A 115,343-nucleotide genomic window follows, 5' to 3' on the forward strand; every position below is an offset into this window, starting at 1 on the left:
TTCTAATCTTCGACTGAATATCCATTACCTTCATTAACCGGTAAACCTTTTTATGGTTGACCTCGAACCCTTCTTCCTTAAGGGCGGTCACCATTCTAGGGTAGCCAAACTCCTTGTGTTTGAGATGAATGGAAAGCATCTGGTCCATTAAGTCCTGATCGAGTTCCTTTTTCTTTTCGCGGACTTCAATTGTTTTAACCCATTTGTAATAGCCCGACCTCTGTACCTCAGCAATTTCAGTTAACCATTTGACGGGGTATGTCCCTTTAAGCTCATGAATAATCTCAAACCTTAGTGCTTTTTTGATTTCACCTCCCCGTGAAGATTTGGATACTGCTTTTTTAGGTAGTCAACCTGAGCCTTATAATAATCCCGTTCTTGTTCTATATTTTCGAACTTTGTTTTTGGTCGTCCTATAAGGGGATTATCAGTAGAAGAAAGTTTTCCCCTTTGATCGGTAAGCTGATTGCCTTCCTCATACTTTTTTACCCAAGTTTTTAATGGGGTTGGGCTAGGCAATCCTAACTCCTTAGAGAGAGTCAGATAGCTACCATCACCATTTATATATCTTTCAACTGCTAAACGCCTGAATTCCTCTGTATAGGATTGAAATTTTGTCCCCTTTTTAGCCATAAAAAATCCCCTCCAAGTAGTAGTGTATCATTCCCGCCAAATTAGCGGGCTTTTTTACACTGTCTACTTAAAGGGGATAATATCACCGGTCTTTTCAATAAAAAACTTTTTTTAAAGAAATGTGTTGAAGTGTTTTAGGGACTTTATTTCGTTTTTCGATAATATTTGGGTCTAATAATTCTTTTCCTTCTTTTTGCCCACAATTTAAGCATGTATGAGAATGAGCATTAACACTAAACATATTAATCCCATCTTCAAAGGTAAAGGCATTATGTTCTTGGCAATCAACTAACAGATGATAACTAATCTTCGATTCCCTCATTGCTCTCAACCCTTTCTACACCTTGTTCTTAATTCTATTATAATAGGAAATCGTTATGAATAGTTGTGTTAAAATTTAGAATTTTCTCTATTAATTGATTGGAAGAATCATGCTGACTTTAGTTCCGACGCCTTCTTTACTTTCAATCGAAATGGATCCATTGTATTTCATAATTAAACGCTTGGCAATCGATAATCCTAAACCCGTTCCTCCATTTTCTCGGCCACGTGCTTTATCTACTCGATAAAAACGATTGAATACTTCCGGAATATGTTCACTAGATATGCCAATTCCACTGTCGATAACAGATAACAATATTTCACGTCCTTTTTGATGAGCAGAAATCCAGATTGTTTTATTTTCGTGTGAATACTTGATCGAATTATCGATGAGAATAATCAGGATTTGTTCTAAATGCTGCTCAGAGATGGCAGCCTTAGAAATTGGCTGTTCTATTTCAAAATTAAACTGGTACTCTGGATGAACAATTTCAATATTTTTAATCAAGTGCTGTAATACAGCAGAGATATCCGCTTTATCCCCACTTTTTACACGTGGGTTTTCTGCACGTGTTAATAGTAGTAAATCATTTATTAGTTTTTTTAACCTAGATAGTTCTTGTAAGGAGGCATCAAGGGATTCATCAAGAATCGTTGGATCCTTTTTCCCCCAGCGATTCAATAACGACAGGTGCCCTTCAAGGATTGAAACGGGAGTCCGCAATTCATGGGAAGCGTCCTCTACAAATTGTTTTTGCTTCATGAATGACTTTTCGATTTCATCCATCATTTCATTAAAAACGTTTGTAAGGTCTGTTAATTCGTCCTTATGCACGTATAATTCCATTCTTCCTTGAAAACCATTTTCTTTTATCCGTTTCATGGCTCGTGCCAAATCCCTGACTGGTTTTAACAGCTGCCTAGAAAGAAAAAAACCGCTAATAGCACTAAAAAGTATCGCTGCTGACCCAAATATCGTCATGACCCAAAAGAGGTTACTCATCATTTTATGATAGTTATTTAATTGCCGAACAATCTCTAGGGTTCCTTTAAACTTTGGACTCAATAAGGGGTATCTCGCAACAATAGCTTCATGACCTTCGATGGACACTCGTTCAGTCGTTCTTTTATTTGCAGGAGTTGGCTCTAACACTGAAAAGTCTCCATTTTTATCAGAAACAAGCAGTTCCCCCTTTTGATTGTACACCCTGATTAACTGATCTTTATCGTTCATTTTTCTTAAAAAGACTTCACTATGTTCTATATCCTGTTGGGATAAAGGGCCTGGCTTAACTTTATAAAAGGCAGCAATATCTGTGATGGTTCTATTTATGGCAATTTCTTCTCGGTTCAGCATCCATTTTGATACGGTATGATATTCCAGAAGGCTAAACAAGAAAAAAGTTAGAAAAATGGCCGTTGAACTGCTTAAGACTAATTTAGTCTGCCAGGGAAGCCGTTTTAAAAAATAGCCTATTTTCTTTTTCATCTCATAACATATCCTGTGCCGCGCACTGTTTGAATAAAGCTTGCCTCATTTTGATCATCAATTTTATTTCTCAGATAGCGCACGTAAACATCCACAACATTTGTTTCTACCCCGGTACTATAACCCCAAACTTTATTTAATAGTACTTCTCTTGTTAGAACGATATTAATATTGCTCATGAAAATCACTAAAAGGTCATATTCGCGTTTGGTTAAACCAATCACCTTATCGCCTTTTTTAACCACACAGGATTCCAGTTCAACTACAATATCCTTAAACGTAATCGTTGTTAATTCTGTTGTTCCTAATGCCTCAACCCTTCGAAACAAGGACCTCAATCTGGCTAACAATTCCTCAATCGCAAATGGTTTAACAATGTAGTCATCTGCCCCGCTATCAAGGCCGGAGACACGGTCAAGAACACTATCCCTTGCAGTAATCATAATGATTGGCAGGGTCTTATTTGCCTGTCTGATCCTGCGACAGACCTCAAGACCATTTAATTCCGGCAGCATTAAATCAAGCAGGATGGCGTCCCAGGTTTCAGTAAGGGCCAATTGCAACCCGCTACGGCCATCTGATGCAACTTTTGTTTCATAGCCTTCATAATTCAATTCAAGCTCAATAAATCTGGCTAAGTTTTTTTCATCTTCTATGATTAATAATTTAGGCATACTTCCACGCTCACAATGTATTTTCTTTTATTTTAACTGATGTTTGTCATGAAAAAAATTAATTACTGCATGTACAATTTCTATCGACTGGTATGACATAAGAGAAAGTGCGGTTATTGAAAAGAAGCCAACAATGACAAAACGAACCCAAGGCATCTTGCATTCCTCCTTTTTCATCAATCTAAGACATAAGCTATAATTGAACCTATTATAGCGCTGAAAAAGGAAAGCAGTATGAAAAGAAAATGAGAATCTAATAAAAATATATGTTGTTTTGAGCGCAATTCAACAGCAAAATGATAAAGAAAAGCACACGCTCGAAACGTGTGCTGACGATTGGGAACCCTCATTTTGGTTATGCTTGTTCTTAGCAGCAAGAAAGAAGCAGACATAAGCAAAATGAACTTAAATAATCAAAATTATTCACAAGCCGGTTCCCAAAGATTATTCATACAAGCAAATCATACAAGAGAAATCATAAAGATAAATGAAAATATCATTAAAAATAGATTAGAATTGATTATTTAGAACAAGCTGAGGTCTTACCGATAGCTCTTTTAACTTTGTTGTAATTTTATCCGCAGCGTCAATCGGGTCTTCGGCAAAAATATCAAAAAATTCTCCTTCGTAATCCTGTCTTGCATGATCATAGCGAGGGTCATAATAGTGTTCAAGTAAAATTTGAATCATTTCAGGATAATTCTGATCCTCTAATGTTTGCATAAGTCCTTTTTTAATATCATTATCTTTTATCCTTCTTAACACCTTTTCTAAACTAACAGAAATTTTTTCCAGATACCAAGGCTGATCCTTAAATGGAAGCACATATTCGGTAACGAGCTGCCGAACTCGCTGCTCTATTGGTGAATGAAGGTAAATGTTAATACCTTTAAACTTACTGGTCATTAATTCCTCCGGCTGAACAGCTTTGCCAATTCGCTTGCTTTCTGCCTCAACTAGAAAATAGTCCGAACCATGGATTTCTTGTAAACCTTTAAAAAGAAGAGCGTCGAAGGTTTTTTGGTTATATCCATCACCAAGACCAATAGTACCAAAAATCGAACCTCTATGGCCGGCCATTTCTTCAAGATCCAAAACAGCATATCCCTTCTGTTTTAGAATTTTCAAAACCTCCGTCTTGCCGACTCCAGTCAATCCATGCAACACAATAGCTTGGCTTGGCAGCATCGTTGGCAATTTCTCAAGGATATAATTACGATAGGATTTATATCCGCCAACCAAACGCCATGAATAAAGGCCGGCGAATTCTAAAAACGTTACGACTGCCTTGCTGCGCATTCCGCCGCGCCAGCAATGGATAATCAGCTCTCCGTCCTTATTAAAGGATTTAATCGTTTGAAGTAAATAGGGTATTTTGGGAGATACAAGCTCCATCGCTCTCCATTTTGCAGCTGCCTGTCCTACTTGTTTATAAATTGTCCCTATTTCTTGGCGTTCTTCGTCAGTAAATAAAGGCACATTGATTGCTCCAGGAATAGCACCATCGTTAAACTCAATTGGCGAGCGTATATCAATGATGATCGGATTCTTCATCGTCATAAGTTCTTCAACAGTTATTTCCTTCATAGATACTACACTCCCTGTAAAATAAATATCAAAACAAACAAAAACTTCCTCAATGGGAAGTTTCGTACAAATGTTTGTTAGCAAGTAAAAAATTCTTATATAATACGAGTATAATCATATTATAAGGGAGATAATCATTGCTATCAAGATTTTCAAAATTCCTGTTAGCATTTAACACTTTTTCCTATCTAATTTTTGATCCTTGCTTAAAAACAGACATTAATTTTTCCATTTCCTCTAGATCATTTTTTTCAAACAACTCCACTATTTTACTTCCGACAATAACACCATCACAATTAGCTGTTAATTCTAATGCCTGTTGTTCATTAGAAACTCCAAATCCAGCCAAAACAGGAATCGGACTAACTTCTTTCACCTGTTTTAAAAATTGATACAGCTCATTGTCGTATTCATTTCTCGTTCCTGTAATTCCCTTTATTGTTACAGAATATAAAAATCCCCTTCCCTTACTAGCAATCGTTCTTATCCTTTCGATTGGAGTTGTAAGGGTAACAAGACGAATTAATTCCACATGTGCATCCTCAAGCTGGGGTGCAATAAGCTCCTCTTCTTCCACAGGCAGGTCCGGAATTATACATGCGTCTACGCCGGCATTACTAATATCACGGACAAATTCGCTGATTCCATAACAGTAAATGGGATTTAAGTAGGTCATAAGGATAATCGGGACCGTAACTACCTTTCTCGCTTTTTCAATTTCAGCAATAATCCCTTTTAAGGTTGTTCCTTTTTCCAGCGCTCTAATTCCTGCCTGTTGAATCGTAGGCCCATCGGCTACCGGGTCAGAAAAAGGGACTCCTACTTCTATGGCAGTTGCTCCATATTTTTCTAGTAAAACCAGACGGTCTACTAAACAGGCCAGTCCGCCGTCTCCTGCCATTAAATAAGGAACGAACGCTTTTCCTTGTTCTTTTTTTAATAATGTAAAAGTTTGTTCGATTCGATTCATGATTATTTCTCCCCCTCAAGCCTGTTTTTCACAGCATCCACATCTTTATCACCGCGTCCAGACAAGCAGATAACAATACTTTCTGTTGTATCCATTTCAGCTGCAAGTTTTATAGCAAAGGCAACCGCATGGGAACTTTCAAGCGCCGGTATGATTCCCTCCATTTTCGATAATAGTTGGAAAGCGTCAAGTGCCTCTTTATCGGTAATAGATTGATAGTTTGCTCGTCCGATATCTTTTAAATAGCTGTGTTCTGGTCCTACACCAGGATAATCAAGACCCGCTGAAATCGAATGGGCTTCTTGAATCTGACCATTCTGATCCTGCAATAAATACATTAAAGATCCATGCAATACGCCTGGTTTACCTTTTGTTAAGGAAGCAGCATGATATTCTGTATCAACACCTCTTCCTGCTGCTTCTACGCCATAAAGCTTGACTTCCTCATTCTCAATAAACGGATGGAACATGCCCATTGCATTACTCCCGCCGCCAATACAGGCAACAACTGCATCAGGAAGCTTTCCTTCGAGCTTATGAAATTGTTCTTTTGTTTCTTTGCCGATTACACTTTGAAAATCCCTAACCATCTGCGGGAATGGGTGCGGCCCCATTACAGACCCTAATAAATAGTGAGTATCATCCACATTGGCAACCCAGTACCTTAAGGCTTCGTTCACAGCATCTTTTAAGGTTGCACTGCCAGATGTAACACTTACTACCTTTGCACCCAGCAATTCCATTCGAAACACATTTAGAGCCTGCCTTTTGATATCTTCCTCCCCCATAAAGATGATGCAATCAAGATTTAATAAGGCACAAACCGTTGCCGTTGCCACACCATGCTGCCCGGCTCCCGTTTCCGCGACAATCTTTCTTTTCCCCATTCGTACAGCAAGAAGTGCCTGACCAATTGCATTGTTAATCTTATGTGCACCCGTATGATTTAAATCCTCTCGTTTTAGAAAAATCCTTGCTCCTCCAGCATACTTTGTAAGATTTTCGGCAAAGTATAATGGGGTTTCTCTTCCAACGTAATCCTTTAATAATCTTTGAATTTCAGCGTGAAAGCTAGGGTCCTTCTTTGCATCGTCATATGCCTCACCAAGCTCAATGACTGCCTTCATGAGTGTTTCTGGTACAAATCTTCCGCCGAATATGCCAAAATGGCCTTTTTCATTTGGTAATGTATATGTGTTCATTTTGTATTCCCTCCAATTAAGCTTCCTTTTACCTTTTCAATAAATGTTTTTATCTTCTGGATATCTTTTTTTCCATCCGTTTCGACTCCAGAGCTCACATCAACCATAAAGGGTTGAATAATATGGATGGCCTCTTCTACATTGCCTGCATGCAACCCCCCGGCGAGAATAACCGGTTTACGATTTAGTAGACTTAAATTTACTTCGTTCCAATTAAAAGCAGTGCCATTTCCACCTCGATATTTTCCTTTTGGACTGTCTAGTAACAAATAGTCACTCGGAAAATTCTTATAGGTTTCTAAGTTCTCATTTCCCTGAAAGCTAATGGCTTTGATTACTGGTAATGATAGTGATTCGCTAAAAGAAGCTGTTTCATCACCGTGTAATTGGATATGTGTAAGGCCAACAATAGACGCAATTCTTTCTATTTCTTCCTTCGATTCATTAACAAATACCCCAACCTTAAACACTTCTTTAGGTAAGAAGGAAGCTATTTCCTTTGCCTTATCAATCGAAACCTTCCTTTTACTTTCTGCAAATACAAACCCAATGGCATCTGCACCAAATTGGGAGGCCGCAATCCCTGTTTCCACATCGGATATCCCGCAAATTTTTACTTTCATCTCCGTGCACCTTCTTTCAGAGGTAAGCGAAAATTCAAAAAGGATTGTTTTACATCTGCACTTTTCATGAAAGCCTCCCCGACTAAGACCCCATTTGCACCTGCATTTCTTACCCGTTCCACATCTTCTTGATAGTGGATTCCACTTTCACTTATAAGATAGGCACCCGCATCTCTTACAACTTTTGCTAATTTCTCTGTAACTTCAAGCGAGACATGAAAGGTTTTTAAGTCGCGATTATTTACGCCAATAAGCCTGGCACCAGTTTTCAGGGCCGTTTCCAGTTCCTCGAGATTATGAACCTCCACCAATACTTCCAGCCCTATGCCCTTTGCGTATTGAAAAAGTTCAATCAATTTAAATTCGTCTAATGCTGCAACAATCAGCAAAACAATGTCTGCGCCGTGAGCTGCAGCAAAATCAATTTGAATTTGATCAATAATAAAGTCTTTACATAGAATTGGCAGGTTCACAGTGTTTCGAACCGCCAGCAAATCAGAAAATGAACCTTTAAAAAAGGTTTGATCTGTCAGGACAGAAATCGCGGAAGCGCCATATTCTTCATATAGACCAGCCTGAATAGCTGGTGGAATAGTATCGTTAATAATTCCTTTAGAAGGTGAGGCCCGCTTAAATTCAGATATAATGGATATTTCTTCAGCTGTTTGCAGCTTTTGAATAAACGACCTTTTCTGGCGGACAACGGGATGCAATGTCTGTTTCCCTTCAAGGAGTTTGGGAATATCCTTTTTCTTTTGAGCAATAATTTTATCTAAAATTGTTTCCACTTAAATCGCCTCTTTCTTACCGGATGCTTGGGATTTTTCAATTAAGCTAGTTAATTTTTCATAAGCTGCACCGGTATCAATGATTTCCCTGGCTGTTTGAATTCCGTCCTTAATGGAATTTGCTTTGCCCGCTGTAAAAATCCCCATTCCTGCATTAAGCAATACCGTATCACGATAAGCACCTTTTTCACCTTTTAACACTTTGATTAAAATTTCGGCATTATCTTTTGAATCTCCACCTTTAATACAGCTATTATCATATTGCGGGAGATTTACCTCTTCAGGATGGAAAGATTGGTAGGTTATGATTCCATCCTCTAAAAGAGTGAGATGGTTTTCTCCTTGCAGGGAAGCTTCGTCCATAAATCCTGCCCCATTAATGACAATGGCTCGCTTACGGCCTAACTTCTTTAGGACATCGGCAAACACATTTAATAAGTCTCTTCGATACACACCGAGCAATTGATAGTCTAAATCAATCGGATTTGTCAGCGGCCCGATAAAATTAAACACTGTTGGTATTTTCAATTGTTTTCGAACGGTCATTACTTTTTTCAATTTTGGATGGACGTTCGGCGCAAATAAAAAGGATAATCCGATTTCTTGAAGAATTTCCTCTGTTCTTTCTGCTGGCAGATTTAAATTCACCCCTAAGTACTCTAAAACATCGGCACTTCCAGTCTTGCTCGAAACACTTCTATTTCCATGTTTGGCAACAGGGATTCCGGCACCAGCAATTACAAAAGCAGAGGTTGTGCTGACATTAAAACTTGAGGAACCATCCCCCCCTGTTCCGCAATTATCAATAACACCCGGCAATCTCTTTTTAAAGGTAAGGGTATTGGCCTTCATGGCTTTAACAATACCCGTAATTTCCTCAACTGTTTCTCCCTTGGATTTCAACCCCATTAGAAAGGCAGCGATTTCTGATTCTGAAACTTCTTCACCCAAGATGAAATCGACTGCTTCTTTCATCTGGCTTTCAGAAAATGATTCACGCTCAGCTAACTGGAGTAAATAATTCTTCATTTGTCCTCATCCTTTCGATCTCAAGTAAAAAGTTTTTCAATATTTGTTTTCCAGCCGGCGTTCCAATTGACTCGGGATGGAACTGCAGACCATATACTGGATAATTTCGATGCTTTATCGCCATAATTTCTTGGTCTTCACTTGACTCTGCAACACTTTCGAGGACTTCAGGCATACTGCTTTTCTCAATAATCAAGGAGTGATAGCGCATGACTTCCAATATGTCAGGAAGATCTTTAAAAACCCCTTCACCATTGTGCGAAATGATGGATGTTTTACCATGTTTGATTAATTCTGCCCTTTGAATTTTCCCTCCAAAAGCCGCTCCAATCGCCTGATGGCCAAGGCAGATTCCTAAGATTGGGAACTGATTATAATAGGTTTTAATCACTTCAATACAAATTCCGGCATCCTCAGGTTTACCTGGTCCAGGTGAGAGGATTATTGCTTTAGGTTTTAATTCTTTAATTTTGTCAACGGTTAGCTGGTTGTTTCTAACTACCTCAACCTCTTCCCCGATTTCACCTAAATACTGATAAAGGTTGTATGTGAAGGAGTCAAAGTTATCAATCAGTAAAATCATTTCTCACCCTCCAAAAAGGAATTTAATTTATTTAACGTTTCTTGGTATTCTGATTCCGGGTTAGAGTCGTACACAATCCCTGCACCAGCTTGAATATAGGCATTGCCCTCCTTTAAAACCATCGTTCTGATGGCCAAGGCAAAATCCATATCCCCGTTAGCTGATACATAACCAATCGCACCTGAATATAGGCCTCTTTTTGACTTTTCCAAGGAGTTAATGATCTCCATTGCCCTAACCTTAGGAGCACCTGAAACAGTCCCCGCCGGTAAGCACGCTGCCAAGGCATCTATTGCAGTTTTATTCGAATTTAGAACCCCGCTCACTTCTGAGACCAAGTGCATTACATGACGGTATTTTTCAACTGCCATATACTTATCAACTTGAACGGTACCAAAATCGCAAATTTTTCCAAGATCATTTCGGCCAAGATCGACCAGCATCTTATGTTCAGCTAATTCTTTTTCATCACTTTTTAACTCTTCTTCAATTAATAAATCCTCATCATTGTTTCTGCCTCGTCTTTTTGTACCTGCAATAGGATTGGAAATGACCTTATTCCCCCTTGTTTTTATCAAGCTCTCCGGTGATGATCCAATTACGGTATAGGCCGCAAAATCGATGTAGAACATATACGGAGTTGGATTATGTGCTCGATGCTTCCGGTAAAGGGATAAAGGGTCTCCGGCAAAGGCTGACTTCATTCTTCTCGAAAGGACCACTTGAAAGATATCACCTGCTAAAATATGCTCTTTTGCTATTTCAACATTTTTGAGAAAGACCTCTCGACTTGTTTCAGAATCAAATCCAGAAAATTGAAAGGGCTCCTCATTTTGATAGAAGGTAGGTTTTTTTAGTTCCTCAATCCTCTGATTTATCCGTATTTCTATTTCTGTTATCTGATTTTCTTCAGAAAGCTGGCATCCGCAAATCATTACCTTTTCTTCAAGATGGTCAAAAACGATAACTTCTTCATAAAACATTAAGTGGACATCCGGCATTTCCATTCCATTTGGGAATTCATCTCCAATAACTTCATACTGTCGGATTATGTCGTATCCTACATATCCAACTGCTCCTCCAATAAACGGAAATGGCAGCTCTTCCAGGCTTTTATTCGGTAATAACTCTTTTAAAACCTCAATTGGATTTCCCTGCACTACTTTTTTTTCACCAACCCGATTGAAAATTTCATTAGAATCCCCTTTAGAAATAAGCTCAAAGGCTGGATCTGCACCAATAAAGGAATATCGGCCAGAGTCATTGTATTTATGAGAACTTTCCAACAAGAATTTTTTGTTACCGCTAATTTTTTGTAAAATCGATATCGGTGTAAGAGTATCTCCTTTTATTTCTTGTACGATATATTTGGATTTTGTTGTCATATTATAGCTCCCTTCTGAATAAAAAAAATCGCCCTCTATATGCGCAGGGAAAAATTGCGCATATAGAGGACGATTCTCGGACCGTGGTGCCACCTCCATTTGAAGCAGAACCAACCTGCTTCCTCTTTCGGATACAGAATAATTTCATTCGATATCCTATCCTTTTAACGGTGGAATTCCGTGCATCCCTACTTTTGGTTCAAGATGCCTCTCACAAGTCCATTCCACAAATCCTTTCTTATCGGGCTCTCACCATCCCCGACTCTCTGGAAAGAAACAAAAATGTGTACTCCTCTTGCTCATCGATATTTCTATATTGATTTGTAAATACAAAAAGGCCTTCCATCCAAAAAAGGACGGAAGACCCGTGGTGCCACCTTCATTAGCTAAAAATTAGCTCTCTTTACCGATATCGAAGCAAAAAGCTTTAATATCTGTCTCTTGTAACGATGAGATCTTCGCCAAAGCCTACTGACCAATCAAGGAGGTTCGGTTTGGAGGCTCGGAAGTCCATTCCCTTAAACGTCAACACTGATTTACACCAACCATCAGCTCTCTTTAAGAATCCGTTAAAGGTACTATTCTTCGTCAATGCCTTACGTTCATATTATTGTTTATTATATTATTACAGTTAATCCATCATTGTCAAGGATAAATTTTTTTAATCTTCGAAATCATCTTTAAAATATTTAAATCAACTTCCATTTAAAGGATTAGTTTTTTAAAACCGATTAAGTGAATATTAACAGTAGAAAATAATTTAAGGCGGGATCGAAGATTAATGGAACATATTGAACAGTTAGGCCAAAATCCGCGAGCTGAAAAAAAGAAACAGTCTCGGGCAGGGCAAAAGAGGTCCAATGAGGTTTCAAGCCAAAAGTGGGCCATTGTCTCGCTATCTTCCATTCCTTTAGTGATGACCTTGGGAAATTCGATGCTAATTCCAGTTTTGCCAACTATGGAAAAAAAATTATCGATTTCTTCTTTTCAAACCAGTATGATCATTACGGTATATTCTATTGTTGCTATTTTTTTAATCCCAGTTGCCGGATATTTGTCTGATCATATTGGCAGAAAAAAGGTCATTATTCCAAGTCTTATCATCGCCGGGATTGGCGGACTGCTATCAGGCTGGGCCGCTTGGAAATTAGATAATCCATATTGGCTGATTTTAATTGGGCGTGCACTTCAGGGTGTGGGTGCCGCCGGAGCAGCTCCAATTGTCATGCCGCTCGTCGGCGATATGTTTAAGAATGATGACGATGTCAGCTGTACACTTGGTTTAATTGAAACCTCCAACACCTTTGGAAAAGTTTTAAGTCCGATTCTGGGGGCATTTTTAGCTGGATTTATTTGGTTTTTACCTTTCTTCTCTTTTCCAGTTTTTTGTGGTATTTCTGTGTTAATGATGATTTTTCTTGTTAAATGTCCCAAAAAATCTGATAAACCAGTCCCATTTAAGGATTTTTTTATTAATGTCAAGAAAACTTTTACGGAAAAAGGTCGTTGGCTTTATGCCATCTTTTTTATTGGCGGCATTCTCATGCTCGTTCTATTTGGGATACTTTTCTACCTTTCTGAAATATTCGAAACGAAATATGGAATAAAGGATATCAAAAAAGGCTTCTTTTTAGCATTACCACTTGGGGCACTTTGTTTATCATCCTTTATAAGCGGCAAGGTAATAAAAAAAAATAAAGTATTAATGAAATGGTTAACCTTTGGTGGAATGGTTGCTGCGGCATTCTCCATCGCTGCCCTCTGGTTTTCGATTAAGCTTTGGTACATGCTTACGATGTTCTTGATTAGCGGGGTAGGAATCGGGATTGGACTCCCCTGTCTTGATGCTTTAATAACCGAGGGTGTTGAGAAGGAAGAGCGCGGAACTATTACTTCCATTTACAGTTCAATGAGGTTTATCGGAGTAGCGGCTGGACCTCCGATTATTGCTTTGTTTATGAAGCATTCAAACCACTGGATTTTTATCCTTCTTAGCAGTTTAAGTATTTTGGCTGCCTTGGTCGCTTTGAAAGCCATTAAACCGAAAGAGAGCTGAGGAATATGTCCTCAGCTCTTCTTTATAATTCATAATTCATTGGCTCTTTTATACTAGTTGTTGATTTGCGCTCCTAGCGCGAGCGGTTCGCGGGCGTGCCGGGGAGCCTCCTCGGCGCTTTGGCGCCTGGGGGTCTCCCCTGCCCCGTACTCCCGCGAGTCTTCGCACCTCCCTCTCCAATCAACAGCGTTAAAATAAACAATTGCCTAACAGCGCCTATTCTTTTAGTCTTGGTTTAGCTGGATCACAGTTTGGCATTTCTGTGTTGGTTGATTCTGCTAATTTCATGAGGTAATAACACTCTTCTCGTGACATATGGTCTGCCATTAGTGGTGAGAACGTACCAAGAGCTTGAGCACTTAGTTCTAATTCTTCAATTTCATGGAGGAAATTTCGAAATAATTTAATTTCTAAGACAGCATCTGAATTCATTTTATCCAAGGCTGGAAATGAGGTGATGTTCGTCCTTAAATAGCCAGCCAATTCAACTGCTTTTAAATAAAAATCTTCAAAATGCTTAGTATACAAATCACTTTTTTCTTTCAGCCTTTTTTCCACTCCGTCTAAATTGGAAGAAATCGCGCCTGCATGCCCGGCAGCATCCAATAACCAAACAAGATGATGATGAAGTTCATGATAAACTGGCGGAAGCTTGCCTGTTTTTAAGTGTGTTATGATCCGTAAATATTCTTCTAATTCATTGACCATATGATTAAGAAAAGTTGGAGAAAGATGGATTTTTATCCTACTAATTAAATGCCTTTTAAGTAAACTTAATTTAAATTCCCGGAGTTTTAGGACTTCTGTTTCAGCATTAGCCGTTAATTGTACTACATCTGCTGTTTTTACCTGCCCAAGAAGCGTATCAAAAGTTTGAATAAAGGCTGCCGCTTTTTCGATTTCCTCTTTTTCTACGGGTGCTAAAGCCTCTAGAATAAACCGGGAATGATCCCCTAATATTTGGAGCCAGAATCGATGCTCAAATCGTGCTGTTTTCTCAAAATCATCATTCATGATAATGCCCCCTCAGGTCAAAATACACATACCAATCTGATGTTATTCTGGCTGGTTACAATTTATGATAAAAAAATATGCCGGCAAACAAGGTTTACCGGCTTTTTTCAAAAATTATTTCACTGGTTTCTTAAGGAAACCGATTAAAAGCGCTGATACGACCGAGCCAATTAGAATGGCCATGGCATATAGTAATGCACCATTTTCTACTAATGGGACAACGAATATCCCGCCATGCGGAGCACGTAGTCCGATTCCAAATGCCATTGATAACGCTCCAGCAATGGCCGAACCTGCCATAACGGAAGGAATAACGCGTAGCGGATCTGCTGCAGCAAATGGAATTGCTCCCTCTGTAATAAAGGATAAGCCCATAACATAACAAGCCTTACCTGCATCTCTATCTTGGTCGTTAAATTTATTTTTAAAAATAGTTGTTGCGATAGCGATTGCGAGCGGCGGCACCATTCCTGCTGCCATAATTGCCGCCATTGGCTCATATACCCCACTTGCCAATAAACCTGTTCCAAAAACATACGCTGCTTTATTTACCGGACCACCCATGTCAAAAGACATCATCAAACCAAGAACAATACCTAACAACACAGCATTACCTGTTCCAAGACCTGTTAACCAAGCGGCAATTTCCTTGTTAATCCAAGCCACAGGATTATTAACGACATAGTGCATCAAAAACCCAGTAATCGCAATGCCTAACAAAGGATAAATCAAAATACTTTTAATTCCCTCAAGCGAACGTGGAAGGCCTGCAAATACTCTCTTTAAAAGAAGTACAATATATCCTGCAAGAAAACCGGCAATCAAACCACCAAGGAAGCCTGCTCCGCCATGAGCTGCCATCATACCGCCTACCATACCTGGAGCGAAACCTGGTCGATCGGCAATGCTTAGGGCGATAAAACCGGCAAGAACAGGGACGATAAGTGCAAATGCATTATCACCGCCAATTGCCTTGATTACTGCCGCAATTGGATTGTAGGATGGGTCATCCGGGTTAGCGGAATTATAACCAAACATAAAGCTGATGGCAATTAGAATACCACCGCCGACAACAAACGGAAGCATGTTGGAGACACCGTTCATTAAATGCTTGTAAAAGCCTGATCGTGGAGCTTTTTGTTCAGATGATTTTTCACTTTGGCCGCCATTTCCATTATAAATGGGAGCATCCTGTTTTACTGCACGGTTAATTAATTGTTCCGGACGGCGAATTCCATCAGCAACTGCAGCTTGAATCACATGTTTGCCTTTGAATCTTTCCATTTCCACATTGATATCAGCAGCAATAATGACCGCTGCAGCATTTTCAATTTCATCCTTCGTTAGAACATTCTTTGCGCCGCCTGAACCATTTGTTTCAACCTTAATGTCTACTCCCAATTCCGCAGCCTTTGCTTTTAAGGAATCTGCTGCCATATAGGTGTGCGCAATACCAGTTGGACAGCCTGTAACAGCAACGATAAGATCCTTCTTATTGGAAATAACCGTTTCCTGTTTATCTTCTTTATCAAATCGGTTAATCGTATCGATAACTTCCTCCGCTGAGGTTGCTTTTAAAAGCTCGTACCGTACTTCAGCTTTCATTAACATACCAGAAAGACGGGCCAATGCTTCCAAGTGTGTATTATTCGCACCTTCAGGGGCGGCAATCATGAAAAAAAGATGTGCTGGTTTCCCATCTAAGGATTCATAATTTACACCAGAAGCAGATTTACCAAATACAATAGCAGCTTCATTAACCGCTTTTGTTTTCGCATGAGGAATGGCAATGCCATCACCAACTCCTGTAGTACTTTGGCCCTCACGCTTTAAAATTGCTGCTTTAAATTCTGCTTGATCGTTGATTTTTCCAGCATTAAATAAGACCGAAACTAGTTGATCAATTGTCTTTTCTTTTTGATTGCCTTCGATATTTAATAGAATGGTATTCCGGGATAACAATTCAGTAATTTTCATTGCTTTTCTCTCCCTTAGAGAATTTCTTTTATTTGCACCTGCGAGAGGAGCTCTTCTACTTTTTCTTTAGTACATAATCCGAGTGAAAATGCCGTTGCACTTCCTGAGGCTACACTGTATCGAAATGCTTCTTTGAGGTCAGCTGTTCTCTCGTATGCTGCCAGGAATCCTGCCACCATCGAGTCACCTGCTCCAACTGAATTTTTAACCTCTCCTTTTGGCACTTCAGCCAAATAGGCAATGTTCTCACTTATCAATACAGCACCCTTTTCTGCAAGTGATACAATTACATTTTGGGCACCCATTTCAGCAAGTTTTTTTCCATATGGGATAACTTCCTCCGCTGAATCAAAAGCAGTGTCAAAAAGTTCGCCAAGTTCGTGATGATTAGGTTTGATTAAAAATGGTTTATAAGGAAGAACTTTTTTAAGCAGGTCTCCTTCAGCATCGACAACAAATTGTGCTCCTGTTTCCCCACAAATCTTCACTAGCTCTTCATATGTGGTTTCAGGTAAAGAGGAAGGAATACTTCCTGCCAAAACTAATAAGTCCGATGAGCCTAACTGGCGAATTTTATCCTTAAGCTGGTGAAAATCTAATTCTGTTATGTTAGGCCCCTTGGCATTAATTTCAGATTCTTGGCCTGTTTTCAGCTTGATATTGATCCGGGAATCTTCGGCCACCTTCACAAAGTCTGTTTCAATGTTTTCTTTATTTAGGTATTGCTCGATATATGCTCCAGTAAAACCGCCTATAAAGCCAAACGCTTTACTTTTCGCTCCATATTGTTTTAAAACCCTAGAAACATTAATCCCTTTACCGCCTGGAAACTTTGCTTCACTTACCGTTCGATTTAATTCCCCTAGACTAAAGCTTTCCAATTGAACAATATAGTCCACCGATGGGTTTAACGTTAATGTGTAAATCATGCAGTCACTACCTTTATGGATGTCTTATTTACATACTGATTTTGTGTTTCTTCCTCTAATTCATTAGTGATAATGGATGCTTCATGGATGTCAGCAATTTTCGCGAAAGATATTTCAGCAAACTTTGTATTGTCGGCTAAAACATATGCTTCTCTAGAAAGAGAAATCGCCTTCTGCTTAACCATTGCTTCCTCCTGATCGGGAGTTGTAAAGCCGAACTGCGGGTGAATGCCATTCACTCCCATAAAGCATTTGTCAAAACGATACAGGTCGAGACTGGCTAACGCTCCTCTTCCAATAAAAGCATTTGTATTCGGTTTTATTAGTCCACCGATTAGAAATGTGGAAATACCTTTATTTAATAACGGTTTTAAATGCATTAAACCATTGGTCACTACCACAATATTTTTAAGCGGTAAGAATTCAATCATTTCAATCACCGTTGAACCTGCATCAAGGTAAATCGAATCTCCCTCCTCCACCAAACTTGCCGCATACTTGGCAATTGATCGTTTTTCGTGAAGGTTTTTGGAGGATTTCTCACTCATGCTTGGTTCTTGGAGTTTGCCCTGTAATCTTGAAGCCCCTCCATGAATTCTCTTTAAAAATTTTTGTTCTTCCAATTGTGATAAATCCCTGCGGATTGTTGATTCTGATGTATTAGTTATGTCCATAATTTCCTGGATTTTCACGACACTTTTCTCCTTTAATAATTGGAGAATTATGCGATGTCTTTCTGGTGTTAACACATTATCACCACCTGAAATTTCTTTTCCTGCTTTAATATTACTGAAACCGATTGCAAAAATCAATCATTTTCTTTCAAAAACAATCAACTTATGATTGTTTTTGAAAGTTTTTGACATTTTATCATAATGACCAACAAAAAAAGCACCAGTCCTGTGGTGCTACTAAATATTATTTCACCAAAATAAGATTTAACTAGGATAACTTTTCGGCTTTTCAATAAAAATGTGTATAATAAAAAGGACTAATAAAAAACAAAGGATGATACCCTTGAACATTACTGGCCATACAGTAGAAAAACTAGAAGATCCATTCGGCTTATTATCTGGGGATCGCTACGAATTTTTCCTAGATTTAGATATTGATGAAGAGGATGAACTCTTTTCGGATAAAGGTGTAGGTTTAAAAGTCATTTTCGTCGTGGATCAAAATGAGGCAAAGCTTTCTACCTATCATTTTTACGAAAAAGGAAGCGAAAAGGTGCTGGACTTTGCCCTTGAGGAAGATGAGGAAGAGTTGGTTCTTACATATTGTAAAGAAAACGCTATAGAATAATAAAAAGCAGGGTATCATTTTACCCTGCTTTAAATCTGTTTACATAAAATTTTTACTATGATTATGAATGACCTGAAGCTCTTTTGTCGTTTGCCTCATTTCACTTTTGCATATTGGACAACGGGGCTCTTCACTGCTTTTAAAATTGTCGCGAATCCAGCATTTACAATCCTCTGAACTACAAACCCAAATTTTTGTTTCCTCTAATTTGATTTCTTCGTCATTTCTTCTACCAAATGCCACAACTTTCACCCCTTGTTTTTAGTACATAGAAAAATGAATATAGATAAAAAGGTGATGCCCTTACAGTGCATCACCCTTTTAATTAACAAAATTAAGCTTTTTGAACGTTAGCAGCTTGTGGTCCACGAGCGCCTTCAACGATTTCGAAAGAAACTGCTTGGCCTTCTTCTAATGTTTTGAAGCCTTCTGTTTGAATAGCTGAGAAGTGAACGAATACGTCTTGACCGCCTTCAGCTTCAATGAAACCGAAACCTTTTTCTGCATTAAACCATTTTACTTTACCGTTTTTCATGGATATTTACCCCCAACAATTTGTTCACTTTAAGTTAATTTTACATTTAAATAAAAAAGCCGCACTTGCACTTTTGGGGCAATAGACATCACCCACATCATTCGTGCAGTTACGACTACTTAATCCAATAAATATTTAACGAACATTAAAGCGTAATTTAATATTATACCCAATCCTGTCTTTTGTCAATCAAAATTACCTTTTATTAAAATCACCTTTTAAAAAAATCTCCATAAAGTTGACTGTGAATTTTTGAAAATCAGCATCCATTCCAATGTTATCTAAGGATTCTGGCGGTTCTTTTTCCGGTCGCGGACGAAAATCTGCGATACTTTTACCCTTTGCCGTTCCGAACTCCTCCACTCTTACTCTTCTGGGAATATATTTGACCAGATCGGGCTCCGTTAAAGCCATTAAGGGGACAACATCATGAAGGGGAGCCCCTTTAATACCAGGGATATTTTTTTGATAGGCTTTATAATAATAATCAAATGCTGGAACTATTAACGGTCTAAATGTGGTGGGGCTATTTTCACCTATAAACTGAATAACTTCGGGAGTTAAAAGGGCTTTATTGGTAATATTTAATGGATGTAAGTATATATTATGTGCTTTTTCCATGACGGTATTAGCAGCAATGGGATCGACAAAAAAATTGGCTTCCGCCTCAGCTGAAATATTTCCAGGGACTAAAAAAGCTCCTCCCATAATATAAAAGGCTGACACATCCTTTAATGCCTGGTTCCCATATAAAATAAACATTAATGCCAATTCTGTTAATCTTCCAACTGATACAATAATAATATTGTTTTTATATTGAGCGACAATTTCAAGGATTTTATTAATATCATATACCTTAACATTTTGGATAGTATCAGGAGGTTTAATAGGGCCCAATCCTTCCTGTCCATGAATCTCTGGATAATATCGCACTAATTCTCCGGATAATGGACCAGCAGTACCTGCAATAATAGGAATGTCCTCTCTGCCGCCAAGATTTAATAAATAAGCTGTATTTTTTATCGATTGCTCTTTTGGTGTATTTCCATAACCACTTACAATTCCTACTAGGTTTATTTTTGGATTTAGTAAGGCGTACATTATCGCAAAGGAATCATCGATTCCTGGATCGGCAATCATGAGTACATTATAGGCCATTACCACTCCCCCGTTTTCAATGATATACGAATACTATTAAAAAAGTATGCTGTCTATTTGTGTGCAAGAACGGAATGAAAAAAGCCGATTCGAAAAATTCGAATCGGTCACACATAATTCTATGCTTGTTTCTTTATTTTTACTGTCGTTTTCTTCTTTGGGGCAGAAGTTTTATTTGGCTTCGTTCGATCAATAGATGCCTGCAATGCTGCCATTAAGTCCGTTACATTGGAAGGAGCTTCCTTTGCTGCAGCTGTTACGGTCTCTTTTCCGTTCCGTTTTGATTCAATTAATTCCAACAATGCTGTTCGGTATTCATCGGTGTATTTTTCCGGTTCAAATTTGGAGGTCAATTGATCAATTAATAATATCGCCGTATCCAGTTCTTTTTTTGTTACCTTATCCTCTGAAGGTACATTTGGTACATCCCCTGCTTTACGAACTTCATCTGGATAATGGATGGTTTCCATCACTAATGTGTTTTCATATACACGAATCACGGCCATCTGTTCTTTTGAACGAATAATGATTTTGGCAAGACCCACTTTCTGTGATTCCTGAAGTGCTTTTCGCAGTAAAGAATAGGCTTTACCTCCCCCTTCATTTGGGGACATATAATAGCTTCTGTCAAAATAAATCGGGTCAATCTCTTCCATATTGACAAAATCAATTATTTCTACTGCTTTATCTTCGTTTTCCTTTCGCAGCTTCTCGAGGTCATCATGGTCGAGTACGACAAACTTTCCTTTTGTGTATTCATATGCCTTCACAATATCCTCTGGTTTTACTTCCTCCTCACACACTGAACAAATCTTTTCATACTTAATCGGGGCATGACATTTATTATGAAGGGTCCGAAGCTTAATATCTTTATCCTCTGTAGCCGTATGAAGCTTGATGGGAATATTGACAAGCCCAAAGCTGATACTTCCCTTCCACATCGTATGCATAACTTATTCTCCATTCTTTTTATTTTTATTGTTCGTTTCCACAGGCTAAACATTCCTTAAAACAATTGGAAATGGATGAAGTCAAAAAGATATAGCAAACTAAAAAGAAAACGAAGGGAAACGTTCAGATGAAACCTATGCTGCCAAGTTTGACCTTTGAGCTCCCGAATCAATCAGATTGGCTTTATGAGGTTAAATATGATGGGTTCCGTGCTATTTTGGATTGGACCTCAAGCGGGATTCAATTAACAAGCCGAAACGGAAAAACTTTATTGCCCCAATTCCCAGAAATCCGGGATTTTTTACTTCAGTATGAAAAACAATTCCAGCCATTTTTACCGCTTCAGATTGACGGTGAGCTGGTTTGGCTTGAAAATCCCTACAAAGCAAATTTTGCCGCAATTCAAGTTCGCGGCCGTTTAAAATCATCCAAAAAAATTACGGAACAGGCAAAATCCTCTCCTTGCCGCCTAATGGTCTTTGATTTGCTTTCCTTAAAAGGCAAATCTCTTTATACAACTGCCTTTCATAAACGAAAAGAGGAGCTTATGAAATTATTTCAAACAACGGGTCTGGCCCATGATCCCGGCCTGCGAAATGACTCGCTTCTTCAGCCCGTAATTGCTCATCAGAATTTTGATGAATTATGGGAAAAAGTTATTTTATATGATGGGGAAGGTATTGTTGCCAAACAAAAAAACAGCCTTTGGGAGGAAGGAAAACGTTCCTTACAATGGTTAAAATTTAAGAATTGGAAATATGTTACCTGTTTTGTCACCTCTTATGAGAAAACAAATGGGTACTTTTATGTTGGCGTTTATAAGGATAAAAAAATTGTAGGAATCGGCCAGGTACTGTTTGGGTTTAAACCGGAAGAGAAGCAGGCACTTCAGCAGACAATGAGACAAAATATGATTCGGGAGGATGGGCAATTTATCTATGTAGAACCTGCCATTTGTCTCGAGGTGAAATACTTAGAGTTATATGAAAACCAATTGCGTGAGCCTCATTTTGACCGTTTTCGCTTTGATGTCGAACCAGAGCAGTGTTCCTACGAAAAGTTCATGTTTGGCCAAAAAAATCTGCCAAATAACCTGGAAATTACACATCCTGATAAGCCCTTATGGGATAAACTCGAAATTCGGAAAGCAGATTATATTCTTTATTTACGTGAGGTTTCACCTTATATGCTCCCATTTTTACATAACCGTTTGTTAACGGTAATCCGTTATCCACATGGCATGTTCGGCGAAGCCTTTTATCAAAAAAACTGCCCTGAGTACGCTCCTGAGTTTGTTCAAACCCATTTAACAGATGGAATCGACTATATTCTTTGCAATAATCTTAAAACCTTGATATGGCTTGGAAATCAAATAGCGATCGAATTTCATGTTCCCTTTCAAACGATAAACAGCAAGGGCCCAAGTGAAATTGTTTTCGATTTGGATCCTCCTTCTCAAGATGAGTTTCATTTGGCAATTAGAGCAGCTTTATTTATCAAAGAAGTACTTGATCAGTTAAATTTGATTGGTTTTATCAAAACGTCTGGCAACAAAGGGCTGCAAATTTACCTGCCATTGCCTGAAGGGGAATTTACTTATGAGGATACAAGACTGTTTACCAGCTTTATTGCTGAATATTTAATCTCAAAGGATCCAGATTCGTTTACGATTGAAAGAATGAAAAAAAATCGAGGAAATCGGTTATACGTGGATTATGTGCAGCATGGGGAGGGTAAAACCATTGTCGCACCTTATTCAATGCGGGGAAATCAACACGCTGGGGTGGCAACACCGCTCTATTGGGAAGAAGTAGATGAAAAACTCGATCCAAAAATCTTTACTATGCAAAATGCCTTTGCTCGAATTCGCAAACAAATCGACCCCTTTAAGAATTATCAGCAAACGAAGGCTATTCAGCCCTTTGCACCAGTGCTGGAAGTTTTAAAAAAAGGAACTGCAAAAAAAGGATAAGGAGATTCCCTTATCCTTTCAATGTTTCGTGTATAAATTGCTGGGCATCAGTTTGAAGCAATTCGTATGCATTTTGCTCCGTTAAGACGTTTCTTTCGGTCACTGAAAATGACTCTTTATCCAGATCAATCTTGACTGTCCCTGTAAAAAGGTATGTCGCATTTCCAATCAAGTCAATGTAATAGGTTCCGTTGTCATTATGGACAATACATTGAACTCGTCCGCCATTATTATAGACCTTTATCGTCTGTTCGAATTCATTTATCCCTTGTAAGCAAGTGACTAAAGTGGAAGCAGACATCGCGGTACCGCAGGCATTTGTAAAACCAACGCCCCGTTCAAAGGTTCTGACATAAATGGAACCTGTCTCGAGTGGTTTAACAAAACTAACATTGACTCCGTCAGGAAACAATTCATTGGGACCATTTACTTTTTCACTTAGCTCTTTTTGAATATCAAGCTGCAGCTGGTCTTTATCAACGATCGTAATTAAATGTGGATTCGGTACTGCAAGAGCCGTAAACTTTAATTCATTTGAAAGTTCCTCAATTTTTTCGTTCCGTAATGTAGCTTGATTTAAATTCAACGGCAGTGCAGACAAATCGAACAGGACTGGAGAAATTTCCACTTGATAGGTATGAACCTCCGGAACCAGCTCCTTTTGTTTACTTACCTTCAAATCTGCTTTCATTGTTTCAACGACTGCTTCATTTAGCCCCTTTAGTTCACAAATATATCGGGCAACAAGACGAAGACCATTTCCACACATGGAGGCTTCAGACCCATCCGCGTTGAAGACCCGCATTCTCCCATCAGCATGGCCACTTTTCATCACAAAAAGGATCCCATCCGCCCCTAATGCTGATTCCCGATTACATAATAAACGTGCAAGATTTGCTCTCTCATCTTCCGAAAAACTATAATTATTGGTTATTTCATCGATAATGAGAAAATCATTCCCAGAACCATGACCTTTGATAAAATTAATGTCCAAATTCATTACCCCCACAATAGCATTATATTTTATCATATCATCTTTCGACAAAGAATTCATGAATTAAAAATGCCATCCCCAGAAGCTTGTCCCTTTCGGAATTAAGCTCTCTTAAGGTAAGCACAGGGGTATTAGGATTTGGAAACAATGGACTCCATTCAAACGGCATCCAGCCTCTTCTAAGGCGCCCTAATTGTTTATTATTTTTATTAATAACTTCCTCATCCATAAAAACAGAAGAGCCTTTCACAGCGCCAATCATTCTGCCCGATTTGTCGAGCAATACTTTCTTTACTTTCTTCCATGGATGTTTCTTAATTTCGAGACAGCCTAGGTGGTTTTGGTTTTGATCATATACATTTATCGTAATCATCATTCTTCTTTTAACCTGATAAAAACCAATTACTTCCTCCTTTGCATTATAGAGAGCATAAGTTTTCCGCTTGTATTTTTTAATACTGCCCGCTAAATAACCATTAGGAAAATAGAGCTGTAATTCTGGTGATTGCGTATTCATAAAAAGCACCAATAATTCACTCGCATCAAATAAAGAATAGGCAGTGCTTTTAGAGTGAGACATGTTCCGAGCAATAGCAATCGACTGATGAATTTTAAAAAGATAGAATTGAAAACTAAAAAAACTATAAATAATAAATGGAAGGGTTAATAGCATCATCTGCTGATTTTTAACAAAAGAAATATTTCCGAAAACAATTAAGCAGGCGGGTAACAGAGCTGCAATACTACCATTTAAGTGGATTTTGGCGGCATCACGGTAATATTCGTATATTTTCATTTTGAAAACCCCTTATCGATTCCTAGTTCTAGTTTATTTATCAACTATTAAAAAAATGATAGGAGATTTCAATTTTAATAGATAAAAAAGAAGAGTCCGATAAAGACCCTTCTTATTGGTGAATATATTTTAAGATAGACTCTATTGAGTTTTTGGCATCGTGGTAGCCCTGATTATAGAGCTCCTCCAGTTTACTTGGATTTCTTTCCATTCGGCCAACCTTAAGCGGCTGGGTAGGACGAATAATCAGCACCCTGCCTTTTTTCTCTTCTTCCTCGAGATAGGCAACCGTTTCATTATAAACCTGATATCGTTCCCTAAGCGATTGTTGCAATCCTTTATACTCAGGATACTTCCGATCAACAACAAAGTGAAATTTCGAAGGCTTTTTCAAATAGCCTGAATTTCGAGTTAATACAACCACATTTTTCAAAAAACCATCCTGCTGGGCTTTTTTTATGGGAATGGGGTCGGTAATCCCGCCATCCAGCAGAATTTTATCCTTAAATTTTACTTCCGGTGCAATAAACGGCAGAGAACTTGAGGCACGTAATACCTTTAAAAAGTCCTTCCCGTACTCTTGTTTGTTAAAATAGACAGGCTGACCAGTCATACAATCTGTTGTTCCGACGACAAATTCGCTTGAACCGTTATAGAAGGTTTCATAATCGTATGGGACATGCTGGTTAGGAATCTCATCGAAAATAAAATCCATCCCAAAAAATTGACGATTCTTAAAATAATTTTTCCATGAAATATATCTGGGATCAGAAGCATATTCAATTGTTACAGTCTTATTTCTTCCTTTTTGCTTCGACAAATAGGAAGCTGCATTACATGCACCAGCAGAAACGCCGATAACATAAGGAAAAAACAGTTCCTGCTCTAAAAAGTATTCAAGGACCCCAGCAGTATAAACTCCACGCATCCCGCCGCCCTCTAAAACCAAACCGACTTGATTTATCAAACTGCTTCTTCCTTTCATCCATAGCTGTTACAATAATAGACATTATAAGATATCTGCACCTATTCTCAAAACGAAATGACTCTGCTACGCAGCAAGCTCTTTTTTCCGAAAAATCATAACACTTAATGCCAACAGAATGATGATACAGACTCCGGCCAACAATCCTGCTGGGAAAAGATACTCCGAAACTCCTTTATCTAATAAAATTTCATTAGCATAAGACGTTAATTGAGCCGGGCTCCATTGAAGCCAGCGAGATAAAGTGCTTGACACTATACTCACAATAATAACAACAGCTAATGAGATAAAACCAGCCGTTCCCGACGTTCTAAGCATAGAACTAAAAAATACAGTTACAGTTAATATAAACGTAAACCACAAGGCATAAAAGAAATAGGCCTGCAAAAATTCACCAAACGGAACCCAATCAAATAATAAACCTGTATAATACCATGTTGTTAGACAGCCGATAAAAAAAGATAGCCACATTAACAATACTCCCCCAGCCCATTTTGATGTGACAAAGGAAGTAAATGAAACCGGCTTTACCAAAATCATCGCAGCAACACCGCTTTTTCTTTCAGCAGCTATAATCCCCATGGTTGAAAGAACAATTATTAAAACACCGAGACTGGTGTATTCCCCCAATCCTTGCATAATTACCTCACGGGCCGTCGGCGTTGGAATTTTAATGACAGCACCTTCAGGCAAGCCCCCAAGCGAATCAATGATTTGCGGCATGTAATATGAGATTATTGGCTTCTGAACACCAATTAAGACAAAAGTAATTGGCATCCAAATCCATTTAAAGTTTCTCCACATTTCTAACAGCTCTTTTTGCAAAAGCGTCATCCACTGGCTCATTTCCTCACCACTTTCATAAAAACATCTTCTAGTGTCATGCTGCTAAGTTCAAATTTTTCAAGCGGCCAGTTTTTCTCTAAAATTTCCTGCAAAAAGATTTGTCTTGCACGCTCCATATCCTTAACGAATACACTGTTCCGTTTGCCATCAATTTTCACTGATTGAGTTAATTCATGATTGGCAAAATAATTTTCAATTACCTTCGATTTGGATTTAAAAATAAAGTCAATTTTTGCTTGCTGGTGGCGGTCACGAAGTTCATTCATTGTCCCGGACTCCACGATTTCTCCATTATGTAAGAACAATATCTCGTCACAAACCTCTTCGGCATCATTTAAAATATGGGTGGAGAATAGAATGGTTGTCTCTTTCTTTAACCCTTCTAACAGATCCAATACTTCCCTTCTGCCTAATGGGTCAAGAGCAGATACAGGTTCATCAAGCATAATCAACTCTGGACTGTGAATAAGTGCTTGGGCAATACCTAATCGTTGTTTCATCCCCCCGGAGTATTTTCCAACTCTGCGATTTTTAGCATCTATAATTCCAACAAGCTGCAATAGTTCTATGGCTCGTTCTTTCGCCTGTTTATGCTTTAATCCTGCAAGCTTGCCAGCATAGATTAGGAATTCAAGCCCTGACATCCATTCATAAAAAACGGGAAATTGCGGAAGATAACCAATGAAATGGCGAATGTCCTCACCTTTTTTGGCATCGGTAAAAGTAATCGTGCCGGAAGTGGGTGCCATTAAGCCGGAAAGCATTCTTAGTGTTGTTGTTTTTCCAGATCCATTCGGTCCCAAAAGAGCAATGCATCTTCCTTTTTCTAAGGAAAAATCAAGTCCCTTAATCACTTCCGTGCCTTGAAAACTCTTTTTTAATCCGGATATTTGAATAAGGGACATTAGTTATTTCTCCTTCCAATCACAAAATAAAGGATTGGACCAATAATATTTACAAATAAAATAATGATGGCCCATAGCCATTTTGGACCATTGGTTTTTTCAATCCTTACTAAATCAATAATAGAAACAATTAATAAAATAAGCTGAATAATGACGATTGGCAATAAAATCGGTGCATATTGGGCTATAGCATCCATGTTATTTCCCCCTTTGCTTTCTATAAATACATTTATATGACGTTTGAACTATAAAAACGTTCAAAAAACCCGGCAAATTTTTTTGCCGGGTTCACCATAAAAAATTATTTAAGCACTCGGAAAATAAGCGGAAATTGATATTGATTACCCTCGTATGCTTTCACGGCTGCAATAATCGTGAAAATAAAAGCCGCAATGCCCACTGCCCATAATAAGAAAACGCCAATTAACACTAATACTAAAATTCCGGATATGACAGAGTATACAAAATAAGAAATAGCAAAGTTAAAATATTCTTTTCCATGATAATCGATGAATGATGATTCATCTTTCTTAATTAACCAAATAATTAAGGGCCCTAATATCGGAAAAAATAAACTTAACACATATAGCCCTGCAGCCATTAACCTTTCTTCACTCTTTACCACTTTTATTTCCCCCATTGAAAAGTTTTTTTCTCTCTACCTTACTATTTACGCAGTACATTTTTAAAGGTTTCATTAACCACAACAATTTCCGCTCTTTTTTAGAAAAAGCCGAAAATTCCCTACTTTTCCTTAGGCACACTAGTTGGTAAAATAGATAAAATAATATTATTCAGTTACAGAAAGGTTAAATTATGACTAACATACTTTTAAAAAATGCAACAATTTACCCGATAACATCTAAACCGATCAAATACGGTGATGTTCTAATAGAGGAAGGGAAAATTAAAAAAGTTGGAAAAAATATCGTTACCAATTCAAACGTTAAAATCATGGACTGTAGTGAATTATTTCTTTTTCCTGGCTTTATAGATGTTCATACTCATTTAGGACTTTATGATGAGGGTACGGGTTGGGCAGGTAATGATGCTAACGAAACGGCTGAAGCGCTAACTCCCCATATTCGTGCAATGGACGGCGTTTATCCATTAGATCCCGCTTTTTCAGATGCGATTAAAAACGGCATCACCACGGTCCACATTATGCCAGGAAGTGCGAATGTAATCGGTGGAACTACTTCCGTCATTAAAACATCTGGAAAAAATATCAAAAAAATGATTGTCCAAGATATAGCCGGATTAAAAATTGCTTTAGGTGAAAATCCGAAAAGGATACACAGCCACGGCAATAGTGACTCCATTACTCGAATGGGGATCATGGGGATGCTTAGGGAGGCCTTTTACCAAGCGATTCATGCTGATAACCCTGATGACCTAAGAATTAGTCCATTAGTTATGGCATTAAAAAGAGAGATTCCTGTTCGAATACATGCTCACCGTGCTGACGATATCATCACAGCTTTACGATTTGCAGAAGAATTTAATTTGGACTTACGAATTGAGCATTGTACCGAAGGACATTTAATAGCGGAAGAACTTGCTGGAATTGGTTTAAAAGTGTCAGTCGGTCCGACCCTGACAAGAAGGTCAAAGGTGGAATTAAAGAACAAAACCTGGAAAACTTATCAAGAATTGACTAATCATGGTGTTGAAGTATCGATAACGACCGATCATCCCTATACCCCAATCCAATACTTAAATATATGTGCTGGCATCGCCAATCGCGAAGGGTTACCCGAGCAAAAGGCACTTGAGGGTATTACGATTAATCCGGCAAGAAATTTAAAAATAGATCAGCATGTTGGCAGTATCGAAGAGGGGAAAGATGCTGATTTGGTGTTATGGAGCCATCATCCTTTCCATTACTTAGCAAAGCCAAAATGGACGATGATTGCTGGTGAAATGATTTATTCAGACCTGTAGAAGATTGTTGAAAATTGGAATAAAATCTTGTTGAAAATGTGTTAAAAACCTATTTCTTTTTTTGATTATTTTTAGTATCATACATTAAGTAAGTCTGTTTAAGACCTGAAAAATTTGGGGGTTTTTTGGACATTTCGGTTTAACAAAAAAAATGATATAGGGAAGGCAAATGGTGCGCCACCAGTTTTTCTGGTTCTAGTGGGTTCGATTCCCACCCCGAAATTTTTTACGCAACTTTATAAAAAATTTCGAGGGTGGGCCGCTTCTTTTGACATGGGATCGGTATGCCCTAATGGAGGGATAATCATGCTAAAGAAACGTGATCTACATGACAGCCATACATTATATGAACTAATGACGCATCCAGATGTCTTCCCTTTCGTTCGCCAAAAAGCGGCTTCCTATGATGAATTTTTATTTATCACGAAACAAACTATTGAAGCAGAAGAGCGTGGGGAATTAATTTCCCGGACTATTCTTGATGAGTGGGGCACTCCAATTGGAACCATCAATTTGTTCGACATTGAAGGGAATGCCGGTTTTTTAGGCACATGGCTTGGGAAGCATTATCATGGGCAAGGCTATAATAGCCCAGCAAAAGAGGCCTTTTTTCAAGAACTCTTTTATGAGTTAGGGATTGAAACTGTTTTTATGCGGATTCGAAAAGTTAATATTAGGTCTATTAAGGCTGCAGAAAAACTTCCTTATGTTATAAAAGCGAATGAATCAAGAAAATCACTTTATGATCAATTGAATGCAAATGAAGAAGTATATGATATATATGAAATTCCAAAAGACTTGTATACGCTGCATTTTCTCAGAAATGGATCTTCTCAAGACGATTCTTCACATTTATTGGAAGCATAAAAGCAATCGGTTAAAAACTGATTGCTTTTTTATTTATATTAAACTAAATTGTTGATTTCCGCTCCAATCAACTTAGTTTTAATTAAAAAGACCAGAGCGAAAATTACGCCCTAGTCATTCATTTTAAAATAAAGTAATATTATTAATCCGTTACATTTTGTTCCAGCGATTCATTTACATCGCTAATTCCCATTTGGAGCAAAAATTCTTCTAATTCCTCATTGGTTAATGTTTCAAAACGGCCATCATGAAAAAATATTTGAGTTTGATTAGGATTAATTCTATTGATATTAAAACTCATTTTCTTTGCTCCTTTCAACGATGATTATTTCCTATTATCCACAAAATAACCGCGTTTAATTCCTGAAGATAACATGTTTTAACAATAAAAAAAGACCTGAATTTTATAACAGGTCTTAGATCTTATGTATTTTGCCAAGGACGTCTGTCCCGCCGGTGACTGGTATGATACTTCCTGTTATAAAATCAGACTTTTCATCTGCGAGAAAGGCAATGACTCTTGCTATATCTTCACCTGTCCCCTGCCTTCTATTGACAGTATTTAGAGTGGCTGACAACGCTGCTTCTGCTATTTTCTTTTCCTTCCATTCGTTAATGATATCTCCTGGACTAACCATATTGGCAGTTATTCCGTTCTCTGCTTCTTCAATTGCGATCGTTCTCGTAAGTGAGGCTAATCCTGCCTTGGCAGCCGCAAACGCGGAACGATACACCCAGCCAGGTGCGGTTTCGACACGGTCAAACCCAAGTGTAATAATCCTTCCCCATTTTTGTTGTCTCATTCCAGGAATCAACAGCTTTGACAAGTAAAAAACAGCACTCAAATTTCCTTGCAGCAGGTAGTTCCATTCCTCGAAGGCATATTCAGTCATTTTCTTTCTCTCATGTATATACGGTCCGGCATTATGTACAAGCACATCTACAGTTTCATATTCAGAAAGAATTTGATCAACCATTCGGATACAATCTTCTTTATTTGCAACATCCCCTTGTACAGCGGTGTTTTTTGTCCCAAACGTTTCAGATAAACTTTGTGTCAACAAAACAGCTTCTGATTCACTTGTACGATAATTAATTACAACCTGATATCCTTTTTCTGCAAGCAGATAGGCAGTCATTTTTCCGATGCCTGAGGCTCCGCCTGTAATTAAAGCCGTTTTTATTTTCACGACCATTACCTCACTATTTATAAAATTTCTCTCTTTACTATATGTTAAAAAGATTCATTTATATATGCAAATTTTAAACAAATGTGCCCTTAAACGATAGCACAAGTTTTAATAACGGATGGGCGAGTGTTTGCATAGTATGAGTGTGAGATATCAATAAAAAGGATGTGACAGGATGCAGACTGTAATCAACATTTTCAGCTTGAAAATTAACAGTGTCTCTAACAATGGGTCTGTCAACATCGGTGAAGCCCTTCATAATGCACATACCGCCAATACAAAATCCCAGGGTCAAAATACTGCTTATGGTGATTTTGCACCGCCTAACGCCGCAATGGAAAACGTCTTTATAGATCCTGATGTCAATGATATGGGAGATATCGCAAATCCGTCGAACGTCTTTAGTAATCCGAGTTAAAGGACTGAAAACAATGCCTTTTCAGATAAATGTTTTTAACATTAAAACCAATTCAATTGCTAATAATGCCAATATATCTTTAGGACCTTCTGTCCAAAACAGCCATACAGCGAACCAAAAATGGATCGGTGCGAATTTGGCACTAGGAGATTTATCTCCTTCAAGCTCTGCTTCCTTTAATGGATTCGTTGATCCTGACGTTAGTGATCAGGACCAAATCGCTAACCCATCATTCCCGATTACGAACCAATTTTAATTATAGAGAGGTTGAAACAACATGTTTCCTTGGAATATATTCCCTTTTAATAAAGACATGAAAGATTCAATGAAAAATATGAAGCCTGAAGAGATTGAAAATTTTGTCCAGGATCTAATGCGAAAAATTATGCCCCAAAACATGATGGGAATGATGAATCCCCAGGATCTAATGAACGGCTTTCAATCTTCCGTTACCCAGCAACCTCAAATGACAGGAGTGTTAAATTCAGCTGCCTTTGAAACACATGATTTTGTTTTTGTGAGGATTCCGATTAAAAGTGAAGAATGGCTTAAACAACTCCGCATTTATCACACGTCGAACAAATTGATTGTTGAACATATTCCTGAGCAGGAAGATAAACATACCATTACCTTGCCGGCAATTGTCCGCAAGAAAGGGGCAGCAGCCAATTATAAGGATGGAGTCCTAGAAATTAAAATTCCTAAAAATATTGATATGCAATATTCCCAAATCGACGTGACAGAAATCTTATAGGCGTCGATTTTTTTTGCATGTTTTTGACAAGGAAAAATAAGATGAGAATAGGGATGATTAAAATGGGGTGGTATGATGGAAGTCGATAAATTAAAAAAATGGCTGGATGTGGCCCAGCAATTTCAATCTGAGAAATTTTGGAATCAAATTTTTAATGAAACTAATAGACCATCTTCAAACAACAATCAATCCTTAAATCCCCTATCGGCCGTAAATGAATTTTCCCCTAAATGTGATTTATACGAAATGGAAAATGAACTTATTGTTGAAGCCGAAATACCAGGCTTAGACAGGGATTCTCTCCAAATCTCCGTGCAGCAGCAGGTCTTGACAATAAAGGGAGAATTTAAAGTCTTACAGCAAAATCGAAAATATTATCTGAAGGAACGAGCAAGCCGTTCATTCAAAAAGGAATTAATATTACCTTATCCGATATTCGTTCATAAAATAAAGTCTGAACTTCGCAATGGTGTGTTAACCTTGTCCATGCCGATGAACCGTGAGGAAGTCGAGGATATCCCTATCACCTTCGATCAATCCAATCCTGAATAGAGGGCTTTTATGCGATTTCTATTTCGCTTTTTTATCTCCAAAAAAGCTTTTTCACAAAAAATCACGGAATTAGAAAAAAAGATATCCATGCTGGAAGCCAATTTACACGAATCCAAATCTTCCCCTGATGAAACCATCCAAAAAGAAAACCAGCCTACCATTAAAATTGAACACCTTCAGGTTGATAAAATCATTATTGAACATTTAGATTATGCCAATAACTTTGGTCAATTGGGAATTAAGGATTTATCAGGTAAATTAAATATTGGCACAAGCTATGAAGGTGATCTTACTAAATTAGTCGATGAAAAAATTGCAGAAAAGCTTTCAAAACAGGCTAAGGTAAACCTAAAAGCTAAAAAAGAAGATTAAAGACAGCCATCGCGGCTGTCTTTTAATGTCCCTCCATGTTCATACCTTCCATGGAATCTTCCGCGTTTGGATCCTCTTTTTCACTAGGAGTTCCGACAACAAATTCTTTTTTTGGCATATTGTGCATATCTCTTGCGGTAACATGTGAAACGATATAATATGTACCTTCTTGATCAAACGATTTCTCCAGACGGTAAATTCCGTTCTTCGGGTTTTTAATCGCGATTTTTTGGTGCTTTTCATCTTTCGAACGCCAAATCTCGAATATCACTTCATCAGCATCATTAACCGCTTCCTTTCCTTGAGTAACTTTAGCTTCAAAAGTGACAGGCTGATTTAATTTTGCCTGTTCTGGATTGATTGTTAAATTGACTTCCACCATTTCTGGCAGATCAGATGATTGCTCCTGTTCTTTACTGCAGGACACAGCAACAATCAGGAAAAGAATAGAAATAATACCGATTACAAGCTTTTTCATTATAGGTCACTCCTAATTTAATTCTTCCATCATTTCAATATGAAGCGCGATTAACTGTATTTTAACTTCCTCCGCAATATTAGAATCGGCAACTCTCTTAGTGGCGGAGTAATATTTTTCATACTTGCCTTTCCTTATTCTAGGATGGGAGTTCTCGTCTAATAGCTCCCTTTTAATGGACTCACGTATAATTTCTTCACTGTTTTTTTCGCCTGTTGCTAATATCCGGTTGTTCCAAAGCGAGCGATATTGTTCTAATAAAGCATCAAAATTTATAGGCAAAGATTTCCCTCCTCTTTCCTGCCATTGCCATTGTTACATATTTACTATCATTATTGCAAAAAATAAATTTTAACAATATGTAGAAAGGAGAAAACTATGTCTACGCCTTATAAATGCCCAAATTGCAAAACAAATCGAAGCCGCTTTAATATTATTCAACAAGTCTCTCATTCCGTAAAGCTTGACCCTCATTCAGGTGCGGTTGTCCGTGAATATGGTGAAAATGAATTAGAGCCGTTTCACATCCCATATAATGGACCTGAATATCGGATTCAATGCGGTGCATGCGGCTTGATTGAGGAAGAACGTACCTTTATAAAATTTGGTGAGCAGCCAATATAAGCGAAAAACACCTTATATTTTAAGGTGTTTTTCGCTTATTTAAGGCTGTTTTCTTTTAAAAAATCCTCAGAATCCACTTTCCAAGCTTCTGCGGGGGAATAGCGAATTAAGTGAATGTTTCCATTAAATGATTGACTTCCCCTATTCTTAATAAACCAATCCACTACAACTGGTACATCTAAACTAATTTCCTCCGTTAAATCCTCTGGGGGCAGCTCCTCCATTCTGGAAATTCTAACATTTTCGACTTTGTCTAAAATAGGCTTCCACTTAATTTTTTGCAGGGAGGCCTCAGCAGTTATCTGTCTATCTTGCTGTTTAAAGCCAGCTATGTAGGCATTTATTACATCATATGGATTTGCTTTTCCTAAATAATCATCTAGTTTCCCAGAGGCCTTTAACACCATGAGCATATGCGATAAGTCCATTGAGTTGGTCCGATGGGTTGTACTGCCAAAAAAATGAATACAAAAATGTCCTGGAAAATTATTCTTAAGTGCTCCTGCTCCATGAGGCATTCCGTGCATAGAAGCCCCGATCCATTGGTCTTTATGCATTACGATAATCGCACGACGTTTCCAGCTCCATTTTCCCCCATAGATTTTTTTCATGATTTTTGTATCTTTGGCGGTTAAGGGCTGTACATCTGCATGATGACTGCCTGCCCGGCGTTGTACTTTAAATTGTTTCCCCGTTTCAATGTCCATGACAGTAAATTTGGTGTATTTAGGCAAAATGTGATTGACTTCTTTCCAATTTAACATTTCTATTTTATAGCTAATATCTGTGGCAGCTTGAACACCTTGTCCATGCAGGAGGATGACAATTAATACGAAAAATATCGATACTCTCTTCATGAAATCCCCCCTTAATGTGAATTTTTCTACATTAAAAGAGTTACCTGAAGAAGAAATTATCATTCATGGATTTAACGATTTTTCTTTTCATTTTCAAGGATAAAAAGCTGTGTTTGAATTTGCGGCCAATCGATATTCTCCCCAATGAATACAAGATTTAACGGTAAATTCATATATTCCTTGATATACAAGGGCATGCCATAGGAAAATTGAAAAAGAAATGGATGGTCTGAATAATCAAACTTGATATATCCTTTAATTCGATAAACCGTATCAGGCAAACCTCGCAAAAACTTTTCAAATTCAGTTTGGCTTATTGATGTAGTAAATTGGTAAACAAACGTGGTTAGATGTAAAGGAATCTTCAGCGACTCTTTATTGAACGAAACTGAAAGATTTCTAAGTTGTGCGATGGAAACCTGTGAGTAATTCGTCAGGAGGCATCTTGCCATTGAATTAACAGCTTGCATTTCAAAAGTAATATTCGCCTGCTGGCCCTCTGTTAGTTCATTCATTTTATTAATGAGAATGAAATCTGCATGCCTTACTTGTTCAAGGATAAGCTGCTGCAGCTGCGGACTTAGTGACTTTCGGTTGAGCCATCTTGTACCGTCTACAGTAGTAATGATCCCTTTTATGTTAAGTTTATCAGCAAACAATGGAGAAAGAATTGCGTCTAAAACCTCTACAGGATGAGCAGCCCCGGTTGTTTCAATATAGATAACCTCTGGTTTCTCATCTAATAACAATCCTTGCAGCTGTGCCTCAAGCTTGTCCTGAATCGAGCAGCAAATGCAGCCGCCTAACAATTCCTTCAATGACACATCATTTTCATCAATGGCATCCGAATCAATCGAGACCTTTCCAAGCTCATTCATCATCACTGCTACTTTTCTTCCAGATTTCTGTTCATCTTCAAGCAAGCGTTTTAACAAGGTTGTTTTGCCGCTTCCTAAAAATCCAGATAATATATAAACCTCAGCTTTTTTCATCAAAATTTCCCTTCTTACCTTTTAAGATTCTTATATTATTATAACTGAAAAAGCGGATGAAAAAATCATCCGCTTTTAAAAAGGTTCAATGCTTCTTTGATAAGAACCGGTGCTAATGCAGCTAGTTCTTCAACTGATTTGTCAGCATTAACTAAAAAATTCTCGACCTTTTTATTCGTTTCCTCAGATAATCCAGCCGAATCTTTTATTTTTTGAAAAACGGAATCCACTTCAGACTTAAATCCGATATGTAAAAACGAATTTAGAGGACCGTAGCCCAAAATGGAAAATAAAATTACAGCTATGCATAGCTTTCTCATGGATCTAATACTTCCTTCCATTCATTTACTTTCCATTTTAGGATAGAACCTTAAGAGATATACAGGCCCAAATAAAAAAACCGACTCCTTATGGAATCGGGCATTGTCAGCTATTTCATTCTGCCTTTTAATACTTCAACTGCCTTTTGCAATTGAGTATCACTCGTTTTAATTTTTTCTCTTAACAGGTCCATTAGCTTCAAGGTAGCATCACCTTTTAGCACCCCATTTTCTGGGAGTTTCTGTGCTTTTTGGAATGCGATAACAGCAGCTTTCGTTTTTTCGTCATAAAAGCCATCCTCGCGCCCTGGATCGTACCCAATCGCTTTAAGCATTTTTTGCGCTGTTTGAACCTCAGTTGAAGAAGTAGAAAGCGCTAGTTCTTTATCAGGATTAATAATTGGCAATGTTGCATATTCAGGTAAGGCTACTTCGTAATCTGGTTTAATTCCTTTTTTATGAATCCAATTACCGTTTGGTGTCAGCCATTTTGCGATGGTGAATTTTAAGTTGGAACCATCCGCAAAATCTGAAGCAGTTTGAACTGTTCCTTTACCAAATGACTTTTCTCCAACTAACGGAACACCAGCAGATTCTTTAACGGCTGCGGAAAGAATTTCAGAAGCACTTGCGCTTCCCTTGTCAATCAAGACAACTAACGGAAGGGTAGGATTACCCTTATTTTCAGAAGGAATTTCGGTAATTTTACCGTTACGGTCTTCTTCTTTAACGATAACTTTTCCTTTTGGGACGAACATACTGGAGATTGTTACAGCTTGATCTAATAATCCTCCAGGATTTTGCCTTAGGTCTAGTACAAGCCCCTTCATACCCTTCTTTTGTAAGTCATTCAGCGTCTTAACAAGCTCGTTTGATGTATTACTGGAGAAACTGGTAATTTGGACTTTGGCAATTTGGTCATCCACCATTTCGCCATAAACGGTTTCAATCGGTATCTCATCTCGAACAATTGGTACGCTCATTGGAGCAGTGGTGCCAGGTCTTTGAATAGACAATTCAACCTTCGTACCCTTTTTACCGCGAATCATTGTCACCGCTTGGGTTGAATTCATACCCTGAAGGCTCTTTCCATCCACAGATAGAATGATGTCATTTGGTTTTAAGCCCGCTTTTTCAGCAGGTGATCCTTTGATCGGTGAAACGATTGTAATATGGCCATCTTTTTCTTGAATTTCTGCACCAATACCTTCGAATGACGAGGAAATGCTGCTATGAAAGCTCTTCGCTTCATCTTTACTCATATAATCTGAGTAAGGGTCATCAAGAGCTTCAACCATACCGTTGATGGCCCCATTGATCAGCTTATTTTGACTTGTTCCTTTGTAGTACTTATTTTTCAATGTATCATAAGCTTCATATAGCTTATTAAATTCCTGCCTATCATTGGCAGCCGGCACAACCTTTTCTTTGCCAAACGAGAAGGCAACAGTTGTAATTCCAGCAGATAGAAAAACGATAAAAAACAAAAGCATAATAAAATGGAATTTCTTGAATCGGATATAGCTTGACCTATTATCCGTCATTTGCTCCTGTTCAACCTTTTCCAGGTCTTTTTTCTCTTCCTCCAAAGCCTTCACCACTTTCATTAACCATAAAAAATAAGAAATGTCCAAGTTAAAGCATTTTTAATTTTAACCCTTAGTGTTTAGAATAACATCTTTTTAATAAAATTAACAAAGAAAATGTAAAGAAAATAGAGCAAATGCTTAAAAGCTTTAAAAAAGCACCTGCCAAAAGGAAGGTGCCGTTGACATATTTATTATCATTAAATCTTGACTCTTTTTAAACGAAGTGAATTCGTTACTACGGAGACTGAACTAAACGCCATCGCAGCACCTGCAACCCATGGCGCCAACATTCCCATTGCCGCGATAGGAATGCCCCCGGTGTTATATATTAAAGCCCAGAAGAGATTTTGGCGGATATTTTTAATTGTCTTTTGGCTTAAAGAAATCGCTTTTGGAATCAAGGTTAATTCTCCGCCTAATATGGTGATATCGGCCGCTTCAATGGCCACATCGGTCCCGGTTCCAATTGCGATTCCAATATCGGCAACGGCAAGGGCAGGCGCGTCATTTATTCCATCACCAACCATCGCAACCTTTCTTCCTTTTTGCTGGAGTATTTTCACGTGATTAGCTTTTTCCTCAGGTAAGACTTCCGCGATTACTTTTTGAATTCCTACCTGAGCTGCAATCGCTTTTGCTGTCCGTTCATTATCACCTGTCAGCATAAAGACCTCAATCCCAAGCTGATGTAACTGCTCGACTGCCGTTTTTGCTGTCTCTTTGACTGTATCTGCAACAGCTATGACCCCCATAATGGAGGAATTGATGGCAATAAACATTGCTGTTTTTCCTTCGTTCTCAAACCGGTGCAGGTCATGTTCCACCTCTAAATAGGGGATTCTTTTTAGATTCATAAGCTTGCGGGTGCCGATATATATATCCTCATAGCCTATTTTTGCTTCAATCCCATAACCAGGAATGGCCGCAAATTTTTTTACAGGAAGAGTACTTGTCCTATTCTCCATTCCAAACTTAACAATCGCTTCTGCAAGCGGATGCTCAGAAGACTTCTCAGCAGAGACAAGATATTGGAGGACTTTTTTTTCATCTCGGTAGGCGATAAAATCTGTAACGATTGGTTGTCCCTTTGTAATCGTTCCAGTTTTGTCCAGAACAATTGTGTCAATTTTATGGGCTGCTTCTAAATGTTCTCCGCCTTTGAAGAGAATACCCATTTCCGCTCCTTTACCAGTGCCAACCATGATGGAAGTCGGAGTTGCTAATCCAAGCGCACATGGACAGGCAATGACGAGGACAGCAATGGATGTTTCTAATGCGGTTGGAATATTCCCGGGATTAATAAACAGATACCAAATAAAAAATGTAAGGAATGATATGGTAACCACAACAGGGACAAAGTACCCAGATATAATATCAGCAATCCGTTGTATTGGAGCCTTATTTCCTTGAGCCTCCTCAACGATTTTGATAATTCCTGCGAGCGCTGTATCCTTTCCCACCTTTACAGCGGCCACTGTAATTGTTCCATTTTTATTTATGGTCGAACCGATCACCGTATCACCCGGGGATTTTTCCACAGGGATAGATTCACCTGTGATCATTGACTCATCAACTGACGTTTTTCCTTGGATTACTTCTCCGTCAACCGGGATTTTTTCTCCAGGTTTCACTAATAAAAGATCTGACACCTTAACTTCATTTATCGGAATTTTAAACTCTTTCCCTTCACGAATAACGATGGCTTCCTTTGCCTGCAAGCTTAGCAGTTTGGAGATTGCAATCGTTGTTCTTCCCTTTGCAATGGCTTCAAATAATTTGCCAAGCAGGATTAAGGTGATAAGCACGGCACTAGTTTCAAAATAAAGATGAGGGGAGTATTGTTGATTTTCAAGCGTCTTTAAACCTTCAAAAAGACTATAAAAATAAGCAGCAGAGGTTCCCAGTGCCACTAAAACATCCATATTCGCGCCCTTATTTTTCAATGCTTTAAAAGCGGCAATATAAAATGGTCCTCCTATATAAAATTGGACTGGTGTTGCCAAGATTAATTGAAACCATGGATTCATCAAGAGGTGTGGCATGGGCAGGTTGAGTTCCACCGGTACATGATCAAGCATGGTATAGAGTAGTGGAAAAGAAAGAATAATAGAAAGAATTAATAATTGTTTCTTATGTTTTATTTCTTCTTCTTTTAGCTGTCTTTTTTCCTCTCTTTGCATTTTTTTCTTGGCACCATAGCCAATTTTTTCAATTCTTGCGATAATGTCATCACTGGAAACCAGCTCAGTCTCATAAGAAATAGCGGCACTCTCCATGGCTAAATTAACATTTGCCTCGACACCGTCCATTTTATTCAAAACCTTTTCAATTCTCGTTGAACATGCCGCGCAGGTCATCCCTGATATATCTAACTTTAGCTGCTCTTTCACTTTGTTCACCTCAATTAATACAGTACCCTGGCATCCTATGTTTTTCGATGATATTTGTCACTATCACTAGTTTTTTGCTTTATAATAAATTCTCCATAAAAACAAAAACCTCCTCCTTTTACGGAAGAGGCGTATGAATATTATTCTTTAATGGCTGCTTCTAAAGCCACTTCAATCATATCGTTAAAGGTTAATTGTCTTTCTTCAGCAGTTGTTTCTTCACCTGTCAAAATATGGTCACTTACTGTCAAAACAGAAAGCGCTTTACGTCCAAATTTAGCTGCTAATGTATATAGTGCGGTTGTCTCCATTTCAATCGCTAAAATCTGATATTTCGCCCATTTTTCCAGTTCAGCATTATCGTTGTAGAAGGAGTCAGCGGTAAAAATATTCCCCACTTTTAAATTTAGCCCTTTCTCTAAACCAGTATCATAGGCCTTCTTCAATAAATCAAAACTTGCACACGGTGCGAAATCAACATGGCCAAAGGTTAGACGGTTCATATTGGAATCCGTTGAACTTGTCATAGCAAGAATGACATCGCGGACCTTAACATCCTTTTGAATCGCTCCACAGGTTCCAACTCGTATTAAATTTTGAACATTATAGCTTTGCATCAATTCATTTACATAAATAGATATGGAAGGAACTCCCATTCCAGTTCCTTGGACAGAAATTCTCTTTCCTTTATATGTACCAGTATAGCCAAACATATTTCGAACTTCGTTATAGCATTTTGCATCCTCTAAAAAAGTTTCTGCAATATATTTTGCACGAAGCGGATCTCCAGGAAGCAATACCGTCTCCGCAATTTCGTTTTCTTTCGCACCAATATGTACGCTCATTTCAAAATCCTCCTAACAAAAAATAGTACAGTTATTATTCTGCACCATAGACACTATAACATAAACAATTTTCACTAGAAAAGGTAAATCAGAAACGGACATGAAATTTTAATTTTGTGGGATGCTATTTCTAGAATTAAAAGGAGGTTGAGTTTTTTGGGAAAGAAACATCGAAGCCGCGTAAATGGACAAAAGAAAAATAATCATATCCCTGCAGAAGCAATCGTAGCTGAACACGAGGCACATGCGAAGGAACATAATGCTTCTGGCGGCCGCAAAAGCTAAGAAAAAACCTAAGGATGTTTTCCTTAGGTTTTGTCATTATTTAGAGCAGCATAATTCGATTAATCGGAAACCAGCCGCCAGGCTTTAATTGATAGTAGTGCTGGCCGCCGCGGCCTTCATCAATTAAAACGATATCCCCAGTAGTTAGAAATCTCCCACTATAATCAGCAGGGATTCTGTCCGTCACATTAAAGCAGCTGAAGGTCTCCTGCAGACAATGATCTCTGCTATTCGCTATAATCGTCGTTCGATATACCTCTTTATGCCCTTTATTTTCCCTGTACTTTGGAGTTTGAAAGATCGTCACATCATATTGAATACTTGCTCTTCTAGTTAATACTTTGATCATCATTTACCTCCAATTATTAGAATTAATTTTATATTCTAATAATTAGCGATGACCCATGTCGAATCCTTCTGAGAAATTCCGCTTTTTTTGTCGAAAATGACTTTTTTTACTTATTTGCCGCTGATTCATGTGAAATAATAGCGAAAGGACAAAGAATGCTTAGGAATAACGGCTGATAACCGTTTGAATTTTTTGTGTTAAATAAGGAATATCTGCATTTGTAACAGTTAAACGCACATTTGTTTCATCTGTTCCCATTGCTTCAGAGAATAAACCTGATAAACCTCTAGCACGGCGATCGACTTGGAGCATTATATCCAGTTCCCCGTTACCTGCTGGAAAGAAAACGACTTCAAGTTCATCTAAACGGCCGCGGAATGGTCCAGAAGCAGGAACGAATTCAAATTCTTGAACAAAAGGAAGGCGTCCCCGCAATCTTCTAGGTGCCTCTTCACAATCTGCTTCCCTAATTCTAAAGCCCAGATTATCAACGGAATTAAATACAGCAGACATCAACGGATTAGGGACCACCTTTAAATGATCCTGATCACTTGGATCGACACCACCTTTAATATCAAGGCCAGTCGATACCCAAACCTTGGATCTACCGATAGTTAATGGAGTATCATAGGGCAATTGGAAAGTAAACGGAATTTCTTTTCGTTCATTTGACCTAATGGTAAAGGGTGTCGTTAAGCGGAAACGGTCGATCGTTGCTGTGACTGTATACTTCCGGTCATCAGATTCTCTTAAATAGGTTGTGTTTAATGCTAAATAAATTTCATCAACCTGCTGTTCCACTTTGCCGCCTCTAATTTCTACAACTCCCTTAACGGTCTCTCCCGGCATATACGTATCCTTTTCTAACTTTGTGTCTACTGCTGCTGATCCAATCCCTACACTGGCAAATACTTTGTTAAAGAACGACATTTTTTTCTCTCCCTTGATTAAGTATAAATTGTTGAATATCAGCTTTTATTTGAGCGCAATTGTCATAAGCAATATCGATTTGCAGAAGCCTGCGAATGATGCGTTTTGCTTGATCAGATATATCCAATTCCACTTCCCAGCTTTTTTCTGCTGTATTTTCTTGAACGGTAAAATTGGAATACAGCAAAAATAAAAGAAAATGGCCCAATCCATAGAAATCCGCCTGTTGGTTTACTTCTTTACGTAAATCCAGTTTGCGTCGTTTCTCTTTGTATTTAAAATTCAAAGGTCTAGCAAGTCCTAAATCAATCAGCCTAATCTTTGATCCGGCTTGGATGACATTAGGAATACGGATATCACGATGGATAAGATTACGACTATGAAGATATTCAATATGTTCTAATAATTCGAAAGCAATCCTAAACGCTTCTCTTTCAGGAATGACCATATTTTCAGCAAAAATTAATTGTTCAAAATTCTTGCCGTCAATAAATTCCATCGTATAATAGGGGATTTTCTTAAATGTCCCGTCCTCAAAATACATTGGAAATCCTGGATTATCCATCGAATTTAATAATACTTTTTCTAACTCAAAGCCTTGTCTTCCAGCCTTGGTTATTCTTTTGTGAAGGCGAAGTGCTTTTAGAACCTTTTTCGTTTGAGTAACTAAATCTACTACTAGATAGCTGTGCCCATAGCTGCCCATACCGAGATGGCTGATCACCTGATAGCGGCCAGCCAGAATTTTTTCTTTAGAGAACGGCCTTTCGAAAAGATTGGAAAATAATAAAATGATTTTTTTTACCATTTATTTAACTACTAAAGAAACTAGACATAAAACTGCCGCTTTTATGCTTCTTTTTATAATGATGGTGCCCTAGATGGTTGTGATTATAATGGTTCATCTTCTTCCAGGCATCGCTTGATGAGCTGTATTTATGATGCCCATTGCTCAGTTTGCTTTTAATAATTGATTTAAGGATTTTTTTGAACATCCTAATCCCTCCTCATCTTCGTACCAATATATACGAATAAGAAAAATAATGGTTTCGCTATTTTAAAAAAAATAATTCATTTCATCGAATCAAACAAAAAGCGAGCACAGAATGCTCGTCTTTCGTCTCCATCTATTTTAAGAAGAGGCTTTTCCCTTCTTTCATTCAATGTTTATTATTCATCTTGCACTTCTTCATCGATGATACTTTTCTCAATTAAATATTCAAAGGTAATGTCAGCGAGTTCTTCCAATTCTTCTTCGCTAGGAACGTATCCCCTTTTTACAAGCTCATGAAAGAAAAATTCGGCAATTTCTTCTGTATCAATAAATACTTCAATTTCTCTCATAGCATCGCCCCCTTTTTACAGAATGTATGATGTACATGGCCTTTTCATGCTATTTCAATTTATTAAAAAAAGAAACATGTCTTTTTTTAATCGGACAAGCATATGTTTGAAGTAAATAATCCTACTTGAGGTGATATCATGTTAAATTTACAAACAAAGTTTGAGGCATTAATGGAAGATGTTAACAAAGAAGATGGGCAAACTGTACAAATGATGGAAAACTTCCTCAGTGCGATGTTTTTTCTAATTAAATGGGCCGGAATTCCTTTTGTTTTGTATTTATTGTTTGCGGTAACACGGTTATAGGCTACACATGGCTTTTGCCATCGTTGCTTACAAGGCTCTCTAATTTTCTGAGAATAACTCGCATGACTTGATAGTATTCTTGATCATGAAATAATTCATATAGTATTCGATAATCGTTGAATATATCTAACAAATTATCAATTAGTTCCTTCTTTTCCTTTTTACGCTCGATTTCTTCAAATTCCGCTTTCCTTACCATGTTTTGCAAATTAGGATTTTTTGTTGTTTTTTCTTGCTTATTCACTAAGTATAAGAGGCCTAGTTTTTGAATAAATGTGTCTGCACTCTCCGCATCCGCCACAAGCGTCAGTTCCTCTTCTCCTGCTTCAAGCCACTCCCCATCACTTACTCTGGATAGTTCATAGATAACATCTTCCCATGCATCATCCTTATAGCGCCATATTTCGGTACGGAAGCCAACCACTTTAAATAAATCTGCACCATAACCGGCTACTTGAACTAAATCACCGATAAAAAATTTATATTCTATATCAATTTGCTCCTGTTCCATTATCGTGCCGTCATATTCGGAGAGTAATTGCAAGGCTTCCTCAATGAACAGCCCATCACTCTTATTCACTTCATACACATACTTTCCGTCGAGCCATTTTACATCTGTAACTCTGCCAACAGTACCATATATTGTAATCACGACCGTATCACCGATCTTGTACTTCGGTTTTTTTCGTTTTGCCATGTCCTCCCATCCTCTCAAATGATTAGTCGTGAATTTTGATTACAATAGTATATGCGCAGCTATTTATAAAAGCGCATGACAATTATAAAATGAAAAAATCGCCTCCAACGAGGAGACGATTTCTTTTTATGCTTTATTTTCAGATATGATATACAACTGCCAGGCTTCATCAAATATAGACATCGATTCCAAATAGTGACCATTCAATTCCAGATACGAGCTTAATTCGTGGTAATCAGATGAATTTTTTGGAAAACTATGATCTAAATAAGCATGATTCGCAAATAGGCTCATTGCGTCCTTAGGGGAAGGATGCCGATATTTCATTAAGAAATGATAAAATGATTTGCTCATGATAACGCCTTTCTAATCCGTTTTATTTATATTCCATACTATAACGGATATAGTTGGCAGCGTAAAGTTTCACATAGCAAAAGCAGCCTGATATTTAGGCTGCTTACTTTTAGGAAGAGAAATCAAAGTAATTTTTCTTTAATAGCCTCGGGATTGCCATTAATTCTTCAAAGGTAATCACTTTTCCAACCTTACGGCAATCAATTAAATATAATTGGTTCTCAATTTCTTTTACTATCGGCTCACTCTGATAGACCATCGAACAATCCGGACAAGAGAGAGTCGGCGTCTCAGATATTTCAATTGCCCGTGTTCCATCAGGGATTTCCCAATAAACCGAACCTGTCAATCTTTTAACATTTGGGCTGCTGCACCACTCACACACCATTTGCCCTAAACCCCCTCTGTCGTACTGCTGGAATTAGGTGTTTCATGACTTTCCTTTTCTTTTTGGGTTTGTGCCTTATATTTCTTATCCTTCAATTCATCCCGTTTGCTTCGTTTATCTTTAAGCGATGTATGAGCAGGGTCTTGATTGTAATCCTTACGGCGGTTCAGTCTTGATAATCCTTCCGGAACGAGATTAAAGTGCTGGTCATTCATAATCCCCGCTATCCCGGCAAGGGAGCGTTTTTCTTCCATGTCTGGATAGACCTCTTTAAAGTAGTTCTCCGCCCTTCCAGGGACATAGTTTTCTGGTTCAGGATACGAAGTAATAACACCCTCAAAGTTCCGTAGGACAACCTTTTCCGCACTTTGCGAAATTAAATAATTAGGCTGAAGGGCAATTTTTCCGCCTCCTCCCGGTGCATCAACGACAAAAGTAGGCACTGCATAGCCGCTTGTATGTCCTCTTAATCCCTCAATGATTTCAAGGCCTTTTGAAACAGGTGCACGGAAATGGCCGATGCCTTCTGAAAGATCACATTGATAGATATAGTATGGCCGTACACGAATTTTCACAAGGTCATGCATCAGCCTTTTCATAATTGGAACGCTGTCATTAATACCTGCTAGAATAACAGACTGATTGCCAACTGGAACGCCGCAATTGGCGAGCATTTCACAGGCACGTTTCGATTCCTCCGTGATTTCGATCGACGTATTAAAATGGGTATTCAGCCAAACCGGATGATATTTTTTTAAAATATTACAGAGATTTTCCGTAATCCTCTGCGGGAATACAACCGGGGCCCTCGTCCCTATCCGAATAATTTCTACATGATCAATTTCCCTTAGGTTCTTAAGAATATATTCCAAAATATTATCATTAATAAGGAGGCCATCCCCTCCGGAAATCAATACATCCCTTACCTGCGGGGTTTGCCGGATATATCCAATCGCTGCATCCAGCTGCTTCTTTGGAACACCCATGCCAATTTGCCCCGAGAAGCGCCGTCTTGTACAATAGCGGCAATACATGGAACATTGATTGGTTACTAGAAAGAGCACCCGGTCTGGATAACGATGGGTTAACCCAGGAACGGGTGAATCTTCATCTTCGTATAATGGATCTTCGAGGTCATACTTGGTTTTATAAATTTCTTTTGAAATGGGTACAGACTGCATTCTAATCGGACAGCGTGGGTCATCTGGATTCATCAAGGAAGCATAATAGGGTGTAATATTTAAGGGGATTGTTTTCGTCGAAATTCTTACTCCCTCTTCTTCATCCGGCGTCAAATTGATAACTTTTTTCAAGTCATCTAACGTTCGAATCGTATTTGTCAGCTGCCACAGCCAATCGTTCCACTGTTCTTCGGTAACATCCTTCCAAAGCTCAATATCCTTCCAATGCCTTTTTGGCTTATATAAAAATTGTTTCATCACAATTCCTCCATTCGTGACCTTTACTTATTAATATGCAAGAAACGTGCCAATGCTTAAGAGCTGGAGCGCCCGTTTGGAGGAACAAAAAGGCGCCGAAAATTCGGCGCCTCAGTCTAGTATTTTTTTAATTTTATATTGTAACGTTTGTCTTGGGATCTCTAATAGTTTGGAGGCTTGATTGATATTTCCAGCACTTAACTCTAATGCATTTTTAATTAATCGTTTCTCTAACTTTTCAATATTTTTCCTTAGTGAAAGCTCTACAGTTGAATCCATACTACTTTGCGGCGATGCTGAAAGATGCTTCAACATTATCGGCAAATCCTCGACCCTTAGGTATTCCGCTTCAGAGATATTCATCATGTATTCAATCGTATGCTTTAACTCGCGTACATTCCCTGGCCATTGATACTCGAGAAATAAGGATTTACACGAATTTTTAATGCCCTTTATGTTTTTTGTCAATTTAACGTTGAATTCCTTAATAAAGTGTTCTGTTAAAAACAAAATATCTTCTTTTCGATCCCTTAACGGCAGCAGGGAAAAGGTGAACACATTTAATCGGTAATAGAGGTCAGACCTAAGCTTCTGGTCTTGAAGTGCTTCATTTGGATGTACATTCATCGCGGCGATGACGCGAACATCCACAAGTATGTTTTCCGAGCTCCCGACCCTTCTAACCATTCCATCCTCTAACACTCTAAGCAGCTTCGCCTGCAGTTCAATCGGCATAGTATGTAACTCGTCTAGAAAAAGAGTGCCCCCATCTGCCAGCTCAAATAAGCCTTTTCGGTCAACTGCCCCAGTATAGCTTCCTTTAGCTGTACCAAAAAGAATGCTTTCAAGCAGGGTTTCGGGAATTGCTGCACAATTTTGCGCTATAAATGGACCTTCAGAGCGCAGTGACTCACAGTGGAGGCCCTGAACAAACAGTTCTTTTCCAGTGCCGCTTTCCCCATAAACAAGAATGGGAGAATCCGATTTTGCTAATTTTTTCGCTTCCTCCTTTAAGCTGTTGAAGCTGGAATTTACCGTCATTAAATCCCTAAGGGTATACCTGACCTGCCTGCCAGACTTTTTCCTGTTGCTTCTATTTAACCCTTTTTGCAGGTCTAGTAATCTTTCTGCAAACAGCTTCATTCGCGAATAATCTTTAGCGATTTCAACGGCACCGATGATTTCTTCGCCTAAAAAGATAGGCAGTGTCGTATTCATGGTATCAATTCTAGTGCCATGCAAATTCATATAAACCTGGGTTTGATTGTAAATTGGCTTTCCTGTTTTTATGACCTTTAACAAGGTACTGGATTCTTCTGAAAGGGAAGGAAAGGAATCAAATAAATGCTTCCCCAATACTTCCTTTACTGTCATCCCATCATGTCTTGCTGCCACTTCGTTATAATAAATCGTTTTTCCTTCTGTATTGACCACATGGATTCCTTCATCAATACTTTTTAATATGGCGCTTAGAACTTCTTGCGTTAAAGCGGTTAATTGGGCCATTTATTTCACCTGCCTTTCTGGTAGGATAAGGTGCCGAAAAATGGTCATACTTGAGCCGAAAATTTAGCAGTTTGCCAGATTCTTTACCCACATATTCATATTTTCTAATTTGTCATAGATATAGCAATTATTCATTAACCTTCCCCTATAGGAATACCCAAGCTGGTATAAAACAGCATTCATGCCAAAGGATAAAGATCTTGCTATCGAGTAGGCACAAAAGATTCCTTTTCTTTTCAATTCAGCCTCAAGCTCTTTAAGAATTAGCTTCATTAATCCATACTTCCGATGTTCTGTCAGGGTCGCACAATCTGTTAATTCCGCATTTTTATAAAACCCATTGATTTCAGCAGAGGCAGCACTGACTATTTTACTCTGGTAAAAAAATGCATAATAAATCGTTCCATCCTTCATGGTCTTTTTAATATATTCCGGATCATTCATCGGAGTGGGATAGATTTGAAACACTTGGCCATACAGGGCGGCTAGCTCTACTGCATATCTTTCGTCTGTCTTTTTCAGTTCATATTCTTTGGGAGGAAACGCTTTTTCGACCGATGTATCTAATTGATAAATACTGTGGACCATCCCGTCTTCTGTAATCCAATGGTCGTTTTTCTTTCTTTCTTGTGTATAAAACTTTGAAAAAAAATGAGCATCGGAACCAAGAAAATAACGATCAACGACAGCTTCAGGCTGGAGTGCATGTTCGAGTAATTTCAGTGAATCTTCTGTACGAGCCTTAAATATTAGCTTTTCTGCTTGGTGCTTTTTAACAAGCTCCTCTGTTTTTTCTAATAACAGGTTCAAATTCCCCCGATAATCATCCACACGAATTCGTTTATTAAAGGGGTCCAAATAGACCTCCAGGAAAAAGCGACTGTCCTCCACATAAATCGTTTCTGATGTTTGATTCATTCGATCCCCTCCTTAAACACCATGAAGCTATTTGAAAAAAAGTCTGGCCTAGAATTAAGCCAGACATCGTGATGTTATTCCATCTTAAAGCTAATTAATTTTAATTCGGTCATTTCCTCGACGGCGTATTTGATTCCTTCTCGTCCCATGCCGCTTAACTTCACCCCGCCGTAGGGCATTTGATCAACGCGGAACGTAGGAATATCATTAATCATTACGCCGCCAACTTCTAATCTTTTCGCCGCCTGAAGTCCATAATGGATGTCATTCGTAAAAATCCCTGCCTGCAGGCCATATTTTGAGTCATTGACCATCTCAATGGCCTCATCCATTGTTTTAAACCGATTAATATGGACGACCGGAGCAAAAATTTCTTCACAAGAAACCTTTTCGCTGGTGTCTACATCGACCAAAACGGTTGGCTGATAAATTCCATCCGTAATGCTGCCGCCAATTTTTATCCCTGCACCGCTTGCAACTGCTTCTTCTACCCACTCTTTCGTACGCTGAACATCTCCCCTTGAAATCAATGCAGAGATATCTGTTTCTTCATCCAAGGGATTCCCGATTTTTAGTTTTTTCACTTCTTCTACGAACTGCTCCGTAAATGGTTCCAATAGATTTTCATGAACAAAAATCCGCTGAATGCTAATACATACCTGCCCCTGGTAGGAAAACGCACCTGTGATAATCCTAGGGATAATCTTTTCAAGGTTGACCCCTTCGTCGACAATTACGGCAGAGTTTGAACCTAATTCCAGGGTTACTCGCTTTAAGCCGGAGTTTTCCCGGATATATCTGCCAACCTCAGGGCTTCCCGTAAAGGTGATCATCTTAATTCTGTCGTCTTTCATTAATATATCGCCGACACTGCGTCCGCTTCCGGTTACCACGTTTAAGGCACCCTTCGGCAAACCTGCCCGGTGAAAAAATTCAGCAATCTTATAAGCCGATAACGGGGTTTGGCTCGCCGGCTTTAACACCACAGGATTTCCTGCGGCAATCGCTGGTCCTACTTTATGAGCAACGAGATTCATAGGGAAATTGAATGGCGTAATCGCTGCGATGACACCAATAGGCTCTCTAACCGTAAAAGCAAGCCTTCCTTCCCCGCCTGGAGCTGCATCCATCGGAACTGTTTCTCCATGGATTCTTCTTGCTTCATGGGAAGCGAAGGTATAGGTCATGATTGTCCGGTCTACCTCGGCCCGGGCAACTTTAAGCGGTTTTGCTGCTTCTTGAGAAATGATCTTCGCACATTCTTCTCTTTCTTCCTTTAGAAAACCTGCTACTTTTTCTAAAATTTCCGCCCTGACATATGCCGGCAGCACTGCTAATTTTGCTGAAGCCTGATCTGCCGACGCGATTGCATCCAGAACATCGTCCTTTCCGGCAACTGCGATATCCGCAATATGCTCAAGATTATAAGGGTTGTTTAATCCCGTATAGGCTGCTGCAGGACGGTATTCTCCGCCAATCCATAGTGATTGTTTCAAAATATTATCCTCCATTCCCTTGCTTTACCACTAATATAGCAATCTATTTGAAAGAAAGTAGATTAAATTAACTTACCTTTTTGACAACAAAGATGAATGGCTTTCTCTAACACTTCCATTCCCTCATCCAGCTGTTCATCTGTTATCACAAGTGGAGTTAATAAGCGAATGACATTGCCATATAGTCCCGCTGTCATGATAATAAGTCCATTTTGATGGGCGGTTTTAATGATTTCCTGAACAAGGTCTTTATTAGGTGATTTGGATTCGGAATCCGTTACAAATTCGATGGCACACATTGCGCCGAGATGACGAACTTCACCAATTTGCGAATATTGGGTTTTGATTTTTTCAAAGCGGTTTTGGAAAGCTTTGCCGATGTTTTCGGCCCGGCTTAACAAGCCTCCTTCCTCGATGGTTTTCACCACTTCAAGTCCGGCAACGCAGCCAAGAGGGCTGCCGCCATATGTTCCGCCAATTTCTCCTGTGTTAGGAGAATCCATAATTTCAGCGCGGCCTGTCACAGCACTAATCGGCAATCCTGCCGCGATTGATTTAGACATCGTTAAAAGATCTGGAACAACATCAAAATGCTCGATGGCAAACATTTTTCCAGTACGGCCAAATCCAGTTTGAATCTCATCGGCAATAAACAAAATCCCATGCTTTTCACATAGAGCTTTGACACCTTTCACAAAGCCTTTCGAAGGAAAGACAAATCCCCCTTCACCTTGTACCGGTTCCATAATCACCGCAGCTACTTCTTCTGGAGGAACTTCACTTTGGAAAAAGGTTTCAAATCGCTGGAGAAGTGCAGCATCTAACTGTTCCGGGGAGTCAAATTCTGAGCGATAATAATAAGGGTATGGCCACTTATAGGTCTCAGGCGCAAAAGGACCAAACTCATATTTATATGGCTTGACCTTGCTTGTTAAGGACATCGCCATATAGGTTCGTCCGTGAAAGCCTCTTTCAAATGAGATTATCGCTTTCCTTCCGGTATATTTTCGAGCTATTTTTACGGCATTTTCAACAGCCTCTGCCCCGCTGTTTAAAAAGAAGGTTTTCTTTTTATGATTCCCGGGAGTAATTCGGTTTAAGGTTTCAGCGAGCTCAATATAGGGTTCATACATCATAACGTGAAAGCACGGGTGAAGATAGGCATCAATCTGGCGGTGCAGTGCCTCAACGATCATTGGCGGACAATGACCGACATTTAACGAGCCAATTGCACCGGCAAAATCAATAAAGGTGTTGCCATCAACATCCGTAATTAACGCTCCTTCCCCTTTTACTGCAAAGGTTGGGATTGTATTAAAGGGTCCTTTTGGGACATTGTGTTCTTTCCTTGCTAACAGTTCAATTGCTTTAGGACCTGGAATTCTTGTTTTCAATTGAATGGAACTTTTTTTTGTTTCCTTATTGTTACTCATCCACTTCACACCATTCCAATAAAGTAAAGGCAATAATCTCACTAGCAGCAAACAGATCCTCTAAATTAATATGTTCGTTGGCATCATGTGCTGTCTCCGTAATTCCCGGCCCGAAGACAACTACTGGAGTATTCCCTACATTAGAAAGGATTCCTCCATCCGTTCCCCATGGACTTGCCTCTACGGCTGGCTGATTTCCTTTTACTTCTATGAAACTCTTTGTAAGCTCTTTTATCAAAGGATGCTCACTCTCAAGGCTTCCTGGCAGCCATCTGCCGCCAAACCACTCAATTTGCAATGGATTCTGGCTGAACCATTCATCCTTCTCGTTTAATTGTTGCAAACAAGTTTCCATTTCTAATTGGGCAGTTTGAATCGTTTCTTCGGGAGACACTCCCATTCTTCCTTCGATGATTGCGGTGTCAGGGACGGAAGAGGGCCACTCACCACTTTTGATTTTTCCAATATTAATCGGAATCGGAATCGGAATTTTTTCGAATAGGGGATCGGATATCCTGGCATTTCTATCTTTCTCTAATTGTTGTAATCTTTGAATAACGATGAGGGATTTTTCGATGGCGCTGACACCTTCATATCTGGTCCCCCCATGTGCAGCCCTTCCCTTAACGGTAATTCTGAACCACATCGACCCTTGTTGTTTTGGGAAGATTTTCATATTTGTCGGTTCCGGAATGATTGCCCCGTCTGCCTGATATCCGCGGAGTACGGCAGCAAGTGTACCGGCCCCGCCGCTTTCCTCCTCAATGACACTTTGAAAAATAACATCACCCTTTAACTTTATTTCATTTGCAATTAACGATTCTATTGCCATAATAAGAGCAACATTCCCGCCTTTCATATCGGTTGCTCCTCTTCCATAAAGCTTGCCGCACTCTATCGTTCCGCTAAAAGGATCCTGCTTCCAGTTGTTTACATCTCCTACCGGCACTACATCAATATGCCCATTCAGAATGATAGATTTGCCTCCACCGGAACCTTTTAGAACGGCAACTAAATTAGGATTTCCTTCGAAACTTTCCCGGTCACAACAATAGGCAGGATGTTTCTTCAACTCGTCGCCGCCAATCTCCCAAATATCTAGTGTTAAACCAAGTTGACGGCATTTTTCGATTACTATTGCCTGGGTCCCGCTTTCATTTCCTCTTGTACTATCCTCTTGAACAAGGATTTGTAACAATCGTGCTCCCCTGGCGCGATTTTCCTTAAGCCACTGCTTAATACGGACTTTATTTTTTTCCATGTGATTCACTCCTTTTGCCCAAATTTTGCTAGTATGGTATTCTACGTATATTTTCACTTATGTTAAATTCACAACCGGTCTTCGTGACGACATTTTCTATACTATATGGCGCAAATAATTCGGTCAGAAGCAGCCCTTCTTCCGTTACTTTGAAAACGGCCATTTCCGTAATAATCAGATCAACACACTTGGATGAGGTCAAAGGCAGAGTACAGATTGGAACAATTTTAGGACTGCCATTTTTATCACTATGATTCATGACCACAATGACTTTTTTGGCTTTTTGAGCGAGTTCCATCGCCCCTCCCATTCCTGGAACCTTTTTTCCCGGTACAATCCAATTCGCTAAGTCGCCATTTTGGCTGACTTGTAGGGAACCTAAAATGGTAATATCAACTTTGCCTCTGCGGATCATCCCAAAAGCAATGGCACTATCTGTGTAGGAACCTCCGCAAGTGAGGGTGACAGGAAATCCTCCAGCATTGCATAAATTTTCATCCTCTTCACCCTTATTCGGACTTGGTCCCATGCCAGTTATCCCGTTTTCAGCATGAAACATCACCTTTGTTTCTTCAGATAGATGGTTGGGGACAAGAGAGGGGATGCCGATTCCAAGATTCACGACCATTCCATTTTGAATTTCCTCAGATGCCCTTCTCGCCATTTGATTTCGAATATCTACTCCCATGCCCATTTCCAATTCACTCCCTTCGACGGAATGACATAATTGACGAACACTCCCGGGGTAATAATTTCATCCGGGGCCAGGCTGCCCAACGGAACAATTTCTTCGACTTCCGCAATCGTAATGTCCCCTGCCATTGCGACAAGTGGATTAGTGTTACGGGCACTTTTGTCATAAATCAAATTCCCGTACTCATCTGCTTTTTTCGCAAACACGATTGAAACCTCTGCAGTTAAGGCTGTTTCAACAAGATAGTTTTTTCCATTTAGTGAGAAAAGAGGTTTATTCTTTGCCACAATCTCATTATCCATGCCAATATCGGAAAGGATTGCCGGCAGACCTACGCCCCCGGCACGGATTCTCTCGGCTAAGATTCCTTGTGGTGAAAACTCAACCACAAGCTTTCCCTCGTGCATTTGCTGGCCAGCAAATGGGTTTGAACCGATATGAGAGGCTATTACTTTTTTGGCTCTCTCCGCTTTGACCAACTTGCCGATTCCTATAGTCGGGAATCCTGTATCGTTCCCAATTAAGGTAAGGTTAGTAACTCCTTTTTCCAGTATTCCATCTATTAAGGTCGGCGGCGATCCCACCCCGCCAAAACCTCCAAACATCAACGTCATGCCGTCATGGAATAATTCCATAACATTCTCAAGCGCCGTAATTTTACCGAATGGATTATCCATTTACGCTTCACCAGCCATTCCTAGATTCAATTGCTTTGAAAATGCTTCAAATGTTTCTTTTAATAGTGCAGCAAGTTCCTCGATTTCCCTTTTTGAGATTGTTAATGGCGGGGACACGATGATGGCATCACCGTTTACACCGTCGATTCCCGCTCCTGCAGGATAGATGAGCAGCCCTTTTTCTTTGGCAAGGGCTACAATTTTTTGTGTGACTTGTGCACTTCTTGGAAAAGGAGTTTTCGCGCTTTCTTCTTCAACAAATTCTATTCCCATCAGCAATCCTTTACCTCGAATGTCTCCAATAAATGAAAATTGGCCTTTTAATTTTTCGAGCTGATTTTTTAAATAAGTACTCTTACAATCTACCTCTTTTAAAATCTCGTTTTTTTCCAAATATTCCAGAACAGCAAAGGAAACGGCGCATGTTTGCGGGTTAGCGCTTAAGGTATGACCGCTCATCACGGATTTGGACCCTGCTAAAATCGGCTCCATTACCTTTTCACTGGCAACGGCTGCTGCTATTGGTGCGTAGCCCGCCCCCATTCCTTTCCCTAAAGCAACAATATCCGGCGTAACTCCCCATTGCTCACAGGCGAGCATCGTCCCGGTACGTCCAAACCCTGTCATCACCTCATCAGCGATAAAGAGAATATCATGGGCTTCACATATTTCTTTTATCTGTTTGAAATAATCCTTTGGCGGCGCGATGGCTCCGCCTGCTGCACCAATCACAGGTTCAGCAATGAAAGCAGCAATTTTGTCTGCTCCTATTCGTGAAATGGCAGTATCTAGTTCGCGGGCACATAAATAATTACAGGAAGGTGCCTCTAGGTTGTAAGGGCAGCGGTAACAGTAGGGAGGGTGGATGACGGGAAATTCTTCTAAGAGGGGAACAAATCTTGCTCTTCTTCCTGTATGCCCCGACATCGAAAGGGCTCCAAGTGTGATTCCATGGTAACTGACCCAGCGGGATAATATTTTTGTTTTGGTTTGAATTCCTTTTTCCTGCCAATATTGGATGGCCATTTTCATAGCTGTCTCGGTCGCTTCGGAGCCGCTGTTGACAAAAAAGCTCCAATTAAGCCCTTCTGGAGTTAGTTCAGCAATTTTTTCAGCCAGCTTTTCGGCCGCTTCACTGGTAAATTGCGAACGATAGACAAAGGAAACTTTATTGGCCTGCTCATTCATCGCGTCAATAATTTCTCTTACTCCGTGGCCAATATTAGCTGTGACAGCACCAGACGAAGCATCCAAATATTTTTTCCCTTCTTTATCAAATAAATAGACCCCTTTGCCATAATCAATCACTGGGTATGTTTCATCAAGCATTGGTTTAATTAAAAAAGAACGCACCATGGGGCGGACACCACTTTCTTCTTAAAATAAGTCAGGCCTCATAGAAATTGTATGAAACATCTATTTGTTTCTTTCATCTTATTTAGAAATCGTTATTGGGAATAAAAAAAACAGACACTCCTTGGTGTCTGCTTCATCCTATTTTTAACTTAACTAAATCTTCATCCTGTTCCGCTAACTGGCGGAAATAGTCTGTCTCTTCATTTTCGAATACAAAATCAAGCACTTGCTGTGCTTCAAAGGTACGGTTGAGTAACGCTAAATAACAAGCCTTATTGTAATGAGCAAGTAAGTTTTCATCTTCTACTTCTATAACCCGATTAATCATGTCTAATGCTACTTCATTTTCATTTAAATAACTCAACGTAATACTTAGCTGCAATTTAATGGAGGAGTCGAAGGGATGAATTTCCATTCCTTTTTCAAGCAGTTCTTTAGCCTCAGCATATTTGCCTTGTTTATTTAACCATCGGCCTAAATGGGAATGGGCATGATTTTCAAATGGATTATCAGCAATTACCTGTTTCATTCTTTTTTCAGCCTCTGCTATGTCTCCTTGTTCACCAATAATATAGGCAGAAACTGCTTGAACGTGGGAATTTTCAGGATCCTGCTGCAAACATTTTTCAAACAATGGCAATGCCGCTTGATAGTCCTTGGAATCCAAATAAATCATGCCTAATTGATAGGCAATCTTATCATCCCATGCAGCGGTTAAAGCTTTCTGCAATACCTTAATAGAGTCATCCATTAAATCAAAATCCTCATAAAACTTAGCAAATCGGCTTACTAGATTCAGATTGTCAGGAGCCAATTTAATAGCCGTTTCGTACAACTCGATTGCTGTACCAAAAATTCTCATTTGTTTAAATCGATTTTTCAGCTTTCGGACAAACCGAGTAAATACATTCCCTTCATCCTCGTCCAACCAGTCAGCTTCCCTGAAATGCTCCTCAACAGCTTCACCAGCTAACAGGAACATAGAAGCCTTTTCTTCGCTCGTTCCTTTGAATTGATGAAGGAAATCCTCAAGGGCCGCCCAACGATTAGAAGCAGCGGTAAATTGGATAAGCGTTTTAAATAAATCTTCATCTTCGTTATACTTATTTAAAAGATGTTTAAGTCGTAAAGAACCCTTTTCCCACTTTTTCTGTTTAATTAACAGTTTGGCTTGGTGGTGAAGTAGTTCTGGTTGTTCAGGTTCAATTTCCAATGCTTCCTTTAATGTACTCTCTTCTGCTTTTATATTTCCAAGCGCTCCGTGTGTGTAGGCAAGCATGTCGAGTCTCCAAACCTCCGGGAACGAGCCTTGCAAATTTTCAAGCTTGTTTAATAAATTATGCAATCCTTCCTCATCCATAATCGAGGTCAAGTATTCCACATTTACATTGATCGGGGCAATTTCCAAAAGACGAAGTAAAAAGTCTGCCTCTTCTTCCCGCTTATCCTGGTATAATGCTATTTCCGCAAGCTTCAGATAGGCATGGTCGACTTTTGCATCCAGCTCTAAACACTTTTTAAAGGCATCCTTTGCAAAATCAAGCTGATTCAGGTTAAAGTAAACCGCACCCATACGGTAATAAGGAAAGGAATCTGCTCTAACTTTTAAAGCGGATTTGTACGCATCAATAGCTTGAGCATATTGTTGCTTTTCTTCATATAAAGTCCCTTGAAAACATTTAAATTCAATACTATTAGGATGTTGGGCTGATTTTTCAGAGAGGAATTCTATCGCCCGGTCGACGAAGGGTGTTTCTTCCACCAATCCCACATAGAGTTCTAATGCATCATACAGATTGGAGTGAATAAAATCCATTCCGTCTTCAAAAAGCTTTAACCCATCCTCTAATAACGGAAGATCCTCCTCCTCTTTTGCCCAGTCAGCAAATATCCTGCCACAGTTAATTAAAAATTCACTATCTTTTTCAAAACGTGCTGCATGCTTTTTTAAATATTGAACAGCTTCTTCTTTATGGTCATCACTTGCCATCGATTCTGCCATTCCTAAATAAGCAAATCGCTCATCAGGAAATAAACTTATACAAGTTTGATAAATATTGATTGCTTTTGACCATTCTTTTTGGTCCTTATATAATTCCCCCAGCCGGACATATACTTGAGAGGATTTTGCCGATTGTATTCCAGATAATAGTATTTCCTCCGCCTTTTCCAACTGATCAAATTCCAGCTCAAACAAGTCGGCGGCAGCAAGATGGGCATAAGGGGCTTCATTGTCTAATTTCATAGACATTAGGTACCCTCTTAAGGCTTTCCGGTGTTTTCCTAATTTTTGATCTAGACGTGCTCTCTCGTACCAGGCATGGGCATCCTTTGGTTCGTCTTTGATGAGCGCATTATATAGCATCCGGGCATTTTCATTCTCGTTCTTTTCCATTAAGACTGCTGCATGGTTCAATCGGATAAAGCGGTCGTCTGGAGCAAGCATCATACTAATCTTTGAAAATAACTCGGCTTGAACAATATCCTTTTGATATAGATAGGAAAGTGCTAGATAGCTCCAAGTATAATATTGATCAGGGTCAAGTTGCAGCGAGTTCCTGAAGTAACGGGAGGCTTCTTCGTGTTGGTCAAAATAGAGTGAAATTCTGCCCTTTAAAAAATGATATAAGGTACTAAATGTTTTCCGGGTCGTTTTGGTAAGCTGACGCTCGGAAAGTTCCATTTTTGACAATCTTAAATAGGCCTGTGAAACATGGAGATTAAAGAAATCACTCTCCGGATATTCAAGTAAAATCCTTTCTGCACATGCAATGATAAAATCTCCATATTCATCAAAGGAAAAATGCTTTACGACATATATAGGCGTGTACGGAATTTCAATATTTTCTTGCAAAAATTGAAAAAATAAGCCTTTGTATCTATTTTCATCCTCCTCCATTTTTTCACCGAAATCATGAAGTGTCCGGAAATAGGAGTCCTCTTCAAGGGAAAGAAAGGCTATCTCCTCAGCTCTTTCATTAGGCACCGCAACAATTGACATATAACTGGTTGCGCGATTGGCTTTTTGAAGCTCTTCGCTCGAAACATACAGCCCTTCCAGCATGTTTGGGTCCTGTATATGATAAAAGTCAAAGCGGCTGTCATAGCCCGTCATTACTTGTACATGGGATGAATGTTCAAAATCAACACTCAAAAGGATAGGAATGCCCTTCTTTAATAACTGTACATACCGCTCTTTATTTCCAACAAAATATCGGCAGGAAAAGCCAAGCTCTTCAAGATAGGCAACTGTGGTCGACAATCTGGAGCCTGTAAAATCAAAAATATGGGTGGCAATTTCATCCTGCGTGATTTTCATCCCGTAAGAATTCAGGATCATTTCTAAACTGGCCGGGACGCAATAATTGCTCTTTTGAACGATGGGCCTTATCTTTAACTTGATTAACTCTCCAGCTTCTTTTTTTCGTTCAAATAGGGAAGATTTTAAGCGTTCCTCTTGTACGAAGGCTTCCAGGCGTGTAAAATCCTCTAGTTGATAGTAAGCATTTCCAGTCAAATGACGGAAATACTTTTGATAGACATTTAGTGGGATGCAATCGTTCAATTGCTTTATTACTTCCAGCATTTCCCTTGGCTTTCCAAGATCTCGATAGCGTTTTACTTTTTCCAGCAAGAAGGCAGGCGTTTCTGGGTACTGCTTTTCCCCTTCCTCTATCAGTTTTAATGCTTCCATGGGGTGGCCATTGGCAGCATATAAATCGGATAAAAGTAAGTAACAGTAACGGCCGCGCTCTGGATCCTTTAAGCCCATTTGCAGATATTTCTCTGCCTTGTCTCGATTCCCCATTTGCAAATGAATATACCCAAGCTTATCCTCAATAGGCCTCGATGATTCTTTGAGCTTTTCAAGTAACGGCTCGATCTCCTTGAAGCGTTTCATTTCTAGTAAACAACGAATCTTGGAAAAATACGCTCTTTCCAGGCTTTCACTTTCGTGAATATCTTCCTTACTTTCAGTTATGACGTGTGTAATGATTTCTTCTGCCTCCAAGGGTCTCCCGCCATCTAATAATTCTTCACAATACCAAGAGGCCGTTAACAGATTCTGAAAGCGCCGGTAAGCATACCGGATGATAAAGGCACTGTAGTCGTACATTAAAAAATGGTCAGTAGTCTTAAGAATTATATTAAAATCCTCTGCAGACTCTATTTTTTCAAGTTCTTTTTTCAAATCAGTGTATCGGAAAGATTTCAAACGAGAAATTTCGCCATTCAATACCTCAAGGGCCTGATAAAATTGTTTTTGTTCATAAAGGGCTTTAAGTTGAGTAATAATCGTCATTTTACACCTCTGCATTCGAAACCATTTCTTTTAGTCTAGCATATTAAAAAATGCTCGACATTCCTAGAGAATTCCAGAAAAAAATAAAAACCCGCTACAAAGCGGGTCTTAAGCCATTACTGTTTCTTTCTTTGGTTCTGTTGCAGTTTTTTCGATTATGTCTCTTGCAATCCAGACGCCGCAGGCGCTTGCCTGGGCAAGCCCCCTTGTTATACCGGCACCATCGCCGCCAACATACAGGCCGCTGATTTCTGTTTCAAATCGATCATTTAATTTTGGTCTGGCGGAATAGAATTTCGCTTCCACACCATAGAACAAGGTATGTTCGGATGCAAGACCAGGTGTTACTTGGTTCAATGCCTCTGTCATTTCAATTAAGCTCTTTAATGTGTTATACGGAAGGACTAATCCAAGGTCTCCAGGAACCGCTTCTTTTAATGTTGGTTCTAGGAATCCCTCTTTAATCCGTTTTTCCGTTGATCTTCTGCCCTTTAAGATGTCGCCATATTTTTGGACGATTAATCCGCCATTCGATAGGCTGTTTGCCAAGCGGGAAATTTCATGCGCATATTCATTCGGCTTATCAAACGGATCGGAAAATGTGTGCGAGACTAGCAGGGCAAAGTTCGTATTCGGACTGCCTAGCTTAGGATCCTTGTAGGCATGGCCATTTGCCAGCATGATACCGGAGTGGTTTTCAACCACGACATGGCCTGATGGATTGCTGCAGAACGTACGCACTCTGGTTCCAACAGATGTATTAAAAACAAATTTTCCTTCATATAAATGCTCATTGATTTCCTGCATAACAATATTGGAAGTTTCCACACGGACACCAATATCTACTTGGTTGCTAATCATTTTTAATCTGCGAGTTTTCAAAATATCGGAAAGCCATTTAGAACCGTCTCTACCTGGAGTGATGATTACTTTATCAGCGTAAATATTTTGCTCGCCTTTTAGTTTAATTCCCTTAACCACATGACCGTCCGGTTTTTTTTCTGTAAGTAGATCTTCAACCTCTGTTTTAAATTTCATCTCAATCTTATCTTTTAAATATTCAAAAATACTTTTCAAGATTTCAAGGTTCTGTTCCGTACCCAAATGGCGAACCTGGGCACGCAGCAGCTTAAGTCCTGCAGCAAAGCCGCGGCGTTCGATATCCTTTACTTCCTCGGTTAACGGGTCAGTAATACTTTTGGTAGCCCCGTGCTGTAAATTAATCTCGTCTACATAGCGAATTAAATCTACTACTTGAGAGTCTGGCAAATAATCCGTCATCCAGCCGCCAAATTCACTTGTGATATTAAACTTCCCGTCCGAATAAGCACCAGCACCACCGAACCCATTTGTAATCGAACAGGCAGGCAAGCATCCGGCAAAATCCTTTTTCCCTGCAGCCGGCGGACACTTTTCAATTTTCTTTTGTAAAATTGGGCAATTACGTCGATAAATATCATGTCCTTTATCAACTAATAAAACCTTTGCGTTCGGCATTTTTAGTGTAAGTTCATAGCAGGCGAAGATCCCTGCAGGGCCAGCCCCCACTACAATCACATCATATCTCGTATTCATTGTCCAATTACCTCCAAAGTCGTTTTACTCAACATTGGTAAATATAGCATGCATTTTCCCATTCGTCAACAACAAATACGAACTATTACTTATAATATGTATATAACGTTCGTGTTTTGGTCATTAGTCTGAATGTTATAACAAAAACTAAGGCTGACTCCTCAGGTCAGCCTTGTTACATTTTAATAAGCCCAGCTTGCGCCAATGATGATTAACAAGATAAATAGAACAACGATTAAGGCAAAGCCTCCAAACCCGCATCCTACTCCTCCATAACCTACTCCGGGATAACCGCAGCAGCCATCATAACCGAATCCATGACCATAATACATATAAGTATCACTCCTTGAGAAATTGTTCTAAATGTTCTTTCCTCTGTTACTTTATGAACTAGGTACTTGACCTGTATGTGCATTCGCCTATATTATGAAAGACAATGAAAATAAAGCAGGTGAATTAATGAAATCGATATTGAAAAATTTTATTAATGGCATTTTAACGATTGTGCCGATCATTCTAGTGATCTATGTGATTTATAAAACCTTTATGTTTTTAGATAGTCTGCTCGGAAATACGCTTAAGCCTTTTTTTAAAGATGATTACATACCTGGAATCGGCTTACTGACTACTATCGTATTAATAACTCTTTTAGGCTGGATGTCTACGAAATATATTACTGGGAAAATTATTAAACTAATTGATAAGCTTCTCGAAAAAATCCCCGTCGTCAAAACAATTTATTCCGTGATTAAAGACACCGTCCAATCGTTTCTAGGTGATAAGAAATCTTTTTCAAAGGTAGCCCTAGTCACTCTTCCTGGAACGGAAGTGAAAAGCATTGGTTTTATTACATCTGATCAATTGGAAACCTTTCATGACCCGCTTAAAGACTATGTAGCGGTTTATATTCCGCAAACCTTTCAAGTTGCCGGGTTTACCTTTTTAATTCCAAAGGAACAGGTTGAAGTAATTGATGTGAAGGCGGAGGATGCGATGAAATTTGTCCTATCCGGAGGGATGACCACATCAAGTAAGACAAAGGGAAAAAATGCATAAAAAAAACCGCATTGGCGGCTTTTTATTTTGCTTCAAATAGTTTTGAATATTCCCCGTAGCCTTCTTCTGCTAAACTTTCTTTCGGAATAAATTTAAGGGCTGCGGAGTTAATACAGTACCGTAATCCTGTTGGATTTGGACCATCATTAAACACATGGCCTAAATGGGAATCTGCCGATTTGCTCCTCACCTCGGTGCGAATCATAAAATGGCTGAAATCCTGCTTCTCGGACACTTCATCCTCATGCATCGGCTTGGTAAAGCTTGGCCAGCCGCAGCCGGCATCGAACTTATCGAGGGAACTGAACAGCGGCTTCCCAGAAACAATATCGACATAAATGCCTTCCCGTGTTTCATTCCAATATTCATTGCGGAAGGGAGGCTCGGTCCCATTATTTTGTGTCACCTCAAACTGCATCGGTGTTAAATCTTTTTTTAACTGATTCAAATCTTTATTTTTCATTTGTGTTTCCCTCCCCAGTGACTTTGAATATATCCGGCTCGTCCTGAGCCAAAATGATATCGTTCGTAATGGGCTGGATTTTTCTTATAATAATGCTGGTGGTACTCTTCAGCCGGATAAAAGGTTTGTGCCGGTAAAATTGGTGTCACAATCGGTTTGTTGAAGCGGCCGCTTGCCTGCAATTGTTGTTTGGATTCTTCCGCCAGACTCTTTTGCTGCTCATCATGGTAGAAAATCGCTGTCTGATACGATTGACCGCGATCGTAGAATTGACCTCCAGGATCGGTTGGATCAATTTGCTGCCAAAATAGCTCAAGCAATTTTTCGTATGGAAAAACCTCAGGATCATAGGTTATTTGAACCGCTTCATAATGCCCGGTTGTGTCACTGCACACCTGCTGGTACGTCGGATTTGCCACAGTTCCCCCTGTATACCCGGAAATCACACTTTTAATGCCCGGCTGTTCATCAAACGGTTTCACCATACACCAAAAACAGCCGCCAGCAAATGTAGCTACTTGGTTGGTCTTTTCCATGTGCCCACCCCTTTGTTTACTTTGATTAAAAGTATACAAAATCTAAATCCAAAAATAAAATTCCCTGACTGAGATATAAAAAAGACCGGATCAGTCATATTGCTGGTCCGGCTTAAAATCGCTTAATATTTACTTCGCTGCTTGATTTGCTTATTAATATTCTTCCATTGCTTTCTGACTTCCGCTTGTGCCCGCTTATCTGATTTTCGTTCAATAAACGCAAGCTCTTTTTGCAACTTGTTGTAGCTCGACAGGCGTTCGGAAGAAAGTGTTCCTTCATGTATGGCTTGCACAACAGCACAGCCAGGTTCATCCTTATGCTGGCAATCACGAAATTTACATAAACCTGCTAATTCTTCAATATCTGAAAAGGTTTCTGAGAGGCCATCTGCACTCTCCCAAAGCTGCAGCTCTCTCATTCCCGGAGTATCAATTAATACACTGCCATTTGGCAATAACACAAGCTCTCGGTGTGTCGTCGTATGGCGCCCTTTATCATCGCCCGTTCGTATCTCTTGGACCTGTTGCTTTTCTTCACCCAGCAATCGATTCGTTAAAGTCGATTTTCCGACCCCTGAGGAGCCGAGCAAGGCAATCGTTTTTCTTGGCTGCAAAAAAGGTTCAAGCTTTTCTAAACCTTCAATCGCTTCAGCACTTATGGGAATCACCGGAACCCCGCCGAAGGCAATCGCTTCAACCTCAGCCGCTTTCTCAATTACATTGGAGCAAAGGTCGGCTTTACTTAATACGATAACCGGGTTTGCCCCGCTTTCCCATGTTAATAAGAGATAACGTTCTATTCTACGTAAATTTAAATCCTCGTTTAAAGAATTGACAAGAAAAACAGTATCCACATTGGCGGCCACTATTTGTTCCTCCGCCGTATCTCCGGCCGATTTTCGTGAAAATTTACTATTTCGCGGCATGATTGCCAGGATCGTTCCTTTACCTTCCGCAAATCTTGGCTTCAAGCTGACCCAATCGCCAACAGCAGGATAGTCCTCTCTCAACTGAGCATTAAAACTGAACTTTCCGGATACCTCACATAATAATTCTCCCTGCTCAGTCCATACTCTGTACATTCGTTTATGTTCCAGTGCAACCCGCCCCAGAAGACATTCGTCACTAGCTTTTAATTGTTCAAAATGATTTTTAATCGTTTCTGTTAAACCAATCGTTTCTAAATTCATCTTTATTCCTCCAGCGAATATTTTTCCAAAACAAAAAACCATAGGCACACACAGCCCATGGCTTTATTCGCATACGAAAATAAAGACATAAATACCTAAACGGATTGGTTTTGGGCTGTGCAAACAATATTCAAATCACGGATTACATTCTTCACTTCAATTAACATTGCACATCACCCACTTTCAGCATATTTGATACTAGTATATGTTTAAATTATCCATTTGTCTATAAAAAATGCAAAAAATCCATTTTGCGGAATATGATGATAGGCACCTGACTAGTAAAGCATGAATAAATTAGGATGTAATTAACTAGCTGGGAGCTGAATCGTATGTCTGAAGAACGAACACATTCAGATTATCTTCAAAAGGCCGCGATGTATGATATGCTGGCGCAGTTTTATAAATACAATGACCCAAACCTTCATATTCATTCCTATTTAAAACATGTGAAATACATGAACAAAGCCTTGTACATGATGAGGAATCATTCTAAGGAAGAAGCTATGGTCCGTTTCGTCCACACCTCCTATGATTCCCCTGAGGTTGATATTTATATTAATGGGCACCGGGTCGTCCGAGAACTTGGATTTAAAAGGGCAAGTAACGCGCAGTCCTTAAAAGCCGGGAAATACCATATTGATATTTATCCCGCCGGAAATTTAGTGGACAGCATCCTAAACAAAACAATTGCGGTAGAGCCAGGTAAATCCTATACCCTTGCTGCCATTGACTCTGTTAAGAAAATGCGTCTCCTATTGTTTGAAAATCACCCTGAAGTACCAACAAATGAAACGAAAGTCCGCTTTATCCACTTATCACAAAATACCAAGGGACTTGATATCGCTGTTAAGGATCGGGATGTGATTTTCCCGAATGTATCTTATAAGCAGGCAACGGAGTATTTAGGGCTAACACCGATGACGGTAGATCTGGAGGTGAGAGAAGCAGGCAGCAGGATGGTGCTTTTACCAATGCCTAAAGTCCAGTTTAAAGTAAATGAAAGCTACACGATTGTTTTTGTTGGCAGCTTAAAGGAAGATCCCGAACTACAATATATTACTTTAAAAGATGAATGAACAAAAAATAAGGTGCCCTCACAAGGCACCTATTTCACGGGAACTAATATCGTAAAGGCGATATCATCCTTTTTTAAATTAAATTTTTTCACTTTAATTTTGAGATCACTCTTAAGCTTCAAATTTTGCATGTTCACATACACTATTTTTTCATTCGGGCGAATGTCTACTCCCATAGGAAGCTTATAGTTTTCACGAATAAAGTTCAGCACATAGGAAATAGGGAGATTTAATCGTCCGATGGACATCGTCTTTTGTTTTAAGACTAAATCCCCATTTTTAAGGGCCTTCGGTTCAAAAGTTAATTTCAAATTAATTTCTTCACTAAAAAATGGAAAAATTCCGTATAACTCCACTTCATCACCCAACACAACCCGATAATCAATCTTCGAATCGGCAGCTTCCTCCTGCAAATAATGATTGATCAACCGATTTAAATCGTTTTTGTTTGAATTGACCTCGAAGGAGACATAATCTTCACTTGGGCCTTTTAATTTTCCGTTTTCTTTTTCATCTGGCGGAATCATTATCAGTGACAGCACGATAATGGCGCACAGAAGGTTAATTCCTAACAAGAGGAGAAAACCTATTTTCCATTTATTTTTCATAAAATCTAATTCTCCTCTGTACTAACCATATAAGGCTTCTTTTCAAGATCTGGGATTACCTGTTCACCAAAGGTATCGTTTAACCTTTCGGCAATCAATTCATAGCCTTTATCATTGGGATGAAAATTATCAGTATACAGTAAATTTTCATTCGCATTTAAAAATACATCTTCAATAGGGACAAAATAGGCATTGGGGTAATTGGATATCACGGTTCTTCCAGCATTATTCCAATCAGATACAATAGTATCCATTTCTTCAATATCAGGAAACCATTTTGTGAAAGGATTATATAATCCGACTAACACAATTGAGGCATTTGGATTTTCATGGACAATGGTTTCGAAAATTTGGGTTAAATGCTTCCTATAAGTCTCTTTTTCCTTATCAAAAACAGAAAGCTGCAGGTTGGAAAGATTGTCCCTAACCACTTTCATAACATCGTTTCCGCCAATCGTAATGACCACCACATCTGCTTTTTGCAGAACAGACTTCATCTCTGGTGATTGAAGCCTTTTTAACAATTGGGTAGTACGATTGCCTTTGACACCATAATTATAGAAATCCACTTCTTGTATTCCTTTTTCTTTTTCCAGCAACGTGTCTAAATAGGGCAGGTAACCACCTTGCTTTGTACTATCCCCGACACCTTGCGTTAGTGAATCACCAGCTGACAGTACCATTAATTTCCGTGGTAAAAAATCAGCGGGAACCGGCTCAAAGACTTCCGCCGCGGTTTGCTTAGCCGGATGAAGCGTCAAATGATTAGACCCAGAACAGGAAGATAAAAACAAGGCCGAGAGAATTAGAGGGGTGAAAAACTTTTTCATCTTTATTCACCTTCCTTCTAAATTATTGTTATTATAACACGATGAGAAAAATTCAAAACAAATATGCCTAAATTCCTTTTAAGGCAAAAAAATAGACCTCCTTAGAGATCTATTGCAAAGTTTTGATATTATCGATAATTTCATCATATGGAACATCCTTAAAACCAGAATACGATTTTTTGATTTTTCCATCCGGGCCTACTAAGTAAAAATACGTTTGATGGATAACTTGGTCCCCCTCAACTGGTTTTTTTACCAATGTCTTAAAGGTATTCATGGCATATTTTTCAATATACTCTTGAGAATAACCCGTTAAGAGTGTCCAGTTATGAAGGTCCGCTCCATATTGTTTAGCATAATTTCCAAGCTTTTCAGGTGTATCTACCGTTGGGTCTACACTAAAAGAAACAAACTCGACATTTTTTAAGCCTTCGTCCTTAACCATTTTTTGGAGCTTGGTCATATTTGCGGTCATTGGCGGGCAAACATCTGCACAATTTGTAAACACAAAATCCGCAACCCAGATTTTCCCTTTTAAATCTTTCAAAGCAAATGACTTATTGTCATTGCTGGTAGCAGAAAAATCTTTTACTGGCCAATTAACAGCACCCTCTATTTCTTTTTTTCCACATGCTGATAGTAAAAACATAAAAACAATTAGAATGATAACCGATAACCTGAGCTTCATTATTTCACCTACAACCTTTTCTTTTCCATTACGTGAATAGTTTAACAAAGAATAAAAAAAGAAGAAAGGAAAAGGCGCTTTAATCGATGACACCTGTTTTAACAATCCTATTTTTTACATGCACCTCAAAGCTTGCTCGCTTATATAGTTCTCTCCATTCCTTTTTGCTCAGATTTTTCCCGCGTAAATGGGCTTTATATTCATTTCCGATTCCAACCGGATCCACGCCTAGTTTTTGAAAATACTTAATTAATCCTTTTATATCCTTTTTCATAACCTGATTTAGTTTCTTCTCAATAAACTTAACAGAGGATGGATTGGAAAAATCTAATGGTTCAGTCGATTCCAGCAAGCGTGAATCAAGTTTTACCTCTACCCTAAATTTTAAAGTTTTTTTGTCTATCAACTTGAGCTTAGCTTGACTGTTGATATTATCAATGTCTATAAACACTTTGCTGTAAACATCCCGAATCGAGTGCTCTCCTTTTTTCAATCGAATCTTTTCAAATTCAGAACGTTTAAAACCAAGTTCATGGGTTCCGGCCTTATACTTATCGGATAAAATTTTTAAATAAAAGTGTCTTTTCGGGCCAAGCTCGGCAATATATCGGTCATCCTTAAAAAGGGCTAAAGCTTTAATGATTACATCTTTATTTTTCACCATTAAAACAGGCAGCACCGGATCTTTTCCGATATCATAATAATTATGATTGAATTCCTGTAAAGTGGGAGAAAGTATTTGTTCACTTTCGACATTTTGTTTGATTAAATTGTATAGGTAGGTTCCAAGGCTGATTTTAGTGTTTTTATTGTCCACTTCCATAATCTCAAGAGCGGAGCCATCAGCAACTGTTAAATATACCATATTTCCCACCGCAGAATCACGATTGAGGGCATCAACCAGCTGGATGACTCCTTTCTCTGCCAATTCCTTGCTATAAATAACACAGCGCATCTGCCCAGTAACGAGCTTTTGATTGGATTGCAGATTCTGTCCTTGTCTTAACCCTTTACTCGTATTCGCCGTCGTGGTAATCATTTTTGTAATGTTTTGTGCCATTGGATCAAACTGATGAACGACCACAGTACCTCTAATCACATTTTTCTTTTCCAAATCATAACCTACGGCTGTTACGAGACCCAATTTTTCAAGCTGTTTTTGCTCAACACAGCCGGAAACAATAACTACACATAAAATCAAGACTGTGAAGAAAATTTGTTTACGAACCCTGAGCATTGGCTGCCTTCCTCCTCATAAACCTTTTCTTCATCAATACCAAGGCAGTCAGCATCAGAGGATAACAAAATGCCAGGACAAATCCCATTTTTGCGACATAATCTGTCACTGTATTCATTTGAATTCGAGTATGTATGAAAAAAGCCAGAGCCCAACCAAGAATTCCAATGATCCATATACCATGTTTCTGCTTCATGTTGATGACCCTGCTAAATCCTTTTGATGCCGCCCAAAGATACGCACTCATATTGGGTAAAATAATTAACATCCAAAAGGAAACGGCAATAAATTCAAATCTCTCTAAGTTAGGTAAGCGAACAATTTTAAACATCGATAAAACGGGCCAAATAGTACGTGCCAAACTATCTTCAGCAAAAAACATAATTGAAACAAGAGTAACAACGGTAAAAAGGATAGTTGTATATAAATTTCCTATTTGAGCATACAGCAGAGTATTTTTTTTATCCTTGATAAAAGGATAGAAAAACATTAATAATTCAAATCCCATCATTGATAGGGAGGAACCGTAAATGCCTTTTACCAGATGTTTAATATCAACGTTTAAAATTGGAAATAAGTGGGTCGTATCTGCATATGTCATCGGAACAATGAGAATGGTGCCAAGCCACAATGTACCCAAAACACCTAGAAAAGCAAATCCGATCATGATTCTAACTCCCCCTTGAACGGCATAAATAGACAAAGCAATCAGGACAAGTGAGAGCTGCCACGTCGGTAAGTTAGGAAAGATCCAGACCTGGACAATCTCGATATAATTCATAAAAATAGTGAAAAAACAGGCTGATAAGTAGATCATATAAACGATATTCAAAAAATTGCCGATCCATCTTCCATATATGTCAACTTGAATTCCATACAAATCCGCACTGTCATATTGTTTTAGCATTATAAACATGACCCAAATGAGAATGCCCGTAATCACCCCCGCGAGAAAGACGGAGATCCAGGCATCATGTTTTGAGTCTAAATAAACAATTCGTGGAAGTCCGACAATTCCTACCCCTGTTTGCACTTTATGAATAAAAAACATTAGGAGATAGGCATTAAATAACAGTCCTACTCTTGGATGTAAATCTACCTTCATTTTGTACCGCTCCTATTCATCTACATCCTTTTTTTCTTTTGCCTTTTTGAAAGGAAAACGATCATTATCAATGGGCTGATTTGTTACTGGCCTTTTGGAAAGATACTTCAGTGGATATCTGAACATACTGTAACCCAAATCCGAAATTCTTAATGGATAGGCTGGAGATAAATAGGGCCGGCCGAGCGAGTCTAGTTTTAATAGGTGAATCATGAAAAAACAAAAGGCAACCATTATGCCTATCCCACCCCAAAATCCCGCCGCAATAATAATCGGAAAACGGATGATTCGAATGGCCGTACCCATTAAATAACTAGGTGTTGTAAACGACCCTAGGGCACTTAGGGCGATAATAATAATTAGAATATTACTCGTAAATCCAGCATCCACTGCCGCCTGCCCGATAACGATACCACCAACGATACCCATCGTCTGACCCACTTTAGTAGGCAGCCTTGCTCCCGCTTCTCTTAACATCTCAATAATAAATTCCAGCAGCAATGCCTCAAATACAGGCGGGAAAGGCACATTTGCTCTTGATTGCCCTAAAGATACAAGCAATGGAGAAGGAATGACTTCATAATGGTACGTTAATACGGATACATATGCCGGGGTCAAAAGCACGGATAAAAAAATAGCTGATAGACGGAGCATCCTTAAGAAAAAAGCCATATTCCAGCGCATATAAATATCTTCGGTTGATTCAAAAAAGGTGAAAAATGGCGTAGGTCCATAAAGGGCTGCAGGACTGCGATCCATTAGAACCGCTACTTTTCCACTTAATAAACCAATCGAAATTCGATCGGGCAATTCCGTTGTCATTAACTGGGGAAAGACCGACCAGCTATTGTTTTCAATCAATTGGCCAAGAACTGTGGTATCCGGTAAATAGTCAACCTTTAAATTTGAAATTCTCTGCCTAAAGGTCTCTACATTGCTTGGATCAGCGATATCTTTAATATAGACAATTTTAATTCTTGCTTTTACTCTTGTACTAACTTCAATATCCTCAAAGCATAAATTCGCATCCTTTACATTACTCCGCAAAATATTCACATTAATCGGAAGGGACTCTGTAAACGATATTTTGGGACCGTAAACCAGTGCTTCTGTTTCGGCCTTTTCCAGGGACCTTTCAGCTGTCTTGCTTACATTTGCCAGCAGTCCGCATGGTTCACCCTCAACATAGATGTAGACACTTCCTTCGATAATTGACTCGACAATTTCTTTTAGTTGATTGGAAGCAGATAATTGAGCAATCGGAAGAATTTGGGCAACCTCTTCAACTGTCATACTCTTTGAAAAGTTTGTTTGCAACGATTGAAGGATAAATTCATCAAGGCTGGATTTATCAATTAAACTACTTAAAAAACTTGTTAAGATCTTTTTCCCATCTTTTTTTATGGTTCGAAAACTGATATCAGAACAAGAGGCAAGTTCCTCTTCTAATTGTTTTTTTAGTTCATCGACATTTAAACTATGCGATTTATGTTCCTCAGCCTGCTTTCTATCTGATCTCCATTTGAACATAGTCAACACCTTTAATCCGTCTGTTTTTTTTATTTTTACCAAAAAACCAAATTATACCCAAAAGAAAACCGATGATACATTTCATGAGTTAGAAAGGTTTCATTCAGAAAATGGATATGGTATTATGAATGAGTATTCATTCATGTTTTTGGAAAATTGGAACCTTTTCACTAATGGAGGTGTTAATCATGAAGCGTTTTGGACCAATCATGGTTTTAGAAGGCCCAAATACCAGCAAGGTCCCTTATTCCCGAAGCTTATTCATCAATGATTCCGAAAAGCTTTTGATCGATACCGGAGCAGACCCGAACCTTTTAAAAGAGATTTATGAGGATTACGGACTGGACTTAATTATCAATACGCATTACCATCCCGATCACACTCGCTTTAACCACGTTTTTACGGACATCACAAAATGGATTAATCCCATCGAATATGAAACGTCACGTTCTATTGATGGAGTGGCGAAGGCAAATGGCGTTTATCAAGAATGGGGCCCAATAGGTGTGGAGAAATGGAAAAAGAATCTCCCGCAGGAATGGGTGAAAAACCTCGGAGGAATATCGGGGACCTATGATTATGAAGTAGAATATCGCTTCGGAAAAGTAAAGATACATTTTCTTCATACACCTGGTCATACAAGCGGGCTGTCATGCCCTTACTTCCCGGAGCAAGGCGTTGTATTTACGAGTGACTATGATATGACCTCATTTGGTCCTTGGTATAACGGTACAGATGGGGATATTGAAGATTTCATCGCATCCGGTAAACGATTGCTGTCCCTTGATGCTGACACCTATATTACCGGCCATCAAAAAGGGATTTTTTCTAAGCAGGATTTTCAAGTGGCGATGGATAAATTCCTTGCAATTATTGACCGGCGCGATCAAACCATTGAGAGATACGTACGGGAAGGACTTTCGTTTGAGGAACTTACAAGCATCGGAATTTTCTACCCGAAAAAAACATTGGAAAATACCATTCTTAAAACATGGGAACGAAGCGGCATTCGAAAGCATCTTCATAGATTGGGGTTGACGGTGCCTGAAGGTTCTGAGAAAGTGTTAAATGGTTGAATTATTCTTTAAATGTGGTGCTGGGATGGGATGGTATGGGTAACATTAAGATTCGATTCGCAAATGAAATTCGAGTTATCGCAAATAAAACTGTGAAATTCGCAAATAAAAAACTCTTTTTCCAAATATTACTAGATTATTCGCAAATAAAGAGTTTAATGGGTCAGATTTTAATGGTTTTTATATGCAAATTTCATACTTTTTAGCTAGTGAAAAGAGATATCGGCGAATTTTTAGTATTTATCAGCGATTCTGACCGCTTTATCAGCGAATTTTCAAATTTATCGGCGAATCTAGCCAGTTTATCAGCGAATTAAAAAATCTAGCCTCTAGTAGAAATAAAGAGGATGTCAAAAAAGCTAAGCTTTTTTGACATCCTCCTTTTTTATTCATAATAATACATTAACGCAAGAGCACCAGGTCCGGTATGGGTACTAACAATTGGGCCGGTATAATCTATTTCTATATCCTGATAACCCGTTAATTCAATTATGCTATTTTTTATTTTTATAGACAGTTCATGTGCTTCGGCATGAGCAATCCCAACTCCGCGAATCGTCTTCCCCTTAATATCCTCGGCAAACTGCTTGACCATAAATTTGACGACCTGGGAATGACTGCGCACCTTTGTAACAGGTGTATATTCTGCACCCTCTAGAGAAGCAATCGGTTTGATGTTTAATAAGGATCCGATGAAGGCCTTACCTTTACCAATCCGGCCGCCTTTCACCAAATTCTCTAACGTATCTACCATTAAATATAACTTCGTATGCTCGCGAACCGATTGTAAACGTTCAAGGATTTCCTCCATACTTTTCCCTTGCTTGGCCATTTCGGCAGCTTCTTTTACTTGAAAGGATAAGGCCTTGGAAATAAATTGCGAATCGACTACCGTCACTTTTGTCTCTGACATTTGAGCCGCACTTTCTGCTGAGCGAACCGTACCGCTCATTTTTCCGGTCATGTGGATGGATAAGACTTCATAGCCCTCTTTCCCCAGCCGGTCGTATACCTCTAAAAAGGCACCTGCTGGAGGCTGCGAACTTTTCGGCAATTCATTTGCAGCGCTCATATTTTCAATAAATTCAACCGGATCTATCTCCACCCGATCTAAATAGGTTTCTCCATTTATTGTAATCGATAAAGGCACAATGACAATTCCTAACTGTTCGGCCGTATCATTGGAAATATCTAACGTTGAATCGGTTACAATTTTAATCTTGCTCATTTGTTCACTTCCCTAATGTTACTGCTTTGTATTATACAGGTTTCGGGGATTGATTGGAACAAACAAAATCACGGTTTTTGTATTGTTTATTTTGTTAAAAAACGGGGGCTATTGGAGGCGGAGTAGGAATTGATATCTGCTCTTAATTACTGTCTCTTCATTTTTTCAGGCTTTCGGGGATTAGGAACGTCTCTTAATTACCGTCTCTTCATTTTTTAGAAGCTTTCGGGCATTAGGAAGATCTCTTAATTACCGTCTCTTCATTTTTTAGAAGCTTTCGGGCATTAGGAAGATCTCTTAATTACCGTCTCTTCATTTTTTGCAGGCCATTGGGCATTTGGAACGTCTCTTAATTACCGTCTTTTCATTTTTACAGGCCTTCGGGCATTTGGAACGTCTCTTAATTACCGTCTCTTCATTTTTAACAGGCAAGCGGGCATTTGGAACGTCTATTAATTACCGTCTTTTCATTTTTTATGAACTCTAGTGCATTAGGACCTGTTCTTAATTACCATCTTATAATTTTTGGAGGCTAACAGGCATTATGCGATGCCCATATTTCGCTTTTTAAAAGCTCGTGGGCAAATGGAACTCATGGACATTTTTCATTAGTATATCCAATAACAAAAAGAACACCGGTTACCCGGTGCTCCCCTTACATTATGCATTATTCTTTAATTCTGTCACATTAAATAATTGTTCATAATCAGGCCATTTCATGACCTTCTTCAAGTAGTCTTTAAAGGAGTAGCATTTGATCGGGCTTGGCTCCTTGTAGACTGACGTAATATACGTCTGTAAACGGACTTGGATCATAAATTTATAAGTACTATCTTCCCCCAATACAGGAATTTCGACTACTTTAACCTTCTGTCCAATATCATTTTTGAACTCTAGGCTTTTGAATAACAAAATATCAATCCTCTTTTTCACCCGTTTGACTATATTATACATCTTTTATGTCTCGAAATGTGTCTAAATATGCTTGGGTGGAAAAATAATTTGTGAATTTTCAATGGTGATTTGTTTTGATTAGGAATAATGGAGGGGTTTTACGGTGACGTTCAGCATCTATGAGCTTGGCTTTGGTTAGGCCGTAATTGCAGAAGGGGCATAGCCATGTACCCGATTCACTGCTGCTGAAGGATGGTTTGCGGCATTTCTGACAATTTTTTTATACAATTTGCAGCTCCTTATCAATTACTAGATAGTAAACTTATATAATTTCTATTGTCACTGTATTTCATTGTCGGAATCAATTAAATATTGTACTCATCGATAGTTCAGAAGTATAAAAGAAAATGGTATCACTATATAAATTTGGTTAGATAAAATAGTTTATCTTTTGAAAAATATAAAAAATAGACCTTGATTTTCAAACCACATAAATCAAGGCCCCTTTAAACCGGTTTTTCAATCCTTTTTCGCCGTTTTATAATAAATTGTATGAACGAACCAGTTATCACTAGAACTGCTCCAGCTACAAAATATTAAACGTATTTGTTCCAGTTACAGGAAGTTTAGGTCCGTCTGCTGGAAGGACACCACCTATGGTTCCTTCTACATAAAATTTGAATTGTACTTTTGAATATGTTTGCTTAAAACATAATATTTCTTAATCGCCTCCGTTCTTCTTAAAGAACACACCTATAAAATATTATCTCTTAAGATAAAAACATTTGTAAAATGTCAAATTCGTTTATTTTTAAGGGTATTTCACTATTTTTCTCTTGTTTTCTCTTTTTTTCTAATCACAATTATATTTTATAAAGAATCAAATGTTCTTTATAATGTACTTACATCAAGATTAAAATTGGATTTAAAATCAAAGGGGAATAAAAAATGATCGGGATTAAGATTAAGGAGATGAGGCAGGAAAAGGGTTATTCTATTAGTGAACTGGCGAATTTAGCAGATGTATCAAAATCGTATTTAAGTCATATCGAACGAGGTTTGCAGTCTAATCCTTCTCTCCAATTCTTATACAAGGTCGCAAAAGCATTGGGTACAGATCTTGAATATTTGTTGGAGAAGGGACAAACAGAACATGATGCCCCCATTGAATTAGACGATGAATGGGTCGTGCTAATAAGAAGTGCTGTTGAGGATGGATTAAAGAAAGAGGATTTCCGGGAATATTTAAATTATATTAAATTTCAATCCTGGATGAAGGAACAATTGAACAAGTAATAAGACGTAAAAAAGACCTTAAGAGAGGAAATCCACTCCCTTAAGGTCTTTTTATTTATGCTTCCACTAATTCTTCTTCCTGCAGCTTTTTTAACCTTTTACGGTAAACAAATTTTGATAAATTGATACTGACTTCGTAAAGCAATAAAAGTGGCAGTGTTACCACAAAGTCAGACATAAAGTCAGGCGGTGTGATGACAACCGCAATAATAATTAAAACGAAATACGCATACTTTCTGATTTTTGCTAACACAAACGGATTGATGATTCCTAATGAAGTTAAGAACATAACCACAACTGGGAGCTCAAACAATACTCCAAAAGGAAGAGTCATATTCATAATAAAACTAAAATACCGTTCTGCAGTAAAATTCGTGACAAACATGCCCTGTCCCATATTCACGAGAAATTCTAAAACCATCGGGTAGATGACAAAATAGCCAAATGCTAGGCCGCTAATAAATAAGAAAAATAATGCCGGCACATAGGATAATGTAATTCTTTGTTCATTCGGTCTTAGCGCAGGCTTTACAAATAACCATATTTGTAATGCTAAAACAGGAATAGTTGCAGCTACGGCCACAACTGTTGCGAGCATAAAATAAATCCACATGATGTCACTTGGTCCAAGAACCTGGAGTTTTTGATCCCCGACAAACCATTTATAAATATCATCAACGTAAATAAAGGCACCGATAAAAAAAACGGCAAAGGCTACTACCGTTATGATAATCCTTTTGCGCAATTCCTCTAAATGGTCTACTAAGTGTAATTCTTTATCTTCCATGTACTTCCCCTGCCAATTTCAATGGTAAATATGATTGAGGTTTATTACGGTTTCACTCATTCATATAGTTATAAATATCGAGAAGAAAAAGGTGCAAGACACATATCTTACACCTTATTTAGACAACTTTTCTTTTTCGTCCTTAATATCTTCCATTACATCTTCTGTTAATTCACGTGTTGATTTTTTAAATTCTTTCAGTGTTTGTCCAAAAGCACGCCCAATCTCTGGAAGTTTCTTTGGTCCGAAAATAATCAGTGCTAACACCAAAATTAAAATTAGTCCTGGAACGCCGATATTCGAAAACATGGAATTACATCCCCTTTAACTTTTGTAATTACTACTACGATTATAGTATTGAAAAATTGATTTGGGTAAATTTTATGCAATATTTCATATTAAATTCACATTATCAAAAAAAATAATGTACTTGTGATAATTACCATTTGCTAAGCTTAAAAAAGCTCTCCTTAGACAATTTAACAATAACCACTTTTATAGTCAATGGCAATTAATTTAATAGAATTTTTTAAATATTTTGTCAACTATCTTTATTTTGCATATAATTTAAGCAGTAGGAACATATACTAATGGAAATTTGTAAGGGAATGGATGTGAGTTGGATGGAATTTTTACTTTGTAGCTTTGACGGAGCCCTGCCAGTGGAAGTAACCATTGACGATGACAATGGTAGATACACCATTCGTAAAAGCGATCGGAGTGGTGAATATTTTAATAGCTCAAAAGAATTAATCGCCTGGGTCAAAGCACATTTCCGTGAAGAAGAATTTTGCCATCCACATGAATTTAGGGGTATGCTTGCAAAAATGACAGAGTATGAAGTAAATGGATCCTATTTTTAAAATAATAGTCAGAAGAAAAGCACCAGCGATGAGCTGATGCTTATTTTTATACTATTCTTTTTTGTCATAAATCCGAAATTCATAATTGTAAGGATTTTTTTCATCCTTAATCCCTTTTTCACAAGAAGTAAGTTCCCACTGTTCAAGATCAAATTCAGGGAAAAAGGTATCCCCGGCAAAATTTTCGTAAATATGGGTGATGTATAGACGGTCTGCATATGGGAAGGTTTCTTTAAATATTTCCGCCCCGCCAATAACAAAAATTTCATCGCTTTGTTCGCGGCAATTTTTAACAAACTCCTCTACTGAGGTAAAAACGGTACACCCTTCGGATTCATATTCTTTTTGACGTGTTATGATGATATTCTCCCGGCCGGGAAGTACCCTGCCAATGGATTCGTGCGTTTTCCTGCCCATGGCAATCGGATGCCCCATCGTAACCCGCTTAAAAAACTTTAAATCCTCTGGCAGGTGCCAAGGCAATTGATTGTCTTTGCCGATTACTCTATTTTCGTCCATGGCGACAATAAATGAAATCAAGAGATGTCCCCCCCTTTATTATTGATAATCACGTTAAACAGCTACCTCTGCTTTAATATGTGGATGCGGGTTATAACCAGTGATTTCAAAATCTTCAAGCTTATAATCAAAAATCGATGAAGGTCTAGTCAGTATCTTTAATTGTGGCAAGGATCGTACTTCACGAGATAATTGTAATTTCGCTTGATCAATGTGATTAAGATACAAATGAACATCTCCGCCTGTAAAAATCAACTCCCCTACTTCAAGGTCACATTGCTGGGCTACCATATGTGTTAACAGGGCGTAACTTGCAATGTTGAAAGGAAGACCTAAGAAGGTATCGACTGATCTTTGCTGCCACATACACGATAGCTTGCCTTCTGCTACATAAAATTGAAAGGCATAATGACAAGGGGGCAGTTTCATATCATCCACTTCACTAACATTCCAGGCATTGACTAGCAGCCGTCTAGAATTTGGGTTCTGTTTAATCTCGTTCACGACCTGTTCAATTTGATCGACAAACTCTCCGTTCTTCTTTTCCCATTTTCGCCATTGGGATCCGTATACTGGGCCAAGCTCTCCATATTTTTCGGAAAACTGCTCATCCTCTATGATTCGTTTCTTGAAATTTTCCATCTCTTGTTCATATACTTTTTTAAATTCCTCATCATTTTGACTTCTTATTCCAAAGTCAGTCATATCAGGTCCTTGGTATTCATCGCTTTCAACCCATTTCTTAAACGGCCATTCATTCCAAATATTATTATTGTGTTCCAGTAAATAACGGATATTGGTGTCCCCTTTTAAAAACCACAATAATTCACTTGCTACCAAACGAAAGGGCACACGTTTCGTTGTTAAGAGCGGGAATCCTTTGCTTAAATCAAATCGGATTTGCCGGCCAAATACTGACAAAGTTCCAGTTCCTGTACGATCCTCTTTTTGCACACCATTTTCTAGTAAATCTTCGAGTAACTCTAAATAATCTCTCATTTAAATATTCCCCTCTGTATGTAATCTTTATTTCATAGATGAGCTCATTTATCATACAAGTATAACACGTTAAAATATGCGCGGAAACTTATAAAAAAATCCTAACATCACAAGATGTTAGGATTTTTAATGAAGGATATAAACCATTACCTATACCGCTTCAACAATGATTGATACGCCCTGCCCACCGCCAACACATAAGGATGCTAATCCAATTTGCTTCTTTTGACGTCTTAATTCATGTAGTAACGTAACCACGATACGAGCACCGGAGCATCCAATTGGGTGGCCTAATGCAATAGCCCCCCCATTAACATTGATAATCTCATCTGGAAGACATAGTTCTTTATTTACGGCGAGTACTTGGGCTGCAAATGCTTCATTTAACTCCGCTAGTTCGATATCCTTAATTGTCAGACCGGCTCTCTCCAGTGCTTTTTGTGTCGCCGGAACGGGTCCTATTCCCATAATAGAAGGAGGAACAGCAGCACTTGCAACAGACCGAATTTTGGCAAGTGGTTTTAAGCCGTATTCCTTAACTGCTTGTTCAGAAGCAACAATGACGGCCGCGGCCCCATCATTTAAACCAGAAGCATTTCCAGCAGTCACTGTTCCATTTTGTTTAAACGCTGGTTTCAAGTTTTGTAATTTTTCTAGATTGGTATTTTTTATATATTCATCTTCTGAAAATAAACTGGTTCCTTGCTTGCTTTTTATCGAAATAGGAATAATTTCATCTTGGAATCTTCCTAGTTCTTGTGCTTGAAGGGCTTTTTTCTGGCTTTCCAAGGCAAAAACATCTTGTTCTTCTCGTGAAATATGATAACGTTCTGCCAAGTTCTCAGCAGTAATCCCCATATGGTATCCTTCTATGGCACAATGAAGTCCATCATGAAAAAGTGCATCGACGGTCTGTAAATCTCCCATTTTCTGTCCCCATCTGGCATTCAGCACCAAATGCGGGACATTGCTCATACTTTCTGTTCCCCCTGCCAACACTACATTTGAATCACCTGCTAAAATTTGATGATAAGCTAATGTAATCGCACGCAATCCAGATGCACATTGTTTATCAATGGTGATTGCAGGTACAGATTCTGGTATGCCAGAATGAATGGCAGCTTGTCTAGCGGGGTTCCCTTTTAATCCTGATTTTAGTACATTACCTAATACTACCTCATCAATACAATCAGGCGTAAGGCCGGAACGCTGCCAAACCTCCTTCACAACAGCTGTTGCCAATTGCACGCCGCTTATATCTTTCAGTGAACCGCCAAAACCACCTATAGGTGTTCTAAGAGCCTCTACTAAGTAAACATTTTGCATTTTCGATCCCCTCATTCAATTGTTTTTTAGAAAAATGGCAGGTTTGGTGAGTATAATAAACTTTAGCCACAGCAAGATTTTCACAAAGAGAACACCTAATTTGATATACAGCTTTGCTCACATGAGGAGTTTCTAACAATGGCAATGCTTCTTTCACGTGTGTTTTACATACCCACATAATCTCACCTCATCATTATATATTTATAGAAATCGATGGTAACGTAATCTCTATCAAGGTTCCTACGTTTACTTTACTTTGATAGGTAATGCTGCCATTGTGTTGTTTTATAATCTTATGACAGATCATTAATCCTAGTCCGGTGCCCTTTTCTTTTAATGTGTAAAATGGCTCACCTAAACGTGGAAGCAGTTCTTCAGGTATCCCGCATCCCTGATCTTGAAAGGAGATCATGCACGTTCCATCCTTGCCTTTTCTTAAATGGATGAGAATTTCTCCCCCTCCACCCATTGCCTCTATGGCGTTCTTTATTACATTTATAAATACCTGTTTTAATTGGTTTTTTTCACAAGTTATAAATATAGGAGATTCTTCCACAACCAGTTTATATTGAATATTATTCATTAAAAACTGAGGTTCTAGAATATCTAGCGTATTCTCAATGATATCTCTAGCATCCATTCGGATTAGCTGGACAGCTTGAGGTTTTCCCAAAGAAAGAAGCTCACTTGTAATCGTTTCAATTCTTTCCAGTTCGCTTAAGAGCAATTCACTGTACTCTGTCGAATTATTTTCATTCTTATTTAGTTGAACAAACCCTTTTATGGTTGTCAGAGGATTTCGAATTTCATGCGCGATCCCGGCGGCTAATTCACCAACGACTGATAATTTTTCAGTCCGCAAAATGATTTCTTCAGATTTTTTACGTTCAGATATATCCCGGCTGATCATGACGAAATGTTTAATGGAATCCTTTTCGCCCTTTACAGGCATACAACGGGTTTCTACTTCGATCCAATCCCCATTTTTATGTTGGAAACGGAATTCAATCAATTGAGATTCTTTATTTTCCAACATCCCATCCCATATATTTCTTAACCTGCCAACATCATCATGATGGATAAAAGCAGATAATTCTCTTCCTTCCAGCTCTGATTCTTGGTAACCTAAAACATACTCATGAGAAGGGGAAAAGTAACGAATAACATATTCTTTATCCATTATTGATATAAGGTCTAAAGTATTTTCAGCGATTAATCGATAGTTTGATTCACTTTCCTCTACTTTCTTATACATATATGATAACTGGTAATTTAAACGATGCAGCTTGACATACGACTCAATTAGTAAGGCACCAATGACTACACCGACCACCATAAATAGCAAATACTCAAAATGAAAGAGGAGATTATCATTAAATAGGTGAAAATAGGTTACATAAAGAACATACATGCACACAAAAGCACCAAATAAATAGGAAACTCGTTTTATTGGTGTAAAACGAGAAATAAAAATATGAAGGATAGAAAAGCCCGCCATGACGATTGAAAAACCAATAATGGCTTGGTACCACTGACCACCCACAAAAAGTCGTGCAAGCAAAACAATTCCACCAGTAATTATTCCAGCCAATGGACCAAGGTAGGCAAAAACAAGTGTGACAGTGGCATATCGCAGATCATAAGCATATCCTTGATGCTTTATTGATAGCAAAACTAGGATAATTGTAAAAATTCCAGCATAAAATCCGACCCAGAGTCGAACTTGGTTAAGTGGCTTATGATTGGTGTATGATCTAACAACAAGAGGCATTATTACAAATAGGCAAAAAATTGAGAGATTCACAATGTAGTTAAAAAAAATCAAGCTTATTCCCACCTATCCAGCAGTATTGAAAACACTTACAGACCGCTTGTTATGTTTGGATTCGCTTACATAAATGCCAAGAATCTGTGAGTGTTTTCAATATATTAAACACTATTAGTTCGATCTTTCTTCTAACCAATCACCAATTTTTGGATAAGTAATTTTTGAAGCTTTACTACCAAAAGCAATGGACGTATGCCCTACTGGTAAATTAATATATTGTTTGTCTTTGCTGGAAATACGGTCCATTAATGCTTTTACTTGATGCGGCTGGGCAATATTATCGATTTCGCCTGATAAATTGAGCACATTAGCAGTGATTGTTTCAAGTTTAACCTGTCGGCCACGGATCACGAGTTCCCCTTTAATCAGCTTATTTTTTTGATAGAAGTCCCTAATCCACTGGCGATAAGCTTCCCCAGGGAAAGGGATCCCGTCGTTTAGCCATTTTTGCAAAAGTTTAAAGTTTCTTACAAAGCCTTCATCTTCAGCTCTATCGAAAAGGCTGACATATGGTCCGTAAATGTTGGCCATTGGTTTGAGCATCTTGTTTCCAAAGTCAATCATTTCAGGAGGGATATTTCCAAGAGTTTGGACCACCTTATCGATATCAAAATATTGCTCATCAAGCATCGCACCGAATAGGCCTGTCTCTTCAAAATCGAATGGAGTGGTCATAAAAACAAGGTTTCGAATGGGCAATTCAGGGTGGAGTGCTGCAAATATGGATGTAATCGTTCCTCCCATACAATACCCGAGTATGGACAATTCCTTCGCCTTTGATTTTCGTAAAACTTTACGAACGGCACGTGGGATGTGGTCCATAATATAATCATCTAATTTCATATTTCGATCTTCATAACCTGGTGTTCCCCATTCAAGAAGATAGACATCAAAACCACGATTAACCAAATACTCTACTAAACTGTTTCCTTTTGTTAAATCCATAAGATAGGGTTTATTTATCAATGCATAAATTAATAGAATTGGAACTTGATGTTTTTTAGGATGTTCAGATACATATCGGTAAAGCTTTGTTTTATTCCTTGTCCAAATCAATTCCTTTGGGGATAGGCCTACTTCGGGTTCAGCATCCGATGTTAAAACTTGATTGAACTTTTTTACACGCTTATACATCTGTTGAAACTCCTCAGGTATCGTTTGTAAAATCATTTCATATTCTTTAGACAATAGATCATTCATGACTCCACCCCCTTAAAGGTTTCCTTTTGTATTCGTTTCTTTTAATGGATTTAAAATAGTTATGATCTGATTCAATTTGGTATCAAGATTCTTCATATCCTTTTTTAAATGCGCCAATTCACGTTGCAGTTCCACTGTTTCTCTTTGATTATCATTGGACTCTTGGATAAACTCTTCTAAATCATCCACTTTAGCATCGATATTGACAATTTGTGAGGAAATATGAGTAAGGTCATTTCTAGATGGCAGATTGAGAAATTCATAATATTGTTTTGTGGTTTCATTCAACATTTTTTTGAATTGAAGATTCATCTCAATCATTTGTCCCATTCCTTGTGCGGGAAATTCCTTTGTTATTTGGTCATCCACCAGATTGCTAAACTGTGAATAATACTCTTTCCAAATTTCATAAAAATTTAAGGGTTGAATCATTGTTACTCCTCCTATTGACTAAATATTTTTTTATTGAAAAGGATTTTACAGTGGAATATTTCCGTGCTTTTTTTTCGGTCTAGACTCTTTTTTTGTTTCGAGCATTTCTAAAGATTGTTTCAGAACTTTCCTTGTATCTCTAGGATCAATCACATCATCAACCATTCCATGTGCGGCTGCCACAAAAGGATTGGCAAACTTATGGCGGTATTCTTCAATTTTTTCCGAACGAGTAGCTGCTGGATTACTGCTCTCGTTTATCTCTTTTGCAAAAATAATACTCGCTGCTCCTTCGGGACCCATTACGGCTACTTCCGCATTCGGCCAAGCGTAGACAATGTCCGCGCCAATCGCTTTTGAATTCATTGCCACATAGGCTCCGCCAAATGCTTTTCTCAATATGACCGTTATTTTTGGCACGGTTGCTTCCGAATAAGCGTAGAGAATTTTTGCCCCATGTCGAATGATTCCGCCGTGCTCCTGAGTAACCCCTGGGAAAAAACCCGTTACATCTTCAAAAGTAATAATTGGTATATTAAAAGAATCACAGAATCTAATGAATCTAGAGGTTTTATCAGAAGAGTTAATATCCAGCCCTCCAGCCATAACTTTAGGCTGATTGGCCACAATACCAACGCTTTTTCCATCTATACGCCCAAAACCAACAACAATATTTTTGGCGTAATCTTTTTGAATTTCCATGAAATCACCGTGATCAAGAACTTGCTCTATCACCTTACGAATGTCATATACTTTTGTCCCATTGAGTGGAACCAAATCAAGCAAATCATCTCTCCAGTCACTCTCTTCGCAATATGTCATTGACTTCGGCTGTTCCGTATTATTTTGAGGTAAAAAGGAAATCAATCGTCTTACTTCTTCCAATATCTCGGGTTCAGATTGGCTGGTAAAGTGTGCACAACCACTAATGGACGAATGAACCTTTGCCCCCCCAAGATCCTCTGCGGAAATTTTCTCGCCGGTAACCGTTTCTATGACCTTCGGACCTGTAATAAACATCTGGCTGGTTTCTTCCACCATAAACACAAAATCCGTGATGGCAGGTGAATAGACTGCCCCTCCTGCACAAGGTCCCATAATCACAGATATTTGCGGTATTACCCCTGAATAAATGGAATTTCGATAAAATATCTGGCCGTATCCGTCCAAAGATACGACACCTTCTTGAATTCTAGCCCCGCCTGAATCATTTAAGCCAATAACCGGCGCCCCATTTTTGGCTGCTAAATCCATAATTTTGCAAATTTTTGTTGCATGCATCTCTCCTAATGCACCACCAAAAACGGTGAAGTCTTGAGCAAAAACATAGACAAGACGGCCATGAATTTTCCCATACCCCGTGACGACACCTTCGCCAGGGCTTTCTAGTTTATCCATTCCGAAGTTGGTTGCACGGTGCTGAATGAAAGGATTTAATTCAACAAAAGAATCCTCGTCCAGCAATAAATCAATTCGTTCCCGGGCAGTTAGTTTCCCGCGATTATGCTGCGTATCGATTCGCTCGTCACCGCCGCCAAGCTCGATCTTACTTTTTCGATCCCAAAGATCATAAATCTTTTCATAAACTGTACTCATGGGTTTCTTTACTTCCTCTCTACTCGAACATGTTAGGATGTCCTTTTAACTAAGAAAAGCGGCTGTCCATATTCGACAAGTTGACCATTTTCGACAAGTACCTCAACGATCTCTCCGTCCATTTCTGCTTCAATTTCATTAAACAATTTCATGGCTTCTAAAATACAGACAACAGTTGATTTCTCAACTTTTTCACCTACTTTCACAAATGGAGGGGCATCCTCACCTGGTGCTATGTAAAAAGTGCCGACCATTGGAGAGACAATTTTTGAAACCTTTTTGTTATCTTCCTTTTTCTCAGAACTATGAACCTTTTCTAGAGTATCTGTTGTAGCTGCTACTTGAACTTGTGCCTTTGATATCTCAGCAATCACGTGATTAGACTGCTTCCTGGCAGGGGGGATTTCCTGAGAAACCACAGAATTTGCCCCCACACTTCTACAGAGCATAATTTTTGAATTACCTTCTTCGATTTCGAGAACTTCTATTGTCGAATTATCGACTAGTTTAATCATTTCTCTGATTTCCTGAATTTTAAACATTTTTCTCTCTCCTAAATAATAGTTTTCTAGAGGAATCAAACCTCTATTTTCAACGGATTGGTCTCAAGAAATTTTGTATTAAATTGTCCCTTTATAAAGGATTCATTTTCTAGTAATTTCTGATGGAAGGGAATGGTTGTTTTAATTCCTTCTATGACAAATTCATCTAGCGCCCTTTTCATCCGCCCGATGGCTTCTTCCCGATTTTTCCCCCAGACAATCACTTTTGCAGCCATCGAATCATAGAAAGGGGAAATTTCACAACCTGGATAGACAGCACTATCTACACGTACTCCATATCCCCCTGGAGGTAGATACATTTCGACTTTTCCTGGTGAAGGCATAAAATTCTTTGCCGGATTTTCAGCATTGATCCGGCATTCAATGGCCCAGCCATTGATTTTGATATCCTCCTGTCCAAAAGACAAAGGATACCCCGCTGCTACTAGAATCTGTTCCTTTATTAAATCAATGCCTGTAATCATTTCAGTCACTGGATGTTCTACTTGGATCCGTGTATTCATTTCCATGAAATAGAACTGGCTGTTTTTATCTAAAAGGAATTCAACCGTACCTGCCCCGTGGTAATTGACAGCTTTGGCGGCAGCGATTGCGGCAGAACCCATTTGTTCACGAACCTCCTGCAAAAGGGCTGGTGACGGGGCTTCCTCAACAAGTTTTTGATGGCGTCTTTGAATAGAACAGTCTCTCTCCCCTAAATAAACGACATTCCCAAGCTTGTCACCAATAATTTGAATCTCAACATGACGTGGTTCCTCAATGTATTTCTCAAGATAAACCCCCGCGTTTCCAAATGCCGTTTCGGCCTCTTTCTGTGCTTGACGAACAGCCTTTCTTAATTCCGCTTCATCCTCAGCAACTCTCATTCCTTTGCCGCCGCCGCCAGCAGTGGCTTTAACAATGACAGGGAAGCCTATATCCTTTGATATCGTTACTGCTTCTTCGAGATCTTCAATTAGTCCGTCTGTTCCTGGAACGGTTAGTACACCCACACTTTTCATCGTCTCTCTTGCAACCGCTTTATCCCCCATCTTTCTAATTGCTTCCGCTTCGGGACCAATAAATGAAATATTATTATCCAAGCAAATTTCAGCAAAACTAGCATTTTCCGCTAAAAAACCATACCCGGGGTGGATTGCATCGACATTCTTCGATAAAGCTACGCTGATTATATTCCCAATATTCAAATAACTCTTTGCAGATGAAGTGGGACCAATACAATAGGCTTCATCCGCCATTTTCACATGAAGGGCTTCACGATCACTTTCAGAATAAACTGCAACCGTTGATATCCCTATTTCCTTGCACGCCCTAATGACACGTACAGCGATTTCTCCCCGATTAGCAATAAGAACCTTTTTAAACATGTACAAGTTCCTTTCAATAGTAATTATAAGAGAGGTCTTTTCAATCCATCTCATCTAAATGCTAGATATTTTAATTGATAGTTTCATTATTTAGATTATCTTCGCTTCTCTGCAAAGAAGCTCTGCCAGCTCAGAAACTTGTGCTTTGATATTCCCATTCAGGATTCGGCCTGGGCCTTTCTCCGGGGGGAAAAATGTCTCAGTAGAAATCGTCTTTACCTCTAAAACGTCATAAATATTTAAATCATCAATCTCTATCAACTCAATGGGTTTTGATTTCATCGTTTCCTGTATTGTTGGATAACGTGGTTCCTTTAAAATTTGCTGGGATGTAACCAATACCGGAAGGGAAACCTGGACAATCTCTTTATCACCTTCAGCGTCACGCTCAATTATCGCTGTATTTCCATCAATCTTCAGATTTGTAATTGCCGTCACTTGTGGGATATTTAGTTCTTCTGCAAGGCGTGGTCCAATTTGCCCGCTGCCATAATCAAGCCCCACGTTCCCCACAAAAATGATGTCATATTCCCGATTTTTTATAATAGTAGAAAGAATTTTGGCTGTGCAATATTCATCAATATTCAAATCCTCACTATTAACCAAAACCGCGTTATTTACACCGCGTGCAAGCGCTGAGTGCAATGCATCCTTTGCCCGCTCTGAGCCTACTGTGATAACCGTTACTTCACCACCATGTGCTTCCCGTAATTGAATCGCCTTTTCAATTAAATATTCATCATATGGATTTGTAATAAATGTTACCCCTTCTTCCTTAACCATTCCGAATTGGAGCACAATATTCTCATCTATATCAAATGTTTGTTTTATCAAAACTAAAATTTTCATTATTTTGTATTCCCTTCAAAGAAAACTGCCTTGATGGCAGGATTGCTTCAAACGTCCCAGAAACTTTTACTTCGCCAAGACTGTTTACCGCCTGTACTTCTCCCACTACTATGTTATCAGCCTTTTTTTCTATCACTCTGCCAACAATTTCGATAGTTTCTCCAGGATACGTCATTTTACTAAAACGTACTTGTATTCTCTTAATATTTTTTCGTGATAACCATGTTGTAACCCCTTGGGATGCCATTCCCATGATTAACATTCCGTGAGCAATAATGCCTGTGCCAGCTTGTTTCCCGGCCTCTTCTACCGTATGGAGTGGATTAAAATCCCCGGATGCTCCTGCAAATTTCACGAGCTGCACCCGTGAAATCGGATCTTTTTTCATGACTGGGAATGAGTCTCCTACTTGCAAATCTTCATAATACATGATTGGTTCCGCTCCTCTCATCAGATACAATTTAATGACGATGAATTAAAGTAATTTTAGCAATGGCCACTAATTCGCCATTTTGATTCGTATATCGAGTTTCTTCCGTAATAAAATCCATTCCGCCAGAAGAACCGATTTTTGTATCTGCTCGAATAATTTTACTCGTTACTTGAAGCTCATCTCCTGCATAAATATCGCCAAGATATTCATACTCTTGTTCACCATGCAATATTTTTTCTGGATTTAATTTTAATTCCGCCATTTTTTCTTGAAAGCCATAGCCTCCATGGTAATCAATGACTTGCAAAAACGTTAACGGAACGGGAATACCTTCATAGCCTGCTGCTTTTGCTGCCTCCATACTGAAAAAAATGGGATTATCATCACCGATCGCTTTCGCTAATTCTTTTATTTTTCCTTTTTCCACTGACATGCTATATGGCTCTAGTTCAATACCTAGTAAATCATTCACATTTGACAAGTCCATTCACCTCTTTATTAAAAAATTTGACTTTCACTATGATTTAAGGAGATTGCCAGCAATAACAAGTCTCTGAATCTCTTGTGTACCTTCATAGATTTGGGTGATTTTAGCATCTCTCATATAGCGTTCAACCGGATACTCTCTTGTGTAGCCATAACCGCCTAATACTTGGACAGCCTCGACTGCTACTTCCATGGCAGTATCTCCTGCAAACAGTTTGGACATCGCAGAATGAAGTCCGTATGGAATGCCTTGATCCTCACGCCACGCAGCTTGATAAGTCAATAGACGGGCAGCTTCTATTTTTGTGGACATATCGGCTAATTTGAATTGAATTGCTTGAAGAGAGCTAATCGATTTGCCAAATTGGACGCGATCCTTCGCATATGCCAACGCATTATCAAACGCGCCTTGAGCAATTCCCACCGCTTGAGCAGCAACTCCGTTACGGCCGCCGTCGAGGGTCATCATGGCAATCTTGAACCCTTCACCCACTTGCCCTAAAAGATTTTCCATTGGAACACGGCAGTCCTCAAAAATGACTTCCGTAGTTGCTGAAGAGCGAATGCCCATCTTCTTCTCTTTTTTTCCAACGGAGAAACCTGGAAAGCCCTTTTCCACAATAAATGCAGCAATACCTTTATGCTTTAGTTCTGGGTTAGTCTGGGCGAAGACGATATAAACGTCCGCATAGCCTCCATTTGTAATAAATATCTTCGAACCGTTAAGGATCCACTCATCCCCTTTAAATACAGCCGTTGTTCTCATCCCGCTGGAATCTGAACCGGATCCAGGCTCCGTCAAACAATAGGCCCCCATACTTCTTCCTTCCGCCATAGCCCGTAAATATTTTTGCTTTTGCTCCTCGGTTCCGAACTTGTAAACTGGCCATCCTGCTAACGATGTATGGGCAGCGAGTGTAGTTCCGATAGACGCATCCACCCGAGAAAGCTCCTCCAAAGCGATCACATAACTCAAATAATCCGCACCAGCACCACCATATTGCTCTGGCCAAGGAATTCCGCATAAGCCAAGTTCGGACATTTTGTGCCAAATCTTAATGTCAAAATATTCTTCTTCATCTCGCTCTGCAGCAGTAGGTTCAACTTCATTAATAGCAAATTCTCGCACCATTTTTTGCATCATTTGATGTTCATCAGATAATAGAAAGTTCATAATTAGTCCCCTTATTATTTTGTATTTTTAACAACACCCATCCTTTTATTTAAGGAATGATGATGTTGATTTACACTTTTTGCTCGATAAGCTTTCGGGTATAGATGGTTACCCATTTCCTTGGCAGCAGTCCAACAGATTTAGCCATTAGTTTATTTTTAAAGCCTGGAATGATCACAGTTTTATTCTTCATTAACCCTTCAAAGCCGCACCTGGCAACTATTTTCGGATCCATCAAGTTTTTAATGAAGATTTTTGTCCCTGTATCAGCTAATCCTTCTGTGAGCGGAGTTTTGGTGGAAGGGGGGCATAATGCACAAACTTGAACCCCGGTTCCTTTCAATTCTTCCGCAATGGCTTCCGTAAAGAATAGGACATATGACTTGCTGGCCCCATACATCGACATCCGTGGAGTTGGCTGAAAAGCCGCTGTTGACGCCACGTTTAAAATTTTCCCATGTTTGCGTTTCACCATGTTATCCGCGATTAGCCGGGTTAAATACGTGAGCGAAATCATATTTAGCTGCAAGTATTCCATTTCTTTTTTTATATCCAATTCCGTCATTAACCCTAAACCGCCAGACCCGGCATTATTAATCAAAATATCAATGTCGATTCCTTCTTTTTTTATGTATTGATATAATCTTTCTACCGTGGTTTGGCTGCTTAAATCTCCGGCAAATGTATTCACTTCAATCCCATATTTGGTAATTAAAAGCTCAGCTTGCTGTTCCAACAAATTTGCATCTCTGGCAACCAATACTAAGTTATATCGGTGTTCTGCAAATATATTTGCAAATTCCAACCCGATCCCTTTTGAAGCTCCTGTTATTAAAACCGTTTCAGTTGTCATTTATTGTTACTTCCTCCTAATCTTTTAGATAAGAATATTTTAAATTTTTAAAATCTTATTATGATTATACTTATAAGTTTTAATGAAATAAAATTAAAGTTTTTAATTTACAAATCATTATTACTAATAAATCAACAGGAACTGACCAAAAAAAAGAGAAGCCTCCTCATCAAATGATGACGCCGGACTTCTCTTTTTTTCTAAATCTATCTATTAAAATTTAGTCACATCAACAGGTTCAATTCCTTCAGCCGCGCAATGGTCATAATATCTTTTCAGGAATGATTCCCAATTGTCTCTAGCCAGAATTTCTCCATTCTCGCCAATATAGTCTAAAGTTCCTTCCACAATATTGAAGGTAATAACATCCTCATCCCCTACAGCCGTAGGTGTATGCTTAGAGCCAGCTGGTTCATAAACCATGTCACCAGGTTTAGAGATCCATGACTCCTCGAGATATCTCCAAGTCCCTTGAACTGTATAAACAATAACTGTTCCAGGATGGAAATGGGCTGGGAGCTGCATTTTCGCTGGAACATATAATAACGTAATCGTCTGTCCAGTCACAGGGTTTGCTTTAAGTAATTTAAATTTCGCATCTCCAAAATAAGGAATCCAAGGCAATTCATCCACACTAACATTACCTGCATGATAGGCTGCTACTTCTTTCACATCTTTTACATTACTCATTATATTACCCTCTTCCATTATTTTTTAAATTCGCACGATGTTAACGCTTTCACTAGAAAGCTAATTTACTAGTTCGAATTTATTAATTTCAGTATATTTGTAATTATCAGTTAAGTAAAATTGATATTTTTAATTTTCAAATAAGTTTAATTAATTTACAGAATCAAGATATCTGAATGAAAGTTACTTAGCTCCAAGTCCACCATCAATACCCAATATATTTCCATTACAATAATCAGAAGATGTAGAAGCAAAGTAAATAACAGCTCCAGCTAAATCATTATCTCCGCCCAATCTCCTTGAAGGAGTCTTTGTTCCTTCCCCGCCCAATTTATTTGCAAGTGTGCCTTCTATTTGCGGATCATTCATTCCAGTAGTCATTATTCCAGGTGCAATAGCATTCACAGTTAGTCCATGGCGAGCCCACTTGACAGCAAGATCCTTTGTTAAAGTGTTAACGGCACCTTTACTTGCTGCGTATCCTACGGAGTCTACTACTTCTGGGTCCGTACCCCTGGTTGCGACTGTTGAGGAAATGTTAATGATTTTTCCGTATTTGTTGTCAATCATATGCCTTCCAACAGCCTGACACATTAAGAATGTTCCTGTTACATTTGTATCGATCATTGCTTGCCATTCTTTTAAAGGCATCTCCGTCGAAGGGATTTCATAAGCTACTCCACTTGCGTTGACTAAAATGTCAATCTTTCCATAATGAGAAATAACTTTCTCCACCGCTTGTGCAACAGAGTCTGGATTTGTTACATCTAATGCCAGGGCAAAAGCTTGTCCTCCTAATGTTTCGATTTCTGTCACGACATTCTCGCAAACCTCTAAACGACGTGAACCAACTGCAACATTTGCTCCAGCATCTGCAAGTGCCAAGGCCATTTGACGCCCTAATCCGCTGCCTCCTCCAGTAACGATTGCTGTCTTTCCTGTTAAATCAAATAATTTGTTCAATGACATTTTAGATTTCCTCCCGAAGTTAGAATATTCAAAGATTTTTAAATCTTATTGATATTGATTATACTAATAAATTATAATTAAATAAAATTAAAGATTTTAATTTGTATGTAAGTATTACTAATATTCAAAAAGGGGAACATTCATGAACATTGAACAATTACTCTATATCGTTGAAGTAGCAAAATACAGTTCTCTGTCTATTGCTGCACAGAATCTACACGTGACTCAATCCACGATCAGTCAGTCGATAACCAACTTAGAAAAAGAGCTGGGGATTAAAGTTCTTAAACGGTCACGGGGACATGGTGCGGTCCCAACCGATGATGGTAGAATCATCCTAAAACTTGCCTATGAAGTACAAAAAAAACTTGAGGAAATTAAAGAAACAGCTAACATATTAAACTCCACAGAAGAGGGGGACCTTAAAATATCATCATTACCCGGATTGATGTCTTTCCTGGTAAAAGCAATTGCAGCCTTTAGACATGATTATCCACACGTGAATTTAGAAGTAGCAGATAAAAGTGGCTCAGCTGTCATTGAAGATGTCAGGCAGCATAAGACCGACATCGGACTGATTACTTATTCAAATGATTTGAATATTAACATGGAAGGAATTGCTTTCGAAGCGCTCATTGAAGGGAAGCAGAAAGTATATGTATCTAAGCACTCTCCTTTAGCTTTTCTTGGTACCGTAGCACCAAATGATATACTTGATCAAACTCTCGTTACATATAAAGGTGAATTAATGCAGTATTTTGTTCAAGATTTCTTTAACAAATATAAGCCTATGAAAATCCTATTTACATCAAATAATATGGATGGAGTTCTTCAAGCTATCAATGAAAATTTGGCCATTACCTTTGCTCCTGATTTCGTAATGAAAAACTATCCGCCTGTCATCAATGGTGATATCATTCCAATCGATTTGATAAATCATCAGACTGTAAATATTTCGTTAGGGTTAGTTCGAGCAGAGAATAAACATTTGTCTTCTTATGCCAACAAATATATTCAGTATTTAAAATCAGAAATTATTAAGAACTAAATAAAAAAGGAGAGGCTTTGTCGTCTAAGTTAGACGAAGAAGCTTCTCTTTTTTTTAATCTTATACTTGTTCTCGTATCCTATTTAACGATTACCCTGAGTACAAGTCAAATTGGAACTGACCGTAAAGGAAGCCTCTGTCTTCTCTTTTACTTCGTCAAGAGTCACACCTTCTTGAGTTTCCACAAGAACCATTCCCTCCGGAGCAAAATCGAATACAGCTAAATCCGTTATCAGACGATGCACAACCTTTTGTCCAGTCAATGGAAGGGTACAGTTTTTTTTGATTTTGGATTCATTATACTTATTGGTGTGTTCCATAATGACTACAATTCTTTTGGCACCATGGACAAGATCCATCGCTCCACCCATTCCTTTGACCATTTTTCCAGGAATCATCCAATTTGCAAGGTCACCTTGTTCGGAAACCTCCATACCGCCAAGGATTGCTAGGTCAATATGTCCTCCACGAATCATGGCAAATGATTCAGCACTATCAAAGAAAGATCCACCGTTTACCGCGGTAACCGTTTCTTTCCCTGCATTTATAAGATCAGGATCTTCCAATCCTTCGACTGGATAAGGTCCGATACCAAGCAACCCATTTTCAGATTGCAACAATACATGAACATCTTTCGGGATTTCGTTTGCTAGTAAAGTAGGCATTCCAATTCCTAGATTCACGTTCATCCCATTTTGTATCTCTTGAACGGCACGCTTAATGATTTTTGTCCTACTATCCATCTTATTTATCCTCCTGAAAAATTGGTTTTTCATTTTTGCCGTAAAGTTACCCAATATAAGTCCGTTAAGTAGTTATGACTGTTCGGCGTTCAATTCTTTTTACATAATTTTTTCCTTCCAATATCCGTTGAACATAAATACCAGGAGTATGAATCAGATCCGGTTCAAGCTTACCCACCTCAACCATTTCCTCCACTTCGGCAATCGTAGTCCTGCCTGCCATTGCTGCAAGTGGATTAAAATTTCTCGCCGTCTTTCGGTAAACAAGATTTCCTAACTGGTCGCCTTTCCAAGCCTTAACGAAGGCAAAATCTCCAACAATTCCTTCCTCAAGAAGATGCGGTCTGCCATTAAATAATCGTTGTTCTTTGCCCTCTGCGATTGTTGTACCAACGCCGGTCGGAGTATAGAATCCAGGGATGCCAGCACCTCCGGCCCGAATTCTTTCCGCGAGTGTCCCTTGGGGTACCAGCTCTACTTCCAATTCTCCACTTAAAAATTGCTTTTCAAAGATCTTGTTCTCACCTACATAGCTCGCCACCATTTTCTTAATCTGCTTATTGGCAAGCAGAAGTCCCAGGCCCCAATCATCAACCCCGCAATTGTTACTGACAATTGTTAAGTCCTTTGTTCCTTTTTCCCTTAATGCCAAAATCAGATTTTCAGGAATGCCCGATAATCCAAACCCACCGACAATGATGGTTGCACCATCTTGAATATCTTGAATCGCTTCATTAAAATCTGTGATTACTTTTCCTTGCCCAGCCATTTTGTTCACTCCCTACAATATTTACTAAATTATTTGAATTTTTATTTTATGATTCCGATTATACTCATAAGTAATAATTAAATAAAATTAAAATTTTTAATCTGCAAGTTACTCACACTTATATAAAGAATAATTGAAAAATAATTAAGGACCTCCTGAATGAGGAGGCCCTCTTACCTATCTATTCAAAAACTTACTCAATCTTCCACTTCAGTATGATCATCACCGTAAGTCTCGGTCATCTTATCCTGACAACTCCAGCACTTACTCCGGTTTCGCTCCATAATGGCTAACTCTTCATGACAATATACACAACGATCAATTTCACAAACTGAGGTTTTATCTTTACACATACTTCTTACCCTCCTTGATTTATCTATTCATCCTACATAATCGCTTGTTCCTCAGGTTTAACTGTTGTTTGGCTTTGTTTTGCGGGACGCACAATCGTCCAAAACAATAATCCGGTTACGAACATAATCAAAGAAGTAACCTGAAATCCATAGCCATATCCAATTGCCTCGGTTCCGGCATACTGGATTAGATACCCAAATACTAATGGAGCAATTATACTGGTCGAACTAGAAAGAGCCACGTAGGTTCCTTGTGCTTTTCCAATATTTTTGGGAGAAAAGAAATCCATCAACATTGCGGGTGCGAGTGTAAGGATAACAATACCAAAACCTGGCGCAAGGATGAAGAACAGGATAGAGATAGAACTTGAACTCAATGCATTGGCAAGATATAAACAAATAGCGGATAGCACCATCGTTATACCTGCCACATTTATTCTTGCTTTACGAATATCTCCAGATTTACGATAAAGTCGGTCTGATAATAAGGCGAATCCAATTTGGCAAAGAGCAGCGAAAAGAAAAGGTAGAGATACGGCTAATTTTAATGTTTTTCCATCAAAATGTTGAACTTTAGTGAAGTAAGCAGGAAACCAAACCGCTTGAACGGACAATAACCAATAGGCACAACCGGCACACAAAACGGTAAAAATAAAATTTTTAGAAAAAAGATACGGAAGAAACTGACGCCAAGAAACTTTCGAATGAATTAATGAGTGCTTTTCCTCTTGCTCAAATGCAGGCAACCCTATTTCTTTAGGACTTTCTTTTCCGAAAATCAACCATAAAATCGCTACAATCAGTCCAACTAACCCCATTGCTATAAAAGCCGATCTCCATCCATATCCGTTAATCAAAGAGATCAATAATGGAGAAGCAATAGCAGGCCCGATTGTCGCTCCAAAGAGAACAGCGCCAAACCCTATTCCATGTCTGTGATTAGGGAACCATTTTCCTATTATAGAGGTTGAAATAGCAACGGCTGGACCTTCACCTGCACCCAAGACCATTCTTGTCATCACGAGCAGAGACAGACTGGAAACAAAAGGTGTGGCAAATTGAACAAGCAACCATACAAACGAGATCCATGTAAACATTTTTTTCGTATTTTTGGTATCGGCCATGCCTCCAAGAATAAAAGAAGCAAATGTAAAGAACCAAAAGAAAGAACTTCCAACAATACCCCATTGTGAAGGACTTAAATGCAACTCTTTCATTAACGGAACCGAAACCAAACCAATGATAATTTTATCAACTTGGTTGATCATACCAGAAGCTACTAGAATTAATAATATAATCCATGAATATTTTGGTGTCTTCAAATAAAATCTCCCCTTCTTTGCTACCTCATTTTCTATGCAATTCCACCAGCCGTTTTATCACGTACGGGAATGCCACCGCGTCCCGCTTTACCTGTTTTCTCATCAATAAACATTGCGAAATCGGGTGCAATTTCCCTCCCATTTGGCATTGTGAGCCACAATCTTAATAAATGACGTTTGCGCTCGGGTTCTTCATGGTCTTCGTATACAGTACGTGAATGAAGTACCGTATAATTATTAACAAATTGCATATCACCTGGTTCCATCATCATATCGATATGCATGTTTTTATCATGAAGGAGGGAATCCACTAAGTCATAGGCTTCCAATTCAACTTTTGACAAATAGCGGCCAGTTTTCGCTTGTGCCGATTCAACATATCCCCTGTTATATCTGCAGCTTAATTTACCTTTGTAATAACTAAAGACCGGTGATGAATATACAGGAGATTCTCCCGGTGCTTCCTCACCACGGCGATCCAAGAAGTATGGACAATAGAGAATTCCAAGAAACTCTGGGTATTTTTCAAGTATTTCATTATAAACGGCCATCGAACTTACGATACTACTGAAACCTCCGGATTTAGCTTTTCGAAGACTTAATAATCCTACAACATCAGATCCATCTGGGTGAAATGGAAGATGTGCATTGGTTTGGTAACCGCGTACATTTGAATTATTTATATCAAGACCTTGGTCAATGACATGCCCTAAAAGATCCCCTTTTGCGTTTTGCGTTACTGGAATACCCAAGTGAACTCCTAGACCCCAATAAATGATGCTTGCTTCTTCGTCTGTATACCTTTCCATTGGTAATCCTCGAATTAATAGGAAACCTCTCCCATTTTCCAGCTCATCAATAAAGTAAGCGATTTCATTTAAAAGTTCAGGAATAGGGAAGTCCTCTTTTTTAAAATCAGGAGCTTTTAAACCTTGTTGTTTTACATGATATAATGCGTTCTCGAGAGCTGCAATCGTTCTTTCTGACAAATAGTAAATCCATGAATCATCTTTTGTCAGATCAATACCTTTCCACGCTACTGGTCCTTGAATTTTTTCCCTTAAAATGGACGGCACAGATACTCCCCCTTCGTTTTCTACTAAAAGTGACTCGTTCTCTCTTAAAAAAGCATTTTCATAAAATTATTACTTATTTATTGAATTTCCCCCCTTCATTTCCATGGAAGCGCTTTAAATAACTTTCTGACTGTATTAATTGTTATTATGTTAATTATATTCATAATTTTCAGTTAAAAAAAATTAAACATTTTAATTTACAAGTAAGTATTACTAATATACAAAAAAACAGTTCATGCATGTAGATTGGAAAATGACAACATAAAATCATATTAAAATAATTTAATTACAAATTAAAAACTTTAATTTTATATAAATCTTATTTATAGGTAGAATCAAAAATAGAAATGAGTAAATATTCAAAAAAATAATTTTTCTAGTAGTGAAATAGAAACAGGAGGATGAATATGGACTTAAAGTTAACAGGGAAAAAAGCACTTATTGTTGGAGGAAGCCGAGGGATTGGTAAAGCGGTTGCCCGCCAGTTGGCACTGGAAGGTGTAGATTGTACAATTTGTTCAAGAAACGAATCCTCTTTAAAGATAACAGCAGAGGAATTGGCAGAAGAAACAAACAGAAATATCTATCCGATCGTGGCAGATACCACGGATCCGGACTCTATCCTAAATTTAGTTGAAAAGTCAGCAGCAGCGATGGGAAGCATTGATATTTTAATCAACAGCGGCGCCCGTGTTGGCGGCCACGAACCAGAGGATTTTAACAGTATTAAAGATGAACTTATTTTGAAAGATTTTGAAGAAAAGTATATGGGCTATTTTCGTTCTATCCGGGCTGTCGCTCCTTATATGATTAAAAATAATTGGGGACGAATAATTAATATTAGTGGTTTAGCTGCGAGAATTGGTGGTAATTATTTTAGTTCCGGACCGCGTAATGCATCTGTTGTCCATATGACAAAATCCGCCTCATTGGAATTAGGAAAGCATGGGATCAACGTTAATGCAGTGTACCCAGGAATTGTAGATACGGAAACGTTTAGAGGCCGGGTCACAAATGAGGAAGCTATACGTCAGGTAGAATCATTAAATTCCCTCGGCCGTTTGATTACTTCAGAGGAAATTGCTTATGTGGTTACCTTCCTAGCATCACCTTTGGCGGCATCCATTACCGGCGATGTCATTTCCGTAACTGGCGGAATTGGAAATACCGTTTATTATTAAATAAGCAGGATTACTATAGTTATCTATTTTGGTAGATTTAAAAAACGAGCCTCACAAGATCTGAGGCTCGTTTAAATTTGAACTTTTCTATTTCAATCTATCTCTACTTTATTTTTTAGGAAACTCAAGAACTTGTCGATTTTAGAAACAGAAGATTCAATGTTCTTGGAGAAAATAGCCATGTGTCCAAAATAGCCGTGGACCATTCCAGGTTCACATTCATATTCAACATGAACGCCAAATTTTCTCAGACGTTTAGCATAGGCCATCCCTTCATCGCGAAGCACATCATTTTCCGCTGTGATCACCAATGCAGTCGGTAGGCCCCCTAAATCTTCAGCGACCAATGGGGATGCATATTCATTATGTCTGTCTACTTCGTTTCTTAAATAATGATCGCGAAACCAAACCAACTGTTCACGATCCAGACCGTATCCTTTTGCAAAGATTTGATGGGATTCCGTATTGAACTCAAGGTTTGTCGGAGGATAGATTAAGATCTGTGCAGAAATGTTAGGCCCTTTTCTGTCTCTCGACATCATCGAAACTACTGTTGCTAGATTTCCTCCAACGCTATCCCCTCCGACTATCAATCGAGAAACATCTCCGTTAAAGGAGGCCGCTTTTTTATAGACCCATTCCAATGCCGCATATGCGTCTTCGACGGGAGTAGGGAACTTATACTCTGGAGCAAGACGATAGTTTACGGATACAACAATACTTTCAGTTCGATTAGCTATCATTCGGCAGCTTGCATCCGTTGATTCAATGTCTCCCAGTACCCATCCTCCACCATGGTAATAAATAAATAGAGGAAAAGGACCTTGCCCCTGCGGTATATATACCCTGCATTTGATTGTTTCATCTTGGCTTACCGGAATCTTAAAATCCTCTACCTTTGAAAGCAGTTCTAATTTCACTGCAGGACGCGGGGCTTTCGAAAGCACCTCTCTTACTGTCCTAGGCTCCATTTTATGAATAGGCGGCATCTGATTAAATGCTAGTAAATATTTTTCTGCTTGCGGATCTAAATTTGCCAAGAAACATCATCCTCACTTCATATTTTTTTAATTAACTAGTCTTTACCTGATAAAAAACATAAATGGTGATTTTATTCACCATTTATCTTGAATAAAATCACCATTATCACCCGCTTTTTATCTAACTACAGGTGCTCCTCCGATATAAAACTCAAAATCTGGGGCAATTTTTCGTCCATTTGGCATCATTAACCATAATCTTAATAAATGACGTTTGCGGTCATCTTCTTCATAATCTTCAAATAGAGTACGTGAATGAAAAACGGTATAATTATTAACAAATTGCATATCACCTGGTTCCATCATCATATCAATATGGAAGTTTTCATCATGCGTAAGGGAATCTATAAAATCAAAAGCTTTGATCTCCTCTTCCGACAAAGAGATACCTGTTTTCGTTTGTGCTGATACGACATATTGTCGGATATATCTGCAGCTCAATTTATTATCGAAATAACTAAAGATTGGTGATTGAACGACCGGAGATTGACCTTCTGCTTCCTCCCCACGAAGATCATGTGCAAATGGACGATAAAGAATGTCAAGGTACTCTGGGTGCTTTTCCAGAATTTCATTATAGATAGACATCGCACTAGCGATACTGCTTAACCCGCCAGATTTCGCCTTGCGAAGACATAGTAAACCGACAACATCAGCAAGATCTGTGTGATAGTCAAGATGTACATTGGTTTGGTAACCTCTCACTTTTGAATTATCATTAAAGTCTTTACCAACGTTTTTGATATGCCCTAACAGGTCCCCGGTTTTGCTTTGGATGATCGGCAGTCCCAATTGAAGTCCGATACCCCAATAAATGATGCTCGCTTCCTCGTCAGTATACCGTTCCATTGGCAATCCACGAATCAATAGAAACCCTCTTCCGTTTTCTAGTTCGTCAACAAAATATGTGATTTCTTCAGCGAGATCAGGAATCGGGAAATCCTCTTTTGTAAATTCAGGTGCTTTTAATCCTTTTTGCTGGACATGTAATAAAGCCTTCTCGAGAGCAGTAATCGTTTCTTCGGTCAAATAATAAATCCATGAATCATCTTTAGCTAGTTCGATCCCTTTCCACGCTGAACGTCCTTGGATTTTTTCCTTTAAAATGATCGACATAAATATTCCTCCTTTGATAAATTGATTGTTTCACTATCATGTGATTAACAAATGCTAATTTATAATTTTGATATACTAATAATTTTTATTTAAGTAAAATGATGATTTACAACTTATTAATAAGTTATATTAATATAAAACTTAAAAGGAATTAACAAACTTCCTGTAGAATCTTTTACATACTCACTTGTTCCTCTGCTTCAATCATTGTGTCGCTTTTCTTTGAGGGACGTACACCAATCCAAAACGATAATCCGATAATGAGCATCACCAAAGAAGAGGCTTGAAATGCAAATCCATATCCAATTGCTTCAGTCGCTGCACGTTGAATAAGATTTCCAAATACAAGTGGAGCAATAATACTTGCTGTACTTGCAAGAGCAATGAACGTCCCTTGTGCCTTTCCAATATTTTGTGGAGAAAAAAACTCCATCAATATTGCCGGTGCAAGTGAAAGAATCACATACGCAAAACCCGGTGCAAGGGTAAAGAACAGTATGGACATAGCTGTGGAATTCGCAGCATTTGCTAGATATATGCAAAAAGCGGATAACATCATCATCAATCCGGCAAGATTTATTCGAGCTTTGCGAATATCTCTTGTTTTACGATAAAGACGATCTGAGACAAGCGCAAATCCTACCTGACAAAGTGCTGCAAAAAGAAACGGCAAAGACACGGCTAGTTTTAAGGCTTGGCCATTAAACTGTTGAATTTTTGTAAAATAGGCTGGAAACCATACAGCTTGAACGGACAATAACCAATAAGCACAGCCCCCGCATAAAACAGTCAGAATAAAATTTTTAGATAAAAGATGCGGCAGAAACTGACGCCATGATACTTTAGGGAGATTAGATGAATGCTGCTCCTTTTGCTGAATGGATGGCAAACCGATTTCTTGAGGACTTTCTTTACCGAAAATCAGCCATAACACCAGGACGATCAGTCCTAGAATACCCATCGCAATAAATGCAGATTCCCATCCATACTTATCAATCATTGAGATTAAAAGTGGCGAAGCGATCGCCGATCCCCCTGTCGTTCCTAACAAAACAGCACCAAACCCGATGCCGTGTCTATGTTTCGGGAACCACTTCCCCATGATTGCCGTTGATAGTGCAGGAGCTGGGCCTTCGCCTGCTCCCAAAATCATTCTCGATAACATAAGCATAGACAAACTGCTTACGAATGGGGTGGCAAATTGAACTGTCAACCAAATCAACGACATCCACGTTAACATTTTTTTCGTGTTTTTGGAGTCGGCCATACCTCCAAGAATGATAGATGAGAAGGTAAAGAACCAAAAGAAAGAACTTCCTACAACTCCCCATTGCGAAGGACTTAAATGTAACTCTTTCATTAATGGAATTGAAACCAAACCAATGATAATTTTATCCACCTGGTTGATCATTCCAGAAAGAACTAGAAATAATAAAATGATCCATGAATATTTTGGAGTGCTTGACATATAAATCTCCCCGCTTTTTCCTATATAAGGAACACCTTTTCCAGAACTCTGAAAAGGTGTCCCCACACGTTCTTGCGAAACGTTTTTAAAGCTTTACTTCAAGGTTTCCACTATTCCGCCAGATGTTTGTTTACGTACCGGCACACCGCCGCGACCCGGCTTACCGGTATTCTCATCAATAAACATAGCGAACTCCTCGGAAATTTCCCGGCCATTTGGCATCGTGAGCCACAATCTTAATAGATGACGTTTGCGTTCCGTTTCTTCATAGTCTTCGTATTGAGTACGTGAGTGAAGAATCGTATAATTATTGACGAATTGCATATCGCCTCGCTCCAACATCATGTTATAATGCAAATTCTCATCATGTAGGAGGGAATCTAGTAAGTCTAACGCCTCAATTTCCACTTTTGACAATTGGATGCCTGTTTTCACTTGTGCTGATTCGATAAATAAACGGACATATCGGCAGCTCAATTTACCATCATAATAATTAAAAATTGGTGATGAAAATACTGGAGATTCTCCTGGTGCTTCCTCTCCACGACGATCAAAGTAAAATGGACGGCAGAGAATTCCTAGATATTCCGGATTCTTTTCCAAAATTTCATTATAAACAGTCATCGAACTGATGATACTGCTGTAGCCTCCAGATTTGCCTTTTCGCAGACTTAGTAATCCAACAACATCCGATCCATCAGCATGGAAAGGAAGATGCAGTTTCGTTTGGTAACCGCGTACATTTGAATTTTCTAAACTAAGCCCTTGATCTTTAACATGCCCTAAGAGGTCACCATTTGCATTTTGCGATACCGGGATGCCCATGTGAAGTCCAAGCCCCCAGTAAATGATGCTTGCTTCCTCATCTGTATATCTTTCAATTGGTAATCCACGAATTAATAGGAATCCTCTCCCATTCTCCAACTCTTCAACAAAATAATCGATTTCGTCCACAAGATCAGCAATCGGAAAATCCTCTTTGTTAAAATCAGGTGCTTTTAAACCCTTTTGTTTAACATGAACTAAAGCGTTTTCAAGTGAAGCAATCGTTTTTTCAGACAAATAATAAACCCATGAATCATCTTTAGCCAGGTCAGTGCCTTTCCAAGCTACTGGCCCTTTAACTTTTTCCTTTAAAATGGTTGACATAAGTAATCCCCCTTTAATAATTTGGTTGGTTATTTTCTTACTTTATTTCGGTCAATTCTCTTAATTCTCTGCGCAAAATCTTGCCGGTGGAGTTCTTAGGGAGCTCATTAAAAAATTCTACTTGTTTAGGAAGCTTGTATTTCACCAGCTTATCTCGACAGAATTGGATAATGTCATTCATGGTGATTTGCTCATCCTTAACTACGACATAAGCTTTTACGCTCTCTCCGTATTCTCCATCAGGCACACCAATGACGGCAGCCTCTACCACGGAGGGATGTTGATACAAGACTTCTTCGACTTCACGAGGATATACATTGTAACCGCCGACTATAATCATGTCCTTCTTGCGATCAACAATGTAGATGTATCCATCTTCGTCCATTGTCGCGAGATCACCCGTGTAAAACCACCCTTCTTTAAAAGCAGCTAATGTAGCTTCTGGCATCCCCAAATATCCCTTCATTACATTCGGCCCTTGAACAACTAACTCGCCGACTTCCCCTATCGGCAATTCTTTTCCGAACTCATCTACAACCTTACTTTGGACAGCTGGAATATTCAGGCCGATAGAACCTGGTTTGCGGGTTCCTTTTAATGGATTAATTGCAACGAGAGGAGCCGTTTCCGAAAGCCCATATCCTTCCAAGATAGATACATTAAACTTGCTTTCAAATTTATGCAGCAGCTCGACCGGGATCGAGGCACCTCCAGAGATACATATACGAATAGATTGGAAATCCTCTGCAGTTGCTTCAGGTAATTGATTGATAAAACTGTACATAGTAGGGACTCCAGCAAACACGGTTGCCTTTCTTTCTCGAATGGTGCTTACCACGTCAAGAGGACTGAATTTAGGTTGGATTAGAACTGTTGCCCCGCAAGCAATTGGTGCGTTCAGACAAACTGTCATACAAAAAACATGGAACATTGGTAGAACGGCTACGACTCGATCATTTTCAACGAGTTCTAGTAATGTCGAAATGGAGTCAGCATTCGAAGCTAGGTTTCGATGTGTTAACATTGCACCCTTTGGTTTCCCGGTTGTTCCTGAAGTGTAGAGAATGACGGCAAGATCTTCCTCATCAATGTAAGGGCTTCCACAAATATTTAAGCTTGATTCCATGAGATTCTCCCATGTCCATTCCTGATCATTGGTTTCGGTATAAACCACCAGCTTCAGATTTTCTAATTGTTTCTTTACTTCTGATAACTTTGTTTGAACAGATACATGTGCAATAACGGCTTTAGCTTGACTATTGTCTAATATGTAGTTGATTTCCCCTTGGGTAAACAAAGGATTGATTGGCACAACAAAGGCACCCAGCCGTAATACACCGTAGTAGGCTATGAGAAATTCAGGGCTATTCCCTAATATAAGAGCTACTCCATCTCCCTTCCCGATTCCTTGGGCAGCCAAACCTGCAGCCAATTGGTCTACCTGCTGATTTAATTCCCTGTAGGTAACACTTATATCCCCATAGATATAAGCCATACTTTCAGGAACATTGCATGCACTTTTTCTTAGATTTTCGTCTAAATGATAAGTCATTAAATGATTTACCCTCCTTTTAATCACATGGAAGCTTTTGCACACTCACTATTGTGAATATTTAAAATATTGTTACACTAAGTATACTTATAAATTTCAATTAAATAAAATTAAACATTTTAATTTATATATGAATTAAACTAATATACAAAGGTAGGTCTGTAGAGCGGGAGGCTTACCAATCTCTGTATCCACTTCAAAAAAAACAAAGCCCCAGCATTCAGGCTTTGTCTTAGTAAAATTTATAATATTAATCGATTCTTGCGATAATTTTCTATTAACTTAATAAATAAGTTCATAGATTTTGTTTGGAATTCGGCCGATTCCGTTATAATGGAAAAATTCCTTTTTATCGGCGTCCCTTTTACATTTAAAACCTGAATGGTCCCAAGAATTCTTTCTTTTTTAACAGTAAGTTCTGATAAGTAACTAATACCAAGTCCCGCTTCAACGGCTTCTTTAATTAGTTGTGTGCTGCCGAACTCCATTAATTTGGATGGGCGTATTTGTAACGTTTGAAATAATTTATCTGTTGCATCTCTTGTTCCGGAACCCTCTTCACGGACAATCCAATTCTCTTGTTCTAACTGACCTCGTGTCACTTCCTCTTCTGAGAAAATTGGATGATTCCCCCCTGCGACGATATACATCAGGTCTTTTGAAAAGGTTTTAACATTTAAATTTCGATTTGATATTTCACCCTCTACAATCCCTACATCGATTTCATGACTTATGATTGCTTGGGCTATATCCCTTGTATTGCCGATTTGAACGGAAGGAATGATATTCGGATATAGGTTTTTCATTTTAGCAAGGATATGTGGTAATACGTATTCTCCAAAAGTATAGCTTGCACCAATTTTTAATAGTCCTGTTGGCTCGTTATTTAATTCATTCACTAACATAGACATTCTTTTATACAAACCGGTTATTTCTTTAGCATGTAAATAAACAATCTCACCTGCTTTAGTCAGCTGCACACTTTTGTTTGTCCGCAGAAGCAGTGTTGCACCTATATATTTTTCTAATTGTTGAATTTGCTGGCTAACGGCAGGCTGAGTCATATGAAGCTCTTCCGCAGCCCTGGAAAAGTTCCTTTTATCCGCTACTGAAATAAACACAGTCAATAGTTGATCCATATGTCCACCTCCTTAGTATCGATTTTACTTATTATAACTATAATAATCATTTATTTTCCTTATTGTAAATCATTCGTTACGATTAATTTAAATAATGCAAATGAGGGGATGAAAGACATTGGAACAAAAAGCTTTAATAATTTCCAGTCCAAATAAGCAAAAAAAAGCTGCGAAAAAACTAAATGTTTCTTTGATAACTGGAATTGGTTTTACTTTGATTATAGCCGTGATAGGTTTTACCGTGGCACAGCTGCCAGGTCTAAATCGGTTAGGACCACTTGCGTGTGCCATTTTAATTGCCGTGGTCTATAGACAGGTTTTTGGATATCCAGAAAAATTACGTACTGGTATTCAATTTACTTCAAAAAAGCTTTTAAGATTTGCCATAATCCTTTATGGATTAAAGCTTAATATGATCGTGATCTTTCATGAAGGTTTACCGCTTTTGCTAAGAGGAGCCGTAACCATCATTTTTTCAATTGCAGTTCTTATGATTCTTGCAAAATGGCTCAAAGCAGATCTTAATCTTTCTTTATTATTAAGTGTTGGAACAGGTATATGTGGTGCCGCAGCCATCGCGGCCGTATCACCCATTATAAAAGCAAAAGATGAAGATACGGCAATGGGAGTAGGAATCATCGCATTAGTAGGCACTTTTTTTTCTATTATCTATACGTTAGTATATCCAATATTACCCATTAGTCTTATAGACTACGGAAATTGGGTTGGAATCAGCCTTCATGAGATCGGGCATGTTGCTTTAGCAGCTGCTCCTGCTGGCCAGGATGCACTTGCTCACGCATTACTCGCCAAACTTGCACGTGTATTCCTATTAATTCCGGTTTGCTTTATCCTTATGTTTTGGATGAAAAAAAGAGGAAAAATAGACCGAGAGGCAAAATTCGAGTTTCCTTGGTTTTTAATTGGTTTTATCATTATGAGTTTTGTAGGAAGTTATATTATCGGAAATGAGTTTGTAGTATCAAAAAAACATATGTCCGACATTTCAGCTTTCACATCGTTTATTTTAACGATGTCTATGACCGGCTTAGGATTAAATATTAGCTTAAAAGAATTACGTACGAAAGCTATTCGTCCACTTTTAGCCATTATCATTACATCCTTACTTTTATCTTTGCTAACTTATTTTAGTTTTTAACGGCGGGAATCAAAACCCTGCCTTTTTTGTCGTTTTTTTTTAATATGGGAAAAGATAAAATGAAACGGGTTTTTGAAAGGAGCCCTTCCAATGGAAAATGATCTTACCTTTAAACAAGTAGTAAAGCAAAAAAAAGCAGATAACGTTGAAAGTGGGGGGCATTCTAAACTAGCCTGGTGGCAGCTTTCACTGATTGGGATGGGTGCTGTTATCGGAGCTGGCTTCTTTCTTGGGACCGGATTATCGATTAAGGTTGCGGGCCCAGCGATTCTAATTAATTATGCCATTGCCGGATTAACTACATATTTTGTATTCAGTGCTATCGCCGAAATGACCGTTGCCGATCCGCAGCCAGGTTCTTTTCGAACCTATGCTAGAAAAGCATTCGGAAATTCAATGGGATTTGTATCCGGGTGGGTTTATTGGTTAGCAGGCGTTTTTATTATGTCAAGTGAGTCAGTAGCACTGGCCACATTTACCGGGTTCTGGTTCCCCGATGTTCCAATATGGATCTTTACAGTATGTTATGTGGCCCTCGCATTTGGGATTATTCTATTAGGGGTTAACAACTTCGGGAAAATTGAATCCTTATTTGGAATCATAAAATTGTCCACGCTTATCATCTTTATCTTTTTTGGCTTATTAATTTTGTTCCATATGATTGGACCACAGCCACATCGTTTAGATGTAAGAAATGTTTGGAACCCGCTAGTTCCTAATGGAGCAGCAGGCATGTGGGAAGCCCTTATCTTTACCTTTTTTTCGTTTGGGGGTATTGAGGTATTAGGGATTGCATCCACTGAATTAAAAAATAAAAATGAAGTTCAAAAAGCAGGTTCTACTATGCTTATGGCTTTAGTCGCTGTTTATATACTGTCGATTTTCTTTGTTTTATATTTTGTTTCATGGACAAAGATTGACGAATCAGAAAGCCCATTTATTACGGCTCTGTCTATTTTTAATATTCCCTTTATTGGTTCCATATTTAATCTAATTATTATAAGTGCTGCTTTTTCGACCATGGTAGCGGCACTATTTTCCGTGACAAATATCTTGGTATCTTTGGCAGAAGACCGGGATGCCCCAAATACACTGGCAGGGAGGAATAGAGAAGGCCTTCCACTAAAGTCCTTAATGGTAACAGGATTAGCTTTGGGAGCATCACTAGTTCTTTCCTTTATTATGCCGGGAAAATTGTATGAGTATATTACGACAGCTGCCGGTGTTCTGCTGATATTGAATTGGGTTATTATTCTTTCTACCCAAATAAAATTACGAAAACGAGAAGAGCGGATTCGTACCTTTAAAATGCCCGGGTATCCATATTCCTCTTATTTTGGAATCGCCATTATTCTGTTGGCGGTTTCCGGGGGAATGATTGGCGAAACACAAAGAAGAGGTGTTCTGATAAGTGTTGGGTTAATTCTTGTTATTTTTTTAGTCAGTATTGGCAAGAAAAAACGGGTTTTCAGCAGAGATAAAGTAAATAATTCCTAATGAAGCTCGACAAAAAATATGCAGCCCGAGCTCTTTCTTGACAAAGTCTCGGGCTGCTTTTTTCTGAAAGCAGATCAATTTTTAAAAATATTGAAAAACTCATCAATAAATTGCTTAGCTATCTTTGTTAACCCTTTCGTTTCTAAATAAATAAGCCAGAAATCAATTGGAAAATAATCTTCTTCCTTTAAGGGGATTATTTTTATCTCTCCATTTATAACCATTGGACTTTTCTTAATAGAAAAGTCATGCAAAAATAAAACGGCCTGGCTTTCTTTTATCACTTCAAAAAGAAGACTGCTGCTATTCGATTTGATTAAAACTTGATTTGCACTCAGTTTGATTAATTTCAATACCTTTTTATAATCGGAGGAATTATACATCACAAATTTTGAATCTCCGAGATCACTTAGAGATACAGTATCCATAGAATAAAAAGGTGAATTTTTACCCACTGCAATACATATATGGCCCTCATGAATATGTTCAAACCGAATATTTTTTTCCTTTTTTAACTCATCTCTCGAGGCATGTATTAAAGCAAAATCATAATTTTGCGTGTTAAAATTTTGAATGATATAAGTAGGGTTTTGCTCAAGTACTTCGAATGTAATATCACTTTTGTTCGAATTAAAGTTGACTAACGCTTCTTCTAGTAGAAAAGAAAAAGTAGGAGCAGTAAGGATTTTTAAATGAGTTTGATTGCTATTTTTATACTCATAAATTTCTTTATTCATTTGTTTAATGGTATTTAGTAACGTTATTGCTTTTGAAATTACTATTTTACCTTCAAAAGTGGGAGTAACTCCTTGTTTCGATCGGTTAAAGATTTTTATCCCAAGTTCATTTTCTAATTGTGTTATAGATTGACTCATACCTGAAGGAGAAATAAATAATTTTTCAGCTGCTTTTGAAATGGACATCTCGTTCGCAACATTTACAATATATGCCATTTGCTCAAAATTCATAATTTCACCTCAACCTCCATGGTTAACGCAATAAATTAACTACATTGTACACTTGCTATTTTTTAAATATTATAAAGTTTATTTTCGTCCTAATAAAGAAATAAGTCAAAATAATCGCAAACATACAATGGCGCGTCCCCCTATTGGAGTTCGCGCCCTAAAAGTTATTCGGCTTCCGAGTTAACGATCTGCACGTTGAATTTCGGTTTAATCGACAAACGCGGATAGTCTTTGCGCCAATTTAAATACTTCCAAACGTTAGGATGGAATGCCTTAATTTGCATGCCAATGCCGAGAACGTCACAATTCGCTTTTTGCAATTTCTCAATCGTTTCCGCCGCATTTTCTTCCAGATGTTTGCTTAGTTCTTTCTCCATTCGATTAACGTAATCAGGCTTTAGTGTTTTAACTGTTTCGCCAATTTCGAACGCATTAATACGCAGTTTGACTTTGATTTTGATTTCCGGCAATCCTCTCGATGGACGGCCGACGCTGATCTTTGAATCTCCCTTTTTGAGGGAAAACCCATAATTGATGTCTTGTCCCTCACCGTTTCCTGGCAAATGTCCGGTAAACCTTTGCCTTCCTGGCTCCCTCCCTGACATCAACAACAACATTCGGACTTGTTCTTTGCCGAGTTTTACCCCTGTATTCGTACCTTGCCGGAATAAAAGGGCGCCTCCTAATTCCATTCTCGAATCTAATGGTTTCAACAGGGGCAACGCGATATCTTTCAATGGATCTTCTTTGGAAAGAATAAATTGCATCATAGAAACGTTGGACACTACACCGTTTTTTTCCAAAGACAAAATAAACTCGTTCAAATTTTTCGTAAAGTCTTTTTTCCTGCCCGATTTAGTTTTCAAAAGCTCAGACATGCTCCCTTCGTAAACGACAACGGGAGTGTTAATCGACGAATAGGGGGCATCAAGTAAAAAAGCAATCTTTGGAATAGGATCATGTGAAGCAAACCTCTTGCTAAGGAAATAGACTCTCGTGTTGACCGGTAAGAAAGGAGCTTGATCGATGTAATCTCCTTGGCCGACCGCTTCGACTAAACTATGTGCTTTGAGCTCCGTCAACTCTGAATTCGGGGTCCCTTCTCCTTGGCCGGCACTTTTGAGTTTTGTGACAACAAAATCGAGCACTACGTCCCCGCTCTTCTCGTCCAGGTCCAAACCGGCGATGTCCACTAATCTAAGATTGCGCAGGGGCAAGCGATCCCAACAACCGGTCAAGAACAATAACATCAAAATTCCGATTGCCGCTTTTTTCATCCTCCCGCCGCCTTTCCCCTTGCCAAAGAAGTAAGAAGAAGAATGCTCGGCACAATGGCAATGATAATCGCAGTAGCCATATTATGATAGCTTGAAAATCGGAACAGCCATTGCCGGTCGGAACCCCATAAACCGAGTGCGAAGCAAACGATTGCCAAAATCCATACCAAAAGAGAATGGCTGCGGATTTCTTTGCGGCCGACGAACGCCAGATATCGTGCGGACAAAAACAAATAAACATAAACCGTTACTGTAGTCACGGACATCCATATTGTCATAAAAAATATATCCAGGCTTTGAACAACTGGCCATCTGAATTTACGGAGAATAAACACCATCGGCTCCGGAATGGAATTCAATTGACTTTCGCTGAAGTTGTACGTCACAATGACTGCTATCAACACGTAAAAAAAGGTCGTAAATCCATTGGCGATCGACATGGCAATGACGATTTCCTTCTTCTTACGGCAACTTATGTATGGAAAAACGTATAGGAGAAGCTCATACCCAGCGTACAACCAAAACGCAGGGAGTGCCCCCTTTAGAAGGGGTACGATCCCATGAGTGCCGACCGGAAAAAAATTGCGCCAGTCCCCTTTTCCCATTCCACTAATAATTAGGATCACCATACAAGTCAGAAACAGGAGCATAATCATCTGCGTGATGGTCGCCATTGACCGGAGTGTCGATGATGCAACATAAGCCGCGATCGCGGCCGATACTCCGACTAACACGAACCAGGGGGTTTCAAATAACACCCAGCGGTTGATAACATCGGAATAGGAGACTATGACCAGAAGACTAGATTCCGCGCAGTATATTGCATAGATGAAGTTCACGACCGAACCTAACGGTTTTCCAACTATCGCGGATATATACTGGGACAAAGGCCGATCATCATATCTTTTTCCCAGCTGATAGATTATAAGGATGACGGCTTGAGCGAACACTCCCCCCATTAAGACGGACATCTACGAGTCGTAGCCCGAGTAGCGGGATTGTGCGTAAGGGATCGATAAAACGCTAACACCGACTTGGGTCAGAATAACGAGGCAAATAAGCTGATTGATGGAAATTTTATTCAAGTGGATCATTCTATCACCCCTTTGGATCTCCTATTCTCGTCTCGTCTTCCGACAAGCTTTCTATCGGGCGTTTTTTCAAGCTCCTGATTGGCCCTCTAAATAGCGAATCCTTGATGGTATCGCCGCTAAGTCCCGAGTAAAAGTACGGAATACCCATCGTGTTGATACGGGCCAAATGCGTCAGCACCAAAAGGAATGCAAGCATCAAGCCGATCAGCCCGAAAATCGATGCCATGAAGATAAACGGGTAATATAATAATCGGGCTGCTAATCTCATTTCGTAGGAAGGAATAATATAAGATGCAATACCCGTTAGCGCTGTTACAATCACCATCATATTGGAGATTAAATTGGACTCAACAACGACGGTACCGATGACGATACCGCCGACGACTCCGATCGTATTAGCGATCGAGCTTGAGAGTCGTACAGTAGCTTCCCGCA

General features: G+C 38.8%; 123 protein-coding genes and 2 other annotated features (1 of these 125 running past the window's edge). Of the genes, 22 read left to right on the plus strand and 101 right to left on the minus strand.

What is annotated here, in order from left to right:
• The 14 genes from LC455_RS31935 to trpE all read right to left on the minus strand — a co-directional run.
• Nucleotides 1-307: IS3 family transposase (locus LC455_RS31935; protein WP_369075762.1), on the minus strand; the 307-nt coding region annotated here is incomplete at its 3' end.
• Complete coding sequence (locus LC455_RS19235; protein ID WP_223593156.1) at nucleotides 292-633, minus strand: transposase; 342 nt, start codon at nucleotides 631-633, stop codon at nucleotides 292-294. The genes LC455_RS19235 and LC455_RS31935, both read right to left, overlap by 16 nt.
• 94 nt (nucleotides 634-727) lie before the next feature.
• A complete protein-coding gene (locus LC455_RS19240) occupies nucleotides 728-955 on the minus strand; it encodes a hypothetical protein (protein WP_223593157.1) in 228 nt (75 codons plus the stop codon).
• Nucleotides 956-1,045: 90 nt separating this feature from the next.
• The gene (locus tag LC455_RS19245) at nucleotides 1,046-2,443 is read right to left on the minus strand and encodes a HAMP domain-containing sensor histidine kinase (protein WP_223593158.1); all 1,398 of its coding nucleotides are present in this window, start codon (nucleotides 2,441-2,443) and stop codon (nucleotides 1,046-1,048) included.
• Nucleotides 2,440-3,117: a response regulator transcription factor gene (locus LC455_RS19250; RefSeq protein WP_223593159.1), complete on the minus strand. Its 678-nt coding sequence runs from the start codon at nucleotides 3,115-3,117 to the stop codon at nucleotides 2,440-2,442. The genes LC455_RS19245 and LC455_RS19250 overlap by 4 nt, the downstream gene beginning before the upstream one ends.
• A 27-nt stretch (nucleotides 3,118-3,144) precedes the next feature.
• Entirely contained in the window at nucleotides 3,145-3,273 is a 129-nt protein-coding gene (locus tag LC455_RS31485) for a hypothetical protein (protein ID WP_263297843.1), read from the minus strand.
• Between the two features lie 354 nt (nucleotides 3,274-3,627).
• The gene (gene mnmH, locus LC455_RS19255; RefSeq protein ID WP_223593160.1) at nucleotides 3,628-4,704 is read right to left on the minus strand and encodes a tRNA 2-selenouridine(34) synthase MnmH; all 1,077 of its coding nucleotides are present in this window, start codon (nucleotides 4,702-4,704) and stop codon (nucleotides 3,628-3,630) included.
• Nucleotides 4,705-4,888: 184 nt separating this feature from the next.
• Nucleotides 4,889-5,674 (minus strand): tryptophan synthase subunit alpha, encoded by a 786-nt coding sequence (gene trpA, locus LC455_RS19260; protein WP_223593161.1) that lies wholly within the window; start codon nucleotides 5,672-5,674, stop codon nucleotides 4,889-4,891.
• Nucleotides 5,675-5,676: 2 nt separating this feature from the next.
• Nucleotides 5,677-6,876, minus strand: coding sequence for a tryptophan synthase subunit beta (trpB, locus tag LC455_RS19265; RefSeq protein ID WP_223593162.1), 1,200 nt, complete (start codon nucleotides 6,874-6,876; stop codon nucleotides 5,677-5,679).
• Nucleotides 6,873-7,499, minus strand: coding sequence for a phosphoribosylanthranilate isomerase (locus LC455_RS19270; RefSeq protein ID WP_223593163.1), 627 nt, complete (start codon nucleotides 7,497-7,499; stop codon nucleotides 6,873-6,875). Before LC455_RS19270 ends, trpB begins: the two co-directional genes overlap by 4 nt.
• Nucleotides 7,496-8,287 carry an indole-3-glycerol phosphate synthase TrpC gene (gene trpC / locus LC455_RS19275; RefSeq protein ID WP_223593165.1) on the minus strand — a complete coding sequence of 264 codons (792 nt, stop codon included), beginning with the start codon at nucleotides 8,285-8,287 and terminating at the stop codon, nucleotides 7,496-7,498. The genes LC455_RS19270 and trpC overlap by 4 nt, the downstream gene beginning before the upstream one ends.
• The gene (trpD, locus tag LC455_RS19280) at nucleotides 8,288-9,316 is read right to left on the minus strand and encodes an anthranilate phosphoribosyltransferase (RefSeq protein ID WP_223593166.1); all 1,029 of its coding nucleotides are present in this window, start codon (nucleotides 9,314-9,316) and stop codon (nucleotides 8,288-8,290) included.
• On the minus strand, nucleotides 9,288-9,899 hold the full coding sequence (locus tag LC455_RS19285; protein ID WP_223593168.1) for an anthranilate synthase component II: 612 nt from the start codon (nucleotides 9,897-9,899) through the stop codon (nucleotides 9,288-9,290). The genes trpD and LC455_RS19285 overlap by 29 nt, the downstream gene beginning before the upstream one ends.
• On the minus strand, nucleotides 9,896-11,284 hold the full coding sequence (gene trpE, locus LC455_RS19290; RefSeq protein ID WP_223593170.1) for an anthranilate synthase component I: 1,389 nt from the start codon (nucleotides 11,282-11,284) through the stop codon (nucleotides 9,896-9,898). The genes LC455_RS19285 and trpE overlap by 4 nt, the downstream gene beginning before the upstream one ends.
• A gap of 62 nt (nucleotides 11,285-11,346) precedes the next feature.
• Nucleotides 11,347-11,596 (minus strand) — a binding site (T-box leader).
• A gap of 37 nt (nucleotides 11,597-11,633) precedes the next feature.
• Nucleotides 11,634-11,885, minus strand: a binding site (T-box leader).
• A 180-nt stretch (nucleotides 11,886-12,065) separates the two neighbouring features.
• Between trpE and LC455_RS19295 the strand changes: the two genes are divergently transcribed.
• Nucleotides 12,066-13,340, plus strand: coding sequence for an MFS transporter (locus tag LC455_RS19295; protein WP_223593171.1), 1,275 nt, complete (start codon nucleotides 12,066-12,068; stop codon nucleotides 13,338-13,340).
• A gap of 216 nt (nucleotides 13,341-13,556) precedes the next feature.
• On the opposite strand, the gene LC455_RS19300 is transcribed toward LC455_RS19295, so the two are convergent.
• The 4 genes from LC455_RS19300 to LC455_RS19315 all read right to left on the minus strand — a co-directional run bounded on the left by LC455_RS19300 (nucleotide 13,557) and on the right by LC455_RS19315 (nucleotide 18,009).
• A complete protein-coding gene (locus tag LC455_RS19300; RefSeq protein WP_223593172.1) occupies nucleotides 13,557-14,354 on the minus strand; it encodes a DUF2935 domain-containing protein in 798 nt (265 codons plus the stop codon).
• Between the two features lie 114 nt (nucleotides 14,355-14,468).
• The gene (locus LC455_RS19305; protein ID WP_223593173.1) at nucleotides 14,469-16,331 is read right to left on the minus strand and encodes a PTS fructose transporter subunit IIABC; all 1,863 of its coding nucleotides are present in this window, start codon (nucleotides 16,329-16,331) and stop codon (nucleotides 14,469-14,471) included.
• 14 nt (nucleotides 16,332-16,345) lie between these two features.
• Nucleotides 16,346-17,260: a 1-phosphofructokinase gene (pfkB, locus tag LC455_RS19310; protein WP_223593174.1), complete on the minus strand. Its 915-nt coding sequence runs from the start codon at nucleotides 17,258-17,260 to the stop codon at nucleotides 16,346-16,348.
• A complete protein-coding gene (locus tag LC455_RS19315; protein ID WP_223593175.1) occupies nucleotides 17,257-18,009 on the minus strand; it encodes a DeoR/GlpR family DNA-binding transcription regulator in 753 nt (250 codons plus the stop codon). Before LC455_RS19315 ends, pfkB begins: the two co-directional genes overlap by 4 nt.
• A gap of 259 nt (nucleotides 18,010-18,268) precedes the next feature.
• Between LC455_RS19315 and LC455_RS19320 the strand changes: the two genes are divergently transcribed.
• On the plus strand, nucleotides 18,269-18,562 hold the full coding sequence (locus tag LC455_RS19320; protein WP_223593176.1) for a DUF6509 family protein: 294 nt from the start codon (nucleotides 18,269-18,271) through the stop codon (nucleotides 18,560-18,562).
• Between the two features lie 39 nt (nucleotides 18,563-18,601).
• Here LC455_RS19320 and LC455_RS19325 read toward each other — a convergent pair whose 3' ends face one another.
• The 4 genes from LC455_RS19325 to ku form a co-directional block, all read right to left on the minus strand.
• Nucleotides 18,602-18,805: a cold-shock protein gene (locus LC455_RS19325; protein WP_223593177.1), complete on the minus strand. Its 204-nt coding sequence runs from the start codon at nucleotides 18,803-18,805 to the stop codon at nucleotides 18,602-18,604.
• Between the two features lie 91 nt (nucleotides 18,806-18,896).
• The gene (locus LC455_RS19330; protein ID WP_223593178.1) at nucleotides 18,897-19,097 is read right to left on the minus strand and encodes a cold-shock protein; all 201 of its coding nucleotides are present in this window, start codon (nucleotides 19,095-19,097) and stop codon (nucleotides 18,897-18,899) included.
• A 195-nt stretch (nucleotides 19,098-19,292) separates the two neighbouring features.
• Nucleotides 19,293-20,255 (minus strand): nucleoside hydrolase, encoded by a 963-nt coding sequence (locus LC455_RS19335; RefSeq protein ID WP_223593180.1) that lies wholly within the window; start codon nucleotides 20,253-20,255, stop codon nucleotides 19,293-19,295.
• Nucleotides 20,256-20,374: 119 nt separating this feature from the next.
• Complete coding sequence (ku, locus tag LC455_RS19340) at nucleotides 20,375-21,205, minus strand: non-homologous end joining protein Ku (protein WP_223593181.1); 831 nt, start codon at nucleotides 21,203-21,205, stop codon at nucleotides 20,375-20,377.
• A gap of 128 nt (nucleotides 21,206-21,333) precedes the next feature.
• Between ku and LC455_RS19345 the strand changes: the two genes are divergently transcribed.
• Complete coding sequence (locus LC455_RS19345; RefSeq protein WP_223593182.1) at nucleotides 21,334-23,178, plus strand: DNA ligase D; 1,845 nt, start codon at nucleotides 21,334-21,336, stop codon at nucleotides 23,176-23,178.
• Between the two features lie 10 nt (nucleotides 23,179-23,188).
• On the opposite strand, the gene dapF is transcribed toward LC455_RS19345, so the two are convergent.
• The 7 genes from dapF to LC455_RS19380 all read right to left on the minus strand — a co-directional run bounded on the left by dapF (nucleotide 23,189) and on the right by LC455_RS19380 (nucleotide 28,329).
• A complete protein-coding gene (dapF, locus tag LC455_RS19350; RefSeq protein ID WP_223593184.1) occupies nucleotides 23,189-24,172 on the minus strand; it encodes a diaminopimelate epimerase in 984 nt (327 codons plus the stop codon).
• Nucleotides 24,173-24,209: 37 nt separating this feature from the next.
• The gene (locus LC455_RS19355) at nucleotides 24,210-24,968 is read right to left on the minus strand and encodes a hypothetical protein (protein WP_223593186.1); all 759 of its coding nucleotides are present in this window, start codon (nucleotides 24,966-24,968) and stop codon (nucleotides 24,210-24,212) included.
• 112 nt (nucleotides 24,969-25,080) lie between these two features.
• Nucleotides 25,081-25,935, minus strand: a complete 855-nt coding sequence (locus tag LC455_RS19360; protein ID WP_223593188.1) for a patatin-like phospholipase family protein — start codon at nucleotides 25,933-25,935, stop codon at nucleotides 25,081-25,083.
• A gap of 84 nt (nucleotides 25,936-26,019) precedes the next feature.
• Complete coding sequence (locus LC455_RS19365; RefSeq protein WP_223593189.1) at nucleotides 26,020-26,799, minus strand: ABC transporter permease; 780 nt, start codon at nucleotides 26,797-26,799, stop codon at nucleotides 26,020-26,022.
• Nucleotides 26,796-27,704 (minus strand): ABC transporter ATP-binding protein, encoded by a 909-nt coding sequence (locus tag LC455_RS19370; protein ID WP_223593190.1) that lies wholly within the window; start codon nucleotides 27,702-27,704, stop codon nucleotides 26,796-26,798. Before LC455_RS19370 ends, LC455_RS19365 begins: the two co-directional genes overlap by 4 nt.
• Complete coding sequence (locus LC455_RS19375) at nucleotides 27,704-27,901, minus strand: PLD nuclease N-terminal domain-containing protein (RefSeq protein ID WP_223593191.1); 198 nt, start codon at nucleotides 27,899-27,901, stop codon at nucleotides 27,704-27,706. Before LC455_RS19375 ends, LC455_RS19370 begins: the two co-directional genes overlap by 1 nt.
• Before the next feature lie 104 nt (nucleotides 27,902-28,005).
• Nucleotides 28,006-28,329: a DUF4870 domain-containing protein gene (locus LC455_RS19380; protein ID WP_223593192.1), complete on the minus strand. Its 324-nt coding sequence runs from the start codon at nucleotides 28,327-28,329 to the stop codon at nucleotides 28,006-28,008.
• A gap of 191 nt (nucleotides 28,330-28,520) precedes the next feature.
• Between LC455_RS19380 and LC455_RS19385 the strand changes: the two genes are divergently transcribed.
• Nucleotides 28,521-29,648 (plus strand): amidohydrolase, encoded by a 1,128-nt coding sequence (locus LC455_RS19385; protein WP_223593193.1) that lies wholly within the window; start codon nucleotides 28,521-28,523, stop codon nucleotides 29,646-29,648.
• 306 nt (nucleotides 29,649-29,954) lie between these two features.
• Nucleotides 29,955-30,515: a GNAT family N-acetyltransferase gene (locus tag LC455_RS19390; protein ID WP_223593194.1), complete on the plus strand. Its 561-nt coding sequence runs from the start codon at nucleotides 29,955-29,957 to the stop codon at nucleotides 30,513-30,515.
• A gap of 142 nt (nucleotides 30,516-30,657) precedes the next feature.
• Here the strand turns inward: LC455_RS19390 and LC455_RS19395 are convergent, their stop codons facing one another.
• Together LC455_RS19395 and LC455_RS19400 are read right to left on the minus strand one after the other, a co-directional pair.
• Nucleotides 30,658-30,816: a hypothetical protein gene (locus LC455_RS19395; protein WP_223593195.1), complete on the minus strand. Its 159-nt coding sequence runs from the start codon at nucleotides 30,814-30,816 to the stop codon at nucleotides 30,658-30,660.
• Between the two features lie 115 nt (nucleotides 30,817-30,931).
• Nucleotides 30,932-31,705: an SDR family oxidoreductase gene (locus LC455_RS19400; protein ID WP_223593196.1), complete on the minus strand. Its 774-nt coding sequence runs from the start codon at nucleotides 31,703-31,705 to the stop codon at nucleotides 30,932-30,934.
• Nucleotides 31,706-31,880: 175 nt separating this feature from the next.
• Between LC455_RS19400 and LC455_RS19405 the strand changes: the two genes are divergently transcribed.
• The 5 genes from LC455_RS19405 to LC455_RS19425 all read left to right on the plus strand — a co-directional run bounded on the left by LC455_RS19405 (nucleotide 31,881) and on the right by LC455_RS19425 (nucleotide 33,801).
• The gene (locus tag LC455_RS19405; RefSeq protein WP_223593198.1) at nucleotides 31,881-32,123 is read left to right on the plus strand and encodes a spore germination protein; all 243 of its coding nucleotides are present in this window, start codon (nucleotides 31,881-31,883) and stop codon (nucleotides 32,121-32,123) included.
• A gap of 13 nt (nucleotides 32,124-32,136) precedes the next feature.
• Nucleotides 32,137-32,379, plus strand: a complete 243-nt coding sequence (locus LC455_RS19410; protein WP_223593199.1) for a spore germination protein — start codon at nucleotides 32,137-32,139, stop codon at nucleotides 32,377-32,379.
• Between the two features lie 21 nt (nucleotides 32,380-32,400).
• Complete coding sequence (locus LC455_RS19415; protein WP_223593200.1) at nucleotides 32,401-32,877, plus strand: Hsp20/alpha crystallin family protein; 477 nt, start codon at nucleotides 32,401-32,403, stop codon at nucleotides 32,875-32,877.
• A gap of 72 nt (nucleotides 32,878-32,949) precedes the next feature.
• A complete protein-coding gene (locus LC455_RS19420; RefSeq protein WP_223593201.1) occupies nucleotides 32,950-33,429 on the plus strand; it encodes an Hsp20/alpha crystallin family protein in 480 nt (159 codons plus the stop codon).
• Nucleotides 33,430-33,438: 9 nt separating this feature from the next.
• Entirely contained in the window at nucleotides 33,439-33,801 is a 363-nt protein-coding gene (locus tag LC455_RS19425; protein ID WP_223593202.1) for a hypothetical protein, read from the plus strand.
• A gap of 22 nt (nucleotides 33,802-33,823) precedes the next feature.
• Here the strand turns inward: LC455_RS19425 and LC455_RS19430 are convergent, their stop codons facing one another.
• Together LC455_RS19430 and LC455_RS19435 are read right to left on the minus strand one after the other, a co-directional pair.
• Nucleotides 33,824-34,279 carry a FixH family protein gene (locus LC455_RS19430; RefSeq protein WP_223593203.1) on the minus strand — a complete coding sequence of 152 codons (456 nt, stop codon included), beginning with the start codon at nucleotides 34,277-34,279 and terminating at the stop codon, nucleotides 33,824-33,826.
• Nucleotides 34,280-34,291: 12 nt separating this feature from the next.
• A complete protein-coding gene (locus LC455_RS19435; protein ID WP_223593204.1) occupies nucleotides 34,292-34,561 on the minus strand; it encodes a hypothetical protein in 270 nt (89 codons plus the stop codon).
• A 96-nt stretch (nucleotides 34,562-34,657) separates the two neighbouring features.
• On the opposite strand from LC455_RS19435, the gene LC455_RS19440 reads away from it, so the two are divergent.
• Complete coding sequence (locus LC455_RS19440; protein ID WP_223593205.1) at nucleotides 34,658-34,903, plus strand: DNA alkylation repair protein; 246 nt, start codon at nucleotides 34,658-34,660, stop codon at nucleotides 34,901-34,903.
• 35 nt (nucleotides 34,904-34,938) lie between these two features.
• Here LC455_RS19440 and LC455_RS19445 read toward each other — a convergent pair whose 3' ends face one another.
• The 6 genes from LC455_RS19445 to deoD form a co-directional block, all read right to left on the minus strand.
• Nucleotides 34,939-35,760 carry a hypothetical protein gene (locus LC455_RS19445; protein ID WP_223593206.1) on the minus strand — a complete coding sequence of 274 codons (822 nt, stop codon included), beginning with the start codon at nucleotides 35,758-35,760 and terminating at the stop codon, nucleotides 34,939-34,941.
• Nucleotides 35,761-35,831: 71 nt separating this feature from the next.
• A complete protein-coding gene (locus tag LC455_RS19450; RefSeq protein WP_223593208.1) occupies nucleotides 35,832-36,752 on the minus strand; it encodes a CobW family GTP-binding protein in 921 nt (306 codons plus the stop codon).
• Nucleotides 36,753-36,817: 65 nt separating this feature from the next.
• Nucleotides 36,818-37,072, minus strand: a complete 255-nt coding sequence (locus LC455_RS19455) for a hypothetical protein (protein ID WP_223593210.1) — start codon at nucleotides 37,070-37,072, stop codon at nucleotides 36,818-36,820.
• Nucleotides 37,073-37,182: 110 nt separating this feature from the next.
• Nucleotides 37,183-38,679, minus strand: coding sequence for a S41 family peptidase (locus LC455_RS19460; RefSeq protein WP_440446414.1), 1,497 nt, complete (start codon nucleotides 38,677-38,679; stop codon nucleotides 37,183-37,185).
• Nucleotides 38,680-38,858: 179 nt separating this feature from the next.
• Entirely contained in the window at nucleotides 38,859-41,051 is a 2,193-nt protein-coding gene (locus LC455_RS19465; protein WP_317851455.1) for a heavy metal translocating P-type ATPase, read from the minus strand.
• Between the two features lie 140 nt (nucleotides 41,052-41,191).
• On the minus strand, nucleotides 41,192-41,896 hold the full coding sequence (gene deoD / locus LC455_RS19470) for a purine-nucleoside phosphorylase (protein WP_223593211.1): 705 nt from the start codon (nucleotides 41,894-41,896) through the stop codon (nucleotides 41,192-41,194).
• 156 nt (nucleotides 41,897-42,052) lie between these two features.
• Between deoD and LC455_RS31490 the strand changes: the two genes are divergently transcribed.
• Nucleotides 42,053-42,181 (plus strand): hypothetical protein, encoded by a 129-nt coding sequence (locus LC455_RS31490; RefSeq protein ID WP_263297846.1) that lies wholly within the window; start codon nucleotides 42,053-42,055, stop codon nucleotides 42,179-42,181.
• A 40-nt stretch (nucleotides 42,182-42,221) separates the two neighbouring features.
• Here the strand turns inward: LC455_RS31490 and LC455_RS19475 are convergent, their stop codons facing one another.
• The 4 genes from LC455_RS19475 to LC455_RS19490 all read right to left on the minus strand — a co-directional run bounded on the left by LC455_RS19475 (nucleotide 42,222) and on the right by LC455_RS19490 (nucleotide 44,804).
• Nucleotides 42,222-42,533: a hypothetical protein gene (locus LC455_RS19475; RefSeq protein ID WP_223593213.1), complete on the minus strand. Its 312-nt coding sequence runs from the start codon at nucleotides 42,531-42,533 to the stop codon at nucleotides 42,222-42,224.
• A gap of 156 nt (nucleotides 42,534-42,689) precedes the next feature.
• Nucleotides 42,690-43,460 carry a sporulation protein gene (locus LC455_RS19480; protein ID WP_223593214.1) on the minus strand — a complete coding sequence of 257 codons (771 nt, stop codon included), beginning with the start codon at nucleotides 43,458-43,460 and terminating at the stop codon, nucleotides 42,690-42,692.
• The gene (locus LC455_RS19485; RefSeq protein ID WP_223593215.1) at nucleotides 43,447-44,268 is read right to left on the minus strand and encodes a serine/threonine protein kinase; all 822 of its coding nucleotides are present in this window, start codon (nucleotides 44,266-44,268) and stop codon (nucleotides 43,447-43,449) included. The genes LC455_RS19480 and LC455_RS19485 overlap by 14 nt, the downstream gene beginning before the upstream one ends.
• Nucleotides 44,269-44,630: 362 nt before the next feature.
• A complete protein-coding gene (locus LC455_RS19490) occupies nucleotides 44,631-44,804 on the minus strand; it encodes a YozD family protein (protein WP_223593216.1) in 174 nt (57 codons plus the stop codon).
• Between the two features lie 138 nt (nucleotides 44,805-44,942).
• On the opposite strand from LC455_RS19490, the gene LC455_RS19495 reads away from it, so the two are divergent.
• A complete protein-coding gene (locus LC455_RS19495; RefSeq protein WP_223593217.1) occupies nucleotides 44,943-45,110 on the plus strand; it encodes a hypothetical protein in 168 nt (55 codons plus the stop codon).
• A gap of 1 nt (nucleotide 45,111) precedes the next feature.
• Here LC455_RS19495 and LC455_RS19500 read toward each other — a convergent pair whose 3' ends face one another.
• The 15 genes from LC455_RS19500 to LC455_RS19570 form a co-directional block, all read right to left on the minus strand.
• A complete protein-coding gene (locus LC455_RS19500; protein ID WP_223593218.1) occupies nucleotides 45,112-45,807 on the minus strand; it encodes a hypothetical protein in 696 nt (231 codons plus the stop codon).
• 126 nt (nucleotides 45,808-45,933) lie between these two features.
• Complete coding sequence (locus tag LC455_RS19505; RefSeq protein ID WP_223593219.1) at nucleotides 45,934-46,161, minus strand: YozE family protein; 228 nt, start codon at nucleotides 46,159-46,161, stop codon at nucleotides 45,934-45,936.
• A 109-nt stretch (nucleotides 46,162-46,270) separates the two neighbouring features.
• A complete protein-coding gene (locus tag LC455_RS19510; protein WP_223593220.1) occupies nucleotides 46,271-46,549 on the minus strand; it encodes a YokU family protein in 279 nt (92 codons plus the stop codon).
• 5 nt (nucleotides 46,550-46,554) lie between these two features.
• Entirely contained in the window at nucleotides 46,555-47,988 is a 1,434-nt protein-coding gene (ablA, locus tag LC455_RS19515; RefSeq protein ID WP_223593221.1) for a lysine 2,3-aminomutase, read from the minus strand.
• A 111-nt stretch (nucleotides 47,989-48,099) separates the two neighbouring features.
• Nucleotides 48,100-49,494, minus strand: a complete 1,395-nt coding sequence (locus tag LC455_RS19520; RefSeq protein WP_223593222.1) for a sigma-54 interaction domain-containing protein — start codon at nucleotides 49,492-49,494, stop codon at nucleotides 48,100-48,102.
• Between the two features lie 63 nt (nucleotides 49,495-49,557).
• Nucleotides 49,558-50,412 carry a putative beta-lysine N-acetyltransferase gene (ablB, locus tag LC455_RS19525; protein ID WP_223593224.1) on the minus strand — a complete coding sequence of 285 codons (855 nt, stop codon included), beginning with the start codon at nucleotides 50,410-50,412 and terminating at the stop codon, nucleotides 49,558-49,560.
• Nucleotides 50,413-50,486: 74 nt separating this feature from the next.
• Nucleotides 50,487-51,923: an aldehyde dehydrogenase family protein gene (locus LC455_RS19530; protein WP_223593226.1), complete on the minus strand. Its 1,437-nt coding sequence runs from the start codon at nucleotides 51,921-51,923 to the stop codon at nucleotides 50,487-50,489.
• A gap of 47 nt (nucleotides 51,924-51,970) precedes the next feature.
• Nucleotides 51,971-53,341, minus strand: a complete 1,371-nt coding sequence (gene gabT, locus LC455_RS19535; RefSeq protein WP_223593228.1) for a 4-aminobutyrate--2-oxoglutarate transaminase — start codon at nucleotides 53,339-53,341, stop codon at nucleotides 51,971-51,973.
• A complete protein-coding gene (locus LC455_RS19540) occupies nucleotides 53,334-54,602 on the minus strand; it encodes a peptidase (protein ID WP_223593230.1) in 1,269 nt (422 codons plus the stop codon). The genes gabT and LC455_RS19540 overlap by 8 nt, the downstream gene beginning before the upstream one ends.
• A 28-nt stretch (nucleotides 54,603-54,630) precedes the next feature.
• Nucleotides 54,631-55,296, minus strand: a complete 666-nt coding sequence (locus LC455_RS19545) for a 3-oxoacid CoA-transferase subunit B (protein ID WP_223593232.1) — start codon at nucleotides 55,294-55,296, stop codon at nucleotides 54,631-54,633.
• Nucleotides 55,281-55,973 carry a CoA transferase subunit A gene (locus LC455_RS19550; protein WP_223593234.1) on the minus strand — a complete coding sequence of 231 codons (693 nt, stop codon included), beginning with the start codon at nucleotides 55,971-55,973 and terminating at the stop codon, nucleotides 55,281-55,283. Before LC455_RS19550 ends, LC455_RS19545 begins: the two co-directional genes overlap by 16 nt.
• Complete coding sequence (locus LC455_RS19555) at nucleotides 55,974-57,329, minus strand: aspartate aminotransferase family protein (protein ID WP_223593235.1); 1,356 nt, start codon at nucleotides 57,327-57,329, stop codon at nucleotides 55,974-55,976.
• A 133-nt stretch (nucleotides 57,330-57,462) separates the two neighbouring features.
• Nucleotides 57,463-61,632, minus strand: a complete 4,170-nt coding sequence (locus tag LC455_RS19560; RefSeq protein WP_223593237.1) for a tetratricopeptide repeat protein — start codon at nucleotides 61,630-61,632, stop codon at nucleotides 57,463-57,465.
• 108 nt (nucleotides 61,633-61,740) lie between these two features.
• Nucleotides 61,741-63,207, minus strand: coding sequence for an NAD(P)/FAD-dependent oxidoreductase (locus tag LC455_RS19565; protein WP_223593239.1), 1,467 nt, complete (start codon nucleotides 63,205-63,207; stop codon nucleotides 61,741-61,743).
• Between the two features lie 182 nt (nucleotides 63,208-63,389).
• Nucleotides 63,390-63,539 (minus strand): YjcZ family sporulation protein, encoded by a 150-nt coding sequence (locus LC455_RS19570; RefSeq protein ID WP_223593241.1) that lies wholly within the window; start codon nucleotides 63,537-63,539, stop codon nucleotides 63,390-63,392.
• 127 nt (nucleotides 63,540-63,666) lie between these two features.
• Between LC455_RS19570 and LC455_RS19575 the strand changes: the two genes are divergently transcribed.
• The gene (locus tag LC455_RS19575; RefSeq protein WP_223593243.1) at nucleotides 63,667-64,263 is read left to right on the plus strand and encodes a DUF502 domain-containing protein; all 597 of its coding nucleotides are present in this window, start codon (nucleotides 63,667-63,669) and stop codon (nucleotides 64,261-64,263) included.
• Between the two features lie 22 nt (nucleotides 64,264-64,285).
• On the opposite strand, the gene msrB is transcribed toward LC455_RS19575, so the two are convergent.
• The 3 genes from msrB to rsgA all read right to left on the minus strand — a co-directional run bounded on the left by msrB (nucleotide 64,286) and on the right by rsgA (nucleotide 66,452).
• The gene (gene msrB / locus LC455_RS19580; protein ID WP_223593245.1) at nucleotides 64,286-64,726 is read right to left on the minus strand and encodes a peptide-methionine (R)-S-oxide reductase MsrB; all 441 of its coding nucleotides are present in this window, start codon (nucleotides 64,724-64,726) and stop codon (nucleotides 64,286-64,288) included.
• Nucleotides 64,723-65,262, minus strand: coding sequence for a peptide-methionine (S)-S-oxide reductase MsrA (msrA, locus tag LC455_RS19585; protein WP_223593247.1), 540 nt, complete (start codon nucleotides 65,260-65,262; stop codon nucleotides 64,723-64,725). Before msrA ends, msrB begins: the two co-directional genes overlap by 4 nt.
• Before the next feature lie 122 nt (nucleotides 65,263-65,384).
• Nucleotides 65,385-66,452 carry a ribosome small subunit-dependent GTPase A gene (rsgA, locus tag LC455_RS19590; protein WP_223593248.1) on the minus strand — a complete coding sequence of 356 codons (1,068 nt, stop codon included), beginning with the start codon at nucleotides 66,450-66,452 and terminating at the stop codon, nucleotides 65,385-65,387.
• Nucleotides 66,453-66,784: 332 nt separating this feature from the next.
• On the opposite strand from rsgA, the gene LC455_RS19595 reads away from it, so the two are divergent.
• Complete coding sequence (locus tag LC455_RS19595) at nucleotides 66,785-67,531, plus strand: DUF4397 domain-containing protein (protein ID WP_223593249.1); 747 nt, start codon at nucleotides 66,785-66,787, stop codon at nucleotides 67,529-67,531.
• A 29-nt stretch (nucleotides 67,532-67,560) separates the two neighbouring features.
• Here the strand turns inward: LC455_RS19595 and LC455_RS19600 are convergent, their stop codons facing one another.
• From LC455_RS19600 to LC455_RS19625, 6 genes are all read right to left on the minus strand, one after another.
• Nucleotides 67,561-68,139 (minus strand): YpmS family protein, encoded by a 579-nt coding sequence (locus tag LC455_RS19600; protein WP_223593251.1) that lies wholly within the window; start codon nucleotides 68,137-68,139, stop codon nucleotides 67,561-67,563.
• A 5-nt stretch (nucleotides 68,140-68,144) separates the two neighbouring features.
• On the minus strand, nucleotides 68,145-68,969 hold the full coding sequence (locus LC455_RS19605; protein ID WP_223593253.1) for an SGNH/GDSL hydrolase family protein: 825 nt from the start codon (nucleotides 68,967-68,969) through the stop codon (nucleotides 68,145-68,147).
• Between the two features lie 109 nt (nucleotides 68,970-69,078).
• A complete protein-coding gene (locus LC455_RS19610) occupies nucleotides 69,079-69,657 on the minus strand; it encodes an SCO family protein (RefSeq protein WP_223593514.1) in 579 nt (192 codons plus the stop codon).
• Nucleotides 69,658-69,736: 79 nt separating this feature from the next.
• Complete coding sequence (locus LC455_RS19615) at nucleotides 69,737-70,894, minus strand: Ger(x)C family spore germination protein (protein WP_223593255.1); 1,158 nt, start codon at nucleotides 70,892-70,894, stop codon at nucleotides 69,737-69,739.
• Nucleotides 70,878-71,999 (minus strand): GerAB/ArcD/ProY family transporter, encoded by a 1,122-nt coding sequence (locus LC455_RS19620; protein ID WP_223593256.1) that lies wholly within the window; start codon nucleotides 71,997-71,999, stop codon nucleotides 70,878-70,880. Before LC455_RS19620 ends, LC455_RS19615 begins: the two co-directional genes overlap by 17 nt.
• A 12-nt stretch (nucleotides 72,000-72,011) precedes the next feature.
• Nucleotides 72,012-73,529, minus strand: a complete 1,518-nt coding sequence (locus tag LC455_RS19625; protein ID WP_223593257.1) for a spore germination protein — start codon at nucleotides 73,527-73,529, stop codon at nucleotides 72,012-72,014.
• 188 nt (nucleotides 73,530-73,717) lie between these two features.
• Here LC455_RS19625 and LC455_RS19630 point away from each other — a divergent pair, with 188 nt between their 5' ends.
• Entirely contained in the window at nucleotides 73,718-74,605 is an 888-nt protein-coding gene (locus tag LC455_RS19630; RefSeq protein WP_223593258.1) for an MBL fold metallo-hydrolase, read from the plus strand.
• Nucleotides 74,606-74,990: 385 nt separating this feature from the next.
• Here the strand turns inward: LC455_RS19630 and LC455_RS19635 are convergent, their stop codons facing one another.
• Nucleotides 74,991-75,833, minus strand: coding sequence for a DegV family protein (locus LC455_RS19635; RefSeq protein WP_223593259.1), 843 nt, complete (start codon nucleotides 75,831-75,833; stop codon nucleotides 74,991-74,993).
• 660 nt (nucleotides 75,834-76,493) lie between these two features.
• Nucleotides 76,494-76,745 (minus strand): DUF2535 family protein, encoded by a 252-nt coding sequence (locus LC455_RS19640; RefSeq protein ID WP_223593260.1) that lies wholly within the window; start codon nucleotides 76,743-76,745, stop codon nucleotides 76,494-76,496.
• 930 nt (nucleotides 76,746-77,675) lie between these two features.
• On the opposite strand from LC455_RS19640, the gene LC455_RS19645 reads away from it, so the two are divergent.
• Nucleotides 77,676-78,023: a helix-turn-helix domain-containing protein gene (locus tag LC455_RS19645; RefSeq protein ID WP_223593261.1), complete on the plus strand. Its 348-nt coding sequence runs from the start codon at nucleotides 77,676-77,678 to the stop codon at nucleotides 78,021-78,023.
• Nucleotides 78,024-78,078: 55 nt separating this feature from the next.
• On the opposite strand, the gene tatC is transcribed toward LC455_RS19645, so the two are convergent.
• Together tatC and tatA are read right to left on the minus strand one after the other, a co-directional pair.
• Nucleotides 78,079-78,810, minus strand: coding sequence for a twin-arginine translocase subunit TatC (gene tatC / locus LC455_RS19650; RefSeq protein WP_223593262.1), 732 nt, complete (start codon nucleotides 78,808-78,810; stop codon nucleotides 78,079-78,081).
• A 114-nt stretch (nucleotides 78,811-78,924) separates the two neighbouring features.
• Nucleotides 78,925-79,119 (minus strand): twin-arginine translocase TatA/TatE family subunit, encoded by a 195-nt coding sequence (gene tatA, locus LC455_RS19655; RefSeq protein WP_223593263.1) that lies wholly within the window; start codon nucleotides 79,117-79,119, stop codon nucleotides 78,925-78,927.
• A gap of 281 nt (nucleotides 79,120-79,400) precedes the next feature.
• Between tatA and LC455_RS19660 the strand changes: the two genes are divergently transcribed.
• A complete protein-coding gene (locus tag LC455_RS19660; RefSeq protein ID WP_440446413.1) occupies nucleotides 79,401-79,673 on the plus strand; it encodes a hypothetical protein in 273 nt (90 codons plus the stop codon).
• Between the two features lie 51 nt (nucleotides 79,674-79,724).
• Here the strand turns inward: LC455_RS19660 and LC455_RS19665 are convergent, their stop codons facing one another.
• The 16 genes from LC455_RS19665 to LC455_RS19740 form a co-directional block, all read right to left on the minus strand.
• On the minus strand, nucleotides 79,725-80,192 hold the full coding sequence (locus LC455_RS19665; protein ID WP_440446415.1) for a dihydrofolate reductase: 468 nt from the start codon (nucleotides 80,190-80,192) through the stop codon (nucleotides 79,725-79,727).
• 54 nt (nucleotides 80,193-80,246) lie between these two features.
• On the minus strand, nucleotides 80,247-81,191 hold the full coding sequence (locus LC455_RS19670) for a thymidylate synthase (protein ID WP_223593267.1): 945 nt from the start codon (nucleotides 81,189-81,191) through the stop codon (nucleotides 80,247-80,249).
• 150 nt (nucleotides 81,192-81,341) lie between these two features.
• The gene (locus LC455_RS19675) at nucleotides 81,342-82,517 is read right to left on the minus strand and encodes a thiolase family protein (RefSeq protein WP_223593268.1); all 1,176 of its coding nucleotides are present in this window, start codon (nucleotides 82,515-82,517) and stop codon (nucleotides 81,342-81,344) included.
• A 193-nt stretch (nucleotides 82,518-82,710) separates the two neighbouring features.
• Complete coding sequence (locus LC455_RS19680; RefSeq protein ID WP_223593270.1) at nucleotides 82,711-84,342, minus strand: ATP-binding protein; 1,632 nt, start codon at nucleotides 84,340-84,342, stop codon at nucleotides 82,711-82,713.
• Nucleotides 84,343-84,456: 114 nt separating this feature from the next.
• Entirely contained in the window at nucleotides 84,457-85,545 is a 1,089-nt protein-coding gene (gene phaC / locus LC455_RS19685) for a class III poly(R)-hydroxyalkanoic acid synthase subunit PhaC (protein WP_223593272.1), read from the minus strand.
• 12 nt (nucleotides 85,546-85,557) lie between these two features.
• A complete protein-coding gene (locus LC455_RS19690) occupies nucleotides 85,558-85,977 on the minus strand; it encodes a hypothetical protein (protein WP_223593274.1) in 420 nt (139 codons plus the stop codon).
• Nucleotides 85,978-86,022: 45 nt separating this feature from the next.
• Nucleotides 86,023-87,573 (minus strand): acyl-CoA carboxylase subunit beta, encoded by a 1,551-nt coding sequence (locus LC455_RS19695; protein ID WP_223593275.1) that lies wholly within the window; start codon nucleotides 87,571-87,573, stop codon nucleotides 86,023-86,025.
• Between the two features lie 32 nt (nucleotides 87,574-87,605).
• Entirely contained in the window at nucleotides 87,606-88,115 is a 510-nt protein-coding gene (gene accB, locus LC455_RS19700; protein ID WP_223593277.1) for an acetyl-CoA carboxylase biotin carboxyl carrier protein, read from the minus strand.
• A 35-nt stretch (nucleotides 88,116-88,150) separates the two neighbouring features.
• Nucleotides 88,151-89,503, minus strand: a complete 1,353-nt coding sequence (accC, locus tag LC455_RS19705; protein ID WP_223593279.1) for an acetyl-CoA carboxylase biotin carboxylase subunit — start codon at nucleotides 89,501-89,503, stop codon at nucleotides 88,151-88,153.
• Between the two features lie 90 nt (nucleotides 89,504-89,593).
• A complete protein-coding gene (locus LC455_RS19710; RefSeq protein WP_223593281.1) occupies nucleotides 89,594-90,352 on the minus strand; it encodes an electron transfer flavoprotein subunit beta/FixA family protein in 759 nt (252 codons plus the stop codon).
• Nucleotides 90,318-90,782, minus strand: a complete 465-nt coding sequence (locus LC455_RS19715) for a MaoC family dehydratase (protein ID WP_223593283.1) — start codon at nucleotides 90,780-90,782, stop codon at nucleotides 90,318-90,320. Before LC455_RS19715 ends, LC455_RS19710 begins: the two co-directional genes overlap by 35 nt.
• Before the next feature lie 31 nt (nucleotides 90,783-90,813).
• Entirely contained in the window at nucleotides 90,814-91,257 is a 444-nt protein-coding gene (locus LC455_RS19720) for a MaoC family dehydratase N-terminal domain-containing protein (RefSeq protein WP_223593518.1), read from the minus strand.
• Nucleotides 91,258-91,302: 45 nt separating this feature from the next.
• Nucleotides 91,303-92,445, minus strand: a complete 1,143-nt coding sequence (locus LC455_RS19725) for an acyl-CoA dehydrogenase (RefSeq protein WP_223593285.1) — start codon at nucleotides 92,443-92,445, stop codon at nucleotides 91,303-91,305.
• A gap of 70 nt (nucleotides 92,446-92,515) precedes the next feature.
• Nucleotides 92,516-93,298: an SDR family NAD(P)-dependent oxidoreductase gene (locus LC455_RS19730; protein ID WP_223593286.1), complete on the minus strand. Its 783-nt coding sequence runs from the start codon at nucleotides 93,296-93,298 to the stop codon at nucleotides 92,516-92,518.
• 213 nt (nucleotides 93,299-93,511) lie between these two features.
• Nucleotides 93,512-93,988 carry a 2,4'-dihydroxyacetophenone dioxygenase family protein gene (locus tag LC455_RS19735; RefSeq protein ID WP_223593288.1) on the minus strand — a complete coding sequence of 159 codons (477 nt, stop codon included), beginning with the start codon at nucleotides 93,986-93,988 and terminating at the stop codon, nucleotides 93,512-93,514.
• A 183-nt stretch (nucleotides 93,989-94,171) separates the two neighbouring features.
• Nucleotides 94,172-94,957: an SDR family NAD(P)-dependent oxidoreductase gene (locus LC455_RS19740; protein WP_223593290.1), complete on the minus strand. Its 786-nt coding sequence runs from the start codon at nucleotides 94,955-94,957 to the stop codon at nucleotides 94,172-94,174.
• Nucleotides 94,958-95,099: 142 nt separating this feature from the next.
• Between LC455_RS19740 and LC455_RS19745 the strand changes: the two genes are divergently transcribed.
• The gene (locus tag LC455_RS19745; protein ID WP_223593292.1) at nucleotides 95,100-96,005 is read left to right on the plus strand and encodes a LysR family transcriptional regulator; all 906 of its coding nucleotides are present in this window, start codon (nucleotides 95,100-95,102) and stop codon (nucleotides 96,003-96,005) included.
• An 83-nt stretch (nucleotides 96,006-96,088) separates the two neighbouring features.
• On the opposite strand, the gene LC455_RS19750 is transcribed toward LC455_RS19745, so the two are convergent.
• From LC455_RS19750 to LC455_RS19765, 4 genes are all read right to left on the minus strand, one after another.
• Nucleotides 96,089-96,748, minus strand: a complete 660-nt coding sequence (locus LC455_RS19750) for a 3-oxoacid CoA-transferase subunit B (protein ID WP_223593294.1) — start codon at nucleotides 96,746-96,748, stop codon at nucleotides 96,089-96,091.
• A gap of 64 nt (nucleotides 96,749-96,812) precedes the next feature.
• Nucleotides 96,813-97,517, minus strand: coding sequence for a CoA transferase subunit A (locus tag LC455_RS19755; protein ID WP_223593296.1), 705 nt, complete (start codon nucleotides 97,515-97,517; stop codon nucleotides 96,813-96,815).
• A gap of 385 nt (nucleotides 97,518-97,902) precedes the next feature.
• Nucleotides 97,903-99,192: an MFS transporter gene (locus tag LC455_RS19760; RefSeq protein ID WP_223593298.1), complete on the minus strand. Its 1,290-nt coding sequence runs from the start codon at nucleotides 99,190-99,192 to the stop codon at nucleotides 97,903-97,905.
• A 32-nt stretch (nucleotides 99,193-99,224) separates the two neighbouring features.
• Nucleotides 99,225-100,268, minus strand: coding sequence for a TauD/TfdA family dioxygenase (locus LC455_RS19765; RefSeq protein ID WP_223593299.1), 1,044 nt, complete (start codon nucleotides 100,266-100,268; stop codon nucleotides 99,225-99,227).
• 407 nt (nucleotides 100,269-100,675) lie between these two features.
• Between LC455_RS19765 and LC455_RS19770 the strand changes: the two genes are divergently transcribed.
• Nucleotides 100,676-101,449: an SDR family NAD(P)-dependent oxidoreductase gene (locus LC455_RS19770; protein ID WP_223593300.1), complete on the plus strand. Its 774-nt coding sequence runs from the start codon at nucleotides 100,676-100,678 to the stop codon at nucleotides 101,447-101,449.
• 92 nt (nucleotides 101,450-101,541) lie between these two features.
• Here the strand turns inward: LC455_RS19770 and LC455_RS19775 are convergent, their stop codons facing one another.
• The 6 genes from LC455_RS19775 to LC455_RS19800 all read right to left on the minus strand — a co-directional run bounded on the left by LC455_RS19775 (nucleotide 101,542) and on the right by LC455_RS19800 (nucleotide 108,913).
• Nucleotides 101,542-102,489 carry an alpha/beta hydrolase gene (locus tag LC455_RS19775; protein ID WP_223593301.1) on the minus strand — a complete coding sequence of 316 codons (948 nt, stop codon included), beginning with the start codon at nucleotides 102,487-102,489 and terminating at the stop codon, nucleotides 101,542-101,544.
• A 117-nt stretch (nucleotides 102,490-102,606) separates the two neighbouring features.
• Nucleotides 102,607-103,605: a TauD/TfdA family dioxygenase gene (locus LC455_RS19780; RefSeq protein ID WP_223593302.1), complete on the minus strand. Its 999-nt coding sequence runs from the start codon at nucleotides 103,603-103,605 to the stop codon at nucleotides 102,607-102,609.
• A gap of 175 nt (nucleotides 103,606-103,780) precedes the next feature.
• On the minus strand, nucleotides 103,781-105,073 hold the full coding sequence (locus LC455_RS19785; RefSeq protein ID WP_223593303.1) for an MFS transporter: 1,293 nt from the start codon (nucleotides 105,071-105,073) through the stop codon (nucleotides 103,781-103,783).
• 93 nt (nucleotides 105,074-105,166) lie between these two features.
• Nucleotides 105,167-106,222 (minus strand): TauD/TfdA family dioxygenase, encoded by a 1,056-nt coding sequence (locus tag LC455_RS19790; RefSeq protein ID WP_223593304.1) that lies wholly within the window; start codon nucleotides 106,220-106,222, stop codon nucleotides 105,167-105,169.
• A gap of 37 nt (nucleotides 106,223-106,259) precedes the next feature.
• A complete protein-coding gene (locus tag LC455_RS19795) occupies nucleotides 106,260-107,774 on the minus strand; it encodes a long-chain-fatty-acid--CoA ligase (protein ID WP_223593305.1) in 1,515 nt (504 codons plus the stop codon).
• Between the two features lie 242 nt (nucleotides 107,775-108,016).
• Nucleotides 108,017-108,913 (minus strand): LysR family transcriptional regulator, encoded by an 897-nt coding sequence (locus LC455_RS19800; RefSeq protein WP_223593307.1) that lies wholly within the window; start codon nucleotides 108,911-108,913, stop codon nucleotides 108,017-108,019.
• A 139-nt stretch (nucleotides 108,914-109,052) separates the two neighbouring features.
• Between LC455_RS19800 and LC455_RS19805 the strand changes: the two genes are divergently transcribed.
• Together LC455_RS19805 and LC455_RS19810 are read left to right on the plus strand one after the other, a co-directional pair.
• Nucleotides 109,053-110,072 carry a YeiH family protein gene (locus LC455_RS19805; protein ID WP_223593520.1) on the plus strand — a complete coding sequence of 340 codons (1,020 nt, stop codon included), beginning with the start codon at nucleotides 109,053-109,055 and terminating at the stop codon, nucleotides 110,070-110,072.
• Nucleotides 110,073-110,162: 90 nt separating this feature from the next.
• A complete protein-coding gene (locus LC455_RS19810) occupies nucleotides 110,163-111,569 on the plus strand; it encodes an amino acid permease (RefSeq protein ID WP_223593309.1) in 1,407 nt (468 codons plus the stop codon).
• A gap of 74 nt (nucleotides 111,570-111,643) precedes the next feature.
• Here the strand turns inward: LC455_RS19810 and LC455_RS19815 are convergent, their stop codons facing one another.
• From LC455_RS19815 to LC455_RS19830, 4 genes are all read right to left on the minus strand, one after another.
• On the minus strand, nucleotides 111,644-112,537 hold the full coding sequence (locus tag LC455_RS19815; RefSeq protein ID WP_223593311.1) for a LysR family transcriptional regulator: 894 nt from the start codon (nucleotides 112,535-112,537) through the stop codon (nucleotides 111,644-111,646).
• A 164-nt stretch (nucleotides 112,538-112,701) separates the two neighbouring features.
• On the minus strand, nucleotides 112,702-113,814 hold the full coding sequence (locus LC455_RS19820; RefSeq protein WP_223593313.1) for a Ger(x)C family spore germination protein: 1,113 nt from the start codon (nucleotides 113,812-113,814) through the stop codon (nucleotides 112,702-112,704).
• The gene (locus LC455_RS19825; protein WP_223593314.1) at nucleotides 113,811-114,785 is read right to left on the minus strand and encodes a GerAB/ArcD/ProY family transporter; all 975 of its coding nucleotides are present in this window, start codon (nucleotides 114,783-114,785) and stop codon (nucleotides 113,811-113,813) included. The genes LC455_RS19820 and LC455_RS19825 overlap by 4 nt, the downstream gene beginning before the upstream one ends.
• Before the next feature lie 127 nt (nucleotides 114,786-114,912).
• A protein-coding gene (locus LC455_RS19830) for a spore germination protein (RefSeq protein WP_223593315.1) crosses the window boundary here: on the minus strand, nucleotides 114,913-115,343 show its end. The gene runs 1,000 nt beyond the window's last position; 431 of the gene's 1,431 nt are visible here — the last part of the coding sequence; its start codon lies beyond the right edge, outside the window; its stop codon occupies nucleotides 114,913-114,915.

Source organism: Neobacillus bataviensis (assembly GCF_019969725.1).

Coding starts and splice junctions, on each gene's coding strand:
- LC455_RS19235 (WP_223593156.1), bottom strand. CDS start 633: ATGGCTAAAAAGGGGACAAAATTTCAATCCTATACAGAGGAATTCAGG.
- LC455_RS19240 (WP_223593157.1), bottom strand. CDS start 955: ATGAGGGAATCGAAGATTAGTTATCATCTGTTAGTTGATTGCCAAGAA.
- LC455_RS19245 (WP_223593158.1), bottom strand. CDS start 2,443: ATGAAAAAGAAAATAGGCTATTTTTTAAAACGGCTTCCCTGGCAGACT.
- LC455_RS19250 (WP_223593159.1), bottom strand. CDS start 3,117: ATGCCTAAATTATTAATCATAGAAGATGAAAAAAACTTAGCCAGATTT.
- LC455_RS31485 (WP_263297843.1), bottom strand. CDS start 3,273: ATGCCTTGGGTTCGTTTTGTCATTGTTGGCTTCTTTTCAATAACCGCA.
- mnmH (WP_223593160.1), bottom strand. CDS start 4,704: ATGAAGGAAATAACTGTTGAAGAACTTATGACGATGAAGAATCCGATC.
- trpA (WP_223593161.1), bottom strand. CDS start 5,674: ATGAATCGAATCGAACAAACTTTTACATTATTAAAAAAAGAACAAGGA.
- trpB (WP_223593162.1), bottom strand. CDS start 6,876: ATGAACACATATACATTACCAAATGAAAAAGGCCATTTTGGCATATTC.
- LC455_RS19270 (WP_223593163.1), bottom strand. CDS start 7,499: ATGAAAGTAAAAATTTGCGGGATATCCGATGTGGAAACAGGGATTGCG.
- trpD (WP_223593166.1), bottom strand. CDS start 9,316: ATGAAGAATTATTTACTCCAGTTAGCTGAGCGTGAATCATTTTCTGAA.
- LC455_RS19285 (WP_223593168.1), bottom strand. CDS start 9,899: ATGATTTTACTGATTGATAACTTTGACTCCTTCACATACAACCTTTAT.
- trpE (WP_223593170.1), bottom strand. CDS start 11,284: ATGACAACAAAATCCAAATATATCGTACAAGAAATAAAAGGAGATACT.
- LC455_RS19295 (WP_223593171.1), top strand. CDS start 12,066: ATGGAACATATTGAACAGTTAGGCCAAAATCCGCGAGCTGAAAAAAAG.
- LC455_RS19300 (WP_223593172.1), bottom strand. CDS start 14,354: ATGAATGATGATTTTGAGAAAACAGCACGATTTGAGCATCGATTCTGG.
- LC455_RS19305 (WP_223593173.1), bottom strand. CDS start 16,331: ATGAAAATTACTGAATTGTTATCCCGGAATACCATTCTATTAAATATC.
- pfkB (WP_223593174.1), bottom strand. CDS start 17,260: ATGATTTACACATTAACGTTAAACCCATCGGTGGACTATATTGTTCAA.
- LC455_RS19320 (WP_223593176.1), top strand. CDS start 18,269: ATGATACCCTTGAACATTACTGGCCATACAGTAGAAAAACTAGAAGAT.
- LC455_RS19330 (WP_223593178.1), bottom strand. CDS start 19,097: ATGAAAAACGGTAAAGTAAAATGGTTTAATGCAGAAAAAGGTTTCGGT.
- LC455_RS19335 (WP_223593180.1), bottom strand. CDS start 20,255: ATGGCCTATAATGTACTCATGATTGCCGATCCAGGAATCGATGATTCC.
- ku (WP_223593181.1), bottom strand. CDS start 21,205: ATGCATACGATGTGGAAGGGAAGTATCAGCTTTGGGCTTGTCAATATT.
- LC455_RS19345 (WP_223593182.1), top strand. CDS start 21,334: ATGAAACCTATGCTGCCAAGTTTGACCTTTGAGCTCCCGAATCAATCA.
- LC455_RS19355 (WP_223593186.1), bottom strand. CDS start 24,968: ATGAAAATATACGAATATTACCGTGATGCCGCCAAAATCCACTTAAAT.
- LC455_RS19365 (WP_223593189.1), bottom strand. CDS start 26,799: ATGAGCCAGTGGATGACGCTTTTGCAAAAAGAGCTGTTAGAAATGTGG.
- LC455_RS19370 (WP_223593190.1), bottom strand. CDS start 27,704: ATGTCCCTTATTCAAATATCCGGATTAAAAAAGAGTTTTCAAGGCACG.
- LC455_RS19375 (WP_223593191.1), bottom strand. CDS start 27,901: ATGGATGCTATAGCCCAATATGCACCGATTTTATTGCCAATCGTCATT.
- LC455_RS19385 (WP_223593193.1), top strand. CDS start 28,521: ATGACTAACATACTTTTAAAAAATGCAACAATTTACCCGATAACATCT.
- LC455_RS19390 (WP_223593194.1), top strand. CDS start 29,955: ATGCTAAAGAAACGTGATCTACATGACAGCCATACATTATATGAACTA.
- LC455_RS19395 (WP_223593195.1), bottom strand. CDS start 30,816: ATGAGTTTTAATATCAATAGAATTAATCCTAATCAAACTCAAATATTT.
- LC455_RS19405 (WP_223593198.1), top strand. CDS start 31,881: ATGCAGACTGTAATCAACATTTTCAGCTTGAAAATTAACAGTGTCTCT.
- LC455_RS19410 (WP_223593199.1), top strand. CDS start 32,137: ATGCCTTTTCAGATAAATGTTTTTAACATTAAAACCAATTCAATTGCT.
- LC455_RS19415 (WP_223593200.1), top strand. CDS start 32,401: ATGTTTCCTTGGAATATATTCCCTTTTAATAAAGACATGAAAGATTCA.
- LC455_RS19420 (WP_223593201.1), top strand. CDS start 32,950: ATGATGGAAGTCGATAAATTAAAAAAATGGCTGGATGTGGCCCAGCAA.
- LC455_RS19425 (WP_223593202.1), top strand. CDS start 33,439: ATGCGATTTCTATTTCGCTTTTTTATCTCCAAAAAAGCTTTTTCACAA.
- LC455_RS19430 (WP_223593203.1), bottom strand. CDS start 34,279: ATGAAAAAGCTTGTAATCGGTATTATTTCTATTCTTTTCCTGATTGTT.
- LC455_RS19440 (WP_223593205.1), top strand. CDS start 34,658: ATGTCTACGCCTTATAAATGCCCAAATTGCAAAACAAATCGAAGCCGC.
- LC455_RS19445 (WP_223593206.1), bottom strand. CDS start 35,760: ATGAAGAGAGTATCGATATTTTTCGTATTAATTGTCATCCTCCTGCAT.
- LC455_RS19450 (WP_223593208.1), bottom strand. CDS start 36,752: ATGAAAAAAGCTGAGGTTTATATATTATCTGGATTTTTAGGAAGCGGC.
- LC455_RS19455 (WP_223593210.1), bottom strand. CDS start 37,072: ATGAGAAAGCTATGCATAGCTGTAATTTTATTTTCCATTTTGGGCTAC.
- LC455_RS19460 (WP_440446414.1), bottom strand. CDS start 38,679: ATGAAAGTGGTGAAGGCTTTGGAGGAAGAGAAAAAAGACCTGGAAAAG.
- deoD (WP_223593211.1), bottom strand. CDS start 41,896: ATGAGCGTACATATTGGTGCGAAAGAAAACGAAATTGCGGAGACGGTA.
- LC455_RS19475 (WP_223593213.1), bottom strand. CDS start 42,533: ATGATGATCAAAGTATTAACTAGAAGAGCAAGTATTCAATATGATGTG.
- LC455_RS19480 (WP_223593214.1), bottom strand. CDS start 43,460: ATGTCGTTCTTTAACAAAGTATTTGCCAGTGTAGGGATTGGATCAGCA.
- LC455_RS19485 (WP_223593215.1), bottom strand. CDS start 44,268: ATGGTAAAAAAAATCATTTTATTATTTTCCAATCTTTTCGAAAGGCCG.
- LC455_RS19490 (WP_223593216.1), bottom strand. CDS start 44,804: ATGAGAGAAATTGAAGTATTTATTGATACAGAAGAAATTGCCGAATTT.
- LC455_RS19495 (WP_223593217.1), top strand. CDS start 44,943: ATGTTAAATTTACAAACAAAGTTTGAGGCATTAATGGAAGATGTTAAC.
- LC455_RS19500 (WP_223593218.1), bottom strand. CDS start 45,807: ATGGCAAAACGAAAAAAACCGAAGTACAAGATCGGTGATACGGTCGTG.
- LC455_RS19505 (WP_223593219.1), bottom strand. CDS start 46,161: ATGAGCAAATCATTTTATCATTTCTTAATGAAATATCGGCATCCTTCC.
- LC455_RS19510 (WP_223593220.1), bottom strand. CDS start 46,549: ATGGTGTGTGAGTGGTGCAGCAGCCCAAATGTTAAAAGATTGACAGGT.
- ablA (WP_223593221.1), bottom strand. CDS start 47,988: ATGAAACAATTTTTATATAAGCCAAAAAGGCATTGGAAGGATATTGAG.
- LC455_RS19520 (WP_223593222.1), bottom strand. CDS start 49,494: ATGGCCCAATTAACCGCTTTAACGCAAGAAGTTCTAAGCGCCATATTA.
- ablB (WP_223593224.1), bottom strand. CDS start 50,412: ATGAATCAAACATCAGAAACGATTTATGTGGAGGACAGTCGCTTTTTC.
- LC455_RS19530 (WP_223593226.1), bottom strand. CDS start 51,923: ATGGAGGATAATATTTTGAAACAATCACTATGGATTGGCGGAGAATAC.
- gabT (WP_223593228.1), bottom strand. CDS start 53,341: ATGAGTAACAATAAGGAAACAAAAAAAAGTTCCATTCAATTGAAAACA.
- LC455_RS19540 (WP_223593230.1), bottom strand. CDS start 54,602: ATGGAAAAAAATAAAGTCCGTATTAAGCAGTGGCTTAAGGAAAATCGC.
- LC455_RS19545 (WP_223593232.1), bottom strand. CDS start 55,296: ATGGGCATGGGAGTAGATATTCGAAATCAAATGGCGAGAAGGGCATCT.
- LC455_RS19550 (WP_223593234.1), bottom strand. CDS start 55,973: ATGGATAATCCATTCGGTAAAATTACGGCGCTTGAGAATGTTATGGAA.
- LC455_RS19555 (WP_223593235.1), bottom strand. CDS start 57,329: ATGGTGCGTTCTTTTTTAATTAAACCAATGCTTGATGAAACATACCCA.
- LC455_RS19560 (WP_223593237.1), bottom strand. CDS start 61,632: ATGACGATTATTACTCAACTTAAAGCCCTTTATGAACAAAAACAATTT.
- LC455_RS19565 (WP_223593239.1), bottom strand. CDS start 63,207: ATGAATACGAGATATGATGTGATTGTAGTGGGGGCTGGCCCTGCAGGG.
- LC455_RS19570 (WP_223593241.1), bottom strand. CDS start 63,539: ATGTATTATGGTCATGGATTCGGTTATGATGGCTGCTGCGGTTATCCC.
- LC455_RS19575 (WP_223593243.1), top strand. CDS start 63,667: ATGAAATCGATATTGAAAAATTTTATTAATGGCATTTTAACGATTGTG.
- msrB (WP_223593245.1), bottom strand. CDS start 64,726: ATGAAAAATAAAGATTTGAATCAGTTAAAAAAAGATTTAACACCGATG.
- msrA (WP_223593247.1), bottom strand. CDS start 65,262: ATGGAAAAGACCAACCAAGTAGCTACATTTGCTGGCGGCTGTTTTTGG.
- rsgA (WP_223593248.1), bottom strand. CDS start 66,452: ATGAATTTAGAAACGATTGGTTTAACAGAAACGATTAAAAATCATTTT.
- LC455_RS19595 (WP_223593249.1), top strand. CDS start 66,785: ATGTCTGAAGAACGAACACATTCAGATTATCTTCAAAAGGCCGCGATG.
- LC455_RS19600 (WP_223593251.1), bottom strand. CDS start 68,139: ATGAAAAATAAATGGAAAATAGGTTTTCTCCTCTTGTTAGGAATTAAC.
- LC455_RS19605 (WP_223593253.1), bottom strand. CDS start 68,969: ATGAAAAAGTTTTTCACCCCTCTAATTCTCTCGGCCTTGTTTTTATCT.
- LC455_RS19610 (WP_223593514.1), bottom strand. CDS start 69,657: ATGAAGCTCAGGTTATCGGTTATCATTCTAATTGTTTTTATGTTTTTA.
- LC455_RS19615 (WP_223593255.1), bottom strand. CDS start 70,894: ATGCTCAGGGTTCGTAAACAAATTTTCTTCACAGTCTTGATTTTATGT.
- LC455_RS19620 (WP_223593256.1), bottom strand. CDS start 71,999: ATGAAGGTAGATTTACATCCAAGAGTAGGACTGTTATTTAATGCCTAT.
- LC455_RS19625 (WP_223593257.1), bottom strand. CDS start 73,529: ATGTTCAAATGGAGATCAGATAGAAAGCAGGCTGAGGAACATAAATCG.
- LC455_RS19630 (WP_223593258.1), top strand. CDS start 73,718: ATGAAGCGTTTTGGACCAATCATGGTTTTAGAAGGCCCAAATACCAGC.
- LC455_RS19635 (WP_223593259.1), bottom strand. CDS start 75,833: ATGAGCAAGATTAAAATTGTAACCGATTCAACGTTAGATATTTCCAAT.
- LC455_RS19645 (WP_223593261.1), top strand. CDS start 77,676: ATGATCGGGATTAAGATTAAGGAGATGAGGCAGGAAAAGGGTTATTCT.
- tatC (WP_223593262.1), bottom strand. CDS start 78,810: ATGGAAGATAAAGAATTACACTTAGTAGACCATTTAGAGGAATTGCGC.
- tatA (WP_223593263.1), bottom strand. CDS start 79,119: ATGTTTTCGAATATCGGCGTTCCAGGACTAATTTTAATTTTGGTGTTA.
- LC455_RS19660 (WP_440446413.1), top strand. CDS start 79,401: ATGGAAATTTGTAAGGGAATGGATGTGAGTTGGATGGAATTTTTACTT.
- LC455_RS19665 (WP_440446415.1), bottom strand. CDS start 80,192: ATGGACGAAAATAGAGTAATCGGCAAAGACAATCAATTGCCTTGGCAC.
- LC455_RS19670 (WP_223593267.1), bottom strand. CDS start 81,191: ATGAGAGATTATTTAGAGTTACTCGAAGATTTACTAGAAAATGGTGTG.
- LC455_RS19675 (WP_223593268.1), bottom strand. CDS start 82,517: ATGCAAAATGTTTACTTAGTAGAGGCTCTTAGAACACCTATAGGTGGT.
- phaC (WP_223593272.1), bottom strand. CDS start 85,545: ATGAATGATCTATTGTCTAAAGAATATGAAATGATTTTACAAACGATA.
- LC455_RS19690 (WP_223593274.1), bottom strand. CDS start 85,977: ATGATTCAACCCTTAAATTTTTATGAAATTTGGAAAGAGTATTATTCA.
- LC455_RS19695 (WP_223593275.1), bottom strand. CDS start 87,573: ATGAGTACAGTTTATGAAAAGATTTATGATCTTTGGGATCGAAAAAGT.
- accB (WP_223593277.1), bottom strand. CDS start 88,115: ATGTTTAAAATTCAGGAAATCAGAGAAATGATTAAACTAGTCGATAAT.
- accC (WP_223593279.1), bottom strand. CDS start 89,503: ATGTTTAAAAAGGTTCTTATTGCTAATCGGGGAGAAATCGCTGTACGT.
- LC455_RS19710 (WP_223593281.1), bottom strand. CDS start 90,352: ATGAAAATTTTAGTTTTGATAAAACAAACATTTGATATAGATGAGAAT.
- LC455_RS19715 (WP_223593283.1), bottom strand. CDS start 90,782: ATGTATTATGAAGATTTGCAAGTAGGAGACTCATTCCCAGTCATGAAA.
- LC455_RS19725 (WP_223593285.1), bottom strand. CDS start 92,445: ATGAACTTTCTATTATCTGATGAACATCAAATGATGCAAAAAATGGTG.
- LC455_RS19730 (WP_223593286.1), bottom strand. CDS start 93,298: ATGACAACTGAAACGGTTTTAATAACAGGAGCTTCAAAAGGGATCGGG.
- LC455_RS19735 (WP_223593288.1), bottom strand. CDS start 93,988: ATGAGTAATGTAAAAGATGTGAAAGAAGTAGCAGCCTATCATGCAGGT.
- LC455_RS19740 (WP_223593290.1), bottom strand. CDS start 94,957: ATGTCATTGAACAAATTATTTGATTTAACAGGAAAGACAGCAATCGTT.
- LC455_RS19745 (WP_223593292.1), top strand. CDS start 95,100: ATGAACATTGAACAATTACTCTATATCGTTGAAGTAGCAAAATACAGT.
- LC455_RS19750 (WP_223593294.1), bottom strand. CDS start 96,748: ATGGATAGTAGGACAAAAATCATTAAGCGTGCCGTTCAAGAGATACAA.
- LC455_RS19755 (WP_223593296.1), bottom strand. CDS start 97,517: ATGGCTGGGCAAGGAAAAGTAATCACAGATTTTAATGAAGCGATTCAA.
- LC455_RS19770 (WP_223593300.1), top strand. CDS start 100,676: ATGGACTTAAAGTTAACAGGGAAAAAAGCACTTATTGTTGGAGGAAGC.
- LC455_RS19780 (WP_223593302.1), bottom strand. CDS start 103,605: ATGTCGATCATTTTAAAGGAAAAAATCCAAGGACGTTCAGCGTGGAAA.
- LC455_RS19785 (WP_223593303.1), bottom strand. CDS start 105,073: ATGTCAAGCACTCCAAAATATTCATGGATCATTTTATTATTTCTAGTT.
- LC455_RS19790 (WP_223593304.1), bottom strand. CDS start 106,222: ATGTCAACCATTTTAAAGGAAAAAGTTAAAGGGCCAGTAGCTTGGAAA.
- LC455_RS19795 (WP_223593305.1), bottom strand. CDS start 107,774: ATGACTTATCATTTAGACGAAAATCTAAGAAAAAGTGCATGCAATGTT.
- LC455_RS19800 (WP_223593307.1), bottom strand. CDS start 108,913: ATGGATCAACTATTGACTGTGTTTATTTCAGTAGCGGATAAAAGGAAC.
- LC455_RS19810 (WP_223593309.1), top strand. CDS start 110,163: ATGGAAAATGATCTTACCTTTAAACAAGTAGTAAAGCAAAAAAAAGCA.
- LC455_RS19815 (WP_223593311.1), bottom strand. CDS start 112,537: ATGAATTTTGAGCAAATGGCATATATTGTAAATGTTGCGAACGAGATG.
- LC455_RS19820 (WP_223593313.1), bottom strand. CDS start 113,814: ATGAAAAAAGCGGCAATCGGAATTTTGATGTTATTGTTCTTGACCGGT.
- LC455_RS19825 (WP_223593314.1), bottom strand. CDS start 114,785: ATGTCCGTCTTAATGGGGGGAGTGTTCGCTCAAGCCGTCATCCTTATA.